General features: G+C 64.7%; 111 protein-coding genes, 1 tRNA gene and 1 riboswitch (2 of these 113 running past the window's edge). Of the genes, 66 read left to right on the top strand and 46 right to left on the bottom strand.

Annotated elements, in window-relative coordinates; all coding sequences use genetic code 11:
* Both fumC and ACX0GZ_RS09380 read right to left on the bottom strand, forming a co-directional pair.
* A protein-coding gene (fumC, locus tag ACX0GZ_RS09385) for a class II fumarate hydratase (protein WP_458815714.1) crosses the window boundary here: on the bottom strand, nt 1–616 show its 5' portion. 773 nt of this gene lie to the left of the window's left edge; the window shows 616 of its 1389 coding nt (coding positions 1–616); it begins with the start codon at nt 614–616; its stop codon lies off the left edge, out of view.
* Between the two features lie 140 nt (nt 617–756).
* Nucleotides 757–1233, bottom strand: coding sequence for an SspB family protein (locus ACX0GZ_RS09380; protein WP_458815712.1), 477 nt, complete (start codon nt 1231–1233; stop codon nt 757–759).
* 234 nt (nt 1234–1467) lie between these two features.
* On the opposite strand from ACX0GZ_RS09380, the gene hisB reads away from it, so the two are divergent.
* The 5 genes from hisB to hisF all read left to right on the top strand — a co-directional run bounded on the left by hisB (nt 1468) and on the right by hisF (nt 4576).
* Complete coding sequence (hisB, locus tag ACX0GZ_RS09375) at nt 1468–2055, top strand: imidazoleglycerol-phosphate dehydratase HisB (protein WP_458815710.1); 588 nt, start codon at nt 1468–1470, stop codon at nt 2053–2055.
* Entirely contained in the window at nt 2055–2363 is a 309-nt protein-coding gene (locus ACX0GZ_RS09370) for a YciI family protein (protein ID WP_458815708.1), read from the top strand. The genes hisB and ACX0GZ_RS09370 overlap by 1 nt, the downstream gene beginning before the upstream one ends.
* Nucleotides 2360–2971, top strand: coding sequence for an imidazole glycerol phosphate synthase subunit HisH (gene hisH, locus ACX0GZ_RS09365; RefSeq protein ID WP_458815706.1), 612 nt, complete (start codon nt 2360–2362; stop codon nt 2969–2971). Before ACX0GZ_RS09370 ends, hisH begins: the two co-directional genes overlap by 4 nt.
* Nucleotides 2959–3693, top strand: a complete 735-nt coding sequence (hisA, locus tag ACX0GZ_RS09360) for a 1-(5-phosphoribosyl)-5-[(5-phosphoribosylamino)methylideneamino]imidazole-4-carboxamide isomerase (protein WP_458815704.1) — start codon at nt 2959–2961, stop codon at nt 3691–3693. The genes hisH and hisA overlap by 13 nt, the downstream gene beginning before the upstream one ends.
* 115 nt (nt 3694–3808) lie before the next feature.
* Nucleotides 3809–4576: an imidazole glycerol phosphate synthase subunit HisF gene (gene hisF / locus ACX0GZ_RS09355; protein WP_458815702.1), complete on the top strand. Its 768-nt coding sequence runs from the start codon at nt 3809–3811 to the stop codon at nt 4574–4576.
* On the opposite strand, the gene ACX0GZ_RS09350 is transcribed toward hisF, so the two are convergent.
* Nucleotides 4573–4896 (bottom strand): hypothetical protein, encoded by a 324-nt coding sequence (locus ACX0GZ_RS09350; RefSeq protein WP_458815700.1) that lies wholly within the window; start codon nt 4894–4896, stop codon nt 4573–4575. The genes hisF and ACX0GZ_RS09350 overlap by 4 nt on opposite strands.
* A 243-nt stretch (nt 4897–5139) precedes the next feature.
* Between ACX0GZ_RS09350 and ACX0GZ_RS09345 the strand changes: the two genes are divergently transcribed.
* From ACX0GZ_RS09345 to ACX0GZ_RS09320, 6 genes are all read left to right on the top strand, one after another.
* Nucleotides 5140–5325: a hypothetical protein gene (locus ACX0GZ_RS09345; RefSeq protein WP_458815698.1), complete on the top strand. Its 186-nt coding sequence runs from the start codon at nt 5140–5142 to the stop codon at nt 5323–5325.
* 32 nt (nt 5326–5357) lie between these two features.
* Nucleotides 5358–5675: a phosphoribosyl-ATP diphosphatase gene (locus ACX0GZ_RS09340; RefSeq protein WP_458815696.1), complete on the top strand. Its 318-nt coding sequence runs from the start codon at nt 5358–5360 to the stop codon at nt 5673–5675.
* Between the two features lie 165 nt (nt 5676–5840).
* Nucleotides 5841–6218, top strand: a complete 378-nt coding sequence (locus ACX0GZ_RS09335; RefSeq protein ID WP_458815694.1) for a histidine triad nucleotide-binding protein — start codon at nt 5841–5843, stop codon at nt 6216–6218.
* A gap of 47 nt (nt 6219–6265) precedes the next feature.
* Nucleotides 6266–7720: a sodium-dependent transporter gene (locus ACX0GZ_RS09330; protein WP_458815692.1), complete on the top strand. Its 1455-nt coding sequence runs from the start codon at nt 6266–6268 to the stop codon at nt 7718–7720.
* Nucleotides 7721–7778: 58 nt separating this feature from the next.
* Nucleotides 7779–9320, top strand: coding sequence for an alanine/glycine:cation symporter family protein (locus ACX0GZ_RS09325; RefSeq protein ID WP_458815690.1), 1542 nt, complete (start codon nt 7779–7781; stop codon nt 9318–9320).
* Nucleotides 9321–9488: 168 nt separating this feature from the next.
* Nucleotides 9489–11048, top strand: a complete 1560-nt coding sequence (locus ACX0GZ_RS09320) for an amino acid permease (RefSeq protein ID WP_458815688.1) — start codon at nt 9489–9491, stop codon at nt 11046–11048.
* A 160-nt stretch (nt 11049–11208) separates the two neighbouring features.
* Here the strand turns inward: ACX0GZ_RS09320 and ACX0GZ_RS09315 are convergent, their stop codons facing one another.
* Complete coding sequence (locus tag ACX0GZ_RS09315; RefSeq protein ID WP_458815686.1) at nt 11209–12207, bottom strand: adenosine kinase; 999 nt, start codon at nt 12205–12207, stop codon at nt 11209–11211.
* 299 nt (nt 12208–12506) lie between these two features.
* Here ACX0GZ_RS09315 and ACX0GZ_RS09310 point away from each other — a divergent pair, with 299 nt between their 5' ends.
* Both ACX0GZ_RS09310 and ACX0GZ_RS09305 read left to right on the top strand, forming a co-directional pair.
* Nucleotides 12507–13196, top strand: a complete 690-nt coding sequence (locus tag ACX0GZ_RS09310; protein WP_458815684.1) for an EI24 domain-containing protein — start codon at nt 12507–12509, stop codon at nt 13194–13196.
* The gene (locus ACX0GZ_RS09305) at nt 13193–13570 is read left to right on the top strand and encodes a hypothetical protein (protein WP_458815682.1); all 378 of its coding nucleotides are present in this window, start codon (nt 13193–13195) and stop codon (nt 13568–13570) included. The genes ACX0GZ_RS09310 and ACX0GZ_RS09305 overlap by 4 nt, the downstream gene beginning before the upstream one ends.
* Before the next feature lie 513 nt (nt 13571–14083).
* On the opposite strand, the gene ACX0GZ_RS09300 is transcribed toward ACX0GZ_RS09305, so the two are convergent.
* Nucleotides 14084–14338, bottom strand: a complete 255-nt coding sequence (locus tag ACX0GZ_RS09300; protein ID WP_458815680.1) for a hypothetical protein — start codon at nt 14336–14338, stop codon at nt 14084–14086.
* A 94-nt stretch (nt 14339–14432) separates the two neighbouring features.
* Entirely contained in the window at nt 14433–15497 is a 1065-nt protein-coding gene (gene queG / locus ACX0GZ_RS09295; RefSeq protein ID WP_458815678.1) for a tRNA epoxyqueuosine(34) reductase QueG, read from the bottom strand.
* 132 nt (nt 15498–15629) lie between these two features.
* Here queG and ACX0GZ_RS09290 point away from each other — a divergent pair, with 132 nt between their 5' ends.
* The 4 genes from ACX0GZ_RS09290 to msrB all read left to right on the top strand — a co-directional run bounded on the left by ACX0GZ_RS09290 (nt 15630) and on the right by msrB (nt 19771).
* Nucleotides 15630–16568 carry an ABC transporter ATP-binding protein gene (locus tag ACX0GZ_RS09290; RefSeq protein WP_458815676.1) on the top strand — a complete coding sequence of 313 codons (939 nt, stop codon included), beginning with the start codon at nt 15630–15632 and terminating at the stop codon, nt 16566–16568.
* The gene (locus ACX0GZ_RS09285) at nt 16565–17794 is read left to right on the top strand and encodes an ABC transporter permease (RefSeq protein WP_458815674.1); all 1230 of its coding nucleotides are present in this window, start codon (nt 16565–16567) and stop codon (nt 17792–17794) included. The genes ACX0GZ_RS09290 and ACX0GZ_RS09285 overlap by 4 nt, the downstream gene beginning before the upstream one ends.
* 189 nt (nt 17795–17983) lie before the next feature.
* Nucleotides 17984–19219: a cytochrome P450 gene (locus ACX0GZ_RS09280; RefSeq protein ID WP_458815672.1), complete on the top strand. Its 1236-nt coding sequence runs from the start codon at nt 17984–17986 to the stop codon at nt 19217–19219.
* Nucleotides 19220–19282: 63 nt separating this feature from the next.
* On the top strand, nt 19283–19771 hold the full coding sequence (gene msrB, locus ACX0GZ_RS09275) for a peptide-methionine (R)-S-oxide reductase MsrB (RefSeq protein ID WP_458815670.1): 489 nt from the start codon (nt 19283–19285) through the stop codon (nt 19769–19771).
* A gap of 148 nt (nt 19772–19919) precedes the next feature.
* Here the strand turns inward: msrB and ACX0GZ_RS09270 are convergent, their stop codons facing one another.
* Nucleotides 19920–20471 carry a CHAP domain-containing protein gene (locus ACX0GZ_RS09270; protein WP_458815668.1) on the bottom strand — a complete coding sequence of 184 codons (552 nt, stop codon included), beginning with the start codon at nt 20469–20471 and terminating at the stop codon, nt 19920–19922.
* 123 nt (nt 20472–20594) lie between these two features.
* Entirely contained in the window at nt 20595–22556 is a 1962-nt protein-coding gene (locus tag ACX0GZ_RS09265) for a M1 family metallopeptidase (RefSeq protein ID WP_458815666.1), read from the bottom strand.
* 113 nt (nt 22557–22669) lie between these two features.
* Here ACX0GZ_RS09265 and ACX0GZ_RS09260 point away from each other — a divergent pair, with 113 nt between their 5' ends.
* Nucleotides 22670–23137 (top strand): hypothetical protein, encoded by a 468-nt coding sequence (locus tag ACX0GZ_RS09260; protein ID WP_458815664.1) that lies wholly within the window; start codon nt 22670–22672, stop codon nt 23135–23137.
* A gap of 131 nt (nt 23138–23268) precedes the next feature.
* On the opposite strand, the gene gcvPB is transcribed toward ACX0GZ_RS09260, so the two are convergent.
* The 5 genes from gcvPB to ACX0GZ_RS09235 form a co-directional block, all read right to left on the bottom strand.
* On the bottom strand, nt 23269–24864 hold the full coding sequence (gene gcvPB / locus ACX0GZ_RS09255; protein ID WP_458815662.1) for an aminomethyl-transferring glycine dehydrogenase subunit GcvPB: 1596 nt from the start codon (nt 24862–24864) through the stop codon (nt 23269–23271).
* Complete coding sequence (gcvPA, locus tag ACX0GZ_RS09250; RefSeq protein ID WP_458815660.1) at nt 24861–26219, bottom strand: aminomethyl-transferring glycine dehydrogenase subunit GcvPA; 1359 nt, start codon at nt 26217–26219, stop codon at nt 24861–24863. Before gcvPA ends, gcvPB begins: the two co-directional genes overlap by 4 nt.
* A 120-nt stretch (nt 26220–26339) precedes the next feature.
* A complete protein-coding gene (gcvH, locus tag ACX0GZ_RS09245; RefSeq protein ID WP_458815658.1) occupies nt 26340–26711 on the bottom strand; it encodes a glycine cleavage system protein GcvH in 372 nt (123 codons plus the stop codon).
* Entirely contained in the window at nt 26708–27874 is a 1167-nt protein-coding gene (gcvT, locus tag ACX0GZ_RS09240) for a glycine cleavage system aminomethyltransferase GcvT (RefSeq protein ID WP_458815656.1), read from the bottom strand. The genes gcvH and gcvT overlap by 4 nt, the downstream gene beginning before the upstream one ends.
* A gap of 178 nt (nt 27875–28052) precedes the next feature.
* Nucleotides 28053–28145, bottom strand: a riboswitch (glycine riboswitch).
* 87 nt (nt 28146–28232) lie between these two features.
* The gene (locus tag ACX0GZ_RS09235; RefSeq protein WP_458815654.1) at nt 28233–28877 is read right to left on the bottom strand and encodes a hypothetical protein; all 645 of its coding nucleotides are present in this window, start codon (nt 28875–28877) and stop codon (nt 28233–28235) included.
* A 107-nt stretch (nt 28878–28984) separates the two neighbouring features.
* On the opposite strand from ACX0GZ_RS09235, the gene ispH reads away from it, so the two are divergent.
* The 4 genes from ispH (at nt 28985) to ACX0GZ_RS09215 (ending at nt 31904) form a co-directional block, all read left to right on the top strand.
* Nucleotides 28985–29938: a 4-hydroxy-3-methylbut-2-enyl diphosphate reductase gene (ispH, locus tag ACX0GZ_RS09230; RefSeq protein ID WP_458815652.1), complete on the top strand. Its 954-nt coding sequence runs from the start codon at nt 28985–28987 to the stop codon at nt 29936–29938.
* Nucleotides 29939–30068: 130 nt separating this feature from the next.
* The gene (thrB, locus tag ACX0GZ_RS09225) at nt 30069–31025 is read left to right on the top strand and encodes a homoserine kinase (RefSeq protein WP_458815650.1); all 957 of its coding nucleotides are present in this window, start codon (nt 30069–30071) and stop codon (nt 31023–31025) included.
* Entirely contained in the window at nt 31022–31462 is a 441-nt protein-coding gene (rnhA, locus tag ACX0GZ_RS09220; protein WP_458815648.1) for a ribonuclease HI, read from the top strand. The genes thrB and rnhA overlap by 4 nt, the downstream gene beginning before the upstream one ends.
* A gap of 124 nt (nt 31463–31586) precedes the next feature.
* A complete protein-coding gene (locus ACX0GZ_RS09215) occupies nt 31587–31904 on the top strand; it encodes a DMT family transporter (protein WP_458815646.1) in 318 nt (105 codons plus the stop codon).
* Between the two features lie 109 nt (nt 31905–32013).
* On the opposite strand, the gene ACX0GZ_RS09210 is transcribed toward ACX0GZ_RS09215, so the two are convergent.
* Together ACX0GZ_RS09210 and ACX0GZ_RS09205 are read right to left on the bottom strand one after the other, a co-directional pair.
* Nucleotides 32014–33096, bottom strand: coding sequence for an NAD(P)/FAD-dependent oxidoreductase (locus ACX0GZ_RS09210; RefSeq protein ID WP_458815644.1), 1083 nt, complete (start codon nt 33094–33096; stop codon nt 32014–32016).
* Nucleotides 33093–34040 (bottom strand): alpha/beta fold hydrolase, encoded by a 948-nt coding sequence (locus ACX0GZ_RS09205; RefSeq protein ID WP_458815642.1) that lies wholly within the window; start codon nt 34038–34040, stop codon nt 33093–33095. Before ACX0GZ_RS09205 ends, ACX0GZ_RS09210 begins: the two co-directional genes overlap by 4 nt.
* A 50-nt stretch (nt 34041–34090) precedes the next feature.
* On the opposite strand from ACX0GZ_RS09205, the gene ACX0GZ_RS09200 reads away from it, so the two are divergent.
* The 8 genes from ACX0GZ_RS09200 to ACX0GZ_RS09165 all read left to right on the top strand — a co-directional run bounded on the left by ACX0GZ_RS09200 (nt 34091) and on the right by ACX0GZ_RS09165 (nt 41959).
* On the top strand, nt 34091–34561 hold the full coding sequence (locus tag ACX0GZ_RS09200; RefSeq protein WP_458815640.1) for an A24 family peptidase: 471 nt from the start codon (nt 34091–34093) through the stop codon (nt 34559–34561).
* A 50-nt stretch (nt 34562–34611) separates the two neighbouring features.
* Nucleotides 34612–35652 (top strand): Flp pilus assembly protein CpaB, encoded by a 1041-nt coding sequence (gene cpaB, locus ACX0GZ_RS09195; RefSeq protein ID WP_458815638.1) that lies wholly within the window; start codon nt 34612–34614, stop codon nt 35650–35652.
* A gap of 1 nt (nt 35653) precedes the next feature.
* Nucleotides 35654–37228: a type II and III secretion system protein family protein gene (locus ACX0GZ_RS09190; RefSeq protein WP_458815636.1), complete on the top strand. Its 1575-nt coding sequence runs from the start codon at nt 35654–35656 to the stop codon at nt 37226–37228.
* Between the two features lie 13 nt (nt 37229–37241).
* A complete protein-coding gene (locus ACX0GZ_RS09185; protein ID WP_458815634.1) occupies nt 37242–37883 on the top strand; it encodes a CpaD family pilus assembly protein in 642 nt (213 codons plus the stop codon).
* Between the two features lies 1 nt (nt 37884).
* Nucleotides 37885–39177 (top strand): nucleotide-binding protein, encoded by a 1293-nt coding sequence (locus ACX0GZ_RS09180; protein ID WP_458815632.1) that lies wholly within the window; start codon nt 37885–37887, stop codon nt 39175–39177.
* Nucleotides 39178–39230: 53 nt separating this feature from the next.
* A complete protein-coding gene (locus ACX0GZ_RS09175) occupies nt 39231–40211 on the top strand; it encodes a type II secretion system F family protein (protein ID WP_458815630.1) in 981 nt (326 codons plus the stop codon).
* 16 nt (nt 40212–40227) lie between these two features.
* Nucleotides 40228–41214, top strand: coding sequence for a type II secretion system F family protein (locus tag ACX0GZ_RS09170; RefSeq protein WP_458815628.1), 987 nt, complete (start codon nt 40228–40230; stop codon nt 41212–41214).
* Nucleotides 41215–41377: 163 nt separating this feature from the next.
* Nucleotides 41378–41959 (top strand): hypothetical protein, encoded by a 582-nt coding sequence (locus tag ACX0GZ_RS09165; RefSeq protein WP_458815626.1) that lies wholly within the window; start codon nt 41378–41380, stop codon nt 41957–41959.
* A 109-nt stretch (nt 41960–42068) separates the two neighbouring features.
* Here the strand turns inward: ACX0GZ_RS09165 and ppdK are convergent, their stop codons facing one another.
* From ppdK to ACX0GZ_RS09140, 5 genes are all read right to left on the bottom strand, one after another.
* Nucleotides 42069–44738 carry a pyruvate, phosphate dikinase gene (ppdK, locus tag ACX0GZ_RS09160; RefSeq protein WP_458815624.1) on the bottom strand — a complete coding sequence of 890 codons (2670 nt, stop codon included), beginning with the start codon at nt 44736–44738 and terminating at the stop codon, nt 42069–42071.
* A gap of 293 nt (nt 44739–45031) precedes the next feature.
* Nucleotides 45032–47479 (bottom strand): glycine--tRNA ligase subunit beta, encoded by a 2448-nt coding sequence (gene glyS, locus ACX0GZ_RS09155; protein WP_458815622.1) that lies wholly within the window; start codon nt 47477–47479, stop codon nt 45032–45034.
* 150 nt (nt 47480–47629) lie between these two features.
* On the bottom strand, nt 47630–48496 hold the full coding sequence (locus ACX0GZ_RS09150) for a glycine--tRNA ligase subunit alpha (protein ID WP_458816185.1): 867 nt from the start codon (nt 48494–48496) through the stop codon (nt 47630–47632).
* 29 nt (nt 48497–48525) lie between these two features.
* The gene (locus tag ACX0GZ_RS09145) at nt 48526–48834 is read right to left on the bottom strand and encodes a DUF3297 family protein (RefSeq protein ID WP_458815620.1); all 309 of its coding nucleotides are present in this window, start codon (nt 48832–48834) and stop codon (nt 48526–48528) included.
* Between the two features lie 110 nt (nt 48835–48944).
* Nucleotides 48945–49295 carry a hypothetical protein gene (locus ACX0GZ_RS09140; protein ID WP_458815618.1) on the bottom strand — a complete coding sequence of 117 codons (351 nt, stop codon included), beginning with the start codon at nt 49293–49295 and terminating at the stop codon, nt 48945–48947.
* 273 nt (nt 49296–49568) lie between these two features.
* Between ACX0GZ_RS09140 and ACX0GZ_RS09135 the strand changes: the two genes are divergently transcribed.
* Nucleotides 49569–49970 (top strand): EVE domain-containing protein, encoded by a 402-nt coding sequence (locus ACX0GZ_RS09135; RefSeq protein ID WP_458815616.1) that lies wholly within the window; start codon nt 49569–49571, stop codon nt 49968–49970.
* Between the two features lie 56 nt (nt 49971–50026).
* Here ACX0GZ_RS09135 and ACX0GZ_RS09130 read toward each other — a convergent pair whose 3' ends face one another.
* Nucleotides 50027–51352, bottom strand: a complete 1326-nt coding sequence (locus ACX0GZ_RS09130) for a PQQ-dependent sugar dehydrogenase (RefSeq protein WP_458815614.1) — start codon at nt 51350–51352, stop codon at nt 50027–50029.
* Entirely contained in the window at nt 51349–51792 is a 444-nt protein-coding gene (locus ACX0GZ_RS09125; RefSeq protein ID WP_458815613.1) for a DUF2231 domain-containing protein, read from the bottom strand. The genes ACX0GZ_RS09130 and ACX0GZ_RS09125 overlap by 4 nt, the downstream gene beginning before the upstream one ends.
* Nucleotides 51793–52050: 258 nt before the next feature.
* Here ACX0GZ_RS09125 and ACX0GZ_RS09120 point away from each other — a divergent pair, with 258 nt between their 5' ends.
* A complete protein-coding gene (locus ACX0GZ_RS09120; protein ID WP_458815611.1) occupies nt 52051–52539 on the top strand; it encodes a methylated-DNA--[protein]-cysteine S-methyltransferase in 489 nt (162 codons plus the stop codon).
* Nucleotides 52540–52570: 31 nt separating this feature from the next.
* Here ACX0GZ_RS09120 and ACX0GZ_RS09115 read toward each other — a convergent pair whose 3' ends face one another.
* From ACX0GZ_RS09115 to typA, 3 genes are all read right to left on the bottom strand, one after another.
* The gene (locus ACX0GZ_RS09115) at nt 52571–52981 is read right to left on the bottom strand and encodes a PIN domain-containing protein (RefSeq protein ID WP_458815609.1); all 411 of its coding nucleotides are present in this window, start codon (nt 52979–52981) and stop codon (nt 52571–52573) included.
* Nucleotides 52978–53235, bottom strand: a complete 258-nt coding sequence (locus ACX0GZ_RS09110; protein ID WP_458815607.1) for a type II toxin-antitoxin system VapB family antitoxin — start codon at nt 53233–53235, stop codon at nt 52978–52980. The genes ACX0GZ_RS09115 and ACX0GZ_RS09110 overlap by 4 nt, the downstream gene beginning before the upstream one ends.
* A 220-nt stretch (nt 53236–53455) precedes the next feature.
* Entirely contained in the window at nt 53456–55294 is a 1839-nt protein-coding gene (typA, locus tag ACX0GZ_RS09105; protein ID WP_458815605.1) for a translational GTPase TypA, read from the bottom strand.
* A gap of 161 nt (nt 55295–55455) precedes the next feature.
* Here typA and ACX0GZ_RS09100 point away from each other — a divergent pair, with 161 nt between their 5' ends.
* Nucleotides 55456–56670: a toxic anion resistance protein gene (locus tag ACX0GZ_RS09100; protein ID WP_458815603.1), complete on the top strand. Its 1215-nt coding sequence runs from the start codon at nt 55456–55458 to the stop codon at nt 56668–56670.
* Nucleotides 56671–56679: 9 nt separating this feature from the next.
* On the top strand, nt 56680–57396 hold the full coding sequence (locus ACX0GZ_RS09095; RefSeq protein WP_458815600.1) for a hypothetical protein: 717 nt from the start codon (nt 56680–56682) through the stop codon (nt 57394–57396).
* A 123-nt stretch (nt 57397–57519) separates the two neighbouring features.
* On the opposite strand, the gene ACX0GZ_RS09090 is transcribed toward ACX0GZ_RS09095, so the two are convergent.
* Genes ACX0GZ_RS09090 through ubiA form a run of 3 tightly spaced genes read right to left on the bottom strand, consistent with a single transcriptional unit; the run spans nt 57520 to nt 60590 of the window.
* Nucleotides 57520–58305 (bottom strand): 3'(2'),5'-bisphosphate nucleotidase CysQ, encoded by a 786-nt coding sequence (locus tag ACX0GZ_RS09090; RefSeq protein WP_458815598.1) that lies wholly within the window; start codon nt 58303–58305, stop codon nt 57520–57522.
* The gene (locus tag ACX0GZ_RS09085) at nt 58298–59632 is read right to left on the bottom strand and encodes a TldD/PmbA family protein (protein WP_458815596.1); all 1335 of its coding nucleotides are present in this window, start codon (nt 59630–59632) and stop codon (nt 58298–58300) included. Before ACX0GZ_RS09085 ends, ACX0GZ_RS09090 begins: the two co-directional genes overlap by 8 nt.
* A 40-nt stretch (nt 59633–59672) precedes the next feature.
* Entirely contained in the window at nt 59673–60590 is a 918-nt protein-coding gene (gene ubiA, locus ACX0GZ_RS09080; protein ID WP_458815594.1) for a 4-hydroxybenzoate octaprenyltransferase, read from the bottom strand.
* A gap of 504 nt (nt 60591–61094) precedes the next feature.
* Here ubiA and ACX0GZ_RS09075 point away from each other — a divergent pair.
* From ACX0GZ_RS09075 to ACX0GZ_RS09065, 3 genes are all read left to right on the top strand, one after another.
* Complete coding sequence (locus ACX0GZ_RS09075; protein WP_458815592.1) at nt 61095–62177, top strand: oxidoreductase; 1083 nt, start codon at nt 61095–61097, stop codon at nt 62175–62177.
* Nucleotides 62178–62203: 26 nt separating this feature from the next.
* Entirely contained in the window at nt 62204–62953 is a 750-nt protein-coding gene (locus tag ACX0GZ_RS09070) for a 16S rRNA (uracil(1498)-N(3))-methyltransferase (RefSeq protein ID WP_458815590.1), read from the top strand.
* 177 nt (nt 62954–63130) lie between these two features.
* Nucleotides 63131–64504 carry a glutamate--cysteine ligase gene (locus ACX0GZ_RS09065; protein WP_458815588.1) on the top strand — a complete coding sequence of 458 codons (1374 nt, stop codon included), beginning with the start codon at nt 63131–63133 and terminating at the stop codon, nt 64502–64504.
* Nucleotides 64505–64579: 75 nt separating this feature from the next.
* On the opposite strand, the gene ACX0GZ_RS09060 is transcribed toward ACX0GZ_RS09065, so the two are convergent.
* The 4 genes from ACX0GZ_RS09060 to ACX0GZ_RS09045 form a co-directional block, all read right to left on the bottom strand.
* Complete coding sequence (locus ACX0GZ_RS09060) at nt 64580–64843, bottom strand: hypothetical protein (RefSeq protein ID WP_458815586.1); 264 nt, start codon at nt 64841–64843, stop codon at nt 64580–64582.
* 115 nt (nt 64844–64958) lie between these two features.
* Nucleotides 64959–65432, bottom strand: coding sequence for a hypothetical protein (locus tag ACX0GZ_RS09055; RefSeq protein WP_458815584.1), 474 nt, complete (start codon nt 65430–65432; stop codon nt 64959–64961).
* Nucleotides 65433–65537: 105 nt separating this feature from the next.
* Entirely contained in the window at nt 65538–65864 is a 327-nt protein-coding gene (locus tag ACX0GZ_RS09050) for an immunity 53 family protein (protein ID WP_458815582.1), read from the bottom strand.
* Between the two features lie 62 nt (nt 65865–65926).
* Entirely contained in the window at nt 65927–67243 is a 1317-nt protein-coding gene (locus ACX0GZ_RS09045) for a methyltransferase family protein (protein ID WP_458815580.1), read from the bottom strand.
* A 166-nt stretch (nt 67244–67409) separates the two neighbouring features.
* Here ACX0GZ_RS09045 and ppa point away from each other — a divergent pair, with 166 nt between their 5' ends.
* A complete protein-coding gene (ppa, locus tag ACX0GZ_RS09040) occupies nt 67410–67991 on the top strand; it encodes an inorganic diphosphatase (RefSeq protein ID WP_458815578.1) in 582 nt (193 codons plus the stop codon).
* Between the two features lie 184 nt (nt 67992–68175).
* Here ppa and ACX0GZ_RS09035 read toward each other — a convergent pair whose 3' ends face one another.
* The 3 genes from ACX0GZ_RS09035 to ACX0GZ_RS09025 form a co-directional block, all read right to left on the bottom strand.
* Nucleotides 68176–69078, bottom strand: coding sequence for a DMT family transporter (locus ACX0GZ_RS09035; RefSeq protein WP_458815576.1), 903 nt, complete (start codon nt 69076–69078; stop codon nt 68176–68178).
* Between the two features lie 68 nt (nt 69079–69146).
* Nucleotides 69147–69383, bottom strand: a complete 237-nt coding sequence (locus tag ACX0GZ_RS09030; RefSeq protein ID WP_458815574.1) for a helix-turn-helix domain-containing protein — start codon at nt 69381–69383, stop codon at nt 69147–69149.
* On the bottom strand, nt 69383–69964 hold the full coding sequence (locus tag ACX0GZ_RS09025) for a hypothetical protein (protein ID WP_458815572.1): 582 nt from the start codon (nt 69962–69964) through the stop codon (nt 69383–69385). Before ACX0GZ_RS09025 ends, ACX0GZ_RS09030 begins: the two co-directional genes overlap by 1 nt.
* A 147-nt stretch (nt 69965–70111) precedes the next feature.
* Between ACX0GZ_RS09025 and ACX0GZ_RS09020 the strand changes: the two genes are divergently transcribed.
* The 3 genes from ACX0GZ_RS09020 to ACX0GZ_RS09010 all read left to right on the top strand — a co-directional run bounded on the left by ACX0GZ_RS09020 (nt 70112) and on the right by ACX0GZ_RS09010 (nt 72436).
* Nucleotides 70112–70693: an outer membrane protein gene (locus ACX0GZ_RS09020; RefSeq protein ID WP_458815570.1), complete on the top strand. Its 582-nt coding sequence runs from the start codon at nt 70112–70114 to the stop codon at nt 70691–70693.
* A 13-nt stretch (nt 70694–70706) separates the two neighbouring features.
* Nucleotides 70707–71027 carry a hypothetical protein gene (locus tag ACX0GZ_RS09015; protein WP_458815568.1) on the top strand — a complete coding sequence of 107 codons (321 nt, stop codon included), beginning with the start codon at nt 70707–70709 and terminating at the stop codon, nt 71025–71027.
* A gap of 140 nt (nt 71028–71167) precedes the next feature.
* Nucleotides 71168–72436 (top strand): DUF2254 domain-containing protein, encoded by a 1269-nt coding sequence (locus tag ACX0GZ_RS09010; protein WP_458815566.1) that lies wholly within the window; start codon nt 71168–71170, stop codon nt 72434–72436.
* Between the two features lie 157 nt (nt 72437–72593).
* Here ACX0GZ_RS09010 and bla read toward each other — a convergent pair whose 3' ends face one another.
* The gene (bla, locus tag ACX0GZ_RS09005; RefSeq protein WP_458815564.1) at nt 72594–73484 is read right to left on the bottom strand and encodes a subclass B3 metallo-beta-lactamase; all 891 of its coding nucleotides are present in this window, start codon (nt 73482–73484) and stop codon (nt 72594–72596) included.
* A 104-nt stretch (nt 73485–73588) separates the two neighbouring features.
* Here bla and ACX0GZ_RS09000 point away from each other — a divergent pair, with 104 nt between their 5' ends.
* Complete coding sequence (locus tag ACX0GZ_RS09000; protein WP_458815562.1) at nt 73589–74461, top strand: LysR family transcriptional regulator; 873 nt, start codon at nt 73589–73591, stop codon at nt 74459–74461.
* Here the strand turns inward: ACX0GZ_RS09000 and ispG are convergent, their stop codons facing one another.
* Both ispG and ACX0GZ_RS08990 read right to left on the bottom strand, forming a co-directional pair.
* Entirely contained in the window at nt 74462–75586 is a 1125-nt protein-coding gene (ispG, locus tag ACX0GZ_RS08995; protein ID WP_458815560.1) for a flavodoxin-dependent (E)-4-hydroxy-3-methylbut-2-enyl-diphosphate synthase, read from the bottom strand.
* Nucleotides 75587–75630: 44 nt separating this feature from the next.
* Nucleotides 75631–76743 (bottom strand): DUF3089 domain-containing protein, encoded by a 1113-nt coding sequence (locus ACX0GZ_RS08990; RefSeq protein WP_458815558.1) that lies wholly within the window; start codon nt 76741–76743, stop codon nt 75631–75633.
* A 149-nt stretch (nt 76744–76892) separates the two neighbouring features.
* Between ACX0GZ_RS08990 and ACX0GZ_RS08985 the strand changes: the two genes are divergently transcribed.
* From ACX0GZ_RS08985 to ACX0GZ_RS08930, 12 genes are all read left to right on the top strand, one after another.
* Nucleotides 76893–77303 (top strand): hypothetical protein, encoded by a 411-nt coding sequence (locus tag ACX0GZ_RS08985; RefSeq protein WP_458815556.1) that lies wholly within the window; start codon nt 76893–76895, stop codon nt 77301–77303.
* A 192-nt stretch (nt 77304–77495) separates the two neighbouring features.
* A complete protein-coding gene (locus ACX0GZ_RS08980) occupies nt 77496–78467 on the top strand; it encodes an isoaspartyl peptidase/L-asparaginase family protein (protein WP_458816183.1) in 972 nt (323 codons plus the stop codon).
* Nucleotides 78468–78693: 226 nt separating this feature from the next.
* A complete protein-coding gene (locus ACX0GZ_RS08975; protein ID WP_458815554.1) occupies nt 78694–79581 on the top strand; it encodes a S1/P1 nuclease in 888 nt (295 codons plus the stop codon).
* 96 nt (nt 79582–79677) lie between these two features.
* Complete coding sequence (locus ACX0GZ_RS08970) at nt 79678–79971, top strand: hypothetical protein (protein ID WP_458815552.1); 294 nt, start codon at nt 79678–79680, stop codon at nt 79969–79971.
* A 154-nt stretch (nt 79972–80125) separates the two neighbouring features.
* Entirely contained in the window at nt 80126–82489 is a 2364-nt protein-coding gene (locus tag ACX0GZ_RS08965; protein ID WP_458815550.1) for a putative bifunctional diguanylate cyclase/phosphodiesterase, read from the top strand.
* Nucleotides 82490–82565: 76 nt separating this feature from the next.
* A tRNA-Trp gene (locus ACX0GZ_RS08960) sits at nt 82566–82641 on the top strand.
* Between the two features lie 85 nt (nt 82642–82726).
* Nucleotides 82727–83848, top strand: coding sequence for an HD-GYP domain-containing protein (locus tag ACX0GZ_RS08955; protein ID WP_458815548.1), 1122 nt, complete (start codon nt 82727–82729; stop codon nt 83846–83848).
* Between the two features lie 122 nt (nt 83849–83970).
* On the top strand, nt 83971–84363 hold the full coding sequence (locus ACX0GZ_RS08950) for a DUF4168 domain-containing protein (RefSeq protein ID WP_458815546.1): 393 nt from the start codon (nt 83971–83973) through the stop codon (nt 84361–84363).
* A gap of 276 nt (nt 84364–84639) precedes the next feature.
* Nucleotides 84640–84837 (top strand): preprotein translocase subunit SecE, encoded by a 198-nt coding sequence (gene secE / locus ACX0GZ_RS08945; RefSeq protein ID WP_458815544.1) that lies wholly within the window; start codon nt 84640–84642, stop codon nt 84835–84837.
* A 46-nt stretch (nt 84838–84883) separates the two neighbouring features.
* Nucleotides 84884–85420, top strand: a complete 537-nt coding sequence (nusG, locus tag ACX0GZ_RS08940; protein ID WP_458815542.1) for a transcription termination/antitermination protein NusG — start codon at nt 84884–84886, stop codon at nt 85418–85420.
* Between the two features lie 341 nt (nt 85421–85761).
* The gene (locus tag ACX0GZ_RS08935) at nt 85762–86604 is read left to right on the top strand and encodes a hypothetical protein (protein WP_458815540.1); all 843 of its coding nucleotides are present in this window, start codon (nt 85762–85764) and stop codon (nt 86602–86604) included.
* Nucleotides 86601–87281: a Shedu immune nuclease family protein gene (locus ACX0GZ_RS08930; protein WP_458815538.1), complete on the top strand. Its 681-nt coding sequence runs from the start codon at nt 86601–86603 to the stop codon at nt 87279–87281. Before ACX0GZ_RS08935 ends, ACX0GZ_RS08930 begins: the two co-directional genes overlap by 4 nt.
* 205 nt (nt 87282–87486) lie before the next feature.
* Here the strand turns inward: ACX0GZ_RS08930 and ACX0GZ_RS08925 are convergent, their stop codons facing one another.
* Nucleotides 87487–88074, bottom strand: coding sequence for a hypothetical protein (locus tag ACX0GZ_RS08925; protein ID WP_458815536.1), 588 nt, complete (start codon nt 88072–88074; stop codon nt 87487–87489).
* 421 nt (nt 88075–88495) lie between these two features.
* Nucleotides 88496–89473 carry a hypothetical protein gene (locus ACX0GZ_RS08920; RefSeq protein ID WP_458815534.1) on the bottom strand — a complete coding sequence of 326 codons (978 nt, stop codon included), beginning with the start codon at nt 89471–89473 and terminating at the stop codon, nt 88496–88498.
* Between the two features lie 210 nt (nt 89474–89683).
* Between ACX0GZ_RS08920 and rplK the strand changes: the two genes are divergently transcribed.
* The 5 genes from rplK (at nt 89684) to ACX0GZ_RS08895 (ending at nt 93382) form a co-directional block, all read left to right on the top strand.
* On the top strand, nt 89684–90115 hold the full coding sequence (rplK, locus tag ACX0GZ_RS08915; protein ID WP_458816181.1) for a 50S ribosomal protein L11: 432 nt from the start codon (nt 89684–89686) through the stop codon (nt 90113–90115).
* A gap of 4 nt (nt 90116–90119) precedes the next feature.
* Complete coding sequence (gene rplA, locus ACX0GZ_RS08910) at nt 90120–90812, top strand: 50S ribosomal protein L1 (RefSeq protein ID WP_458815532.1); 693 nt, start codon at nt 90120–90122, stop codon at nt 90810–90812.
* 200 nt (nt 90813–91012) lie between these two features.
* Entirely contained in the window at nt 91013–92485 is a 1473-nt protein-coding gene (locus tag ACX0GZ_RS08905) for a L,D-transpeptidase family protein (RefSeq protein WP_458815530.1), read from the top strand.
* 17 nt (nt 92486–92502) lie between these two features.
* Nucleotides 92503–92820 (top strand): hypothetical protein, encoded by a 318-nt coding sequence (locus tag ACX0GZ_RS08900; protein WP_458815528.1) that lies wholly within the window; start codon nt 92503–92505, stop codon nt 92818–92820.
* A gap of 184 nt (nt 92821–93004) precedes the next feature.
* Nucleotides 93005–93382: a VOC family protein gene (locus ACX0GZ_RS08895; RefSeq protein WP_458815526.1), complete on the top strand. Its 378-nt coding sequence runs from the start codon at nt 93005–93007 to the stop codon at nt 93380–93382.
* Nucleotides 93383–93395: 13 nt separating this feature from the next.
* Here the strand turns inward: ACX0GZ_RS08895 and ACX0GZ_RS08890 are convergent, their stop codons facing one another.
* The gene (locus ACX0GZ_RS08890; RefSeq protein ID WP_458815524.1) at nt 93396–93962 is read right to left on the bottom strand and encodes a L,D-transpeptidase family protein; all 567 of its coding nucleotides are present in this window, start codon (nt 93960–93962) and stop codon (nt 93396–93398) included.
* A 495-nt stretch (nt 93963–94457) separates the two neighbouring features.
* Between ACX0GZ_RS08890 and rplJ the strand changes: the two genes are divergently transcribed.
* Nucleotides 94458–94973, top strand: a complete 516-nt coding sequence (rplJ, locus tag ACX0GZ_RS08885; RefSeq protein ID WP_458815522.1) for a 50S ribosomal protein L10 — start codon at nt 94458–94460, stop codon at nt 94971–94973.
* 59 nt (nt 94974–95032) lie between these two features.
* Complete coding sequence (gene rplL, locus ACX0GZ_RS08880; RefSeq protein WP_458815520.1) at nt 95033–95413, top strand: 50S ribosomal protein L7/L12; 381 nt, start codon at nt 95033–95035, stop codon at nt 95411–95413.
* Between the two features lie 224 nt (nt 95414–95637).
* On the opposite strand, the gene ACX0GZ_RS08875 is transcribed toward rplL, so the two are convergent.
* The 3 genes from ACX0GZ_RS08875 to ACX0GZ_RS08865 all read right to left on the bottom strand — a co-directional run bounded on the left by ACX0GZ_RS08875 (nt 95638) and on the right by ACX0GZ_RS08865 (nt 98828).
* Complete coding sequence (locus ACX0GZ_RS08875; RefSeq protein ID WP_458815518.1) at nt 95638–96741, bottom strand: energy transducer TonB; 1104 nt, start codon at nt 96739–96741, stop codon at nt 95638–95640.
* Nucleotides 96742–96819: 78 nt separating this feature from the next.
* Nucleotides 96820–97317, bottom strand: a complete 498-nt coding sequence (locus ACX0GZ_RS08870) for an acyloxyacyl hydrolase (RefSeq protein WP_458815516.1) — start codon at nt 97315–97317, stop codon at nt 96820–96822.
* Nucleotides 97318–97415: 98 nt separating this feature from the next.
* Nucleotides 97416–98828 carry a hypothetical protein gene (locus tag ACX0GZ_RS08865; RefSeq protein WP_458815514.1) on the bottom strand — a complete coding sequence of 471 codons (1413 nt, stop codon included), beginning with the start codon at nt 98826–98828 and terminating at the stop codon, nt 97416–97418.
* Between the two features lie 556 nt (nt 98829–99384).
* On the opposite strand from ACX0GZ_RS08865, the gene rpoB reads away from it, so the two are divergent.
* The 5 genes from rpoB (at nt 99385) to ACX0GZ_RS08840 (ending at nt 110998) form a co-directional block, all read left to right on the top strand.
* Nucleotides 99385–103563 carry a DNA-directed RNA polymerase subunit beta gene (gene rpoB / locus ACX0GZ_RS08860; RefSeq protein ID WP_458815512.1) on the top strand — a complete coding sequence of 1393 codons (4179 nt, stop codon included), beginning with the start codon at nt 99385–99387 and terminating at the stop codon, nt 103561–103563.
* A 78-nt stretch (nt 103564–103641) separates the two neighbouring features.
* Nucleotides 103642–107889, top strand: coding sequence for a DNA-directed RNA polymerase subunit beta' (gene rpoC, locus ACX0GZ_RS08855; RefSeq protein WP_458815510.1), 4248 nt, complete (start codon nt 103642–103644; stop codon nt 107887–107889).
* Nucleotides 107890–108432: 543 nt separating this feature from the next.
* Complete coding sequence (gene proS / locus ACX0GZ_RS08850) at nt 108433–109965, top strand: proline--tRNA ligase (protein WP_458815508.1); 1533 nt, start codon at nt 108433–108435, stop codon at nt 109963–109965.
* A 189-nt stretch (nt 109966–110154) separates the two neighbouring features.
* Complete coding sequence (locus tag ACX0GZ_RS08845) at nt 110155–110502, top strand: DUF6152 family protein (protein WP_458815506.1); 348 nt, start codon at nt 110155–110157, stop codon at nt 110500–110502.
* A gap of 10 nt (nt 110503–110512) precedes the next feature.
* Nucleotides 110513–110998 carry a DUF6644 family protein gene (locus ACX0GZ_RS08840; protein ID WP_458815504.1) on the top strand — a complete coding sequence of 162 codons (486 nt, stop codon included), beginning with the start codon at nt 110513–110515 and terminating at the stop codon, nt 110996–110998.
* Between the two features lie 62 nt (nt 110999–111060).
* On the opposite strand, the gene glpD is transcribed toward ACX0GZ_RS08840, so the two are convergent.
* Together glpD and ACX0GZ_RS08830 are read right to left on the bottom strand one after the other, a co-directional pair.
* Nucleotides 111061–112515, bottom strand: coding sequence for a glycerol-3-phosphate dehydrogenase (gene glpD, locus ACX0GZ_RS08835; protein WP_458815502.1), 1455 nt, complete (start codon nt 112513–112515; stop codon nt 111061–111063).
* A 19-nt stretch (nt 112516–112534) separates the two neighbouring features.
* Nucleotides 112535–112955 carry the 3' portion of a DUF938 domain-containing protein gene (locus tag ACX0GZ_RS08830; RefSeq protein WP_458815500.1) on the bottom strand. Its footprint extends 248 nt past the window's final position, so only the last 421 of its 669 coding nucleotides appear in the window; its start codon lies off the right edge, out of view — the gene reads right to left on this strand; its stop codon occupies nt 112535–112537.

The following is a 112955-nucleotide window of genomic DNA, read 5'->3' as shown; positions in this document are numbered from 1 at the left end:
GGTTGGCATAGCCTGAAAATTCCTGCCCCAGCGTCAGGGGCGTCGCGTCCTGCAAATGCGTGCGCCCGATCTTGACGATGTCCGCCCAAGCCTTCGCCTTCGTATCGAGCGCGGCGTGCAGCCGGTCCAGCGCGGGGAACAGCCGCGTGGTCGCGGCTATAGACGCGGCGATGTGGATTGCGGTGGGGAAGCTGTCGTTCGAGGACTGGCTGCGGTTCACGTCATCATTGGGATGCACCGGCAACTTGCCGCCGCGCGTGCCGGTCAGCATCTCGTTGGCGCGGCCCGCGATCACCTCGTTCAGATTCATGTTGGTCTGGGTGCCGCTGCCCGTCTGCCAGATGACAAGCGGGAACTGGTCGTCGAGCTTGCCCGCCGCGACCTCCGCCGCCGCCGCTTCGATGGCATCGGCCTTGGCCGCGTCCAGCCCGTGCCGCCGGTTCACCCGCGCCGCCGCCTGCTTCACCAGGCCCAGGCCGTGGACGATGCCGATCGGCATCCGTTCATGCGGCGGGAACGGGAAGTTGGCGATCGATCGCTGGGTCTGCGCGCCCCAATAGGCGTCGGCGGGGACCTCGATCGGGCCGATCGAGTCGGTTTCGGTGCGGGTGGTCATGAGGTTCAACCTGGGGCTTCGATCATGAAGCGCAACCCCGGGTTCATTCACCTCTCCGTTCGTTTCGAGCGAAGTCCAGAAACGTTGCGCTTGGGTCGCGTTTCTCGACTTCGCTCGAAACGAACGGAGAAGAACCGATTCTATTTCTTCCGCTTGAAATCCACCGCCACCACGTTCGACCCGTCCTCGGTTTTTGCGACCGGCTCGTCATTCTCCGCCGGATCGTGATGCGGTTCCTCGACCGCGTCATTGGCCTGGAAGCGCAGCTCGAAATTGACCGCCGGATCGTGGAAACCGGTAATCGCCGCAAACGGGATGTTCAGCATCGACGGCACCTGATTGAAGCTGAGGCCGACCGAGAATTTCGATTCCTCGACCTTCAGATCCCAATAGCGGTGCTGGATGACGATCGTCATTTCGTCGGGGAAGCGCTCGATCAGGCGATCGGGGATATCGACGCCTGCGGCCTGGGTCTTGAACGTGATGTAGAAATGATGCGTGCCGGGCAGCGCGCCCGACGATTCGACTTGGCGCAGCACGCGACCCACCACCGCGCGCAATGCCTCCTGCACGATTTCGTCATAGGGAATCAGGCTGTCGGGCAGGGTGTCGCTCATGCCCCCGTTGCTAAAGACTAGAGCCTGCGCGTCAAGCTGTGCGTATGCCTTATGCTTGACAGCAAGCGGCACCGGCCCCCTCCCCCACCCGACCTCCCATTCAGCATATTCTGTGGGAGGTCGGGTGGGGGAGCGGGCCGGTGCCGCAGGAATGCGCCTCGGCGCATTCTCAAATGACTCGCTCACAAGCAGGGCTACGTTGCAAGCGCACACGCCCACGCTATGTGGGTGCCCATGCGCACCGCCACTGTCACCCGCAACACCGCCGAAACCGCGATCGACGTCACCGTCAACATCGACGGGACGGGCCAATATTCGGTATCCACCGGCATCGGTTTCCTCGATCACATGGTCGAGCAACTGTCGCGCCATTCGCTGATCGACATCGCCATGACGGTGAAGGGCGACCTGCATATCGACCAGCATCACACGGTCGAGGATTCGGCCCTCGCGCTGGGCGAAGCGGTGGCCAAAGCGCTGGGCGACAAGCGCGGCATCCGCCGCTACGGCGACGCGCTCAGCCCGATGGACGAGACGCTCACGCGCGTCGCGCTCGACATTTCGGGGCGACCCTATCTCGTCTTCGATGTCGCGTTCTCGCAACCCCGGCTGGGCGAGATGGATACCGAGATGTTCGAACACTGGTTCCACAGTTTCGCACAGACCGCCGGGCTGACCCTCCACGTCGAGACGCTCCACGGCAGCAACAACCATCATATCGCCGAGGCCGCCTACAAAGGCCTCGCCCGGTCGCTCCGCGCGGCGGTCGAGATCGACCCGCGCAAGGCCGATGCGATCCCGTCGACCAAGGGGGTGCTGTGATGGCGATCCGTCCGATGGCACCGTGCTCGCTCGTACTGCTGACTTATGTGAAGCCGATCGAGGAAATCGACCGTCTGCGCCCGGCCCATGTCGAATGGATTGAACGCGCGATGGCGGAAGGTGTGATGCTGCTCGCCGGACGACGCACGTCCGCAACCGGCGGCGTGTTGCTGTTCCGCGGCACACCGGAGATGGTCGAGCCAGTCGCGAAATCCGACCCGTTCGTGACCGAAGGCGCGGCGACGATGGAATTGGTGTCGTTCACCGCCAGCTTTGCCGCGGACGCGATGGACGGGCTGTTCGAGTGACCCTGGCGCTGATCGATTACGGCGCGGGCAATCTTCATTCGGTCCACAACGCGCTGAAGGCGGCCGGCGGCGATGCAACGATCACCGCCGATGCCGATGGGGTGCGTCGCGCCGACCGCATCGTCCTGCCCGGCGTCGGCGCGTTTGCGGCGTGCATGGCCGGGCTGACGGCGATCCCCGGCATGGTGGGGGCGCTGCGCGCGCGCGTGCTCGCGGACGGCGTACCGTTTCTGGGGGTGTGCGTGGGGATGCAGTTGCTCGCCGACGAAGGGCACGAGCATGGCGTGACGCCGGGACTGGGCTGGGTGCCCGGCAAGGTCGTCGCGCTGACCCCGACCGACCCCAGCGTACGCGTCCCGCATATGGGGTGGAACGACGTGCTGCCCACCGCGTCGCACCCGCTGGTCGAACCGGGCGAAGCCTATTTCCTCCACAGCTACCAGTTCGACGCCGCCGATCCCGCGCAGGTGATCGCGACGACCGATCATGGCGGCCCGGTGGTCGCCGCGGTCGGGCGCGACAACGTGCTTGGCGTCCAGTTCCACCCCGAAAAAAGCCAGCGCTACGGGATCGCGCTGCTCGAAAGGTTTCTTGCATGGCGGCGCTGACGATCTTTCCCGCGATTGACCTCAAAGGCGGTCAGGTCGTCCGGTTGGCCGAAGGCGATATGGACCGCGCCACCGTTTACGGCGACGATCCGGCGGCACAGGCGGCGGCGTTCGCTGCTGCGGGCGCGGATCACCTGCACATCGTCGACCTCGACGGCGCGTTCGCCGGCCAGTCGGTCAATGGCGATGCGGTTGCCGCCGCGATCCGTGCCTTTCCGGGGCGCATCCAGGTCGGCGGCGGCATCCGGGGTCGCGATCAGGTCGAACGCTGGCTGGCGCTGGGCGTGGCGCGCGTGGTGATCGGCACCGCAGCGTTGACCGATCCCGATTTCGTGCGCGAAGCCGCCGCTGCCTATCCCGGCCAGATTGTCGTCGCGGTCGATGCGCGCGACGGGTTCGTCGCCACCCAGGGCTGGGCCGATGTGTCGGACGTGTCCGCGGTCGACCTGGCCAGGCGGTTCGAGGATGCGGGGGTGGCGGCTTTGCTGTTCACCGATGTCGGGCGCGACGGATTGCTGAAAGGGTGCAATGTCGAGGCAACGGTGGCGCTCGCCCGCGCAGTGTCGATTCCCGTGATCGCCAGCGGCGGGGTCGCGGGGATCGAGGATGTTCACGCGCTCGTGCCGCATGTCGTGGACGGTGTGGAAGGCGTGATTACGGGCCGTGCGCTGTATGACGGGCGGCTGGACCTGGCCGAAGCGGTTCGGGTAGGCAGAGGGTGAGCCACGTACCCCCCACCAACCGTTCGTTTCGAGCGAAGTCGAGAAACGCATTTCGCGCGCCAAGCTCAGGTTTCTCGACTTCGCTCGAAACGAACGGGGTAAGGCTGGGCCATCCATGACCGTACGCGCGCGCGTTATCCCCTGTCTCGACGTGGCCGATGGCCGCGTGGTGAAGGGCGTGAACTTCGTTAACCTGCGCGACGCGGGCGATCCGGTGGAGATCGCGCGCGCCTATGACGCGGCGGGGGCCGACGAACTCTGCTTCCTCGACATCTCCGCCAGCCATGAAGGGCGCGGCACCCTGATCGATCTGGTGCGTCGCACGGCAGAGGTCTGTTTCATGCCGCTGACGGTCGGCGGCGGGGTCCGCACCGTGGACGATGCGCGCGCGCTGCTGCTGGCGGGCGCGGACAAGGTCGCGGTCAATTCCGCCGCCGTCGCCAACCCCCAGGTCGTCGCCGACATCGCGACCCGCATGGGCAGCCAGTGCATCGTCGCCTCGATCGACGCGCGGCAGACGGCCCCCGGCACATGGGAAATCTTCACCCACGGCGGCAGGCGCGCGACCGGCATCGATGCCGTCGACCACGCGCTCAACCTGACCGAACTCGGCGCCGGCGAATTGCTCGTCACCTCGATGGACCGCGACGGCACGCGCGACGGCTATGACCTCGCGCTCGTCCGCACCATCGCCGACCGGGTAAGCGTGCCGGTGATCGCCAGCGGCGGCGTCGGCACCCTGGCGCATCTGGTCGAGGGGATTCGCGACGGCCATGCCAGCGCGGTGCTGGCCGCCTCGATCTTCCATTTCGGCGAGGCGACCGTGGCCGATGCGCATGCGGCGCTTGCCGATGCGGGGATACCGGTGCGCGGGAAGATTTAACGCATCGCCCGGACAAGGCCTGCGACGAACAGCCCCCACCCCAAAGCCATCGACGCGCTACTGCCCAGCACGATGATCGAAACCAGCGTTTCCGTGAGGCGATCCGCGCTGTAACCGGCACCGGCAATCGGCAGGCTGCTGCTCGCGCCGGTCGCAGCCGACAGCGTCAGTCCGATCCACAATCCGAACATTCCCACGATGATCGTCCATTTCCCCGCAGCGGCAACACGCTGGCCGAGATTCGTCGCCTGCCATGCGACCCCGGCAATCATCATCGCCATGCCACTCTGCACGGCGGTCAGGTGCGCGGATAGCGCCATCCGGGGATTTGCAAAGGATTGAACGAGAGCGCCCTGAAGCAATCCGAAAAGGAACAGGACGGCGCCTGCGGCTATCAAGGTTCGCTGTGCCGTGGTGAAGCTCATCCGCCGTCCCCCTGCCTGCACTCTATCGCCGGTCTGGTCTGGAGTCGTCCGATTTAGACGGTTTTACCGTCACGCCCCTTCCCTTCCGCATTCCGGCGCTAAACCTTTCCGCAACCCCTCCACGCTAGCATATGGGTCATGTTCCGCCCGCCTGTCCTGGCCGCCATCGCCCTCGTCGTCGCGCCCGTGCACGCAAGCGCGCCGCATGTCATCGAACGCAACGGGTTCGAACTGTCGGATCTCGCCATGTTCGTGGTTGCCGCGGGCGGCGTCTGGTTCGCCCGCGCGGCGATGCGTCGCCGGAAGCGCAAGTCGAAGGATTGACGCGCGCGGCGGTCCGCGCCACGCACCCCCTCATGTCCGACCCCCTCGACCGCCTCGAAGCCACGATCCGCGACCGCCTGAACGGCGATCCTGCCTCATCCTATGTCGCGCGCCTGTCGGCGGGCGGCACCGCGCAGATCGCTCAGAAGGTCGGCGAGGAAGCGACCGAGACGGTGATCGCCGCGCTGGCCACCCCGGACAAGCTGGCGTCGGAAGCCGCCGATCTGGTGTTTCACCTCCTCGTGCTGCTGGCCGATCGCGGCCTGTCGCTCGACGATGTACGCGCCGAACTCGCGCGGCGCGAAGGGGTGTCGGGGATCGAGGAAAAGGCCGGACGGGCTGCCACTTAGGCCCACACCCCTGCTTTCCTTCATCGTCATTCCCGCGAAGGCGGGAATGACGGCTAAAAATCCCGTAAAGGATCGGCGCTGGCATCTCAGGCCGCACGCGTTAGGTTCCCCTCGCCTGATACCCAAGCCTTCGCTGGGTGACGGACACTGTTCAAGAGGAAGCCCATGCCGATCGACGCCACCCAACCCTATGACGACGACAATATCTTCGCGCGCATCCTCCGCGACGAAATCCCGTCGAAGCGCGTCTATGAGGACGACCATGCCGTCGCGTTTCACGACATCAATGCTCAGGCGCCGACGCATATCCTCGTCATTCCGCGCGGACGGTACGTGTCGTGGGACGATTTCACTGCGACCGCCTCCGACGCCGAAATATCGGGCTTTATCCGTGCGGTAGGCCATGTCGCGCGCGAAGCGGGGTTGGTCGAACCCGGCTATCGCCTGCTCGCCAACACCGGGATGGATGCGCATCAGGAAGTGCCCCACCTTCACGTCCATATCGTTGCCGGAAAACCACTCGGGCCTATGCTTTCGAGGTAAAGCCGGTTAGCAATGCCCGCACAAGACGGTAACGGGAGAGCGTAGGAATGGCGATTTCGGGCGCGCAAGCAGGTTCGGATTCATCTTCCACAGCGAAGCCCCTCTGGTCTTCCAAATTCGCGTTTATCATGGCCGCCGTCGGTTCGGCGGTCGGTCTGGGCAATCTCTGGCGATTTCCTGCCGAAGCGGGCGCGAACGGCGGAGGCGCGTTCGTTTTATTCTATGCAATCTGCGTCGCACTGATCGGGTTGCCGCTGTTGATCTCGGAAATCCTGATCGGACGGCACGGCCAAAGCTCGGCGGTGGAAAGCACCATCCAGACCGCTCGCGATTCCAATGCGTCGCCGAAATGGGCGGTATTGGCGGGGATCGGCGTCCTCGCCGCCTTCATGATCCTCAGCTTCTATTCGGTCGTGGCGGGCTGGGTTCTCTATTATATCGGCGTGTTCGTCGGCGATGTGGGATCGGCGATCACCGACGGCACGATTGCCGGCGGTGCGTTTGCCGGGCAACCCGAAGGCGCCGTCGAAGCGTTGCTGCCGCGCCTGTTCGGCGATCCCGTCTTGCTGATCGTGCTGCACGGCGCATTCATGGCGGTCACCGCCTTCTTCATCGCGCGCGGCGTGTCCAATGGGATCGAGTTCGTCGCCATCTGGCTGATGCCGGCGTTTTTCGTGATCTTCCTCATGATCACGCTCTACGGTGCGTTCACCGGCGCTTTTTCCGAAGCGGTCGCGTTCCTGTTCGCGTTCGAACCCGACCGGCTGTTCCACGGCCCGGTGATGCTGTCGGCGCTGGGGCAGGCGTTCTTCTCGCTGTCGCTGGGGTCGGCGATGATGATCACCTATGGCGCCTATGCCGGACGCGGCACGAACATCGGCCAGTCATCGGCGATCATCTCGGTCGCCGATACCGGCGTTGCGGTGATTGCCGGGCTGGCGATTTTCCCGATCGTCTTTGCCGCCGGGCTGGATGTGGCGGCGGGTCCGACGTTGATGTTCCAGACGCTGCCGGTGGCGTTTCAATCGATGCCGTTCGGGTCGGTCATCGGGTTGTTCTTCTTCGTGATGGTCGGTTTTGCCGCCCTCACCTCGTCGATCGCGCTGCTGGAGGCACCGGTATCCTGGGCGATCAAGCGGTTCGGGATCGCGCGGCCGACGGTTGCGATCGCCCTCGCTCTGCTGGCCTTTGCGATCGGGGTTTTGTCGGCGCTGTCGTTCAACAGCCTCGCCGATTTCCGCCCCCTGGGTTTCTGGCCGCTATTTGCCGAAGCGAATTTCTTCGACGCGGTGGACGGGGTCACGAGCAAGATCCTGCTGCCGCTGTCGGGATTGCTGACCGCGATCTTCGTCGGCTGGATCGCCGATCGGCGACTGACCGATGCGGAAAACGGCTTGTCCGGTCCGCTCCAGCCGCTGTGGCGCTTTCTGGTGGCATGGCTGTGCCCGATCGCACTGACCGTCATTCTGATCGCCGGCATCTTTCCCGGCATTGCGGGCTGACAAGTCGGTTCGCGTTGGATAGCGTGACGATCGCGTAACAGAGTAAGGGGGCAAGGACATGGCGGCAGCACAGGCCGACGAAGCGGCAACGGTCGGATTGATCGATCGCGTCACCAACGTCTCGGACTTTATCTGGGGCGGGACGTGGGACGGGGTTCAGGTCATTCCCCTGCCGCCGATGGTCGTCATCCTGTTCGGGGTCGGCATCTATCTGATGCTGGGTCTGCGCTTCTATCCGCTTCGCAACCTGTGGCCTGCACTAAAGGGGCTGTTCGCCAAATCCCCCGACAAGAAGGGCAAGGGCGAAATCTCGTCCTTTGCCGCCTTGTCGACCGCGCTGTCGGGCCAGGTCGGCACCGGAAATCTGGCGGGGGTCGCCACCGCGATCGCGCTGGGCGGTCCGGGTGCGATCTTCTGGATGTGGATCACCGCGCTGATCGGCATGGCGCTGTCCTTTGCCGAAGGGGCGCTGGCCATCCGCTACCGCGAAATCACCCCCGAAGGTCATTATCGCGGTGGCCCGATGAGCTATATCCAGTTCGGCCTCGGCCCCAAATGGAAATGGCTCGCCATCGTCTTTTCGATCGGCCTGATGTGCTCCGCGATCGTGACCGGGAACATGATCCAGGCCAATTCGGTCGGTGCCAGCTTTACCCAATTGACCGGGTGGGATGCCTGGGTCGGCGGCGTGATCACCGCCATTTTCGTGCTGATCGTCATTCTGGGCGGCATCAAGTCGATCGGTACCGTGGCCGAAAAGCTGGTGCCGACGATGGCGGCAGCCTATCTGCTGCTTGCGCTGATCGCGATCCTCATCAACATCGACGAAATTCCGGGCACGTTCGCGCTGATTTTCCACGGGGCATTCAACCCGCAATCGGCGGCCGGCGGCTTTACCGGGGCGATGATCATCATCGCGTTGCGCGCGGGCGTCGCGCGCGGACTGTTCTCGAACGAAGCCGGGCAGGGCTCGACCCCGATCGCACACGCCGTGGCAAAGACCACCGATCCCGCGCTGCAGGGCCGTTTCGCGATGATGGGCACGTTCATCGACACGATCGTCATCTGCACCATGACCGCCCTCGTCATCCTGACGGTGGAGGGGTCGTTCACTTCGGTCGATCCGGCGACCGGCGCGGTGCTGTCCCAGCCTCATGCCTGGATGTCGGACCTCAAAGGATTCGACATGACCGCCGGTGCGATGTCGGCGGCCTTCCCGTTCCTGATCGCGGGCATTCCGCTGGGCGCGCTGATCGCGTCGGTCGCGCTGATCCTGTTCGTGTTCACCACGTTGCTCGCCTGGGCCTATTACGGGGAGCGGGCGGTCACCCATGTGCTGGGCGAATGGGCGATCCTGCCGTGGCGGCTGCTGTGGTGCGTGATGATCTGGGTGGGCAGTTTCCAGGAGCTCGAACTGGTCTGGCGAATGGGCGACATTTCCAACGCGGCGATGGCGTTGCCGAACCTGCTGGCACTGGCGCTGTTGTCGGGCGTCGTGTTCCGCCTGGCCAAGGGCGAACGGTCGGCGGGGATCGATCATGGACGCGACACGCCGGACGAATTGATCGACGACCCCGCGCAATCCCCTCAAACACGGTAACGCGCCGACGACCTGCCCCTGACGGCAACCAGAATTGCGGATCCAAATGCGGACCGCACTCGGACGCCGAAATTTTGGATTGCGCGCCGTGCAATTCGGAGTAGCGTCCGCCGCTTCGGAATTGAAGGCAGGCGTATGGAACGCCGCCGTCCGGGGGGAAGTCTGCTCATGCTATTCGGGCGCGTAAAACCTTTGGACGCCATCTTGGCGACCGCAAAAAAGAAATCCTTGGAACGCACGCTGGGCTGGTTCCAGCTGACGCTGTTCGGCATCGGCTGCGTCATCGGCACCGGCATTTTCGTGCTGACGTCGGCGGGCGCGCAAAAGGCCGGACCCGGCCTGATGCTGTCGTTCGCGGTTGCAGGCGCGATCTGCATCGTCGCCGCACTCTGCTACGCCGAAATCGCATCGATGATCCCGGTCGCGGGGTCGGCCTATACCTATACCTATTCAGTCATGGGCGAAGTGCTCGCCTGGTCGGTCGGCTGGGCGCTGGTCCTCGAATATGCGGTGGCGGCGTCAGCCGTGTCGGTGGGGTGGTCCGGCTATTTCTCCGGCACGATCTTGAACGAGTTTTTCGGCATACAATTGCCCGCGTTCCTCGCCGCAGGACCGCTGGCATTCGGCGGTGCAGAGGGTGGGTTCATCAACCTGCCCGCGGTCGTCATCGCCGGCCTCGTCACCTGGCTGCTGGTGATCGGCACCAGCGAATCGGCCAAGGTCAACGCGGTGCTGGTGGTCATCAAGGTGACCGCACTGACCGCCTTCATCTTCCTGACATTGCCCCAGGCCGAGATGGAGCGGTTCAACCCGTTCCTGCCCGCGGGCGTGTTCGGCGGATTCGGATCGGGCGTCGGCGTGCTGGGTGCGGCGGCAACGATCTTCTTCGCCTATGTCGGCTTCGACGCGGTCTCCACCGCGGCGGAAGAAACCAAGAACCCGCAGCGTAACGTGCCGATCGGCCTGATCGGGTCGCTGCTGTTCTGCACCGTTTTCTACATCCTGGTCGCAGCAGGCGCCGTCGGCACCATCGGCGGCCAGCCGATCATGGGGCCGAACGGCATTCCGTTCCCGGCGGGCTCGGCCGAACTGGCGCGCCAGTGCGGCCTGCCCGAATATTCGGACATGCTGGTCTGCTCGAACGAGGCTCTTGCCCACGTTCTGCGTCAGATCGGCTTCTCTGGCGTCGGCAACATGCTGGGCATCGCGGCGTTCGTCGCATTGCCGTCGGTCATCCTGATCCTGCTGTTCGGCCAGACGCGCATCTTCTTCGTGATGGCACGCGACGGCCTGCTTCCCGAAGGTCTGTCGGCGATCCACCCGAAGTGGAAGACGCCCTATGTCGTGACGCTCATCACCGGTTCGGTGGTCGCGGTCGCGGCGGCGTTCCTGCCGGTCGGCCAGCTTGCCGACATCGCCAACGCCGGCACGCTCTATGCGTTCTTCATGGTGGCGATCGCGGTCATGCTGCTCCGCAAGCGCGAGCCCAACCGCGAGCGTCCGTTCCGCACGCCGTTGCTGTGGCTGGTCGGTCCGGCGACTGCGGTCGGCTGTCTGTTCCTGTTCTTCAACCTGCCGTTCGAAGCGATGATCGTGCTGCCGGTGTGGAGCACGATCGGCCTGGTGATCTATTACGCCTATGGCTATCGCCACAGCCATCTCGGCCAGGGCCGGGTCGAAGTTCACGAACTGGACGAAACCGAACCCGACGTTCCCGGCGCGCATTGAGCGCCGGGGCCACGGGGCCACAAAGAAGGGGCCGGGAGAGCGATCTCCCGGCCCCAATTTTTTTACCCTCACCCTCGCGAAGGCGGAGGACCATCTCCCAGATGTGCCGCTGGATGCGACGGCGGGCGATGGATTCCCGCCTACGCGGGAATGACGTGTCTTACGCCAGCTTGCTGGCGACCAGTACCTTGAGGTCGGCTTCGGGCCGTGCGCCATAATGCGAGATGACTTCCGCCGCGCAGATCGCGCCCATGCGCAGCGAATCGGCGACGCTGCGGCCGACCGCCTGACCGTGAAGGAACCCGGCGGCGAACAGGTCGCCCGCGCCGGTGGTGTCGACCACCGCGTCGACCGGCTCGGCCGGGCATTCGACGCGCTCGCCCCCGCAGACCGCGATCGCGCCATGTTCGGAACGGGTGACGACCAGCACCGGCACCTTCGCCGCCGCATCGGCGAGCGCGGCTTCGAACTCCTCGGTCTGGCACAGCGCCAGCAGTTCGTTCTCATTGGCGAACAGGATGTCGATCAGCCCGTCGGCCATCAGCGCGCGGAAATCGTCGCCATGACGCGAGATGCAGAAGATGTCGCTCAGCGTGAAGGCGACCTTGCGCCCCGCTTCGCGCGCCACGTCGATCGCCTGGCGCATCGCCGCGCGCGGTTCTTCCGGATCCCAGAGATAGCCTTCGAGATAAAGGATCGCCGCATCGCGGATCAGGTCGAGGTCGAGCGCGGACGCGGGCAAGAACTGCGACGCGCCCAGAAACGTGTTCATCGTCCGCTGGCCATCAGGGGTCACGAAGATCAGGCAGCGCGCGGTGGTGGGATCGCCTTCGCGGACGTCGGTGGTGAAGGTGATGCCGCCTGCGCGGATGTCGTGCGCGAACACCTGGCCCAGCTGGTCGTCGGCAACCTGGCCGATGAAGCCGCATTTGCCGCCCAGCGCCGCGATCCCCGCAACGGTGTTCGCCGCCGAGCCGCCGGAGACTTCGCGACCCGGTCCCATCTTGGCATAGAGCGCGTCCGCTTCCTCAGGCGAGAAGATCAGCTGCATCGAGCCCTTGGTCATGCCCTGTTCGGCGATGAAGGCGTCGTCGGTCTTGGCAAGGATGTCGACGATGGCATTGCCGATCGCGACGACGTGATGGGTGGGTGCGGTCACTGGGGTCTCCGAAATGCGTGAATTGCTGGCGCGCGTAGAGGGGTGCGGGGGGCGATGCAAGGTTGGGGGGGATGAGACGCGCCTGTCGTCACCCCCCCGGTCACCCCGGACTTGTTCCGGGGTCCACAAAGCCGCTTGTGCAAGTTGCGATCCTCTTTCGTTGTCGCTTGCCGACAGGTGGACCCCGGAACAAGTCCGGGGTGACGAGTGGATTGGTGGTATGAGGGCTCCCCATCCCATCACATCGCACCACATCCCCTGTTGACCCCCCGCCCCTCTACCGGGCACCACCGCGAACGATGCTGCGCGCGTTTCTCCTTTCGATTCAGCAATGGGGCGACCGGGCGGTGCTGACCGTGCTTGCCAAATCCTTGCTCCTGACGCTGGCGGTGTTTGCCGCGCTTGCCGCCGCACTCGTGTTCGGCGTCCGCGCGCTGGCCGGAAGCTGGTTCGGGCTGAGCGGCGGCGGCGCCGATCTGGCGGGCGCCGCCGCGCTGCTGGTCGCCTTTATCGGCATGTGGTTGCTGTTCCGTGCGGTCGCGGTCGCGGTGATCGGGATCTTTGCCGACGATGTGGTGGCGGCGGTCGAGGCGAGACATTATCCCCATGCCATGACGACCGCGCGTCCCGTCCCGCTCAGCCGGTCGATGGCGATGGGGCTGCGGTCGGCCAGCCGCGCGATACTGGTCAACCTCCTCCTGCTGCCGCTTTATCTGATCCTGCTGGTCACCGGCGTGGGCACGGCGGCATTGTTCTTCATCGCCAATGGCTGGCTGCTCGGGCGCGACCTGTCGGACATGGTCGCGGCGCGGCATATGGACGATGCGAGCATGAAGGCGGCGCGCACGCGCGGGCGCGGGGAGCGTATGGCGCTGGGCCTGGGCGGCACCGGCCTGCTGGTCGTGCCGGGCGTCAATTTCGTGGCACCGGTGCTGGGCGCGGCGATGGCGACGCACCTCCATCATCAGAAGAAAGCGAAGATCGCATGAGACACTGGTTGGCAGCAGGACTGGGCGGCGTGGCGCTCACGGCATGTGTCGCTGCACCGCAAACCACACCGGGCGTCGCCCTCCCCGCGCCGGTATCCTATGGCACGGCGGGGCTGGAACGGGTGATGGGCGAGGACGCCGCGACCCTCACCCGCCTGCTCGGCAAACCCGACGCCGACCTGATCGAGGGCACGGGCCGCAAGCTGCAATTCGGCAGCGGTATCTGCGTGCTCGACGCCTATCTCTATCCCCCCGCGAACAACCCGCGTGCGACGGCAGTCGTCACCCATGTCGATGCCCGCCAGCCCGACGGCCGCCCGATCGACCGCGCCAGTTGCGTGGCGGCGCTGACGAGGCGCGAGGGCGGGCGTTAGGAGCGTCGCGAACCTGTACAGGTTTATTAGGTTTACACGATCGCGCCTTTTACGCGGGGTCGTGTCTTAGGGGTTTGCGTGTGGGATCGAACGCATCATCGCGCAGGGTAGAGCAAGGCAAGTCCGACATTTCCAGCCATTTGTCTGGTCTTGGGTGGTTAGCTGTCATTATCGAGCGAGCGGGACCAATTGATTATGACGACGCAGAAATACCTGATCGCACCGGCCGCGAGCATCATAGCCGGTGGACCCCACAATTCGGCAGAATCAGGTTGATTAGACGCACTAAAAATAAGTCTCGACACTGCGTCTAACCACACCAGGAAAAATATCAGGATGATCCCCCAGGATATCCACCTAATCTCCTTCAGCAGGCGCTGGGCATGGGCTTCCTGTCGACTCATTCTCTCTTTATTGCGTTGGGGAGTATCGTCCGCAGTGGGTTGATCGGTGACAGGCAGCTATCGTGTTGCCGATGGGACCGGGCCATGCCTCAAACTGGGTGGAATGCAGTCATTCAACAGCCCTAACGGAAATCCATATCGCTAATGCAAAGGTTGCAAAGCTTGCGATCATAACGGCAGCTTGCTGCCAGCTCAGACTAGCCTGTTCGCGACGGAATTTCTTGAACCACCAAGGAAGGTAGATCGCTGCTCCCACGCACCATGCAGCGAAGCCAATCAGCAGAACGAGCGCTACGCCTAGACTTCCCATGCGCGAAGCATGCCCGACCAAGGCAATGTCAGCAACGGGGTCGTTAGCCGTCATACGCTTGACGGGGGGGCAACGCCTAAATCTCTAACGACGACAGCGCGACCGGCTTAGTAGACACCGGCACTGGGCCGGGGTGACGGTCAAGTCGCTAGGCAGACGCGTTGCTACTCGACGCTTCCAACCGCGTGATCGCCCATTGCGCGGCATCGCTAACTACCGGATCGGGGTCATCGAGAAGTGCGCGCACGGTGTCGGCCAACGACTCATCCCCGCTGTTCCCCGCCGCGATCAGGCAGTTTCGGACCATCCGATCACGCCCGATACGCTTGATGGGGGAGCCTGCGAAGACCTGCCGGAACCCCGCATCGTCGAGCGCGAGCAGGTCGGCGAGCGCGGGGGCGGTGAGTTCGGCGCGGGGGGCGAAGGCCTTGTGCGCGGCGGCGGTGGCGGCGAACTTGTTCCAGGGGCAGACCGCCAGGCAATCGTCGCAGCCATAGATGCGGTTGCCGATCGCCTCGCGAAATTCGAGCGGGATCGGGCCTTTATGCTCGATTGTCAGGTAGGAGATGCAGCGCCGCGCATCGAGCGTATAGGGTGCGGGGAAGGCGTCGGTCGGACACGCCCGCTGGCAGGCGTCGCACGACCCGCAGCGGTCGCGGCCCGGCATGTCGGGCACCAGATCGAGCGTGGTGTAGATCGCGCCCAGGAACAGCCAGCTTCCGTGCTCGCGGCTGACCAGGTTGGTGTGCTTGCCCTGCCAGCCAAGTCCCGCCGCCTCTGCCAGCGGTTTTTCCATGACGGGGGCGGTGTCGACGAACACCTTGAGGTCGCCGCCCGCCTCTTGCGCCAACCAGCGACCGAGGCCTTTCAGCGCCTTCTTCACGACATCGTGATAGTCGCTGCCTTGCGCATAGACCGAGATGCGACCGCGATCCCCCTGCCCCTCCAGCGCCAGCGGATCGTGGCCGGGGGCATAGCTCATGCCCAGCGCGATCACCGAGCGGACGTCGGGCCATAGTCCGGCGGGCGAGACGCGGTGGTGGGCGCGTTCCTCCATCCAGATCATGTCGCCGTGACGGCCCTCGTCCAGCCACTCGCGCAGTCGCTCGCCCGCCCGCGGCGCCGCATCGGCGCGCGCGAAGCCGACTGCGGCAAAGCCCAGTTCGGTCGCTTTGTCGCGGATTTGCTGTTCGAGTGTCTTGTGTTCGTGCACCACCACCCGCTACCACGACATCATATCGGGTTCACCCCGTTCGTTTCGAGCGAAGTCGAGAAACGTGAAGCCAACGCTTTGCGCGCGTTTCTCGACTTCGCTCGAAACGAACGGTGAAAAAAGGCGGGTCGCTTGACACAGGAATATGCGCTGACCGCCCAGGGGCTGGTCAAGCTTTACGGCGGAAAGCGCGTGGTCGACGGCGTGGACATCGCGGTGCCGACGGGCTCGATCTATGGCGTGCTCGGCCCGAACGGCGCGGGCAAGACGACGACATTGCGCATGTTGCTGGGCATCATCGAGCCGGACGAGGGATCGCGCGAATTGCTGGGCCGCAAATCCCCGCGCGATGCCAGCGATCTGGTCGGTTACCTGCCCGAGGAGCGCGGGCTGTACCCCAGCATGAAGGCCAAGGAAGCGATCGCGTTCATGGGTGCGCTGCGCGGGCTCGATTGGAAAACCGGGCGCGCGCGCGCGGTCGAATTGCTGGAAGCCGCGGGCCTGGGCCACGCGGCGGACGAGAAAATCCGCAAGCTGTCCAAAGGCATGGCGCAGCTTGTTCAATTGTTGGGTTCGGTGGTGCATCAGCCCAAATTTCTGGTGCTGGACGAGCCTTTTTCCGGCCTCGACCCGGTCAATCAGGAGCGGCTGGAAAAGCTGATCCTGGCCGAGCGCGATCGCGGTGCGACGGTGCTGTTCTCCACCCACGTCATGGCCCATGCCGAGCGGCTGTGCGACCGGCTGGCGATCATCGCCAAGGGCAAAAGGCGTTTTGAAGGGACAGTCGCCGATGCGCGTGCCACCCTGCCCTATACCGCGCATTATGTGCCGCAATTTCCCAATGACGGCATCGCCGCGACGCTGCCCGCCGATGCGCGGCGCGAAGGCGATGGCTGGCGTTTCACCATGCCCGAAGGCGGGATCGAGGATCTGCTGTTGAAGCTTATCAACGCCGGTTACGGCATTTCCGGCCTGTCGATCGAACGCCCCGGCCTGCACGACGCGTTCGTCCGCATCGTCGGTGAGGCAGCGCACTCGGAGCGAACCGGCGTATCGGAGGACGCGGCATGAGCAATTTCCGCCGCACCGTCCGCCAGACGATAACCGTCGCCCGCCGCGATTTCGTGGCGACGGTATTCACCCCGACGTTCCTGATCTTCCTTCTCGCGCCGCTCATCATGCTGGGGTTCGGGGCGATCGGCGGGATGGGTGCGGCCAGCATGGCCGATTCGAGCGACAAGCAGGTGCGGATCGTCGCGATCGCGGGAGACGCCGATCGCGACGCGCTGATCGAAGCCGACAAGCGCGTCCGCGCCGTGTTCCGCGAAATCGACGCGCCGCCGCCCTTGCGAGTCGATGTGCCCGCTGGCGAAGGCGATGCGCAGGCCCGCAGCCTGATCGACGGCGACGAGATCGACGTATCGGCGGTGATGTACGGCCCGCTGAAAAAGCCGACCATCCTCTATGGCCCGCGTGGCGACCGCACCGCAGACTATTTGGCGACCCTCGCCAGCGACGTGTTGCGCGACCGCGCGGCGGGATCGCCGGGACCGATGAGCATCGCGACCAAAGAGCCGTTCGAGCGCGCCGGATCGTCGATCGGCGGGCGCGGCCAGGCGGCGTTCTTCACCGTATTCGGGCTATTCTTCCTGACGCTGCTGCTCGCCGGACAAGCCGTGGGCACGATGGCGGAGGAACGATCGAACAAGGTGATCGAAATCCTCGCCGCCGCCGTCCCGCTCGAAAGCGTGTTTCTGGGCAAGCTGATCGGGATGTTCGGCGTCGCACTGCTGTTCATCGCCTTCTGGGGCGGGATCGCGCTCAATTTCACTACCGTTCTTCCCGCCAACTTCGCCGCCGCCTTTGCCGAAATCGGGCCCGCAGTGGGCCTCGGCACCTTCGCGCTCCTGTTCCTCGCCTATTTCACGATGGCCTATATGCTGCTCGGCGCTGTGTTCCTGGGGATCGGTGCCCAGGCGTCGACGCCGCGCGAAATCCAGATGCTGTCGCTGCCGATCACCATTTTCCAGGTGGCGATGTTCGGATTGTCGGCGGCAGCGGCAGCCAGCCCCGACAGCTGGTTTGCGACCTTTGCCGAGGTGTTTCCCTTCTCCTCGCCCTTCGCGATGGGGGCGAAGGCGGCGAACGATCCGGCGCTGTGGCCGCATTTCGCGGCGCTGGCGTGGCAATTGCTGTGGGTCGCGATCACGGTGGCGATCGGCGCACGGCTGTTCCGCAGGGGCGTGCTGCAATCGGCGGGGCCGAAGTTCCGCTGGGCGTCGCTGATCGGGCGGTAATCCTCCCCGCTCGCGGGGAGGTGGCTGCACGATCGCCCCGACCCAGGGCGCCGGCATCGTAGCGCGGCGCTCATGACCCGCCCCCTCCACCCCGCGCTTCGCGAGCGGTCCCCTCCCCGTGCCGGGGAGGATTACTTATTGACACGCCTGTCAGCTAGGGCATTCTCTCCAGGATTAGGGAGAGATATGATGGCGACGCTCGCAACCGACACGGCAATCGAACCGGCGGTCGATCCGCTCGACGTGACGCGGGCGGCGCTGTACCGCGACGATGTGTGGCACGCGCCGTTCCGCGAACTGCGCGCCAAGGGCGGCGTGCACTATACCGAGCATTCCGACTTCGGCCCCTATTGGTCGATCGCCAGCTACAAGCCGCTGGTCCATGTCGAATCGCTGCCCGAGTTGTTCTCGTCCGAAGCGGGCGGGATCACCGTCGCCGATCGCCAGCCCGACGATGTGGCGATGCCGATGTTCATCGCGATGGACCGCCCCAAGCATACCGGCCAGCGGCGAACGGTCGCCCCCGCCTTCACGCCCAGCGAAATGGTGCGGATGACCGAGAATATTCGCACGCGGACGTCGGAAATCCTCGATTCGCTGCCGGTCGGCCAAACCTTCGACTGGGTGGACACGGTATCGGTCGAACTGACCACGCAGATGCTCGCCATCCTGTTCGATTTTCCGTGGGAAGACCGGCGCAAGCTGACCTTCTGGTCCGACTGGGCGGGCGATATCGAAATCGCCAAGGATCCGGTGAAGAAGCAGGAACGGCTGAAGCATCTGTTCGAATGCGCCGCCTATTTCCAGCAATTGTGGAACGGCAAGGTCGGCAAGGAACCGACCCCGGACCTGATTTCGATGATGATCCATTCCGACGCGATGGCGGAGATGGAGCCGCACGAATTTCTCGGCAATCTGATCCTGCTGATCGTCGGCGGCAACGACACGACGCGCAATTCGATGTCGGCCTATGCCTGGGGCCTGAATCAGTTCCCCGACGAACGCGCCAAGCTGGAAGCCGACCCGTCGCTGATCCCCAATGCGGTGCAGGAAATCATCCGCTGGCAAACCCCGCTCAGCCATATGCGCCGCACCGCGACCGCCGATGCGGAGGTCGAGGGGCACCGGATCCGCGCGGGCGACAAGCTGGCGCTGTGGTATGTCTCCGCCAATCGCGACGAGAGCGTGTTCGAGGATGCCGACAGCATCCGCGTCGATCGCCCCAATGCCCGGCGGCATCTGGCGTTCGGGCACGGCATCCACCGCTGCGTCGGCGCACGGCTGGCCGAATTGCAGATCGGCATCTTGCTTGAGGAAATGGGCAAGCGCCGCCTGCGCGTGAACCCGACCGGCGAGGTCGAGCGGGTCGCCGCGTGCTTCGTCCACGGGTACAAGAAAATGCCGGTGGAATTGTCGCGCTATTGATCGCGCTGGCGGCGGCGCGTCCGCAGTCCTATCTTTCGCGTAGCTGCTGCGAAGGAGATTTCGATGACGCCTGATCGCCGCCAGTTCATGACGCTATCCGCAGGCGGGCTGTTCGCGCTGACCCTCGGATGTTCGAGCGAGAGCGCAGCCGCACAACGCTTCGAGGTGCAGATGACCGAGGCGGAGTGGCGCAAGAAGCTGTCGCCCGATGCGTTTCAGGTGCTTCGCAAGGAAGGGACCGAACGGCCCTTCTCCAGCCCGCTCGACGCCGAGAAACGCGCGGGCATCTTCGCGTGCAAGGGCTGCGGACTGCCGCTGTTTTCGTCGCGGACCAAGTTCGACAGCAAGACCGGATGGCCGAGCTTCTACGCGCCGCTGGCCAATGCGGTGGGGACCAAGACCGATTACAAGATCGGCCTCCCGCGGACCGAGGTGCATTGCCGACGGTGCGGCGGGCATCTGGGCCATGTGTTCGACGATGGGCCGAAGCCGACCGGCAAGCGTTACTGCATGAACGGGGTGGCGATGGTGTTCCGGCCGGGCAGGGCATGATTGATCGCCCGTTTCGTCATTGCGGGCGCAGCGAAGCAATCCAGAGCGATACGCGCGACGCTGGATCGCTTCGCTGCGCTCGCAATGACGATTGATGGGTAATGACGTCCAACCGATATCCCAGCTTTCGCCGGGATGACGGTTTGGATCAATTCGTCAGTAGCCGGACCGAGCTTTGCGGAATGCTCATGCCGGCAATGATGACCGGGCCGAACGCGCTGTCGTCGCCGCCGACCGCGGCCGGCGCTTCGTCTGCATAGATAAAGCCATTGGCTGCGTTGGCGGAGGTGCCGAGGTCGCCCAGCGGACCCCACCAGATGCGGACCTGGCTCCAGTCGCCCTTTTCCGACACGTCGATTGCGCGAACGTCACGTTCGATGCCGCCGCGGCGCGACCAGTTGGCGTGCGTGAGCAGCACTTCGCGGTCGCTGACGACCTGCGACACCATGGCGACATGGCCGAGCGGCATACGGCGGCTGGATTTGAGGGAGAGGACCGCGCCTTCCCTGGGGGTCGATCCGCGTTCGTATTTACCGGCGGCCTGACCCCACCAGGTATGGGCGTTCCCGAAGATCTGAACGCCGGAGATTTCGCGGGCATAGGGAACGCATTGCCAGAACCGGGCTTGAGCGGGTGCGGCAAACGCCAGGCAACACGCCATCACCAGCGCGAAACGCGCTGCAAACCGTTGAATTGTCATGCGACCCCCTGGTCCTCAAACTCGGTGCTTGAAGAGGGTGCTGGCAGGGTTCGGTTAACAAAAAAAGGGGCCGAACGGCTGGCCCGGCCCCTTTTCCGATGAAGCGTTTGATCGCAGCGGTGACTAGCTGGAACCCGCCTGATACCCGACGATCGGATCGACCGTCCCGGTGGTGACCGAATGATAGCCGGGCCGCGCGGCGGTGTAGATGCGGGTCGCCAGCGTCTGGCCCCAATTCCCCTGCGCCATCAGAATCTGGAACAGCGGCTGGACGAATTTGCGCCGCCCCATGCTGGTGAGGAACTGTTCGGCGGAGCGCGTCGCGGGCGCGTACTGGTTGGCGAGCGCGAGTTTGAGCCAGGCGAAGCGGATTTCGCTGTTGCCCGCCGCGTTCAGCGAGAAGCGCCGGTCGAGCGCAGCCAGTTGCTCGTCGGTCATCTCACGCGGTAGCTGGTCGAGGAAGCGCACCATTTCCCAGGTCGTGCCCCAGTTCGGAATGGCCGCCGCCTGACCGCCCGCCGCAAACGTCTTCGCCGCGGCATCGACTGCAGGGAAGGCAGGCGACTGGACATGCACCGCGTTGGCGGGCAGCCCCGGCTGATAGACCCAGGCGTCGAGCCCGATCGCCTGCGCCGTCTCAGGATCGTTCGCGAATAGATGCTGGCGGATATCGGCCAGGAATCCCGCACTGGTCATCGGCTGAAACGCATGACGCGCGAAATAGCCTTTCAGATAGGCATCGAACCGCTGCCGCCCGACCGCCTGCTCGATCGTGCGAAGGAAGGTCGCGCCCTTGTCATAGGCGATCTGCGTCATGCCCTCGTCGGGATCGCGTTCGGCGCCCAGATTGAGCTGTAGCTGGGTGTCGACGGATTCCAGCCCGCCGACGTCCGCAATCGCCTCCTGCATCGCGGTCCAGGCGAGATCGGCCTCCATCGCCGCGCGCTCGCGGCCATAGATCGCCTCCATGATCCGGTTTTCGAAATAGCTGGTGAAGCCCTCGTTCAGCCAGAAATCGTTCCACGTCGCATTGGTGACCAGGTTGCCCGACCAGCTATGCGCCAGTTCGTGCGCGACGAGACTGGTCAGGCTCTTGTCGCCCGCGACCACGGTCGGCGTGGCGAACGTCAGCAGCGGGTTCTCCATACCGCCGAACGGAAAGCTGGGCGGCAGGACGAGGATATCGTAGCGGCCCCATTCATAGGGTCCGTACAGCCCCTCCGCCGCCTTGATCATCGCCTCGGTCTCGCTGAACTCGTCGGCCACCCGGTCGAGCTGAGATGGCTCCGCCCACACGCCCGAACGCGGCCCGGTCGGCTTGAACGCAATGTCGCCCGCCGCGATCGCGATCAGATAGGGGGCGACCGGCTTGTCCATGCGAAACGCGAAGGCGCGCTTGCCATCGCCCGCCGGTTCGCCGCGTGCGGCGCCGCCGTTCACGACATTGCCCTCGCCGCTCATCGTCGCGGTGATGCCGTCGGGCACGACGATGCGCGCATCCCAGGTCTGGCGGATGCCGGGGCTGTCCTGAGTCGGGATCCAGGTACGGTTGAGGATCGCCTGCCCCTGGCTGAACAGGAAGGGCTGGCGCTTGTCGGCGGTCTGTTCGGGGCTGAGCCATTGCAAAGCGGCGGCGCCGGGGGCGCTGGCATAGTTGACCTTCACCTGCTTCGCGCCGTTCAGCCGCACGATCAGCGGCGCGCCGTGGAGTGCGTCGCGCGCCTCGCCCAGTTGCCATTGCAGCGGCTGGCCCGCGGCGTTGGTGACCGATGCGATGTTGAGGTCGCGCGTGTCGAGAACGACCTGCTCCGCGCCCTCCGCCGCCAGCACGTCGAGCGTCGCGGAACCGCGCATCACCCTGCTCGCGAAATCGGCCTCCAGATCGAGCGAGACGTGGGTTACCCGCGCCTCTGCGGGCACGGCATAGCTGTGCACGTCGCGCGCGTCGGGGGTCAGCAGGACATTGGCGACCATGCGTTCGGGCGCTGGCTCGGCAGCGGTCTGGTTGTTGGCGGCCGGTTCGCCGGAACAGGCGGCGAGGCCAAGCGCGGCAAGGCCGAGCGCAGCGGATAATCGGATGCTCATGGGCGGGATACTCTTCGATACCGGAATGGAATGGCGGCGAACGTAACGGCACCTGCGCAAATGGCAAATGAACGGGATGGTCTTTGTCGCAAGCGACGGCTAGCCTTGCGCCCATGCGAATTTGGCCTGTCCTGCTCATCCTTCCGCTTGCCGCCTGCGATGGGCGCGCGCCGCTCGATGCGGAGAATTCGGCTGCGCCGCCGGTCGCGGCCAATGCGGCCGCGTCGGACAGCGTAGCGCCCAGCGCCCGACCCGTGCGGATCGGCGAGGCGGGGCCGAACTTTGCCGCGTGCGCGACGCGCGGGACGGTGGTGAACACGGGGGGCGAGCCGCTGTTGCCGGTCCGCGCCGCGCCCTTTGCCGATGGCGAGCGACTGGGTGATGGATTGGCCGAGGGGAGCCGGGTGATCGTCTGCACCCAGACCATCGACCAGCGCTGGATGGGCGTGATCGTGCCCCCTGCCGACGCGCCGGACAGCGATTGCGGCGTCGGCGTTCGTGTGTCCAGTCCGCGGGCTTATGACGGGCCGTGCGTGGCCGGGTGGGTGAATACCGCGTTCGTGCGGACCAGCGCGCGGTAAGGCCCGCCACCGTCATTCCCGCCTAGGCGGGAATCCATATCCTCCAGACTTAGCGAAAGAATCGCGACGTCAGCGGCAATGGATTCCCGCCTTCGCAGGAAGGACGGTTATGTTGGGGAGCGACCAGAGACCTACTCCGCTGCCTGCGCCAGTTCGGGTTCTTTCCACACCAGCACCGGTTTGCGCGCGGCAAGCGTTTCGTCCAGCCGTCGCCGCGGCGCGAAATGCGGAGCGGATTTCAAGGCCGCATCCCCCGCCTTCGCCCGTTCCGCGACGCTCCGCAGCGCGCCGATGAATTGATCGAGCGCCGCCTTGCTCTCGGTCTCGGTCGGCTCGACCAGCATCGCGCCGTGGACGACCAGCGGGAAATAGACCGTCATCGGGTGATAACCCTCGTCGATCAGCCCCTTCGCCACGTCGAGCGTCGAGAAGCCCTCGGCCAGATTCTTGTCGCTGAACAGCGCCTCGTGCATGCATGGCCCGCTGGCGGCGAACGGCGCGTCGAGCACGTCTTCCAGGCTGCGCAGCACGTAATTGGCGTTGAGCACCGCGTCCTCGGCGACCTGCTTCAGCCCATCGGCACCGTGGCTCAGGATATAGGTCAGCGCGCGCGTGAACATGCCCATCTGGCCGTGGAACGCGGTCATCCGGCCAAAGCTGTCGAGCGTGCCGCCGAAATGCTCGTTCGAGAATTCCTCGGCGCGCTCCTCCTCGATCAGGTGGATATGCCCATCGGCCGTCCGCGCGGTGTAGGGCAGCGGCGCAAAAGGCGACAGCGCTTCCGACAGCACCACCGGCCCCGAGCCCGGTCCGCCGCCGCCATGCGGGGTGGAAAAGGTCTTGTGCAGGTTGATGTGCATCGCATCGACGCCGAGATCACCCGGACGCACGCGGCCCACGATCGCGTTGAAATTCGCACCGTCGCAATAGACGTAGCCGCCCGCTGCGTGGACCGCGTCCGAAATCGCCTTCATGTCGCGTTCGAACAGCCCGCAGGTGTTGGGGTTGGTGATCATCACGCCGGCGACGTCGGGTCCGAGCCGTGCCTTCAGCGCCTCCAGATCGACGCGGCCTTCGGCGGTCGCAGGGATATCCTCGACGGTGAAGCCCGCGAACGCGGCGGTCGCCGGGTTGGTGCCGTGCGCGCTGGTCGGGCACAGAATGACCTTGCGACCGCCCTCGCCGCGCGCCTCGAGCGCCGCCTTGATGCACAGGATTCCGCAGAGTTCGCCATGCGCGCCCGCCTTGGGGCTCATCGCGACGCCGTGCATCCCGGTCAGCTCGATCAGCCAGAAGGCGAGTTCGTTGATCACGCCGAGCGCACCCTGCACCGTATCGACCGGCTGCAAGGGGTGCACGTCGGCAAAGCCCGGAAGCCGCGCCATCCGCTCGTTGAGGCGCGGATTGTGCTTCATCGTGCAACTGCCGAGCGGAAACAGCCCCAGGTCGATCGCATAGTTCTGGCGCGAAAGCCGCGTATAGTGGCGGACGGTTTCCGGTTCGGACAGGCCGGGAAGCCCGATCGGCGCGGTGCGCGCGAGACTGCCGAGGCGGCTCTCGCCCTTCGGCGCATCGGCGAAATCGACGCCCGTGGTGTCGGTCGATCCGATCTCGAAGATCAGCGCTTCCTCAAGCATCAGCGCGCGGTTGCCGGTGAAGGTCTTCGCCTCGCTCGCGCCTGCATCACCCATTTCGGGGCGCCATCCGCTCTGGTTGACCGCGTTCATGCCAGTGCCTCCTCAAGCGCCGTCGCCAGCGCGTCGATATCTTCATCGGTGACGGTCTCGGTGACCGCGACGACCAGCCCGTTTTCGAGTGCCTCGACACCCGGATAGAGCCGCCCGAGCGATACGCCCGCCAACACGCCCTTGTCCGCGAGGTCGCGGACGATCGGGCGCGCTTCCTTCGACAGCTTCACGGTAAACTCGTTGAAGAATGCACCCGTCACCACCTCGACGCCCGGCACATTGGCCAACCGGTCGGCGGTCGCGCACGCCTTTGCATGGTTGATCGCCGCCAGATCGCGAAGGCCGCGCTCGCCGAGCAAAGTCATGTGGATCGAGAAAGCCAGCGCACACAGGCCGCTGTTGGTGCAAATGTTCGACGTGGCCTTTTCGCGGCGAATATGCTGTTCGCGGGTCGATAGCGTCAGCACGAAACCGCGCTTCCCTTCCGCATCCACCGTCTCGCCACAAAGGCGCCCCGGCATCTGGCGGACATATTTTTCCTTGCAGCCGAACAGCCCGACATATGGCCCGCCGAATTGCAGGCCGACGCCGATCGACTGGCCTTCGCCAACAACGATGTCCGCACCCATTTCGCCGGGCGACTTGATCGCGCCCAGCGCCACCGGCTCGGTGACGACCGCGATCAGCAGCGCCTTGTTCGACTGGCACGCGGCGGCGAGTTCGGACAGGTCGCCGATCCGGCCGAGAATGTCGGGATACTGCACGACCACGCATGAGGTATCGCCGTCGATCGCGGCGATCAGGTCGGCGGTGTCGGGTTCGGCGGACAGCGACGGCAGCCGCGTTTCGACGACATCGCCGGTATATTTGGCCATCGTCGTCGCGACCGAGACGTAATGCGGATGCACCCCGCCCGAGACGATCGCCTTCGCGCGCTTGGTCACGCGGCGCGCCATCGTCACCGCCTCCCAGCAGGCGGTCGAGCCGTCATACATCGACGCATTGGAAACGTCAGTGCCGAGCAGACGCGCGACCTGCGTCTGGAACTCGAACAGCATCTGGAGCGTGCCCTGCGCGATTTCGGGCTGATAGGGCGTATAGGCGGTCAGAAATTCGCCGCGCTGGATCAGGTGATCGACCGATGCCGGGACGTGGTGCCGGTATGCGCCACAGCCGAGGAAGAAGGGCACCTCGCCCGCGACCATATTCTGGCGCGCCAGCTTGGTCATGTGGCGCTCGACACTGAGTTCGCTCGCGTGGTTCGGCAGGCCGCGCACGGGGCCATCGAGCCGCGCGGCTTCGGGCACGTCCACGAACAGGTCGTCGATCGACGCCGCGCCGATGAGGCTGAGCATTTCCGAACGGTCGGTGTCGGTCAGGGGCAGGTAGCGCATTCTATTCCTTCCCCCCTCCCCTTCAGGGGAGGGGCCGGGGGTAGGGCATCACCGCCAACGCGCGGCTTGTGGAGAGGCCCCACCCCAACCCCTCCCCTCAAGGGGAGGGGCTATTTGTCGTTAAAGCTTGCTGACGAAATCCGCGTATTTCGCTTCGTCCATCAGCGCGTCGAGTTCGCTCTTGTCGCTGATCGTCAGCTTGAAGAACCAGCCCTCGCCCTCGGCATCTTCGTTGACCAGGCCCGAATTGTCCTCGAGCGCCGAATTGCCCTCAAGCACCGTGCCCGACACCGGGGTATAGACGTCCGACGCCGCCTTGACCGATTCGACCACAGCGGCCTCGTCGCCCTTGGTCAGCGCCTTGCCCTCTTCGGGCACCTCGACGAACACGATGTCGCCCAATTGGCCCTGCGCATAATCGGTGATGCCGACGGTGCCGATATCGCCATCGACATCGACCCATTCATGGTCTTCGGTGAAATAACGGCTCATTTCGAAGCTCCTGCACGAACATAACGATGGGGAATGAAGGGCATCGCGGTGACGGTCGCGCTGTGGACCTTGCCGCGCTGCGCGAGTTTGACGGTGGTGCCGGGGACGGCGGAGGCGGCGGGGACATACGCCATCGCGATCGGCTGGCCGACCGAGGGAGCAAAGCCGCCGCTTGTCACCTTGCCGACTTCGCTGCCTTCGTCATCGACCACCATCGCGCCTTCGCGGACCGGCTGGCGACCCTCGACGATCAGGCCGACGCGCCTGGCGACCGGGCCTTGTTCGCGCTCCATCAGAATACGTGCCGAACCCATGAAGCCGCCTTCCTCGCGGCGGCGCTTCGACAGCGCGAAGCCGAGATCGGCCATCACCGGAGTCGTATCCGCGTCGAGATCGTGGCCATAGAGCGGCAGCCCGGCCTCCAGCCGCAGCGAATCGCGCGCGCCCAGCCCGATCGGCTTGACCTCGGGCTGATCGACCAGCGCATCGGCGAGCGCCTCGACCGCCGACGAAGCGACCGAAATCTCGAACCCGTCCTCGCCGGTATAGCCCGAGCGGCTGATCCACAGGGCGTTGCCCTGCCAGTCGAACGCGCTCGCGGTCAGGAAGGTCAGCGCGGCGACCCCCGGCACGAGGCGATCGAGCGCATCGACCGCCTTCGGCCCCTGCAACGCCAGGAGCGCGCGATCGTCGAGGTGATTGATCGTGATCGCATCGTCCAGATGCTCGCGCAGATAGCCGAGATCATCCCATTTGGTCGCGCCGTTGACGACCATGTAGAGGTCGCCCTCGCCCGCTTCGAACGGGTTGGTGGCGGTCAGGCTGGAGATCATCAGATCGTCGAGAATGCCGCCATTGTCGGCGAGCAGCAGCGAATAGCGCATCTTTGCAGGCTTCAGCCCGGTGATGTCGCCCGGAAGCAATGCCTCCAGCGCCTTGGCCGCACCGTCGCCGGAAAAGACGAGCTGGCCCATATGGCTGACGTCGAACAAGCCAGCCGATTCGCGCACCCACAGATGCTCGGCCATGATGCCTTCATACTGAACCGGCATCTTATAGCCCGCAAACGGCACCATGCGACCGCCCTTGGTCCGGTGCCAGGCGTCGAGCGGCAGCGCGTCGAGGGTTTCCGGTTCGGTCGGATCGGTTTCGGTATCGCTCAAAATCACGGACTCCCGGCATGGACGAGGGCGGTATCGACGACGGACCAACGCGCGGGCGTGCGTCGATGGTCCATCGCCCCCTCTGTCACGGGAACCTGAGAGCTTTGACCGGAGCTTGGGAGACCCGGCTTACCCCTTCGGTGGTCGCTGTCTGCACAGCGACGCTTTCCAGAGCGTCATGACCCGCGCGGTCCTTTTGCCTGAGAGATTCCGGGGCGGTTGCTCCTTCGGCGCCCCGGATCGAATCCAGGGCCTCTCCCGCGCGACTCCGGGCAAGCGAGCCTGCCCGATGACTGTGGCGAGCCTTGGCGGCGCGCCTTCGCCTAGTCAATCGTCAAACCGACCGACCGTGTCCTCTTTAACGCGTAACGTTATACTTAAGCTGCTCGTCGGTGAGCTGGAACCCAACCAGCGCTTCGAACGTCGCGCGCTGCACCGCTTCGCGGACGGCGGGTATGGTCAGCGGATCGACGGCCGCGTCCGTATCGCCCGCGCGGCGACGGCGGGTGAGCTGTTCGCGGATGTCGGCGGGGATCGTGGCTGCCGCGCGGCTCACCGTCGCGGTGCCGCCGCCGCGCGTCTGGGCGCGATCGGCACCGGCTGCGAAATCGAGCGCGACGCGGCTGTTGCGCTTGGCCGTCACCACGGTGCCGCCCTGAACCACGGTCACGAAATAGGGGAGCACGACCTGGCGCGCCTGCGCGGTCTGGGTTCGGCGCGCGAGCACGTCGAACGTAACCTCGGTAACGATGTCGGTTTCGGTTTCGGTGCAGGTCGTGCGGACATTGGTGATCGTCGCGGTCACGTCGATCGCGTTCGCGGTCTGCTGCGCGCCCGAGAACAGCGTGATGTCGCCCAGATATTGCGGCACGCCGACGATCGGGCACGCGCTGCGCACTGCCGAGATGCCGACCCCGCCTTCGAGGTTGAGGTCGCCTTCGCGTGCACAACCGGCAAGCACGGCAAGGGCAATGGCGGGGGCGGCGATACGGGTCAGCTTCACGAGGCACTCAACCTTTCGATACGGGACCAGCGCTTGGCAGCGCGGGCGCGGTGGACTTCATAGGAACCGGCTTTCGCACAAGCAAGCAATCGCGTAAGTGGCCACCCATGAGCCAGTCCGAAAAGCCGTGCCTCGAACTGCTGATCGCCGCCCCGCGCGGCTTTTGCGCCGGGGTGGACCGCGCGATCCAGATCGTCGAGGTCGCATTGGAGCGCCACGGCGCGCCGGTCTATGTCCGGCACGAAATCGTCCACAACAAATATGTCGTCGACAGTTTGCGCGCGAAGGGCGCGGTGTTCGTCGATGAACTGGATCAGGTGCCCGACGGCGTGCCCGTCGTGTTTTCCGCGCATGGCGTCCCCAAATCGGTGCCCGCCGCCGCGATCGACCGCGGCCTTGCCTATCTCGATGCGACCTGCCCGCTCGTGTCCAAGGTCCATCGTCAGTCCGAACGGCTGGTCGCATCGGGCCACCACATCCTGTTCGTCGGCCATGAGGGCCACCCCGAAGTCATCGGCACGTTCGGCCAGGTGCCCGAGGGCAGCATGACGCTGATCGAAACGGTCGAGGATGCCGAAGCCGTCACGGTCGCCGATCCCGAAAAGCTCGCCTTCCTGACCCAGACTACCCTGTCGGTGGACGATACCGCCGCGATATTGGAAGTGCTCAACCGCCGCTTCCCCAGTATCGTCGCGCCCAAGGCGGACGACATCTGCTACGCGACCTCCAATCGCCAGGAAGCGGTCAAGGCGATGGCGTCGTCCTGCGACCTGGTGCTGGTGATCGGCGCGCCCAATTCGTCCAATTCGCTGCGACTGGTCGAGGTTGCCAAGCGCGAAGGCACCGACGCGATGCTCATCCAGCGCGGCGACGAACTCGACTGGGATTGGCTCGCAGGCGTCGGCACGCTGGGGATCACCGCAGGCGCCTCTGCTCCCGAAGCGCTGGTGCGCGAAGTCGTCGATCACATCGCCACGCGGTTCGACGTGCACGAACGCGAAGTGAAGACCGCGGAAGAGACGATCGTGTTCAAACTGCCGCGCGGGCTGGAAGCGGCCTAGGCTCGCCAGTTCTCGACGTCCTTGCGAGCGCAGCGAAGCAATCCAGAAGGTGACGCGAGACGCTGGATTGCTTCGCTGCGCTCGCAATGACGAGGGTTTGCCAAAACGCGCGCGGACAGGGGGATAATGCATGGCCGTCTACACCCAGGTCTCCGCCGAGGCGCTGAGCGAATTCCTTGCCAAATTCGACGTCGGCGACCTCGTCTCCGCCAAGGGCATCGCCGAAGGGGTCGAGAACAGCAATTATCTGGTCGAAACCAGCCGCGACCGCTTCATCCTGACACTCTATGAAAGGCGCGTCGCGGCGGCGGACCTGCCCTATTTCATGGCGCTGCTCGGCCATGCGGCGGCGGCAGGCCAGCCGGTGCCGTGCGCGATCCCCGACCGGACGGGGGCGCTGATCCACGAACTCGAAGGCCGCCCGGCGTGCCTGATCGAATTTCTCCCCGGCGTATCGCTGTCGCGGCCCACGCCCGCCCAGGCGCTGAACGGCGGCAAGGCGCTGGGCGGGCTGCACGCGGCGCTGGCCGACTTTGCGGGCGTCCGCCCCAACAGCCTGGGTATCGAAGCGTGGCGACCGCTGCTCGACCGCTGCGGCAGCGCGGTAGACGAGATCGCGCCGGGACTGTTCGAGCGGGTTTCCGCCGCGCTCGGCCGGGTGGAGCATGACTGGCCGCGCGACCTGCCCACCGCGCCGATCCATGCCGATCTGTTTCCCGACAATGTGCTGATGCTCGGCGACCGGGTAACGGGGCTGATCGACTTCTATTTCGCCTGCACCGACATCCGCGCCTATGACGTGGCGGTGATGCACAGCTCCTGGGCATTCGACGCGCAGGGAGCGCCGCTCGCCCCCGGCGTCGGGCGCGGGATCGTCGATGGCTATGCGGCGCGCTTCGGATTGAGCGATGCGGAGCGCGCCGCGCTGCCGGTGCTGGCGGAGGGCGCGTGCATCCGCTTCCTGCTGACACGCGCCTGGGACTGGCTCAACACGCCCGCCGATGCGATGGTGACGCGCAAGGATCCGCTCGCCTATCTCAAACGGCTCGACTGGTACGGGCAAAACGGTCACAGCGCGTTTGCATGAGCGAACTGACCCATGTTGAGATTGCCACCGATGGCGCGTGCAAGGGCAATCCGGGGCGCGGCGGATGGGGCGCGATCGTGCGCTCCGGCCCGCATGAAAAGGAGCTTTCGGGCTCCGAGCCGCACACGACCAACAACCGCATGGAAATGACGGCCGTGATCCGCGCGCTTGAGGCGTTGAAGCGGCCCTGCCACGTCACCCTGTCCACCGACAGCCGCTACGTGATGGACGGCATGACCAAGTGGATTCACGGATGGCTGAAGAACAGCTGGCGCACGGCGGACAAGAAACCGGTGAAGAATGCCGATCTGTGGCAGGCGTTATGGGCAGCGGCAAAACCGCACCGCATCGACTGGGTCTGGGTGAAGGGCCATGCCGGACACCCCGACAACGAGCGCGCCGACAAGCTGGCGAGCGATGCGGCGGTGGCGCAGTAGCCACGCCCCTTGCCGCCGCGCAGCGCCAGCCCTAGATAGCGGCGCGTGAGGCCACGTCCTCCCCCTTCATGGGTATCAAGTCCGGGACGGCCCGGCCCTTTTTGCGAAAGGAGGGCCGATCGTCATGGCCTGGATTGCATTGTTCGTCGCCGGACTGTTCGAAGTCGTCTGGGCGTTTTCCATGAAATTGTCGGAAGGGTTCACTCGCCCGGTCGCAAGCGCGGTGACCATCGCTGCGATGATTGTCAGCTTCGGACTGCTCGCCTGGGCGATGCGCAGCCTGCCGCTGGGCACCGCCTATATGATCTGGACCGGGATCGGCGCGGTGGGCGCGTTCATCGTCGGGATCGTCTTTCTGGGCGAAGCGGCGACACCGATGCGGATTACCGCCGCGTTGCTGATCGCGAGCGGGATCGTGCTGATGAAGCTATCGACCAGTTAGTCCTGCCCCCCTCCACCGTTCGTTTCGAGCGCAGTCGAGAAACGTGAACTTGGCGTTTGGGTCGAGTTTCTCGACTTCGCTCGAAACGAACGGGTTGGAATGACTAGGGTCAGGCGAAACGTGCGGGCGCATAGCGTCCCGCATCGATCCCCGCGATCGCCGGGTCCGGCGCGCGTCCCAGCAACAAAGTCGCACCGATCATCGCGGCGGCGGGGGCGGTCTGGATGCCGAAGCCACCCTGGCCTGCGAACCAGAAGAAGCCGGGGGCGTCGTCCGCAAACCCATAGACCGGCAGACGGTCGCGCGCGAAGCTGCGCAGCCCCGCCCATTTGCGCTCGACGGCCATGATCCGCCAATCGACCGCATGTTCGAGTCGGTCGATGGCGATCGCGACGTCGAGTTCCTCGGGTTGCGCGTCGCACGGGTCGGTCGGGATTTCGTCGTGCGGGCTGAGCCACAGCTTTCCCCCTGCCTCGGGCTTCCAGTAGAAGCTGCCGTCGATCGCGGCGACGTGTGGCATGGCGGGCGTCGTCGGAGGGTCGGTGCGGAGCTGGACCAGCGTGCGGCGATAGGCGGCGATGCCGATCGGTTTCGCTCCCGCCGCGCGGGCCACCTCGTCGGCCCATGCGCCTGCTGCGTCTACAAGGATATCGGCTTCGATCACGCCGTCTTGGGTGGCGATTCGCCAGCGCCCTCCGGCGCGTTCCGCCTGACGTAGCGCCGCACGGGTGCGGAGTTCGCCGCCTGCCCTGCGCATCCGCGACAGGCAATCGGCGTGGAGCGCGGCGACATCGATATAGGCGCAACTGGGCTCCCAGATGCCGAGCGTCCAGTCGGGTCGCAATCCGGCGACCTGCGACTGCGGATCGACCGGCTCCAGCGCAATCGGCGTGTCCGCAAACTCGGCGAGGAACGCGTCATAGGCGGCGCGGTCGCCCTCGCGCCCGACATGGAGCGAACCGAGCGGTTCGAGGAAACCGCCATCGCGCAGCGCCGCGCCGGATGCGGTGGTCAGCGGCTGTACCCCCGCCCCGCCGTACGTTTCGGACCAGAAAGCCGCCGATCGCCCGGTGGCGTGATACCCGGCCTGATCCTCCCCCTCCAGCAGCACGACGCGCGCATGCGGCGCGACCTCAGCCGCCAGGCTCGCGCCCGCGATCCCGGCGCCGACGATCGCGATGTCATGGGTCATGTTGCGGGCGCTCGCGCGTTCAGAAAGGCATCGATTGCGGCGATGGCGCGGTCGCGGACGGGGTCGGCCTCGCGCAGGATCTCATGCGCCGATTCGCTGTCGAAGCGGATCACCTGTGCGTCGGGCAGTTCGGCGAGTTGCTTCAGCGCCGCTTGCGGATCGACCAGCCCGTCGGCTTCGGCCACCAGCCCCAGCACGGGAACGCGCATCCGCGACAGCGTGCCGCCGCCCCCCAGTTCGCGAGTCGAGCGGAACGCGTTCAGCACCCATCGCCAGCTCGGCGGGCCGGTAACGATTTCGGGCTTGGCCTCATGCCAGAACAATTCGTCGGCATAGCGCGAGGCGTCGTGGGTCAGCAGCTTCTGCCGCGATTGCAGCGTGTGGGGACGCTCATTGCCTTTCCATGCGGGCCGGGTGACCGGGCCAAAGCGCGCCATCAGCCTGGCGAACGCCTCGCCGATTCGCGCGCCGCCCGGCCCTTTCAGTCCCAGCATCGGCGCGACCAGCACGGCAGCATCCGGCACGAACCCGCCCTCCGCCATGCCCCGCAACAACAGATGCCCGCCCATCGAATGACCGATCGCGACATGCGGCCCCGGCCCGCTCGCCAGCCATTCGCCACCGAAGCCGCGAAGATCGTCGATGAACATCGCGAAATCGGGAATGTCGCCGCAGCGCGAGTGATCGGTGGTCCGCCCGGACCCCGCCTGCCCGCGCCAGTCGATGCTGGAGATCGCCCAGCCCGTTTCGTGCCAATGCGCGAAACTTTCCAGATATTTCTCGAAGATGTCGCCGCGCCCACCCTGAAACAGCATCGATCCGCGCGTCTTGCCCACGGGGGCGGCCCAGTCGAACCGGCGCAGTCGCCAGCCGTCGGGCGCGGTCCAGGTGGAGACCACCGCCCCATCGGGCAGCGCGCGGCGAATGGGGGCGGGCGACAGCATCCCGGTCTGGTTACGGTTTCGTAAGGCGCGCCGTCTAGGCTTAACGCGACATGGGGGATGTTTTCGCCACGATTCTGCTGGTCGCGCTCGGCCTGTTGCTGGTTTCCGCCGGTATAGAGGACGCACGCAAGCGGACCATCGCCAACTGGAAAAACGCGGCGATCGCGGCACTTGCGCCATTGTGGTGGATCGCCAACGGGCTGGATGTGTGGCCCGACATGGCGTTGCTGCTGCTGTCCGGCGTCGTCGTGTTCGCGCTGTTCGCACTTGCCTTTCACTTCGGAATGATGGGCGGCGGCGACGTGAAGATGCTCGGCGCGCTCGCACTGTGGCTGCCGCTGCAACCGTTGGTGTGGCTGCTGATCCTGATGTCGCTGATCGGCGGGGCACTGACCGTCATCATGATGATCGAGCATCGCTGGAAGAATTCGGAGACCCCGCTGGAAATTCCCTACGGGGTCGCGATCGCGATTGCTGCGATCGTCGTGTTTTACCAACCGAACCTTAACCATTTTGGGTGATGACCGGGGACTGAAAAAGAACCCGGCTTCATAAAAAGGCCAGAAGCGTCATGGATGGAAAGAAGATCATTTTGCTGGTGGGCGCGCTGATCGTCGCCGCCGTCACCGCGTTCATGGCGCGGAGCATGATCATGGGTGCGTCGGCCCCGGTGGCGGACGCCAACGTCGCGGGCAGCAATGTCCCGGTCAACGGCCCGCAAGTGCTGGTCGCGACCAAGGCGCTGCCGGTCGGCACCATCCTGACCGCCGATTCGCTTCGCTTCCAGCCCTGGCCTCAGGAACTGGTCGAGGGCGCCTATTATCTGAAAGAGGGCACCGACATGGCGTCGCTGGTCGGCACCGTGGTCCGCTTTGCGATCCCGGCAGGCCAGCCGCTGACCCAAGGGTCGCTGGTAAAGCCCGGCGACCGCGGATTCCTTGCGGCGGCGCTTGCCCCCGGCATGCGCGCGGTAACGGTGCCCGTATCGGCACAGTCGTCGGTCGCGGGCTTCGTCTTTCCGGGTGACCGCGTCGATCTGATCCTGACGCAGGAAGTCGCAGGCGGCGGCGACGGCCCTCCGCTCAAGGCATCGGAGACGATCCTGCGCAACCTGCGCGTGCTGGCAACCGATCAGCGGACCGACAAGAAAACCGACGAACAGGGCAATACCGAAGTCGTCACCTTCTCGACCGTCACGATCGAAGCCACGCCGACCATCGCCGAACAGATCGCGGTCGCCCAGACCGTCGGTTCGCTGTCCCTGTCGCTGCGTTCGATCGCCGACAATGCGGGCGAGTTGGAAGAGGCGATCGCATCGGGCACCCTGGAAGTCAGCGACGACCCGAATGCAGAGCGCGCCATGCTGGCGGGAGCATCGAGCCGTCCGGTAATCGGCGCAACCAGCGTCTCCACCGGCGCGGACGTGTCGCGCTATCAGCGCCGCACCGTGCCCGGCAAGCCTGTCGAAGCCAATATGGGGCCGATGATGGCCGCGGCACAGGCGCCTGGCGGCAATTATCCGGGGGGTGCCGCGCCCATCGTCCAGGGGCCGGTCGTGCGCGTCGCACGCGGCAATACCGTGACGGATGTCGCGGTTGGGGGGAAGAACTGAAATGCGCATGAAGCATGACATCCGCCGCGCGCTGGCCGCGACGGTCGCGACGGCGGTGGCGCTGTCGGTGCCGGGGATCGCCCCCGCACAGAACGCGCCCCGCGCACGCGTCGGCGAACCCGCCGGCGCCCAACGCCCGCCGCAGGAAGTGCTGCTGTCGGTCGGCGAAGGCGAACTGGTGACGCTGCCCGCGACGGTGACCAGCGTGTGGACCTCCAATCCCGGCGTCGCCGACGTCTATGTCGCCAATCCGCGCCAGATCCATCTGTTCGGCAAGGAATTCGGCGAAGCGACGATCTTTGCGACCAATGCCGCAGGCACGGTCGTCTATTCTTCGAACGTCCGCGTCAGCCAGAACCTGACCTCGATCGACCGGATGATGCGCGCGGCGATGCCCGAAGCAGACGTGAAGGTGACGACGGTCGGCCAGCTTGCCGTGCTGAACGGTGTCGTGGCGTCGCCCGAAGCGTCGGCCGAGGCCGAACGCCTGGCGACGATGCTGCTCAACCCCGGCGTCAACATCAACGATCCCGAAGCCTCGCTGAAAATCGGCGTGGTCAACCGGCTGCGCATCGCAACGCCGCTCCAGGTCAATCTGCACGTGCGGATCGCAGAAGTCAGCCGCAGCTTCGTCAAGAACATCGGCGTCAATGTGACGACGCGGGATACCACCGGCGGGTTCAATTTCGGCCTGTTCCAGGGTCGACAGAGCGGCACCATCTCCGGCCCTCCCGGGGCACCGATATTCACCTATCCGACGGCGCCCGAAATCGGTTCGACGATCGGCGCTGCCGGCCGTCTTCTCGGGCTCGACCTGCTCGGTTCGCTCGATTTGGGCGAAACCCAGGGTCAGGTATCGACGCTGGCCAATCCGACGCTGACCGCTCTGTCCGGCGAAACCGCGACCTTCCTGGCGGGCGGCGAAATTCCGATCCTGATCGCTCAGGGGCTGGGCGCGGTGTCGGTCGAATACAAGCAATATGGCGTCAGCCTGGCCTATACGCCGACCGTGCTGGCCGACGGTCGCATCTCATTGAGAGTGCGTCCCGAAGTGTCGCAATTGTCGGCGGCAGGCGCGGTCACGCTTGGTAACAACACCATCCCCGGTCTCGTCACCCGCCGCGCCGAAACGACGGTCGAACTGGGATCGGGCGAAAGCCTGGTGATCGGCGGCCTGCTCCAGAACAACCACGACAATTCGATCACCAAGACGCCGGGTCTGGGCGACGTTCCGATCCTGGGTTCGCTGTTCCGTTCGAACGGGTTCAAGCGCAACGAAACCGAACTGGTGATCGTGGTCACGCCATATCTGGTGAAGCCGGTCAACGCCAACCAGATCGTGCTGCCGACCGACGGGTATCTGGCACCGACCGATCTGGGCCGTGTGTTCATGGGTCAGCTTCAGTCGGGCGATGCCAAGGATCGGCCCAAGCCCAGCGTCATGGCGCCCAATGCCGCGCCCGGCGTCACCGGTTCCGCGCTGCCGCTGCCTTCGGGTCCGACGCTGCCGCCCGCGCGTCAGGAAGCGCGCGCCAATCCGAACCGCCAGGCCGCCGCGCCCGGCTTCAGCAATTAAGGGATCGAGGGAAATGAAGATGACGACGCGTTATCCGGTCCTTGCCATCGCCGTGCCGATGCTGGCGCTTGCCGCCTGCGGTCCGGTCACGTCCAATCGCGGTCTGGAGACGGTGCATCAGCCCGTCGTCCAGCGTACGGACTATTCGATCGACCTGACGACTGCGGGCGACCGCTTGGCGCCGGGCGAATCAAACCGGCTGGCCGGATGGATGGAGGCACTGCGCGTCGCCTATGGCGACCGCATCAGCGTCGACGATCCCAGCGGCTACGCACCCGGCGCGCGTGCCGATGTCGCAAGCGAAGCGGCGCGTTACGGCCTGCTGCTGGCCGACACCGCACCCGTCACGCAGGGGCGGATGCAGCCCGGCACGGTTCGGGTCGTGCTGAGCCGTTCGAGCGCAAGCGTGCCGAGTTGCCCCGATTATTCGGATACCTATGCCGCCAATTTCTCCGGTCGCACGACTGCCAATCATGGCTGCGCGACCAATTCGAACCTGGCGGCGATGATCGCCAACCCGAACGATCTTGTGCGCGGCCAGCCCGGTGCGGCGGGCAGCGATCCGGGCACGTCGACCAGGGCGATCGGCAGCTATTGGCGCACGGCGCCGACCGGCTCTCAGGGTTTGAAAACCGAATCGACGGGGAACAAGTGATATGAACGCACCCTGGACCCCCGCCCGCGCCTCCGTGCGTGAGCCGTTCGTCGCATTCGTCTGCGACGAAACCACCGCAGAGGCGCTGCGCCCGATCGCGGTCGAAATGGGATGGGCACCCGAAAAGGTGAACAAGGGCGGGCTTCGCAACGCCGTCCAGACGCTGTCGGTATCGGCCAGCCCCAATATTCTGTTCGTCGATCTGTCCGAAAGCGGCGATCCGCTGAACGACATCAACGCGCTGGCCGAAGTCTGCGAGCCCGGCACCGTCGTCATCGCCGCGGGCCAGGTCAACGACGTGCGCCTGTACCGCGATCTGGTCGCGAGCGGCATTCAGGATTACCTGCTCAAACCGCTCAACCCCGACGTGATGCGCGAAGCATTTTCGAGCGCACAGGCGATGCTGAGCGCGCCCAAGAATGTCGAGGCCTCGCCCGATCGTCCGCACTGCGGCGTCGCCGTCATCGGCACGCGCGGCGGCGTGGGGGCATCGACGCTCGCCACCTCGATCGCGTGGCTGCTGTCGGAAAAGAACGCGCGCTCGACCGCGCTGCTCGACCTCGACGTGCATTTCGGCACGGGTGCGCTTGGCCTCGACCTGGAACCCGGTCGCGGCCTGACCGACGCGATCGAAAACCCCAGCCGCATCGACGGACTGTTCATCGAGCGCGCGATGGTGCGCGCATCCGAACGGCTGGCCGTATTGTCGGCAGAGGCACCGATTCACTCGCCGATCGTCACCGACGGTTCGGCATTCTTCCAGTTGCAGGAAGAAATGCGCGGCGCGTTCGAATGCACCGTCATCGATATGCCGCGCAACATGCTGGTTCAGCATCCGCACCTGATTACCGACGTCCAGACCGCGGTCATCACCGTGGAATTCACGCTGGCGGCGGCGCGCGACGCGATCCGCATCCTGTCGTGGTTCAAATCGAACGCGCCGCAAAGCCGCGTGATCGTCGTCGCGAACCGCGTCCATCCGACCGCGCAGCAGGAAATCAGCCGCAAGGATTTCGAGGGGTCGATCGAACGCAAGGTCGATTATCTTATCCCCTATGACGCCAAGCTGACGGCGCAGGCCGCCAAGCTGGGCAAGCCGATCGCAGAGGCCGGCAAGGGATCGAAAACGGTCGCGCCGCTGGCCGAACTGGTGCTCGACATCCTCGATGCCAGTGACTCGTCGGACGAGGAACGCGCCGCGAAGAAGGGCAAGGCAGCCGCCACCGGCGGATCGCTGCTGGGCAAGCTGTCCGGCCTCACCGCCAGGCTGCCGGGCAAGGCCGCGAAGAAGTGAACGTCGCGCGCCGCAACAATGCGGTGCGCAAGGGTTAGGAAGGCAGGACGCGCGTGAACCTGATGCCGATGATCTTGCTGCTGGGCGGCGCCTCGCTGGTGATGGTGCTGATGCTTCTTGCGCTGTCGGGGCCGTCGGCGGCCAAGGCCAGCGTACGCCGGTTGAGCGATGTCCGCGTGCGTCATTCAGGGGTGGCGAGCGCCGCGTCGATGGAAGCGCAGATCCGCAAGGTATCAGCCAGTCGCGCGACCCGCATGGATCTGGCCGCTACCCGTTTCCTGCCCAATCCCGCACAGTTGAAAAAACGGCTGGCGATGACCGGCAAGGACAACTGGACCGTCGGGCGCTACGGCATCGCGACGGTCGTGGTGTTCATGCTCGTCACCGTCGCCATGCTGCTTCAGGGAATGCCCTTCCTGTTTGCGCTGTTCCTGGCGCTGTTCATGGGTGCCGGGCTGCCGCATCTAATCGTCGGCATGGCGATCAAGCGGCGCGTGGGGAAATTCAATTCGAAATTTCCCGACGCGATCGAGCTGCTGGTCCGCGGCCTTCGTTCGGGCCTGCCCATTACCGAGACGATGGGTGTCGTCGGCAACGAAGTCGATGGGCCGGTTGGCGAGGAATTTCGCAGCGTTTCCGACAAGATGAAGATCGGCAAGACGCTGGACCAGGCCCTTCAGGAAACCGCCGAGCGCTTGGGCACGCCCGAATTCCAGTTCTTCGTCATCACCATCGCCATTCAGCGCGAAACCGGCGGCAACCTCGCCGAAACGCTCGCGAACCTGGCCGATGTGCTGCGCAAGCGCATGCAGATGAAGCTGAAGATCAAGGCGATGTCCTCGGAATCCAAGGCTTCCGCCTATATCGTCGGGGCACTGCCGTTCATCGTGTTCGGGCTGATCACCATGATCAACCCCAATTACATGGGCGAATTCTTCGTCGACCAGCGGCTGATCGTCGCGGGAATCGGTGGCCTGATCTGGATGTCGCTGGGCGCGTTCATCATGGCCAAAATGGTCAGTTTCGAGATTTAAGCGGGGGTATCAGACCATGCAATCCTCCCCCACCCTGCTCGGCATCGACGTCATCTGGGTCGGCACGATCCTGTCGGGCGTCGCCGCCCTTGCGGTGATGATCGCGATCTACGCCGCGCTCAGCGTGCGCGATCCGATGGCCAAGCGCGTCAAGGCGCTGAACGACCGCCGCGAACAGCTGAAGGCCGGGATCACCGCATCGACCAGCAAGCGCCGCGCGAAGCTGGTCCAGAAACACGCCACCGCCGATCGCATTCGCGGCATGCTGTCGTCGATGAAGATTCTTCAGGACGACCAACTGAAGACCGCGCAGATCAAATTGCTCCAGGCCGGCATCCGGTCGAAGGAGTGGGCGCCTGCGGTCATCTTCGGCCGGTTGGTGCTGCCGATCGTGATCGGCCTGCCGATCCTTTACTGGGTGTACGGCACCGACGGCTTTGCCGACTGGGGTCCGCTCAAGAAATACGGGCTGGTCGCTGGATCGTTGATCCTGTCCTACAAGGCCCCTGACCTTTGGCTGAAGAACAAGATCACCAAGCGCAGCGATGCGGTCAGAAAGGGCCTGCCCGATGCGCTCGACCTGCTGGTCATCTGCGCCGAGGCCGGTCTCACCGTCGATGCCGCCTTCCACCGCGTCGCAAAGGAACTGGGCCGCGCTTACCCGGAACTGGGCGAGGAATTTTCGCTGACCGCGATCGAACTGGGCTTCCTGACCGACCGCCGCCAGGCGTTCGAAAATCTGGCGATGCGCACCGACCTCGATTCGATCAAGGGCGTGGTCACCACCATGATCCAGACCGAGAAGTACGGCACGCCGCTGGCCTCTGCGCTGCGCGTGCTGTCGGCCGAATTCCGCAACGAACGCATGATGCGCGCCGAGGAAAAGGCCGCCCGGCTGCCCGCGATCATGACGATCCCGCTGATCCTTTTCATCTTGCCGGTGCTGTTCATCGTCATCCTTGGCCCTGCGGCCTGTTCGATCAGCGACTCGCTCATCAAATGAGCGCGCATCGCCCCATGGCGGTGCCGCTGGTGTCGGCGCCTTCGGAACGTCGCATCCGCGTGGCGATTGCCCAGCTGCTCATCGCCAGCCGACTTCACCCCCGCACGGAACGCGAAGCCCGTATCGATTGTTGACCTCGCGTAATCTTCGGGAGGAAATCGAGATGCTGTTCGAAACGCCGACACAATTCGCGGTGCTGGCGCTCGCGCTGATCGCGGGCTGGTTCTTCGGGCTGGCCAGCCATCCGGGCGGCAAGAAGTGGAAGCAGAAATATCGCGACGAGAAGGCCGCGCACGAGGCGGTGATGAAGGAGCGCGAAGGCGTGTTCGCCGAACGCGACGCGCGGGTGAAGGAACTGGAGGCGGAGAATGCGCGGCTGACGCGCGAACTCGACCGCGCGCGTCCGCACGGGACCGCGACGACGGCTGCGGCTGCCGGTGCGACCGGCGCTGTGGCGGGCACTGCGGCCACGAGCACGCGCAGCAGCGGCATTCGCGGCTTTTTCGGCTGGGACCGCGACAATCTGTCGCGCATCAACGGCATCGACGAAGCCGCCGAAAAGGCATTGGTCGCCGACGGCATCAAGAGCTTCGAGCAGATCGCTTCATTGAGCGATGCCGAGGCGCATGCCCTGGAAGACAAATTGGGCTTTGGCCGCGACCGCATCGACCAGCAGCAATGGCGCGAACAGGCGCGGCTGATGATGGAAAATCACGACCGCGATCACGGGATCGCACGAGCCTAAGGTTGACCCCCTCCAAAATCCGTCATGCCAGCGCAGGCTGGCCTATCAGGCCGTATCGCACGATGCCTGATACCCCAGCCGTTGCTGGGGTGACGGTATCGGGAGCAGCTTAGCCGTTGCGCGCCTTCAACGCCGCCTGCGCCGCCGCCAGTCGCGCGATCGGCACGCGGTAGGGCGATGCCGACACGTAATCGAGCCCTACGCGTTCGCAAAAGTCGATCGACGACGGATCGCCACCATGTTCGCCGCAGATGCCGAGCTTGATCTTGGGCCGGGTCGCGCGACCCCGTTCGGCGGCGATCGAAATCAGCTCGCCGACGCCCTCGACATCGATCGAGACGAACGGGTCGCGGTCGTAGATGCCCTTCTCGACATAGGCTTGCAGAAAGCGCCCCGCATCGTCGCGACTGACGCCAAGCGCGGTCTGGGTCAGGTCGTTGGTGCCGAAGGAGAAGAATTCCGCCGCCTCGGCAATGTCCCCTGCCCTGAGCGCCGCGCGCGGCAGTTCGATCATCGTGCCGACCAGATACTCGATGGTGCGACCCTTTTCGGCGAACACGTCCTTTGCGGCCTTGTCGACGACCGCCTTCATCAGTTCGAGTTCGCGCTTGGTCGCAACCAGCGGGATCATGACTTCGGGGATCGGCGCCTCGCCCGAGGATGCCGCGACATCGCACGCCGCCTCGAAGATCGCGCGTGCCTGCATCTCGTAGATTTCGGGATAGGTCACGCCCAGCCGGCAGCCGCGATGGCCAAGCATCGGGTTGAATTCGTGGAGTTCGGCGGCGCGGCGCTTGAGCGTTTCGACCTCAACCCCCGTCGCCTTCGCGACTTCGGCGAACTCGGCATCCTCATGCGGCAGGAACTCGTGCAGCGGCGGATCGAGCAGGCGGATCGTACAGGGCAGCCCCGCCATCACCTCGAAAATCTCGGTGAAGTCCTTGCGCTGTTCGGGGAGCAATTTCTCGAGTGCGGCGCGCCTGCCCGCTTCGTCCTCGGCGAGGATCATCTGGCGCACCGAAGTGATGCGGGCTGAGTCGAAGAACATGTGTTCGGTGCGGCACAGCCCGATCCCCTCCGCACCGAATTCGCGCGCGGTGCGGCAATCGTTGGGGGTTTCCGCGTTGGTGCGGACGCGCAGGCGCCGGACCTTGTCGGCCCATTCCATCAGCACGCCGAAATCGCCCGCCAGTTCGGGCTGCACGGTCGGGACCGCGCCGACCATGACTTCGCCGGTCGACCCGTCGATGGTCAGGATGTCGCCTGCACGCACCTCTCGGCTACCGACGCGCATCACGCCTTCCGCCGCCTTGATCGACAGCGTGCCCGCGCCCGAGACGCAAGGGCGCCCCATGCCGCGCGCGACCACCGCCGCATGGCTGGTCATGCCACCGCGTGCGGTCAGGATGCCCTTTGCCGCGTGCATGCCGTGAATGTCTTCGGGCGAAGTTTCGACGCGGACGAGGATCACGTCCTCGCCGTTCGCCGCCGCCTTTTCCGCCGCATCGGCATCGAACACCACCTTGCCGGACGCCGCGCCGGGCGAGGCGGGAAGCCCCTTGGTCAGCACGTCGCGCGTCGCCGATGGGTCGAGCGTCGGGTGGAGCAGCTGGTCGAGCGCGGCAGCATCGACGCGGGCCACGGCCTCTTCCTGAGAGATCAGGCCCTCGTTCGCCATATCGACCGCCATCTTGAGCGCGGCCTTGGCCGTACGCTTGCCGCTACGCGTCTGGAGCATCCACAATTTGCCGCGTTCGACGGTGAACTCGATGTCCTGCATGTCGCGGTAATGCGTCTCGAGCGTGTCGAAGACCTTGGCGAGTTCACCGTAAACCTCCGGCATCGCCTCTTCCATCGACAACGGCTTGGCCCCTGCCGCCTCGCGCGCCGCCTTGGTCAGATATTGCGGCGTGCGGATGCCCGCCACCACGTCTTCGCCCTGCGCATTGATCAGGAACTCGCCGTAATAAGCGCGGTCGCCCTTCGACGGATCGCGGGTGAATGCCACCCCCGTCGCCGACGTGTCGCCCATATTGCCGAACACCATCGCCTGGATGTTGACCGCGGTGCCCCAATGGCCGGGAATCGAGTTCAGGCGGCGATAGACCTTGGCACGTTCGGACTGCCACGATCCGAACACGGCGGCGGTCGCGCCCCAAAGCTGATCATGGACATCCTGCGGAAACGGCTTGCCCCACATCTCGTCCACCAGCGCCTTGTATTCGGCGACCAGCGCCTGAAGGTCGGTGGCGCTGAGTTCGGTGTCGAGGTGGAAGCCGCGATCTTCCTTGGCGACCTCCAACGCTTCCTCGAACCGATCATGGTCGAGGCCAAGCACGACGTCCGAATACATCTGGATGAAGCGGCGATAGCTGTCCCAGGCAAAGCGATCGTCGCCCGATTTGGCCGCCAGCCCCGCGACGGTTTCGTCATTGAGGCCGAGGTTCAGGACGGTGTCCATCATGCCGGGCATCGACACGCGCGCGCCGCTCCGCACGGAGACGAGCAGCGGGTCGGAAGGATCGCCGAACTTCTTGCCCGTCACCCCCTCGATATGCGCGATGCCGTTGGCGACTTCGGCGCGGACGCTGTCGGGGAAGGTTTCGCCTTCCTCGTAATAGCGCGTGCACATTTCGGTCGAGATGGTGAAGCCGGGGGGCACCGGCAGGCCGATTCCGGCCATGCCGTCGAGGTTCGCACCCTTGCCGCCGAGGAGATTCTTGTTCCCTTCTCCGCCGTCGGAGACACCGCCGCCGAACCGATAGACATAGCGTGTCATGGGCAAACCCCTTCATCATGCGCGGCCTGTCGAGCGGCCTTTGGCGAGCGCCCTACCGCAGGTGCGAACAGGGGGAAAGGGGAGTCTGGGTTTGCGCGCCGCGTGCTTTTGTTTTGTGCGGGGGTCGGGGCGGAAGGTTAGCCTAAGGTTAGTCCAATGGGGATGGTCCCGTTCTCGCCCCCTCCCCGTTCGTTTCGAGCGAAGTCGAGAAACGCTTGGCACGCGTCTGGATCATGTTTCTCGACTTCGCTCGAAACGAGCGGGTGTGTGGAAGCGGAATGAGGACGAGCCCCCTACCCGTCGATCTTCGAAAAATCCGCAACCCGGTGCACCGCTGCGCGCATCCGGGCGAGGAGCGCGAGGCGGGCTTCGCGCTTGGCCGCATCCGCGTCGTTGACCGTCACCTTGTCAAAAAACGCATCGATCGGCGCACGGAGCGTTGCGAGTGCCGCCATCGCGCCTTCGAAATCCTCCGCTTCGATCGCCGCCGCGGCCTTGGGCTCGGCAGCGTCGAGGGCGGCGATGAGGGCAGCTTCCTCGGTTTCGGGCGTGTAGGAAAGCGGTTTTTGGGTGGAGCCGCTCTCCCCACCCACATCGTCACCCCGGACTTGTTCCGGGGTCCACTGACCCTCTGGCGACGGCGTTTGTGAGTCGGTGGCCCCCGGCACTGCGGCCGGGGTGACGGTTGTGGAGGTCCGCGCGTAGCCCTCCTTCTTCAGGATATTCGCCGCGCGCTTATACCCGGCGAGCAGGTTCGCGCCGTCGGAAGTACCGACAAAGGCTTGCAGCGCATGAACCCGCGCGAGCAAGCGGACAAGGTCGTCCTCGCCCCCCAACGCGAACACCGCGTCGATCAAGTCGTGCCGAACGCCCGCTTCGCGTTGCTGGACTTTGAGGCGGTCGGCGAAGAAGTCGAGCACGGTCAATGCTGACCTAGGCGCGTTATCGGCCGCAAAGCGTGTTGAATCGGATTGTCGATCCTGATGCGCGGCCACTACGGCGTTCAAAACTTCTTCGTGGCGACCGTCGGCCGACGGCATTATCTGGTTCAAGCCAAAAGCCAACTCTCGAGTGTTAATGCCGCGGCTGGCCAGCAGGGCTTGCGCAGATGCAAGCGTGAGAGGCCGGATCAGATTCACTCGCAACTTGCTGGTCAACAATACAGCCAAGATAGCAATCGCGGCACGCCGCAAGGCGAACGGATCCTTCGATCCTGTAGGCTTCTCATCAATCGCAAAAAACGCGGCAATCGTATCCAGCTTATCCGCCAGCGACACCGCGACCGTCACCGGCGCGGTCGGCACCTCATCGCCCTGCCCGACCGGCTTGTAATGGTCGCGGACGGCTTCCCAGACTTCACGGGGTTCGCCTTGCGCGGCGGCGTAATAGCCGCCCATCAGGCCTTGGAGTTCGGGGAATTCGCCGACCATGCCGGTGACGAGATCGGCCTTTGCCAGACGCGCGGCGTGTTCGGCCATTTGGGCCATGTGCTCCTGCGAAGGCAGGAGCGTCGGATCATGGTTCGCTTCGCTCGCCAGCGCTCCTGCTTTCGCAGGAATGCGGGGCTGGACGATCCCCTCCTCAACCAGCCACCGCGCCAGTTTCGCTACGCGTTCGACCTTGTCATGAACGGTGCCGAGCTTTTCGTGGAAGACGATCTGGCCGAGTTTCGTCGCGTGATCGTCAAGCGTACGGCGCGTCGTTCGCTTTCGATCGGGGCCCAAGCCTTCGTGATGCCACTGGTCTTCTTCGAAGAAATGCCAAGCATCGCTCAGCCGTGCGGCGAGCACCTTGCGGTTGCCCTCGACGATCCTGTCGCCGCCATCCTCGGCGTCGATATTCGCGACGCAGATGAAGGCGTTGGCGAGCGTTCCGTCGGCATCGTTGCAGACGAAATATTTCTGGTTCACGCGCGCGGTAAGCTGGATCACCTCGGGCGGAACGCTGAGAAATTCCGCGTCGAAGCGGCCGAGCAACGGCACCGGCCATTCGGTAAGCCCCGCATTTTCGTTGAGCAGGCCGTCGTCCTCGATCAGCGACAGCCCCGCGCCCTGTGCGGCCATCTTGGCGCCCAGCGCGATGATCCCGCGCCGCTCTCCCTGATCGACGATAACGTGGCAGGCGCGCAGCTTTTCGACATAGTCGTGCGCGCCGCCAATGGTGATCGCGCCCGGATGGTGGAAGCGGTGGCCGACCGTGGCATAGCCGCTGGTCACGCCCGCGATGTCGCACGGCACCAGCTCTTCGCCGAGGATCGCGACGATGCCCTGCAACGGGCGCACCCAGCGCGGGCTTTCGGGGCTGAGCGAGGCGGCGCCCCAGCGCATCGATTTGGGCCAGGGGAAGCCGCGGACGATCGCGGGGATCGCAGCCGCCAGCACATCGGCGGTCGCGCGGCCGGGCTTGTCGATCACCGCGAACAGGGTCGCGCGGCCTTTGACCTCGCGGGTCTCAAGCGCGTCGCGGGTCAGGCCAGCCTTGCGCAGGAAGCCGTCGATCGCGGCGGCGGGCGCGCCGGCGGGAGGGCCTTTGAGTTCCTCGCTGACGGCTTGCGTGGCGGTCGGCAGTCCCTTTGCGATCAGCGCGAGGCGGCGCGGGGTGGCGTAGGTGACGATGCTCTCTGCCTTGAGGCCAGCGGCGGCGATTTGTTCGACGAACAGCCATTCGAGATCGGCCCGCGCCTTGTCCTGCATCCGCGCGGGGATTTCTTCGGAGCGGAGTTCGAGGAGGAAATCAGCCACGGGCGAACCTTCCCGCCAAAACCGTTCGTGTCGAGTAAGGTTCGAGCGAAGTCGAGAACCCGTATCGAGACATCCCTCGATACGCCTTCTCGACAAGCTCGAAGGCTACTCGGGACGAACGGGTGGGGTTAAGGTTGGTGAGGGTTCGCATCACGCCGTCCACCCGGGAAACGCGGCCTGCCATTTGGGCGTCTGCGTCTCGATCCATTTCTCGCAACTCGCCTTCGCCAGATCGCGGACGCGGCCGATATAGGCCTGGCGTTCGGCGACAGAGATCACCCCGCGGGCCTGGAGCAGGTTGAAAACGTGGCTCGCCTCGATCGCCTGTTCATAGGCCGCGAGCGGCACGTCAGCGGCGAGGCTGTTCTCGCACTCGGCAGCAGCCTTTTTGAACTGGTCGAACAGCGTGTCGGTGTCGGCGACCTCGAAATTCCATTTCGACATTTGCCGCTCGTTTTCGAGGAACACGTCGCCATAGCTGACGCCGGCATCGTTGAACGCCAGGTCGTACACGCTGTCGACATTCTGGATGTACATGGCGAGGCGTTCGAGGCCGTAGGTCAGCTCGCCCGCGACGGGTTTGCAGTCGAAGCCGCCCATTTGCTGGAAATAGGTGAACTGGGTGACTTCCATCCCGTCGCACCAGACTTCCCAGCCGAGACCCCAAGCGCCCAGCGTCGGCGATTCCCAGTCATCCTCGACAAAGCGGATGTCGTGGACGGTGGTGTCGATGCCGATCGCCTTCAGCGACCCCAGATACAGCTCCTGCAAGTCGGGCGGGCTGGGCTTCAGGATCACCTGATACTGGTAATAATGCTGGAGCCGGTTGGGGTTTTCGCCGTAGCGGCCGTCCGTAGGACGGCGGCAGGGCTGGACGAACGCCGCGTTCCAGGGCTCCGGCCCCAGCGCGCGCAGCGTGGTCGCGGGGTGAAAGGTGCCCGCGCCCATCCGCATGTCATAGGGCTGGAGGATCACGCAGCCCCGCTCGCTCCAATAATCGTGGAGCGTCAGGATCATGCGCTGGAAGCTGAGCGGCGTGCCCTTGGTCACTGGTCGGTCTGCTCGCCTTTTTCGGAAGCGCCTTCGTCAGCGGCTTCTTCGTCCACGGCGCCTTCGCCCGCGTCACGGTAGAATGCCTCGGTTTCGCCCGACAGCTTGATGGTCAGCGGCTGGCCGTGGCGATCGACCTTCTTGCCCAGCGCGACGCGGATCCAGCCTTCGGAAACCGAATATTCCTCGACGTCGTTGCGCTCGGCGCCCTTGAAGTTGATGCCGACGCCGCGTTCGAGGGCGGCCTGGTCGAAATGCGGGCTGCGCGGGTTGATCGACAGCCGGTCGGGGGGAGTATCGCTCATCCCAGCGCCTCTGACGCAAATCGGGGGCGATTTCCAGAGCCGACATGAAAAACGGCGCGGCTCCGTTGGGGAACCGCGCCGTCAGTGGCGTAGGTCAGCCTGCCGGGAGCTTATCGGCAGTGACGCACGCGAACATAGCGACGGGCATAGCCGTCCCACACGCGCTGGGTGCGGCACTGCTGCCGGTAATTGTAGCGCGGCTGATAATAGTTGTAGCGGGGCGCGTAATTGTAGCGCGGGCCACGGTCGTAATAATAACGATCGTCGTAATAGCGGTCGTTGCTGCTCGACGCGATGGCCGCGCCGATGGCGAGCCCGGCGATACCGGCGACGATCGCGGTCCCGGCATCGCTGCCACGGTCGCGGTGATAATAACGCTGCGCTTCGGCGGGCGCGGCGACGGTCAGCGACGTGGCGGCGAGTGCGACGCCCAGCCCGACCTTGGTCAGAACATTGGTCATGACGAACCTCCTCAAATAATCCAGCGCCAAATGCTTTCGCGTGACGCGAGTCGTGCGCTTGAAGATCAAATTAGGCGCAAGCGGCTGAACGGGTTCGGAATTGGGCGTTTAGCTGGGGTTCAGTTGAGCAGAGCGAGGATGACACTGGCTCCGTTCGTTTCGAGCGAAGTCGAAAAACGTGATCCGGGCGCGCCCAAGCGTTTCTCGACTTCGCGCGAAACGAGCGGGTATGGGAGCGCACGATTTGCGCTTTTCCAACGGAGATTTCACGAGATGGCCTATTGGCTGATGCGGTCCGAACCCGATGTCTATGGCTGGGACGATCTGGTCCGCGATGGCGGCACCGAATGGGACGGGGTGCGCAACTATACCGCGCGCAATTTCCTGAAGGACATGGCGGTCGGCGACCTCGCGATCTTCTACCATTCGAACAAGGAAAAGGCCGCGGTCGGGGTGATGGAAATCACGCGCGCGTGGCAGCCCGATGGCGAGGATGGCAAATGGGCGAGCGTCCGGGTGGAGCCGCGCGACAAGCTCGCCAATCCGGTGCCGCTGGCCGACATCAAGGGTGAGAAAAGGCTCGAAAAGCTTGAGATGGTGCGCCAGTCGCGGCTGTCGGTGACGCCGGTGCGGGAAGAAGAGTGGAAGGTGCTGCTGGAGATGGCCAAGGGCTGAGCGCCTTCGCGCTCAGCCCTTGTGTTCCTTCCCTCAGACCCGGACGACGGACATCGTCAGGACGGCGGCGGTGCCGGTGGCCGAGCCGCCGCCGATGGCGTGACACGCCAGATCGTGTTGGAGAGGTCGTCGGCGATGTAGAGCGCGCGTGTCGGCGCATGGAAGGTCACGCCGACCGGGCGGCCGCGCGCCTTGCCATCCACCAGAAATCCGGTGACGAAATCCTGCTGTTCCCCGGCGGGACGGCCATTGGCGAAGGGCACCCAGCTGACCTTGTATCCCGACAGGTCGGATCGGTTCCAGCTGCCGTGCTGGCCGACGAACGCGCCGTCGCCATAGCCCGAACCCAGCGCGCCGTTGCGGACGAAGGTCAGGCCGAGCGCGGCGACATGCGCGCCGAGCGCATAGTCGGGCGCGATCGAACGCGCGATCATGTCGGGGCGTTCGGGCCGCGGGCGCGGATCGACATTCTTGCCCCAATAGCTCCACGGCCATCCGTAAAAAGCCCCCGGCTGGACAGAGGTCAGGTAATCGGGAACCAGATTGGGGCCGATTTCATCGCGTTCGTTCACCACGGCCCACAAACCGTTCGTCCAGGGATTGATGGCGAGTGCGGTCGGATTGCGGATGCCGCTGGCATAGGTGCGGCGCGCGCCGGTCGCCCGGTCGATTTCCCACACGACCGCGCGTTCTTCCTCGATCGCCATGCCGCGTTCGCCGACATTGCTGTTCGATCCGATGCCGACATACAGCTTGGTGCCGTCGGCGCTGGCGGTCAGCGCCTTGGTCCAGTGATGGTTGACCTGCGACGGGAGTTTGGTGACCTCGACGCCGGTGGAGCGCGGAATCGCGGTCTGTCCGTCGGTGTATGGGAAACGCAGCAACGCATCCTGATTGGCGACATAGAGCGCGCCATCGACGAAGGCGAGGCCATAGGGCGCATCGAGCCCGTCGATGAAGACGGTGCGAACCTCAGGCGTGCCGTCGCCATCCGCGTCGCGCAACAGGGTCAGGCGGTCGCCCCCCTCGACCTGGGTGTTGCCCAGCGCCTTGATATAGCCGGCGATCACGTCCTTGGGGCGCAGCTTCGGCGCGTTTCCGCCGCGCCCCTCGGCCACCAGCAGGTCGCCATTGGGAAGCACCAGCATCTGGCGCGGGATGCGAAGGTCAGTCGCCAGGGGCACGATCGTGAACCCCTCCGGGACGGTTGGCAGCGCGCCTTCCCATCCGGTGGGCGATGCGATCTTGATCGTCGGCACCAGGCTTTGCTGGATGGCGGGCAATTCCGGGTTCGGTCCGGTTTCCCGAACCGTGTCGGAGCCACCACAGGCGGCAAGCGACAGCGCCAGCGCCGTGGCGGCGGTCCAACGAATGGCCGTCATGCGTGCTCTCCTTCGGCAACCATGGGTCGCCCGATACCGGCATGCGCGACCCAGCCGGCGGCAAGCGCCAGCGCGGTGCACAGCACTGACAGCAGCACGCCGGTCGTGCCGACCGAACTCCATGCGTCCTGGCTGTGCTTGAACGCGTTGATCAGGCCAAGCACCCACATCGCGGCGACCAGCACGAAATAAAGCATCGGGCCGCGGTGCAGGCTGCGGTCGCGGCTGCGAAGCGCGTCGATCGCGGCCCAGATCGCCACCGGCGCGCCAAAGATCAGCGCGCCCGTGATCGCCCATTGCGACAGGTTGGACCACTGGATCTCGGCGGAGTTGAGATAGGCGATGTCGGAGGCGAGACCGGCCGAGAACAACGCAATCGGAAAGGAGAGGAGAATGGCGTGGACCGGATGCAGGCCGGTATGAACGGTGCGAGGGGGCAAGGACAGTCTCCCGTATGGCGCCGCTCGGCGGCAGTCGTACAGCCTGTCCAATGAGCGACGCGCCGGATGGTTGCAGCCGCGCAACGGTTAACGGGCGAGAATTCGCCAATGACGGTGGCCGTTGCTGAAACCACGCGAACATTGAGCGCAAGCGGTGGGATGCCCGGGGTACCGTCTGCTGCTATCTCTTGACCGTTCGCTTCGCATAACGCGCATCGACGTGCGAACAGAGCGAAGCCAGAGCAGGGAGCCGAAGCGATGCCGCTGTCTTTCACCACGACGCCCTCTGCAGTCGGAGAATTGACGCTGGTTGCGAGCGACGCCGGACTGGTCGCCGTGCTGTGGAGCCACGACGATGTCGACCGGGTGAGACTGGGCGAGAGGGTCGCGGATGACGATCATCCGGTGCTGATCGCCGCCGCTACGCAACTGGACGACTATTTCGCGGGCAGGCGTACCGCGTTCGACCTGCCGCTCGATTTTCGCGGCACCGATTTCCAGAAGAGCGTGTGGGCGGCGTTGCTGACGATCCCGTTCGGTGAAACGCGGAGCTATGGCGACATCGCACGCCAGATCGGGAGACCGACGGCATCGCGCGCGGTGGGTGCCGCGAACGGGCGCAACCCGATCTCGATCATCGCGCCCTGCCACCGTGTGATCGGCGCGAACGGTTCGCTGACGGGCTTTGCGGGCGGGATCGAGGCGAAACGGCTGTTGCTGGCGCTGGAGAATCCGACGCTGGTTTGAGCGCGGCGGCGCATCGTTGTGACGTCGAGCCTTATTGCCACGGATCGACCAGTTTGACGCCACAACCTTCGAAATCGCGAATGTTTCGAGTGGCGACTTGTGTGCTCAGATCGATTGCGATCGCGGCAATCTGGCCGTCGGGCAATGACATCGGCCTGCCACCCCGTTCGCGTTGCGCCATCAGTTCGCCGTAACGAAGCGCGGCCGACGCGCTGAACGGATAGGTGCGGTCGGCATAGCGCACCCGCCATTCGACCAGCCGCGCGGCCAGATCGCCGCGACGCGCGCCTTTGGGCAATCGCGCAATGCCATAGGCGAGTTCACCGAGCGCGACTGCGGTCAGGCCGGTGTCGTCCGAATGGGCCAGATACCAATCCTCGACGCGTTGGTCGGGTCGCGATTTCATCAATTCCGACACGACATTGGTGTCGAGCAGGATCAAAGCGCGATCCCCCCATGCGGTTTGCGGTGCGCGCCCATCGCGTCGCCCAACGCATCGAACGCGGCATCGTCCGTCCCGCCAATCGAGCGCATCCGCTTCAGAAAATCGGCGGCGGTTTCGACATCATGGCGACGCGCATACTCGATCAGCGCTTCCTCGACGATCGCATGGATCGGCCGCCGCTCACGCCGCGACAAGGCGTGGGCCAGATCGCGCGCCTTGGCACTGCGGACGGAGAGTTGCGGGGCGTTCATGCTGGCAAGCTAGGCCGCTGATGGCATGATGGCAAGGGCGGGTGCGCCTGCCAAAGAATAGGGGCCGTCGATCGCTCGGCAGCCCCTTTGTCTCGGTCATTGTTCGACGACATCCCCGCCGCGGCGAAGCCGCGCCGTCGGTCGGCGCTCGCAGCGCCGCGGGCCGGGCCGGGCCGGTGCGCTTGCGGGCAGCTTGCGCTGTCCGCGTTGCCGCCCGGCCTTACGCCGCCGCCTTTGCCCGGCTTGCCTTCTTGCGCTCGTGCGGGTCGAGGAAGCGTTTGCGCAGGCGGATGGTCTTCGGCGTGACTTCGACCATTTCGTCGTCGTCGATATAGGCGATGGCCTGTTCCAGCGTCATCTTCTTGGGCGGAGTCAGGCGGATCGCGTCGTCCTTGCCGCCGCTCGCGCGGAAGTTGGTCAGCTGTTTCGCCTTCATCGGGTTGACCTCAAGGTCTTCCGTCTTGGCGTTCTCGCCGATGATCATGCCTTCGTAGAGCGTCTCGCCGTGGCCGACGAACAGGATGCCGCGATCCTCGAGCGGGCCGAGCGCATAGCCCTGCGCCTCGCCCGCGCCGTTCGAGATCAGCACGCCGTTCTTGCGGCCTTCGATGTTGCCCTTGTGGGGGCCGTATTTCTCGAACAGCCGGTTCATGATGCCGGTGCCGCGCGTGTCGGACAGGAATTCGCCGTGATAGCCGATCATGCCGCGTGACGGCGCCGAGAAGGTGATGCGGGTCTTGCCGCCACCGCTCGGGCGCATGTCGGTCATTTCCGCCTTACGGATGTTCATCTTTTCGACGACCGTGCCCGAATGTTCCTCGTCCACGTCGATGATGACGGTTTCATAGGGTTCGGTCTTGTTGCCGTTTTCGTCCTCGCCGAACAGCACGCGCGGGCGGCTAATGCCGAGTTCGAAGCCTTCGCGACGCATCGTTTCGATGAGCACGCCGAGCTGCAATTCGCCGCGGCCTGCGACTTCGTAGCTGTCGCGGTCGGCGGCTTCGGTCACGCGGATCGCCACGTTCGATTCGGCTTCGCGGAACAGGCGGTCGCGGATCATGCGGCTGGTGACCTTCGATCCCTCGCGCCCCGCCATCGGCGAATCGTTGACGGCAAAGCGCATCGACAGCGTCGGCGGGTCGATCGGCTGCGCGTGAAGCGGTTCGGTGACCGAGATGTCGGCGATGGTGTTCGACACGGTCGCGACGGCGAGGCCCGCCATCGAGATGATGTCGCCCGCGCGCGCTTCCTCAACCGGAACACGCTCAAGTCCGCGGAACGCCAGAATCTTCGACGCACGACCGGTTTCCACGATCTTGCCGTCATTATCGAGCGCGTGGATCGGCTGGTTGAGCTTAACCACGCCCGAATTGACGCGACCCGTCAGGATGCGGCCCAGGAAGTTGTCGCGGTCGAGCAGCGTCACCAGGAAGGTGAAGGGCGCGTCCTCGTTCAGCTTGGGCGGCGGGACGTGCGAAACGATCGTCTCGAACATCGGGATCAGCGTGCCTTCGCGGCGGTCCATGTCGGTCGAGGCATAGCCGTTGCGGCCCGAGGCATAGAGCACGGGGAAATCGAGCTGTTCGTCCGACGCCTCCAGGCTGACGAACAGGTCGAACACTTCGTCCAGCACTTCCTGGATGCGCGCGTCGCTGCGGTCGACCTTGTTGACCACGACGATGGGGCGCAGGCCCAGCGCCAGCGCCTTGCCGGTCACGAACTTGGTCTGCGGCATTGCGCCTTCGGCCGAATCGACCAGCAGGATCACGCCATCGACCATCGACAGGATGCGTTCCACTTCGCCGCCGAAATCGGCGTGGCCGGGGGTATCGACGATGTTGATGCGAACCGGCTCGCCGCCCTCGGGTGCCCAGTCGACCGAAGTCGGCTTGGCAAGGATGGTGATGCCGCGTTCCTTTTCGAGGTCGTTCGAATCCATCGCGCGTTCCTCGACGCGCTGATTGTCGCGGAACGTGCCCGATTGGCGAAAGAGCTGATCGACGAGCGTGGTCTTGCCGTGATCGACGTGGGCGATGATCGCCACGTTGCGAAGGTTCATTACATTTTCCCGGGAATAGGTGTTCGGGCGGGCGCATAGCGCAATTGCTGCGAACGCGAAAGGGGGACATATCCGCGACCATGTGTATTATTTCAACGATACACTTGAACCCGCACGCCAACCCCTGCATCTAGAATGAACGACAAAAAGGGCTGAGACGCATGGCGACGACCACCACCACCGCAACGGAAGAACCCGTCATCAAGCTCGACGCGCCCGAGCCGGTGCCCGTCGTCGCCGCGGAAAAGGCGGCGGGGCTGGTGCCGGTCGATGCCGAGAAGCGGTCGAAGCTCGAGGAAAAGGTCGACGGCTTCATCACCGACCTGGTCGCGCAGGACGTGAACTCGCCCGAATTCGGCAAGCGCGTCGATCAGATCACGGCGATGGGGCAGAAGGAAATCCGCGACGCGGCGGGTCAATCCAACCGCTTCCTCGACCGCCCCGTAAAGGCGATGGACAAGGATTCGAGCGTCGGCACCGATCTGGCCGAACTGCGCCGCACGATCGAGGATCTCGATCCCGGCAAGCAGGGCAATCTGCTCCAGCCCAAAAAATTGTTCGGGGTGATCCCGTTCGGCAACAAGCTGCGCAATTATTTCGACGGCTATAAATCCGCGCAGGGGCACATCGCCTCGATCCTGAAACGGCTGCAATCGGGCAAGGACGAGCTGTTGATGGACAATGCCGCGATCGACGTGGAGCGGCAGAATCTGTGGGCGGCGATGGGTCGGCTCGAACAGATGATCCACATCTCCAAGACAATGGACCAGCGGCTGGAGGACAAGGCCAACGAGCTGGATCACACCGACCCGGCAAAGGCCAAGGCGATCCGCGAAAGCGCGCTTTTCTATGCCCGCCAGCGGACGCAGGATCTGCTGACCCAGATGGCGGTGACGGTGCAGGGCTATCTGGCACTCGATCTGGTCAAGAAGAACAATGTCGAGTTGGTGAAGGGCGTCGACCGCGCGTCCACCACCACGGTCGGCGCGTTGCGTACCGCGGTAACCGTGGCGCAGGCGCTGGGCGCGCAAAAGCTGGTGCTCGAACAGATCACCGCGCTCAACACCACCACCGCCAACATGATCGATTCGACGGGCAAATTGCTCAAGACGCAGACCGCGACGATCCACGAACAAGCGGCGTCCTCGACGATTCCGGTGGAGACGCTCCAGCGCGCGTTCCAGAATGTCTATGACACGATGGATGCGATCGACACGTTCAAGCTGAAGGCGCTCGACAGCATGAAGACCACGGTCAACACGCTGTCGAACGAGGTCGAAAAATCGCGCGGATACATCGCGCGGGCCGAGGGCGCGTCGCAGAACCGGGTGTCGGGGCCGGCCACCAACGATGCGATCAAGCTGGAGGCGCTGTAAGGTTCCGTGATGAGCGAAGTCGATCAGACGATTGCGCGGGCGCAAGGGACGCTCGACCGGATGCGCGAGCGCAGCGGCGATCGCGCGCACCGATCGCGCAAGCGGCGCCAGCAGCAGATCGGCAAGCGCATCGTGCGGATCGCGATCGCGGACACCGCGATCATCGTCGCGGCGATCATCATCGGCTGGATCGTCCCGCTGGGCATGTTCGGCGCGCTGGCGGTGATGGCGGCGCTGATCGCGGCAACGTTGTTCTTCGCGATCTTTCCGGTGGAGCCCGAGGCGAGTCCTGAGAAATTCCACGAAACGCCGGTCAAATATCTGCCGCGCCAGACCGAGGCGTGGCTTGAGCGTCAGCGCCCTGCGCTACCCGCGCCCGCCGCCAATCTGATCGATTCGATCGGCGTGCGGCTCGACACGCTGGGGCTACAGATCGCCAATCTCGACGAGCGCGAACCGGCGGCGGCGGAAATCCGCAAGCTCGTCGGCGAGGAACTGCCCGAACTCATCAACGGATACAAGCGCGTTCCCCAACCGCTGCGCCGCGTCGATCGCCACGGGGTCACCCCCGATGCGCAACTGGTGCAGGGACTGAAGCTGATCGAGGAAGAAATCGGCCAGATGACCGCGCAACTGGCACAGGGCGATCTCGACCTGCTCGCGACGCGCGGGCGGTATCTGCAGATCCGCTATCGCGGGGATGACGAGATCGGTGGGCCGGCCTGACTCACTCCCGTCACCCCGGACGTGTTCCGGGGTCCACCGGGCGGCGAGTGGACCGCCAGCAATATCGGAAGCAACGCAAGCGGCTTTGTGGACCCCGGAACACGTCCGGGGTGACGAGGTGGGTTAGCGTTTCCCCAACGCCGCCACCGCCCGCTCCCGCAACCGCATCACCGCCGCGTCATGGATGCCCGGCGCCGTCGCCAGCACCCCGAACGCCTGTCCACGCGGGGTGTTGAAGCGCAGCGGCTTGCCGAGCGCATCGGTGACCACCGCGCCCGCTTCGCAGGCGATCAGCGTGGCGGCGGCGATGTCCCATTCATTGCCCCAGCGGATCGTCGCGAGCAGATCGGCCTCGCCCGCGGCCACCATCGCGATGCGCAGCGCGATCGAATTGGGTTTGAACACCGTCACCATGTCGCGATCGGCACGCGGCAGCGCGTCGGCGGGCGTGCGCGCACCCGCGAGCGTGGCGAGGTCGCTCGCCCGCAGCGCCGCGCCGTCGCGCCACGCCCCGCGCCCCGCAATCGCGGTCCAGTGTTCGCCGCGCGCGGGCGCGTCGAGGACGGCGATCACCGGCTTGCCCCGTTCGACCAGCGCGATCGACACCGCCCAGCCTTCGCGTCCGCGCAGATAGTCGCGGGTGCCGTCGATCGGATCGACCACCCAGATGCGCTCATGCGCCAGGCGGCGTTCGTTATCGACCGTCTCTTCCGACAGCCAGCCCGCGTCGGGGACCAGCGCGCTCAATCGCCGGTGCAACAAGTCGTTGACCGCCAGATCGACTTCGCAGACGAAGTTATTGGGCGACTTCTCCCACTTTTCGACCTCGGTGCGGAATTTCGCGAGCGCCAGCTGCCCGCCCTCGCGCGCGATATCGCCGACCGCAAGGGCGAGCTCTGCGTCAGTCACCCGCCACCGTCATGCCATCGACGCGCAAGGTGGGCGCGTTGGTCGCGTAGCGAAATTCCAGGTCGTTGGCGGGCGTCATGCCCAGGAACATCGCCTTCAGATTCCCGGCCAGCGTGATCCCGGCGACGGGCCGCGTCACTTCGCCGCGCTCGATCAGGAAGCCGGACGCGCCGCGGCTGTAATCGCCGGTCACCGGGTTGACGCCGTGGCCGATCAACTCGGTGACATAGACGCCGTGGTCGATGCCGCCGATCAGCGTTTCGGGCGGCTCGACGCCGGGGGCCATATAGAGGTTCGATCCGGTGGTGCCGCCGCCGCCCGATGCGTGGCCGGTCGGCGTCATGCCCAGTTGCCGCGCCGACGCGCTATCGAGCATCCAGCTTTCGAGCATGCCCCTGTCGACGAGCAAGGTCGGCGACACCGGCAGCCCTTCGCCGTCGAACGGCCGCGAGCCGAGCCCGCGCGGGCGGTGCGGGTCGTCGTGAATCGACACGGTGCGCGCGAATACCTGCTTGCCGAGCATGTCCTGAAGGAAGCTGGTCTTCTTGGCGATGCGGCTTCCCGAAATCGCGCCGATGAACGCGCCGAGCAAATGTCCGGCGACGCGCGGCGCAAACACGATCGGCATCGCGCCCGATGCGACGCGCGCGGGATTGAGCCGCGCCACCGCGCGTTCCCCGGCAAGCCGCCCGATCGCGTCCGCCGCGTCGAGCGCCGCGAAATGCCGCGCCGAATGCCAGGCATAGTCGCGCTGCATGGCATCGCCCTCACCCGCCAGCACGCTGGCCGAGATCGAATAGCCGCTGGCCGAGGTCGCGCCCGCAAAGCCGTGGCTGGTGGCGAGCGCGGAAACGCCGCGCCGGGCGGACGCTTCGCCGCCTTCACTGTTGGTCACGCCGGACACGCCGCGCGCGGCTTCCTCTGCGGCGAGCGCGAGGTCGCGCAGATGCTGTGGATCAGGATCGCCATGATCGTCGAGGTCGAGATCGGGCGCGGTGCCCTTCATCAGCCGGTCGGCAGGCGCCAGGCCCGCCCATTTGTCCTCAGGCGCCGCACGCGCCATCGCCACCGCGCGCGCCGCGGCATCGGTCAGCGCGGCGGGGGTGAAATCGGAGGTGTTGATGCTCGCCGACCGCTGCCCGACAAAGACGCGGAGCGACAGGTCGGCATCCTCGGACCGGCCGACATCCTCCAGCTTGCCGAGCCGCACGGACACGCCGAGCGCCGCGCTGTCCGAAAAACGCGCATCGGCGGCGTCCGCCCCGGCTCTGGTCGCGGCATCCACCGCCGCTTGCGCCTGTTCGAGCGCCTGTTCGACTGTTCGCATCGCTGCCACTTAGGAAGCGTTCGGGCGCGAAACCAGACCTTCAGGCGGTCGCCACCACGAAACACGCGGCGAACATCAGGAACCCCAGATCGCGGTTCGATCGGAAGCGCGCGAGCGCATTGCCGCCGTCATCCACGTCCAGTGTCGCGACTTGCCAGCCGAGGTGAAGCGCCGCAGGGGCAAGCGCGGCGAGCGCCAGCCAGTCGGGCCGTATGCTCCAGATCGCACCCGCCCAGAACAGGATCGCCGCGAGGTAAAACACCGCCACCCCCGGCTTCACCCGCTTGCCCAGCGCGCGCGCCGACGACCGCACGCCCACCAGCGCGTCGTCCTCGCGGTCCTGCAACGCATAGATGGTGTCGTATCCGATCACCCAGGCGACGCAGCCCGCATAGAGCAGCAGCATCGGCGCGACGAACACTTCGCCCCACCCCGCCCATCCGGTGATCGCCGCCCAACCGGTCGGCGCGGCCCAGGAAAAGACGAGGCCGAGCCATGCCTGAGGCCACCAGGTGATCCGCTTCATGAAGGGATAGGCGGCGACCAGCGCCAGGCTTGCCACCGCGATGATTCCGGCGATCCAGTTCAGCTGGACCAGCACCACCAGCCCGATCAGGCAGAGCGCGATGAGCAATACCCATGCGGCCTTGAGCGTTACCGCACCCGACGCCAGCGGACGGCTGGCGGTGCGCGCGACCTGTCTGTCGAGGTCGCGATCGACGATGTCGTTATAGACGCACCCCGCGCCGCGCATCGCCACGCTTCCGAGCAGGAACCACGCGATCAGATCCCAACGCTCGACCGCGCCGCCTGCAAGCGCGATTCCCCATGCGCCCGGCCAGAACAACAGCCACCAGCCGATCGGCCGATCGAACCGCGCGAGGAGCGCGAATGCGCGCAACGTCGGCGGCAAGCGACCAACCAGGCCGCGATGTTCGGTATCGGGGACGATTTCCATGGGCGTGCTGCTGCCACAGCCGGGCAGGAGAAGGACAGGGGTTTTTGCAGGTGGAGCGTTCTGGCAATCCTCCCACGACACCCTAGGGTCCAAACTCAATCAGGAGGTCGACGTGATCGCCCGGAGCGGCGGGTGGGCAAGGAAGGTCGCGCAGACGCGTAGCGGCGCTACGCGCAAGCGGCCTGACGCCGCCCAACCGTCGCTCCGGGCGACCGCTTTGCGGCGGGCCGATTTCGGCGCCAGGCAGCGTTGCTCGTCGGGCACGATGCTCAAGCATCGCGCCTTCCTCGCGCCTTGCCTGACACCAAAATCGGCTCCGTCACGTCGATCTCCTGATTGAGTTTGGACCCTAATCACCCGCACATCGTCATTGCGAGCGCAGCGAAGCAATCCAGTTCCGCACGCATCGATGCTGGATTGCTTCGCTGCGCTCGCAATGACGGGCGAACCGATGCACTGTCACCCCCTTTAGACCCGTCCCGCTCGGGACCGATTGGATCGCATATGCCCCCTGCCCCCCTTCGCATCGGGATCGTCGGTTTCGGCTTTGCCGCGCAGACGTTCCACGTCCCCCTGATCCGCGCGGTGGATGGGTTGGCGATCGTCGCGGTCGCCTCCTCGGACGCAGCCAGGGTCGCGACCGTCCTGCCCGATGCGCGGGTCCATGCCGCACCCCGAGATCTGATCGCCGACGACATCGATCTGGTCGTCATCGCCTCCCCCAACGAAACCCACGCGCCGGTCGCGCGCGCGGCGCTGAACGCGGGCAAGCATGTCGTGATCGACAAACCCTTTACGGTCACGCTGGACGAAGCGCGCGGACTGATCGCGCTTGCCGAAGAACGCTCCCTGCTGCTCAGCGTGTTCCACAACCGCCGCTACGACAGCGATTTCCGATCCGTGCGGCGCGCGATCCGCGAAGGCCGGATCGGCGAGCCCCGGCATTTCGAATCGCATTTCGACCGCTTCCGCCCGCAGGTGCGCGACCGATGGCGCGAACAGGCGGTGGCGGGCGGCGGTATCTGGTTCGATCTCGGCCCGCATCTGGTCGATCAGGCCTTGTGCCTGTTCGGACTGCCCGATGCGGTGAGCGGCGATCTGGCGGTACAACGTGCAGGCGGTCAGATCGACGATTGGGCGCATGTCGTGCTCCATGTCGGCGCGGTCCGCGCGGTGCTGCACGCATCGATGCTGGTCGCTGGCGGCAGCAACCGCTTCACCGTCCACGGCGACGGCGGATCACTGGTCAAGGCGCGGATCGACCAGCAGGAGGCACAGTTGCTCGGCGGCATCGTCCCCGGCAGCGATATATGGGGCGTCGATGACGATCCGCTGGTGGTGATCGACGCGAAGGGCGTGACAACCGACTACCCTGCCGAACGCGGCGACCAGACGCGCTATTATGCGGGCGCGCGCGATGCGATCCTAGGCCGCGCACCCAACCCAGTCGCCCCGGTCGAAGCATTGGCGGTAATGGCGGTGATCGAGGCGGCGGCGCGATCCGCGCGGGAGGGCCGCGTGGTACCGCTTTCGCTGACCGATGACGAACGTACGGCCTATGCAGCGGCGCGCCAGCACTCGACTTGAGCGATGACGCGCGGCAGACGGAGGAGATGATCGCTACCCCCGCCTGGCCACCCCAATCGACCCCGCGTTTGTACGTTGAAACGCCGCTTGCCGCGGGCGCGATGCTGCGGCTGGATGGTCCGCAGGCGCATTATCTCGGCTCGGTCATGCGGACGAAGATCGGCGATCCGGTGAAGCTGTTCGACGATGTGTCGGGCGAGTGGCTGGGGATCGCGCGCGACGTCGGCAAACGCGCGATCGATGTCGAGGTCACCGAATTGCTGCGCACGCGCGAATCCGTACCCGATCTGTGGCTGTGCGCCGCACCGATCAAGAAAGGCCGCATCGACTGGGTGATCGAAAAGGCGTGCGAGCTGGGCGTCGACCGCATCGTCCCTGTCTTCACCCGCCGCGCGGTGGTCGATCGGCTGAACCTCGACCGGCTGCGCGCGCACGCGATCGAGGCAGCCGAGCAATGCGGGCGCACCGCGCTGCCTCAGCTGGCCGAGCCGGTGAAGCTGGCGGCGTTGCTGCGCGACTGGCCGAGCGAGCGGGCCTTGTTCTTCGCCGACGAGACCGGGGGCGTGAACGCGCTAGAGGCGATGCAAGCGCATTCCGGTCCGGCAGCGATCCTGATCGGCCCCGAAGGCGGCTTCGATGCAGAGGAACGCGAGGCGATCCGCGCGTTGCCGCAAGCGGTCGGCATTGCGCTGGGGCCGCGGATACTGCGCGCGGAAACGGCGGCAGTCGCGGCTGTGGGCTTGTGGATGGCCGCAAGCGGCGATTGGCAGGAGTGAATTCCTCCCCCAGCGGGGGAGGTGGCAGCACATCGTGCTGACGGAGGGGGACTTCCGCGAATGCTGCGCAGTGTGGCTTTCCCCCTCCGTCAGCCGCTGCGCGCCTGCCACCTCCCCCGATGGGGGAGGATTGCAGGGCCGATTGCCACCCTCATTCGACAAGCGTAAGGCGCGAAAATGAGCACCAAGACCGTTTCGAACAGCAACGCACCTGTGATCGAGCAACGGTCGCAACTGATCGACTATTTCGCGTCCGGGGAAAAGCCCAGCGACCGTTGGCGGATCGGGACGGAGCACGAGAAATTCGTGTATTCGACCGCCGATTGCCACGCCCCCAGCTATGACGAGCCCGGTGGCATCCGCGACCTGTTGATGGCGCTGACCGAATTCGGATGGACCCCGGTCGAGGAAGGCGGCAACGTCATCGCGCTGTCCGGGCCCGACGGCACCGTCAGCCTTGAGCCTGCAGGCCAGCTCGAACTGTCGGGCGCGCCGCTCGAAAACCTGCACCAGACCTGCGCTGAGACCGGACGCCATCTGGAGCAGGTAAAGGCGGTCGGCGAACGGCTCGGCCTCGGCTTCCTTGGTCTTGGCATGTGGCCCGACAAGGCGCGCAGCGACCTGTCGATCATGCCCAAGGGCCGCTACGGCATCATGCTCAACCACATGCCGCGCGTGGGATCGCTCGGACTCGACATGATGCTGCGGACCTGCACCATTCAGGTTAATCTGGATTACGCGTCCGAAGCCGATATGGTGAAGAAGTTCCGCGTCGGGCTGGCCTTGCAACCGCTCGCCACCGCGCTGTTCGCCAATTCGCCCTTTACCGAGAAAAAGCCCAACGGCTTCCTCTCCTATCGCAGCCACATCTGGTCGGACACCGATCCGCACCGCACGGGCATGCTGCCCTTCGTGTTCGAGGACGGCTTCGGCTACGAACGCTACACCGACTATGCGCTCGATGTGCCGATGTATTTCGTCTACCGCGAGGGGCGCTATATTGACGCGGCGGGCCTCAGCTTCCGCGATTTCCTGCGCGGCGAATTGTCGGTGTTGCCGGGCGAAAAGCCAACGATGGACGATTGGGCCGATCACCTGTCCACCGCTTTTCCCGAGGTAAGGCTGAAGACTTTCCTCGAAATGCGCGGTGCCGATGGCGGGCCTTGGGGCCAGATTTGCGCGCTGCCCGCGCTGTGGGTCGGGCTGCTCTACGACAGCCAAGCGCTCGATGCGGCGTGGGACCTGGTCAAGCACTGGTCGATGGACGAGCGGGAGGCACTGCGGAATGCGGTGCCGAAACTTGCATTGGACGCGCCGCTACCCGGTGGCGGGCGACTGCGCGACATTGCGGGCGAAGTGCTCGACATTGCGGGTGCCGGGCTGAGTGCGCGGGCGCGCACCAACGCGTCGGGCGACAATGAAAGCGGCTTCCTAGACCCGCTGCGAGAGATTGTGCGGACCGGCAAGGTGCCCGCGCAATTGCTGCTCGATCGCTATGCCGGGCCGTGGGATGGCGATGTGTGCCAATTGTACGAAGGCTCGCGCTTCTGACGTCAAGGCGGGTGAACGACCGGAATCAGCGTCGACCTTGAACGACCGAAACTGGGTGGATTGCTGACGTAACTTCTAATTATAATCTTCGCCGCATTGCGGGCATTCGCGGATCACAAAGGGCCACGAAGCGCCCCATTTTCCTTGGACGATATAACCGTGACCACATGGTCGCTTGGTTGCGGCATTAAACATGGCAACGCCGATGAGACCGGCACACGCCGCAAGCCACGGTAGGATATAAGATTTCGGCACGGTGGGCGTGAACAGGAGCGCAATGCCACCAATCACCGCGAAAGGTAAAATGAGAAGCGTCTTTCGGGTTGCTCTCTTCGCCATGCCCCCCCGCTTAACGTTTCGACAAACCCCCGCAAAGGGCTTGTTCATCGGGCGGCAGCTAACAGGCGTGTGGTTCGTTGCGTTCGACGCCTTAAACTGGGTGGAAGGCTGTCGTTCAATCGACGTCGATAAGCCCGAAGAAGTCGCCTCCGACACCTGCTGACATGCATGGCCCGAGGCTACGCGCATCGCTTCCTCCCTGATCGTGATACACGGCCTCGCAATACCGCGTCACCCGTTGGAACGCGGCAGGATCGTTCTTGTGGGCTTCGGCAAAGGGGAATGTTGGATTTGCTTCAATTCGAAAAATTCGCATCAAACGGAAAGAGTTTGCATACGCAAATAGTGACAGGTCTTGCTCCCGCTCGCAGTCGGCGTTCGCACCCTGAAGCTTGCGTTGGCAGAAGGCGTAAGCGCGGTCCCTGATAGCTTGCACTTCGGCGGCAGGCACAGCAGCGTCCAAGTTCCATCGCTGCACCGGGCCAAACGGCGACCTCGCCTGCGCGTCTCGTAGGCTCTGACGGTTACGTGCTTCATCGTCACAAGCAACGAGCGCAATCAATGCGAAGATCAGCAGAGCGCCCTTCATCGGGAGTAAAGTGCCATGAAAGCTGCACGTCCGCTACGGGGTCGATCATCGACAGGCTGCTATCGGCGATGTCGCCCTGCTTGTCCTATGCCTGAAGCTGGGTGGTTACCTGACGCTCTGCACCCAATCGCGAAATACGCGGATGGCTTGGATCAGGTCGAGCGGACCACAGGCCGCTTCGAACGTTGTTCCATTTACCTCGGCAACCCACCAGCTACCGAGCCGTTGCCATCCTTCCAGATCGCTCGCCGGTTCGCCGTGTGACGTCTTGCTGAACGGTACACCCTCAAGAGCGGTTTCGCGCAGATCGATCTTGAGCGTCCAACCGGGGTTATCCAGCGTATTGATCTCCACGCCGTAGGAGTGTTCCCAATCCGAGTTACACTCCGCGGCATACCACTGCATCAACCAGCTTAGATGATCGTCACTCATTTTGGACTTGTCGCGGATGGGGTGCATGTCCGCAATTGAGCCGCTAGCCGTCAACCCCATTTCTACAACTGCTGCATCGGCGCCGTGACGCGCTTCTCACCCCGGATCCACGCGAACAGGCGCGGCACGGGACCGTTGCGCGCCATCCATTCGGCATAGGCGCGGTACGCCGGGTCCGCGCCAAGATGCCGTTCCTCGGTCCGCGCGCGCCAGTAATAGATGCCCGACACCGCCGCCATCAGCACGCAATTGCGCGCGGCATCGATGATCGATCCCGTGGTCGCAAAGATCGGCACCGTCGCCACCCACCAGAACAGGTTCTTGGCAAGATAGGCGGGATGTTTCGACCAGGCATAGGGGCCATGGGTCAGGATGCCGCGATGCGTCAGGTTCGAAAATCGCAAGCCGAACGCCACCGTCGCCCAGGCATAGATGCCGGTCAGCACCACCAGCAGCGCGCCGATGCCCCACAGCAACACCGGATAGCCCGCAAACCAGATCGACCAACCGGCATCGCCATGCGTGCCCGGATGATAATCGAGCGGCCCCGCCATCAGCGCAAAGGGCGGGTAACAGGCGAGCGCCGCCAGCCAGCCTGCGGCATAGGGATTGGCCGTACGGATATGCGCGTCGAGCGGCTTCATCGTCAGCGTGTAGCCGACGGTCGCAAAGGCGATATCGACCACAAACATGAAGGTGATGAGCCACATGGCCAGCGCCACCGGATCGCCCCAGATGCCGGTCACATCCCAGCGCACGAACGCGCCGAACGCGCCGGGCACGATCGACAGCATGAAGGCGAGGAAGAAGCCCTTCACCGCCCAGGCGCGCAGATGGTGGAAAATGTCCTCGCGGTCGTACTCGCCATCGAGGCTGAGCAGCCAGGTGCCGAGCGCCCAGGCGCCGTCCCTCGGCTCGCGCAGGTAACGGTCGAGCCACAGGACATAGGGCACGGACAACGCCACCACTGCCGGTGCCGCGACGGTCAGACACCACATCGCGAACTGGTAATTGCCCTGCCAGTAAAAGCGGCAGACGGCATAGATGGCGGCGATCCCCGCCCAGGTCGCCCACAGCCCGGCAAGTTTGACCAGGCTGGTGTCGAGCGTCGCCTTGAGCGGTTTGGGATTCGACCAGTCGATACCGGTCGAGGGATTGCGGTGCACCTTGTCCACCAGCAGCGACCAGGCGATCATCGGCATTCCGCACGCGACCACCGCGACCAGCGCTGCATAGGGGCCGTCCATGCCATAGCTGCGTGCGACGGCGATCCATGCGATCAGCCCGACCATCCCGGCCGCGCCACATGCGCCCGACACCGCCGATTTGGGCCGCGGATCGGCGGCGCGTTGTTTGGCCAGGGCGGGATCGTGATACATGCCGCCTGCTGTAACGCGGCAATGGTAAGCAAGCGGTGAAGCATTGCCCGGTGCGATCCCGCTGCCCCATCGACTAAACTGCTGCGTTGCACTATCCGCGCGGCAACCCTATTCGCGCCGCCATGCACGCGGCGCTCGCCGCTCAACAACAGGAAGCCCAGAACCAATGCGTATCGACATGGTGCCGGTCGGCAAAAACCCGCCGGAAGACCTGAACGTCATTATCGAAGTGCCCACCGGCGGCGAGCCCGTCAAATACGAATTCGACAAAGCATCGGGCGCATTGTTCGTCGACCGCATTTTGCACACGCCGATGCGCTATCCGGCCAATTACGGCTTCGTCCCCCACACGCTGTCGCCCGACGGCGATCCGCTGGACGCGCTGGTCGTGTCGCGATCGCCCTTCATCCCCGGTTGCGTCGTGCGCGCGCGCCCGATCGCGGTGCTGAACCTGGAAGACGAAGCGGGCGGCGACGAAAAGCTCGTTTGCGTGCCGGTCAACGACACCTTCCCCTATTATTCCAAGGTCGAGGGCAAGGACGATCTGCCCGCGATCGTGTTCGAACAGATCGAACATTTCTTCACCCATTACAAAGATCTGGAAAAGATGAAGTGGGTACGGATCGGCACCTGGGGCGACGCCGACGAAGCGCGCCGCATCACGATCGAGGCGATCGAACGTTATGACGCCGCCAAGGCGCAGGGCGAAGAACCGATGAACCACGAGGTCGCGGGCCGCGAGGCCTGAGGAACGGGTTACGAGTTTCGGGAACCCCGTCGGCACGAAAGTGTCGGCGGAGTTTTCCTATACCTTCAACCGTCACCCCGGACTGGTTCCGGGGTCCACCAGGCGGCATCCGCAGCGCCAATTCTTCTTGCAATGCGCAAGCGGCTTAGTGGACCCCGGAACCAGTCCGGGGTGACGGGAGAGTTTAAGCCACCGCGCTCTCCACCACCGGCTCCGCAACAGGCGGCTTGGCACGCGCCGCGAGGATGCAGCCCGCGACGATCAACACGGTCCCGGCGATCGTCGTCCACGTCACCGCCTCGTCGAACACCAGCCACCCCAGCGCCGCCGCCCAGACGAAGGCGGTATATTCGACCGGGATCAGCAATTGCGCTTCGGCGCGCGCATAGGCCCAGCCCATCGCGATCAGCGAAACGACCGCCAGCACGCCTGCGCCGACGATCGCGAGCCAGTCGGTGTCGCGCGGCATGTCGAGAAACCACGGCGCGGCGAGCGACAGCGTGGTCAGCACCGTCAGCGTCTGGAAGAATCCGATCTCCAGCGGCTTGGCGATCAACGCCTGCCGCCGCGCGAGGATCAGGTTATAAGCGAACAGCACCGCGGAAATCAGCACCGCGACGACGCCCAGCACCGCGCGCTCGTCATACTCGCCCGACAAGCGCCCGGCCAGAATCACGGCAACCCCCGCCAGACCGACCAGCGACGACAGGATCGCCGCCCGCCCGATCGTCTCCCCCAACAGGATCGCCGCCAGATACAGCGCAATCAGCGGCGCGATGAACGACAGCGCGATCGCCTCCGCGATCGGCAAGACGGCGATCGAATAGAAGAACAGCAGCGACATGCAGGTGACGACCACCCCGCGCCACAGGTGCAACCGAAGCGCCGCCCGGCTGGGCAGGCTCGGTCGCGACAGGCCCCAGAGCGTCCCCGCAATTACTGCCCCCGCCAGATTGCGCCACGCCACCGCCGAATAGACGCCGATGCCCAGCACCAGCCCCTTCATCACCACGTCCATGACCGAATACATCGCCACGCCCAGACACGCGACGAGGAAGGCGGCGATGGCGGGCGTCGGGCGGGACATGGAGCCGCGCTTAGCGGGGGTTTGAACGGGGGGCTAGCGGGGTCGATCCTCAGCCTATCCGTTCGGCGTTATCCGCTTTCCTCCGCGTTTAAATCCTCGTCCGACCGCTCATAGCCCAAAAGATCTCCCGGCTCGCATTCCAGGACGTGGCAAATCGCCGCCAGCGTGGAAAACCGCACCCCCTTCACCTTGCCCGATTTGAGCAGCGACAGGTTCGATTCGGTAATCCCCACCGCGCGCGCCAATTCGTTCGAGCGCATCTTTCGCCGCGCCAGCATCACGTCGAGATTGACGATCACCGGCATCAGACGAACCCACCCACATCGCGCGCCGCGCGACTGCCTGCTTCCAGCGCCCAGGCAACGACAAACGCGGCGAAGGCAATCAACAGATTGGTGAGCAGCGGTCCGCCGTCGAGTGAAAAGTAAATGCCCGGCCCGTGCGGTGTGCCGGGCATCAGGATCATCACTCGCGCGGCCGCGGCAAGTGGCGGGACGATCGCCAGCGCCAGCGCCGCGACCGACGCACGTTTGATCCAGGGAAGTGCTGACGCCATCGCGTCCGGTCGATCCTGCCCCAATCTCCGCATCGCCACCGCGACCAGGATCAGCAATGCCATCATCGGCGCGAGCTGTATCAAATTGACCAAGCCCAGCCCCGCCCAGATATGCGGCTTTCGGACATGTTGTTCGAATTGCTGGACGCTTTCGGGTGATGCCCGCATCTGGGCACGCAAATCGTCGGGCAAAGCCACTTCCGGCGTGCCGGTGGTAACGCACCCTGCGTCCGAACATCGCATATTATACTGCGCGCCCGGCACCGACCAGGAAATCGCCACAGCGATGACCTGGGTTAGCGCAACCAGCAGGAACAATGCCGCTGCCACCCGACAGATGCGCTGTTGCTTGATGGAAAGAGAGTATCCGGTTCGCATATAGTTCTTTCTGTTTTACAGAAATATGTTTCCCTTTTAGGGTATATTAGCATTCAAGTCGAATCGGGAGAGCCGGCAATGCGGACTGCGGGTGGAATCATGCTGGCATTCGTTGCCGACACGCTACCGACAATGGCGTCGGCGCAGACCGATGATCCCGTCGCGGCCTTTACCGGCGGCTATGGCGGGGTCGAGGCCGGTGTGCACGAGCATCATTTCTATATCGAGCGAACCGACGAGGCGACGGACCAGACCCAAGGTCGCTATTACCGGTCGTGGGGCGCGGGCGGCGGCGCATTCGCCGGGTACGACATTGCGGTTGCGCCGCGCATTCGTATCGGCGGCGAAGTCGGCATCAGCCTGGGCGGTGCCAGCCCGGTCGCGCATCTGCCCGTCGGCACCTATACCCAGCATCCGCAATGGGGATATCGGGCAACGGCCAGGGTCGGGATTCTGATCGGCGACCGAACGCTGGCATACGGGACGTTCGGCTATGGCGGCCATCGCTATCGCATCGACAACCGCGCCAATGTGCTGGGCGCCCATCCGTGGAGCAGCAGCTTCACGATCGGCGCGGGCGTGGAGCATCGGCTGTCGGGCCGCGCCGCGATACGGCTGGATTTCCGCCACCTCGACAATTCGATGAGCCATTTGCTCATCGGCGTGCCAATACGTTTCTGACTGGAGGCCCTCTGTGTCGCTGTTCCTGTTCGCCGCGCTTGCCGCCATCCAGACGCCGCCCATCGTGGAAAAGGCGCCAGATGAAATCGTTGTGATCGGCCACCGGATCCGCAACATCCGCGCATCCACACGCACCAACCGTAGAACCGGCGAAAAGACCTGCCGCATCCGTCGGTCGAGCGGCGACAAGGCTTTCGACCGGATATTCTGCGACGTCATGCTCGATTGCGCGAAGGCGGCGACGACGATCGACGAAATGTCCGGCTGCGTCCGCGCGGGTCAGACGATCATCGCGCGTCGGCTGACGGAAAGGCAGGCACAACCGGCGCGTTGACGACGCCGTTCCCAGCGGAATTGGGCACGCATTCTGCGGAGGGGACTGGCGCGGCAAGCCGATAAGCTCCATCTACCGGCACCTAATCCCCGCTACATAGCGCCACGACCCCCATCCAAAGAACGCCGAGGAACCCCATCGTGGACCTGATATCGACATCGCTGATCGGGCGCGGGGCGTGGTTGCTTCGCAAATGGAGTCGCCAGATCTGGGTTCGCGCCAGCCTGTTCAGCGTGGCGGCGGTTGGGATTGCGGCGTTTTCGGCGTTGGCGGCGCCCTATATCCCGGCCGAACTCGAGATCGAGCTGGCATCGGATTCGGTCGGCGACATCCTCAACATTCTGGCATCGAGCATGTTGGCGGTAACGACCTTTTCGCTGTCGATCATGGTGTCGGCCTATTCCTCGGCCACGTCCAACGTCACCCCGCATTCGACCAAGCTGCTGCTGAGCGACTCGGTCGCCCAGAATACGCTGGCGACCTTCATCGGCAGTTTCCTGTTCAGCATCGTCGGGATCATCGGTCTGGCCGCCGGGCTTTATACCGATTCGGGGCGAATCATCCTGTTCTTTGCGACGCTGGTGGTGATCCTGATCATCACCGCCGCCTTGCTGCGCTGGATCGAACAGCTCGGCAAATTCGGCCGCATGGGCGACACCATCGACCGGGTGGAAGCGGCGACCACGCCGCCGATGCGCCAATGGGGGCGCACCCACCGACTGGGCGCGCAGCCCGCGGTGCCGATCCCCGACGGCGCCCGTCCGATCAGGGCAAAGACCGTTGGCCATATCCAGCATATCGACATGGAAAAGCTGGCCAAGATTGCCGAGGCGCACGACCTGACGATCCACATCGCCGCCAAGGCCGGTTCCTATATCCATGCGCGCCGCCCGATGGCGTTCGTCGAGGGGCACGTCGATGATGAGCGCTGCGACGCGATCATGGCGTGTTTTTCGACCGGCACCGACCGCGAATATGATCAGGACCCGCGCTTCGGTCTGATCGTGCTGTCCGAAATCGCGTCGCGCGCGCTATCTCCTGCGGTCAACGATCCGGGCACCGCGATCGAGGTCGTCGGTGCGGGACTGCGCTGCTTTCTGGCTTATGCCGAGGCTTGTGACGACCGCGCCGAGGGCCGCTTCGACCGTCTGCATGGCCCCGATTTGAGCGTCGATGACCTGTTCGACGCCTTCTTCAATCCGATCGCGCGCGACGGCGCGGCGCTGATCGAGGTGCAGATGCGCATCCAGTTCGCGCTGGAGGCGCTCGCCGAAAACGCGCCGGATCTGTTCGCAGACGCCGCGCGACGACAATCCGAACGGGCCGTCACCCGCGCCAGCGAGGCGATGACCATCGAACATGATCGTCAGGTTCTGGCGAAACGCGCCGAATGGCACACGGCCGGATGACGGCTAGAAGGGCCGACCCGTTGTGTGCCGACTTACGTCGCCGCCGTCTTTGCGGCATCACCCAATATCCCACGTCCGGGCTCGCGACGAGGAAGGCGGCGATGGCAGGGATCGTCTAGGACATGGCCCGCCGCTCGGTCGAACGATCGGGTCTGCGTCAATCAGCACGCTCACTTGCGAGCCGCTTTTCGAGCCGCTCCAGCGCCTGATCGCCGAACCGGCGACACGCCGTATCGTCCGTCAGGGGTGGACGACTGCGTTGTGCAACCGTTGCTGCCATCCGCTTCAAAAGATCGCTATCGGGGTGGGACGTGATCAACAAATCGCACGGAAGCGTGCGCACCCTGTCGATGCTCTTTCGAAACCGCCTGACGTCCGCAGGACGATCGGTAAAGCGATAGCTGTCCGATGAGATCGGGTTCAGGCTGGATGCGAAGACCAAGGTCGCGCATTTGCGATCTTCGCAGGATTTCCACGACCAACTCATACTGCCCGCCGTGTGGCCCGGCGTCGCATGGGCAGTGACCACCATATTGCCGAGCCGGATCGCTTCGCCATCCCGAACCGCGCGCAGCTTCGCGATCCCCGGTATGGCCACCAGATCGTCATGCTGGGGATCGGCCCGATCCGGACGGCCAGTGCGCAATGCGGCAAGCGCCGGTGCGCCTGCCAGCACCGTCGCGCCGCTGTCACGGGCCAAAGCGGCCATACCGCCTGCATGGTCGTAATGCGGTTCGGTGCTGAGAATCAGCCGGATATCGGCGGGATCGAAGCCCAGTTTGCGGATATTGGCCTGAATGGTCCCGACCGCTTGCGGCACTGCGCCGTCGATCAGGATCAGCCCTTTGCTGGTGCGGATCAGAACGATGCTCAAACCCTGAAACCCAACGAAATAGCTTTGTCCATGTAGCCGAACCGGAGCCTGCGGCCCAAGCCATTGCTTGGAATATTCCTCTGCAACCGGGCGCGTAAGCGGATCGACCGAACCGGCGACCTGCGACGATGCGGGGGCCGCGATGCAGGCCAGCAGGAGTGCAAATTTCTTCATGTCCAATCCTCTCGAAATTTTCGCTGCGTTCGTAAATCGATGCGCAAGGTCGGGACAAAGGATCAATTCTGGACCTAGCGATGAATTAAACTAATGGTTCGAACATGGACCGTGCTCAATTGCCGCTAAACGCCCTTCGCGCTTTTGAGGCTGCGGCTCGGCATTTGAGCTTTACCCGCGCGGCCATCGAACTGTGCGTCAGCCAGGGTGCCGTCAGCCATCAGGTCGCGGCGCTGGAACGTCGGCTCGGCGCACCCTTGTTCCGGCGCCTTCCCCGCGGCCTGGCACTGACGGACGAAGGACAAGCGTTGATACCCGTGATCGGCGACTCGCTCGACCGGATCGCGGCAACGCTGGATCGCTTCGTCGGCGGCAGGATGCGAGAGACGCTTACAGTCGGCGTGGTGGGCACGTTCGCGCTCGGCTGGCTGATGCCGCGGCTCGACCGGTTCGCCACAGCCCATCCCGAGATCGACTTACGGCTGATGACGAACAACAACCGGGTCGATCTGGCGGGCGAGGGCCTGGATTATGCGATCCGGTTCGGCGACGGCACCTGGCATGGCACCCATGCCGACCTGCTGATGCCTGCCCCGTTCACGCCGTTGTGCGCGCCCGCGATTGCCGACCGTCTGGCAACCGAAGCCGATTTGTCCGGTGCCACGCTGTTGCGCTCGTACCGCGCGGATGAATGGCCGCGCTGGTTCGCGTCGGCCCGGTTGCCAGAGCCACGGCTGACGGGGCCTGTCTTCGACAGTTCCGCCGTCATGATCGCTGCAGCGGAAACAGGCTATGGCGTCGCGCTAGCCCCGTCCGTGATGTTCGGGCGCCAGCTCGAGAGCGAACAACTGGCCCGCCCCTTCCAGCATCAAATCGATCTGGGGCAATATTGGCTCACCCGGCTGCATTCCCGACGGGTCAGCGACGCCATGCGCAGCTTTTCCGCATGGCTGGAGCGAGAGATCCACGTCGGCTGACTACGCCGCCGCCACCGCCTTCGCCGCATCCTCCGCCTCGATCTGCGCCGCTTTCGCCTCCACCAGCCGAACGATGTGGTCGACCATGCCTTCGTCCTGGACATGGTGGTCGGTGACGCCCGACAGATAGACCATGTGCTTGCCGTTGCCGCCGCCGGTGATGCCGATATCGGTTTCGCGGGCTTCGCCGGGGCCGTTGACGACGCAGCCCAGCACCGAAAGGCTCATCGGCGTGCGGATGTGCTGGAGCCGTTCTTCCAGCGTCTGCACGGTGCGGATCACGTCGAAGCCCTGGCGCGCGCAGCTGGGGCACGACACCACGCGGACGCCGCGGTTGCGGATGCCGAGTGCCTTCAGGATTTCGAAGCCGACGCGGACTTCTTCCTCCGGCTCGGCGGAGAGCGAAACGCGGATCGTGTCGCCGATGCCGTACCACAGCAGGCTGCCGATCCCGATTGCGCTCTTCACCGTGCCGCCGACGAAGCCGCCCGCCTCGGTAATGCCCAGATGCAGCGGGCAATCCACGGCCTCGGCCAGTTGCTGGTACGCGGCGACCGCGAGGAACAGGTCGGACGCCTTCACCGCGACCTTGAACTCATGAAAGTCATGATCCTGGAGCAACTTGATATGGTCGAGCGCGGATTCGACCAAAGCCTCGGGGCACGGCTCGCCATATTTTTCGAGCAGATCTTTTTCGAGCGAACCGCCGTTGACGCCGATGCGGATCGCGCAGCCATTTGCCTTTGCCGCGTTCACGACTTCGCGAACGCGCCCGGCAGAGCCGATATTGCCGGGGTTGATCCGCAGGCACGCCGCCCCCGCGTCGGCGGCTTCCAGCGCGCGTTTGTAATGGAAATGGATGTCGGCGACGATCGGTACGCGGCTCGCGCGGACGATCTGCTTCAGCGCGGCGGTCGACTCCACATCGGGGCACGACACGCGGATGATGTCCACGCCCGCTTCCTCGCAGCGGCGGATCTGGTCGATCGTCGCCACCGGGTCCGACGTGGGGGTGTTGGTCATGGTCTGGACCGTGACGGGCGCATCGCCGCCGACGGGGACGTTGCCGACCATGATCTGGCGGCTTTGGCGGCGCGTGATATCGCGCCAGGGACGAAGGGACATGGGGACCGTTACTCGCTGTTCACCGGCGTCTTAGCCGTTTCCGCTCACCGCTTCCAGAAGGCGCCGATGCGCACCGGAAGGTTATCGCGGACATTCATATAGACCATGTTGTAGTCGAGATTGTGAAAGTTGCCGAACGGGATCACCAGATCGGTATAAATCTTTTGCCGCGGGGCCGAAACATAGAGCGCCCCGTCGCGACACCGCGCCGACACCAGCCCCGGCTCGAACCCACGCGGGGTCGCCCCCCCGCCATGCAGCCACGCCCCGCGATTGAGCCGCGCGGGCGCGACCGCGCCGTCGGTGCTCCAGCTCAGCGGGTTGATGCACACATAGGGGCGACGCTCGCGCTCGGGCGCATAGCCCGACGAGCGCCCCAGCGTCAGCCGCTGCGCGGTCGCGTTGCGCCCCTCGGCAAAGCTGGACCAGGTGATGACGCAGCCGGTGTCATAGGCCGTGCCGCACGCCCGCAACGCATCGGGCCGTTCGAACCATTCGGCCTCCATCCAATGCCCGACCAGATAGGCCGCGACCAGCCGGTTGGCGTGGGTCTTCCCCTCGATCCGCCGTTCGATCAGCGTGCGGAGCAAGCGGCTGCCCTGGCTGTGCCCGGCCAGGATGAAGGGGCGGCCCTTGGCGCGGCGGCTGACGAATTCATCGAAGGCGCGCTCCACGTCCGAATAGGCCAGCGCCATCGCGGCATCCGAGTTCTCCGACCATTTGACGAAGCCGCCCAGTGTCATCTGGCGATAATGCGGCGCGAACACCCGGCAGCACCCGTTGAACACGCTTGCCTGCCCCCGGAGCGGCCCGTTCGCCACCTGGTCGCGATAGGCGGCGTCGCGCCAGTCGGCATTCCACGCCTCACGCGACATGAACACGGTGGGATAGACGAAGAAGACATCGACCTGCGCGGATTTCGGATCGACCGGCTGGAGGTTGAGCGGCGCGACATCGGCCGCATCGCGCGTCTCGGGCAGCGCCGCCCACACATCGTCGCTGCGATAATCAGGCGCAGGCGCGGCGCGCGCGGGATCGAAGGCGATATCGGGCGGGCGATTGTTCCGCATGATCTGCAACGCCTTGACGATCTGCCCCTCGGCAGGCGGCGACCACAGCAGCGTCAGACCGAGTATCGCGCACAACAAGGATCGCATGAACCGCCCTCCCCAAGTCCGCGCACGATACCGCAGATTTGCCGAAGCGCGGAGTCATGCTTTCGGGCTAGTGCGCAGGCGCGCGCAAAAGCGGTCTGGCTGGAAGCGACCCCATTGCCGACATCGCTCGGTTCGGCTCTAATGTTGCAATGACAAAGGTTTTTCACGGTAGCTACGTGATCTGCGCACTGCTCGGACTTCTTCACCTGTTCATGTTCGCCGAGGCGTATTTGCGCGGTGAAATAGGAATATACCACCCAGCGCTTATCTTCATATCAGGCGCGACGAGTATGTTGTTGCTGGCAAGCATATTCTTCCCGCTAAAGAGGAAACTCGTCGTACTTTTTCTGTTCGCGGTATGCACAATCTCCACTTATATCTGGTCAATGAGCAGCTGGCCTATCGATCCAACCGGCATGTCGTTCTCTGATGTTATTCTTCATGGGGGTCTTTTGCTGATCCTTGCTTTCGTGCCGGTCATGGGCATGGTCAGCGGCGCGTTACTTTTGAGGCGGCATCCCAACAACAAAAAGCACAATGCGGAAGCGGGCGGCCTCTAACCTGAAGTCCGCTTCCCACCCACTTCCCGCCGTTCGACCCTTATAATAGCAGCAGTCGCCAAACGGCCCCGCACCCTGAACCGCACCGACTAGCGAGTGCGCCATAATCTGATATTGCCAGGCCATCCCATTTCGAGGAGCAGCCCGATGCGCCTGACCCTGACCCTTGCCCTGATTGCCGGAGCCTTTGCGATGACCGCCCCTGCCCCTTCCCACGCCCAGACGCCTGCGAAACCGCAATGGACGCTGGTGATCCACGGCGGCGCGGGCGTGCTGGAGCGCGAAAATATGACGCCCTCGCGCGAAAAGGCGGCACGCGACGGGCTCGACCGCGCGCTGGCGGCGGGCGAAGCGATCCTGGCCAAGGGCGGGAGCGCGCTCGACGCAGTGCAGGCAGCCGTGACGGTGCTGGAGGAAGACCCCAATTTCAACGCCGGGCGCGGCGCGGTGTTCACCTATGAAGGCACCAACGAACTCGACGCCTCGATCATGGACGGCCGCACCCGCGCGGCGGGCGCCGTCGCGGGCGTGACGCATACCAAGAGCCCGATCGCGCTCGCGCGCCGCGTGATGGAGGACAGCCCCCACGTCTTCCTGGCGGGCGAAGGCGCCAACATCTTTTCCAAGGAAAAGGGGCTGGAACAGGTCGACCCGAGCTGGTTCGCCACGCCCGAACGCCGCGAACAGTTGGAGCGAATGAAGGCCAATCAGGGCGGATCGGCAAGCTGGTTCGACGTCGATATGAAATACGGCACCGTCGGCGCCGCTGCGCTCGATGCGAATGGCCATGTCGCCGCCGCGACCTCGACCGGCGGCGTCACCGGCAAGCGCTGGAGCCGCATCGGCGATTCGCCCATCATCGGCGCGGGCACCTATGCCGACGACCGCGCCTGCGCGGTGTCGGCCACCGGCGCGGGCGAATATTTCATCCGTGCCGGCGTCACCCACGAAATTTGCGCGCGCGTGCGAATGAAGGGCGAAACGCTGCAAGCCGCCGCCGACGCGGTGATGGCAGAGGTGAAGGAACTGGGCGGCACCGGCGGCGTCATCCTGACCGGCCCCACCGGCGAAATGGCGTGGAGCTACAACACATCGGGCATGTACCGTGGCAAGGTGTCGGCAGGCGCCAAGCGCACGACCGCGATCTACGGGGATGAGGAGTGAGGCATCGTGCTCCTGCGAAAGCAGGAGCGTTGGCGGCTTGCGGAACGCCTGGCCTTTCCAAACGCCCGGTGGCCTGAATCTATACCTCCTCCAAACCCGTTCGTTTCGAGCGAAGTCGAGAAACGCCCGCGAGCGCCTAGTCAACGTTTCTCGACTTCGCTCGAAACGAACGGAAGGGGTGACCTAGCGCCTTGGCAGGGTCCCCAGTGCGCCCTAAAGCCCACCCATGATCCGCCGCCTCCTGCTCGCCGCCGCTGCGGCCGTCACCTTCGCCCTGCCCGCCCCCGCGCTTGCCTATTGGGAGTTCGGGCATGAGGCCGTCGCCACCATCGCGCGGCTGAACGTGAAGCCGGAGACGCGAGCGAAGATCTTCGCGCTGCTGCGCCAGCAATCCTTGCTCAACACCCCGACCTGCCCGGCGGGCACGATGGAGGCGGCGAGCGTGTGGGCGGATTGCGTCAAGCCGCTGGGTCAGCGGTTCAGCTATGCAAACAACTGGCATTATCAGAACGTCCATGTCTGCAAGCCGTTCGACATCAAATCGAACTGCCCCGACGGCAATTGCGTGTCGGCGCAGATCGACCGGATGACCGCGCTGTTGCAGGACAAGGCGGTACCCGAGGCGGAAAAGGTTCAGGCGCTCGTCTTCCTGATCCATCTTGTCGGCGACCTCCACATGCCGCTCCATGCGGGCGATCGCGGCGATCTGGGCGGCAACCGCGTGCCCGCCGCTTACGGCCTGTGGGCGCCCGAGCGGTTCAACCTGCACAGCCTGTGGGACGGCTATCTGGCCGAGCGCGCGATCACCACGCCGCCCGAAATCCGCCGCGCCTATTCGGCGGAGGAACGCGACGCGCTATGGGGCGGCACGGTCGAAGACTGGAGCCGCGAAAGCTGGCAGGCCAGCCGCGACGTCGCCTATGCGACCGCGATGGGTGGCGATCCCTGCGCTCAGATCGAAGGCCGCGCGGTGCATGACGACGCGATGATCGCCAGGATCGTCCCCACCGCCCGCGACCAGGTGATGAAGGGTGGCCTGCGCCTCGCCCGCCGCCTCGACGAAGCGTTCGACCCGGCCAAGGCATTCGACTCGCGCGAGCGTCGGCGGCGGTAGAACGGCGGAGCTGTTTTATCGCTCTCCTCCGTTCGTTTGGAACGCGCACTGCCCCCGCCCGTTGGTCGATCAACGCATTGAAGGACGGAGAAAATCATGGCGCGCAAGACCGACAAACCTATGAGCAAGCGGACGATCGGAATGGCTGCACTGGGAACCATCGTCGGCGCGGGCGCGGCGGCGTTCGCCGCTTTCAGGATGATGAAGGCGCCCGGTGAAGGCCATGCCGCCCCGGACCTCGCCCCCGACGCCGAACCGGCGGACCGTGCGCCGGAGGCGTTTCGCCCCGATCCGCAGGCACCGGTTTCCTCCGCCGAGCGCGAAGCGCTGCGGCCGGTCACGTCACCCGTTCCTGCACCCGTGGATCGCGAAAGCGTCCCGCTGAGCTAAGGCTGTGTAGATATTTCGGCTCGATCAGCCCACACCGGCAACACATGGTGCTTTCCGGTCGATGATCCGAACCATCTATTTTCAAAGCATCTTTCTGAAGCGACCTGCCACCATCTCAACCGATCGGTAACCAGCCGCACGCTATCGTCACCGCGTGAGTACCGAACCCGCATCCCAGTTCGCGCATTACCGCGTCGATGCACGCGCCCTTCTTGGCCTGCACGATCCGCCGGACACCTCCGATTGGGGGCCGATTCGGGCGGCGCAATTGCGCGCCGGGCGTCAGTTCTCGCTGTTTCTGCTGGCGACCAATCTGATCGGTGCGTCGTTCGTCGTGATGACGTTCCGGTCTATCGCGCCACTCTGGCAATTGGTCGGCTGGGCCGTGCTGGTCGGCATCGTCGCCACCTCCATCGCGATTCGCCGCCTGCATCGCCGTCACCAGCATGCGATCACCGCCACCGTTGCCGAAGTGCGCGCCAGTGCGATCGACGGCGTCGCGATGGCCGTGGTCTGGTCGATCGCCTGTTTCGTGTTCGCCAGCCAGTCGAACGCCGAGGCCGGACTCGCCTTTTGGGTTACCGTTTCGATCCTGATGCTGGCTGCCGCGGTGTCGATGGCGGCGCTGCCGCTCGCGACGATCACCTTCCTGGTCCTGCTCGGCTCGGCGATCGCGGCGACGATCTTTGCAATGGGCATCGCCCCGCTGGCCGGCGCGACACTGATCTACACCGCGCTGCTGGTCAATGTCTGCTATGTCCGCGGCCGGTCGCTGGTAGTAATCCGCGCCGACCGGATCGCGCTCAGCGAACGCGACGAAACCGTGTCGATGCTGCTGCGCGAATTCGATGCGGAGGACGATGGCGACTGGTTGTGGGAAATCGATGCCCAGCGCCGCGTCGTGCGCGCATCGCCCCGCTTCGCCACCTCGATCGGGGTCGATCCGAAAGCGATCAACGGCATGGGCTTCCTCGAAATCCTCGCCGGCCCGACCTGGGCCGACGGCAATTTCTCGAACGGTTTGCGCGCGATCGCCGAACATCTGAAACGGCGGGAGGCGTTTCGCGACCTGTTGCTGCCCGTCTATGTCGACGGGCAGGAACGCTGGTGGGAAATGACCGCGTCCCCGCGCTATGCCGACGATGGCAAGTTTCTGGGCTTTCGCGGCGTCGGCTCCGACGTGACCGAAGCGCGCCAGTCCGCCGACAAGATCAGCCGGATGGCGCGGTTCGACGCGCTGACCGGACTGCCCAATCGTTTGCTGATCAACGAAACGCTGGCAAAGGCGATGGCCGATGCCGAACAATGGGGCGCACGCTGCGCCTTCATGATGATCGACCTCGACCGGTTCAAGGCGGTGAACGATACGCTCGGCCACCCGATCGGCGACCGGCTGTTGGGCCGCGTGTCCGAACGGCTGGCGCGGCTGATCACCGAAAACGAGATGATCGGGCGTCTGGGCGGTGACGAATTCGCGGTTGTCGTGCGCGACGCCGGCGATCAGCAACGGGTCATGCAACTGGCAAAGACCATCGTCGAAACGCTGTCGCGGCCGTACGAGATCGATCACCACACCCTCTATATCGGCGCCAGCATTGGCATCGCCTTCGGCCCGCGCGACGGGCGTACCGCGGAAATGCTGATCCGCTCCTCCGATCTCGCGCTTTACCGGTCGAAGGACGCAGGCGGCGGCCATGTCCATGTCTATGAACCGCAATTGCATGTCGAGGCGGAGGAACGCCGCGTCCTCGAAATCGCGCTGCGCAATGCGCTTGAGAACGACGAACTGCATCTGACCTATCAGCCGGTCGTCGATGCCGATACCGGCGGACTGACGGGGTTCGAAACGCTGTTGCGCTGGACGCATCCCGAACTGGGGCCGATCAGCCCGGCCAAATTCGTGCCGCTTGCGGAAGACGCGCGGCTGATCGCGCCGATCGGCGAATGGGTGCTGCGAAACGCGTGCGCAGAGGCCGCAACCTGGGACGACGATGTCCGCATCGCCGTCAACGTCAGCGCCGAACAATTGCACAGCGCCAGCTTCGTCAATCTGGTCACCCAGACATTGGCGCAAAGCGGACTGCACCCCAGCCGCCTCGAACTCGAAGTCACCGAAAGCGTGTTCCTGCGCGAAGGCACCAGCGCGGTCAGCGTGCTCGAAAAGCTGCTCGATCTGGGTGTGCGGTTGAGCCTCGACGATTTCGGCACCGGATATTCGTCGCTCGGCTATCTGTCGCGCACGCGCTTCTCCACGATCAAGATCGACCGGTCGTTCGTGCAAAGCGCGTCGAAAGGCGAAAAGGAAGCAATCGCGATCATCCGCGCCGTCGTGGCGCTGGCCCAGTCGCTGGGCATGGCGACCACGGCCGAGGGCGTGGAAACCGAACAGGAACATCTGATGATCCGCGAACTGGGCTGCACCAAGGTTCAGGGCTATTATTTCGGGCGCCCGCTGCCGGTCGCCGAAGCGCGTTCGCTGGCGATCACCCGCACGACGAACGGCTGGGCCGCGGCGTAACGCCGCGCCCGGCATTCGCCCGCGCACACCGCGCTTGCACCGCCGCGCGACAGGCGTTAGGGGCATTTCGCGGCGGACGAGTGTAGCTCAGTTGGTAGAGCATCGGTCTCCAAAACCGAGGGCCCACGGTTCGAGTCCGTGCACTCGTGCCAGCCGCCTCCATTCCCTTCATGAATTATAAGTCTTTTCGCCTGCATAACGTCGCCGGGTCGATTTTGCGCGTGGATGGGGCGATGCATGTCGAAGATGGGCGAGCCGGGGGGCTTGCGGGATTCTTTCGGGACGGGGTTTGAGGCGAAGGACTGGCGTGCCACTCAGCACCTGGTCGCTCAGCCCGAGGTTCCCGCGCGGCGTGCGGTCTCCGACGCCGCCAAATGGCTGATTCGCGCCAAGCCGGGCAATCACGCGCAGGAATGCGTGCGCGCCCGCGCCATCATGACCGAAGCGCGCGGGCTGGTGAAGGGTATCCACGAGGGCGTCGCCAGCGGCGAGCGCATCGATCCCCGCACGCTCGATCCGGTGGTCGAGGCGATCGCCGCCTCGATTCAGCGCGATCCGACCGCGATCCCCAGCGTCACCCGGCTGAAGCTGCGCCATGAATATACCTTCTATCATTCGGTAGCGGTCTGCGGGCTGATGGTCGGCCTCGCGCGCGTGCTGCGCCTCGACGAAGCCGACATGCATCAGATCGGGCTGGCCGGGCTGCTCCACGACATCGGCAAGGCGCGCATCCCGAATGCGCTGCTCAACAAGCCCGGCCCGCTCGACGACCGCGAATTCGCGCTGGTGCGCGAACATACCGTGCGCGGTCACGAAATCCTGTGCGATGCGGGCGGGATCTCCAACCTCGTGCTCGACGTGGTGCTCAACCATCACGAGCGCATCGACGGGCGCGGCTATCCGGCGAGGAAGCCCGGCACGGCGCTGTCGATCCACGCGCGGATGGGCACCGTCTGCGACGTCTATGACGCCGTCACCTCCGCGCGCAGCTACAAGGCCGCCTGGTCGCCGGGCGAGGCGCTCGAATGGATGCGGGGGACCGAGGGGCATTTCGATCGCGCGGTGATGGCCGCCTTTGCCAAGACCGTCGGCGCGTTCCCGTGCGGATCGCTCGTCCGGCTGTCGGGCGACCGGCTGGGCGTCGTGCTCGATGTCGGCCAGGGCGATCCGCTCGACCCACCGGTGATGGTGTTCATGGACGCCAATTCGAAGCGTGCGCTGCCGCCGGTCCTGATCGAACGTGCCGGGGCGTCGATCGTCGCGGTCGAATTCGCCGAACGGCTGGGCATTCCCGACTGGCCGGCGACCCGTATGCGGATTCTGCGCGAACGCAACGCCGCCCTGCGCCCCGCCGCGTAAAAACCCAACAAACCGGACCAGTCGTCGTGCGAAAGCCACGGCGCGTCACCCTTTTCGTTGCGTGCAGGGATCGAATCCCAATGTTCCGCGCTCCCAACAGGGCAATATTTGGAGAATATCTCATGCGAGCAGCAACGCTCTCGATTTTCGCAACTGCCGCGGCGCTCGTCGCAACCCCCGCCATCGCTCAGGAAGCCATGACCCCGGCCCCTGATCAGGAAGCACCGATGGCCGGCGACACCACCACGACCCAGGCGACCGTCAGCGACGCCGAAGTCGATCAGTTCGCAACCGCCGTCGTCGCGGTCGATGCGATCAACAAGGACGCGTCCATCGCCGCCGATGCGAAGCAGACCCAGATGGCGTCCGCCGTCACCGCATCGGGCCTGACGCCCGAGCGCTTCAATTCGATCGCGACCCAGATGGGCTCCGACACCGCGCTTCAGGCAAAGGTCGGTGCCGCGATCCAGGCAAAGGCACCGGCCCCCGCCACCACACCCGCCCCGGCTCAATAAGCCACGGCGCACCCGGTTACCGCGACGGGCGGCTTTGTCCCCCTTTCCCGCCCGTCGCGGCACCACCGGCTGACGATCAAGGGCGGCGCGCCCGGTCCTCCTCCCCCTCCCTCGGACCGGCGCGCCGCCTTTTTGCTTGTCACTCCCCCCTCGCATCGCTAGATACCGGCCCCAATCCGACATCGTGGATGGGCCGCACCGACTTCTTCCAGCGAAGAAACGGGCAGCGGCCTCATGCCCGGCGTGGGACACGCAATTTCGCGAAGGACAGCTGCGGTGGCAAAGACCTCTCCCGTCGAATTCATCAACCAGGTAAAGGCTGAGACGTCGAAGGTCGTCTGGCCGACGCGCAAGGAAACGGTGATGACCGCGGTGATGGTGGTCATCATGGCCAGCCTGCTCGGCATCTTCTTCCTCGGCATCGATTCGATCTTCGACGCGATCGTCCAGTATCTGCTGAGCCTGGCGAACTAAGCCCGCTCGCGATCCCAAGCACATAAACAGACGGACAAGGCATCACATGGCGCGCTGGTACATCATTCACGCCTATTCGGGCTTCGAGAACAAGGTGCGGGAACAGATCCTCGCCGACGCGACCCGCCTGGGCCTCGATGCCCTGGTCGAAAGCGTGGAAGTGCCCACCGAAACCATCACCGAAGTCCGCCGCGGCAAGAAGGTTCAGTCGGAACGCAAATTCTTCCCCGGCTATGTGCTGGCAAAGCTTGAGATGAACGACGACGTCTATCACCTCGTCAAAAATACGCCCAAGGTCACCGGCTTCCTCGGCTCCTCAGGCAAGCCCCAGCCGATCACCGAAGCCGAAGCCGCGCGCATCCTGAACACCAAGGAAGAAGCCGCCGCCGCGCCCAAGCAGCAGATCAAGGTCGATTACGAAATCGGCGATTCGGTCAAGGTGCTGGACGGCCCGTTCGCGTCGTTCAACGGCGTGGTCGAGGAGCTGGACTTCGACAAGTCGAAGGTGAAGGTGTCGGTGTCGATCTTCGGGCGCGCTACGCCTGTGGAATTGGATTTCGAGCAAGTCGAACGATCGAAGTAAGGCGCAGCCTTAGCTTCGGCGCGGGCGCAGCCCCGCGCTAAATCGTGAGACCGGACGGCGGGCGGTGCGAGGCACCGACCCGGCCGACGACGCGGGATTTACTCCCGCGTACGACTTCTGGTTTGCGCCCTAATTGATCTTCGGTTTTACAATATCACGGTCCAAGAACCGGTCGCGCACTCGTTCGGATTGTATCGGACGGGATCGGTCATCTCGGTAAACCCACCACCCGCAGCATCGACGGATTAATAGATTTCGTCGCTGGCACCATATGTTGCCAATTGAATGCTTGGCAGGTCTAATGAAGGATCAACCCGCGTAACGCTGCTAGGTGGACTGCCTTGGACAATCTCTCTTCATTGCCAACACCTCTTCCCAAAACGGGAACTCATGACCTAATCGTAGATTACGATCCCGATAGCGAGATTGCGGAAGTCTTGTTGCGCGTTGCCCCGCATATCGAGGAGTTTGTCGCAAAGGCGTGGCATGATGGCGATCCGCCCAAACCTCGGACCTTGCTGCGCCTCGACTTCAAGGCCCGCAAAGCGCACATCTTTCCATTAGTTGCCTATAGAAACCAGAATCTTTATCAGCCAAAATACGATCAGGTTCGTGAGATCGTTTTCGATCTTAGTTTCACTGCACAGCCCCCGGAAACAGGCGAAGACGCACAGCGGATCATCAATGATACGATGCCCTTGGGCTTTATGATGCAAGCCGAATATGGCCTTGGCTTCGTAATGCTGATGCGGCCCGTGTTGTACAGCATCGAAGAAATTGCGGGCTTAACACGCATAGTGATCAGCAATTACGAGACCACACGCGTCGAGGGCGAAACCTACTATTTTAGCGCTGCTGATTATCGGACCCTCGCTGACGGCATGCATCGCATATCTCGCCGGTATCAAGTAGAAAGCCGCAAGGATCGCGACATGTTCGCTTTCAATGCGGTGTTGAGCCGGGCGCTTCCCGACGAATACCCCGAGCGGTCGCGCCCCTATCAGGCTGGGACCATTTTCAAGCTGTTGGGTGGCAGCAACGTCGAGACGACGAAGCTGATTGGTAAGGATCGCCGCAGTATGCTTTCTGTGGTCGCCAATAACGCCAAAGCTATTGCAAAAAAGATCTCAAAGAGTTTGTACAACTCCAGAAGGACATCGAAATCGTTAGCCTTGATGAGATGATTGAGGCTTTCTCGAAATTGCTTCGCCGCAAAACGGTTGAAGCAGACTGGCAAGAACTATTGGAACTTAATCCATTCATCCTTGCGATGCTGTTCGGCCAGCCCATAGTAGTTTTGCAACCTAGCGCATCGGTTGGCGGAATGACGCTGGCAGGATCAGGCAATAAGATCGCCGATTTCCTGTCGCAGAATGCATTGACCTACAACGCCGCCCTAGTTGAGATTAAGCGCCCTTCAACGGCGCTGATGCAGGGCGAATACCGAAAAAACGTGTTCGCACCCTCACCGGAGCTCATGGGTGCTGTAGTGCAGGTATTAGATCAACGATCAAAACTCGTGACCAGCTTACCGCTGCTAAAGCATTTTGGCGATGCAGGCGCTCTGCAGGCTTATAGCGTAGATTGTGTGATTATTGCTGGTCGAATTCCACCCGCCGAGAGAGTCGCCTCGTTCGAACTTATGCGCAGCCAATTAAAGGATGTGCGGATCATCACCTTCGACGAGTTGCTGGAGCGGCTCCATATGCTCCGCGAAATGCTAGCTGGCGATCGATATATCTCGCCCGTCGACGAAGAAGATTTCGATATATATGATATGGACGACGAGTTTGGGGAGTTTCACCAGGCCAGCAGGTCATGCCTTGGACAGGATGACGAGCCTGCCGACGAACCGTTTTAAGTGGAGAGCCTTAGCTCAAGTAATAATCGACTACCCAAGTTGCTATATCGAATATTTCTAACCTGATCTTACTGCTTACGCGTCAGCATCACCCCTTTTATTCAATTTGATCACTCTACTGCGCGCTGAACCGATCGGAATATTCGATCTGGTGACTAGCCGACCCAATAGCAGCCAATCCGCGACCATCCCAAAATGCCCCCCCTCAAGGCACCGAAACCGCCCCCTCCCGCACCTCCGGGAACCCCCGCATCACCGCCCCGGCCAGCTTCGCTGCCACTGCCCCCGGCGCATCGCCCGGCGTGCCGTCCGCCTGCGCCGTCAGCGCGCTGCCGCGCCACACCACCCGGCCCTCGGCGCGCGACACCAGTTCGATCGTCAACTCGGTAATCACCAGTGCACGAAGCTGCGACTTGGAAGAGGGCAAGGTCACCCGCAACCCTGCGCCCCAATTGCCGACCTGGGTCGCTGCACCCGCTTCCTGTCCATCGGCCGCTACCTCGCCCTGCGCGCGCCGCGACACCGCGATCCGCGCAATATAGCGCGCCTGCCCCGCCGCCCCCGGCAACGCGATGAAATTCGCATCGATCAGCGCCCGTTCGACCGCTTCGGCAAACACCGTGCGGACCTCGGCGGGTCCGGCCTCCTCGGCCATTGGCTCGACCGTCACCGTCCCCGGCGTCGGCACCGCATCGGATTGAACCGGCACCGGTGCCGTGGCAGGCGGCGGCGCGGCCACGGCCACGGCCTGAGCGGGCATCAGCGCAGCGGTCAGCATCATCAACGCAATCATGGCAATCAACCTCCCACCGCCCCGCCATTCGTGCGCGACGTGTCGGCGGCGATGCTCGGGCGTTTGCGGAACGGAGGCAAGCAATGATCGCTTGGCGACCACCCCTCCCCGTTCGTGTCGAGCGAAGTCGAGACACATTTTCGGGCGAAGCCGAGAACATGCCCCGCCTCGACTTCGCTCGGCAAAGCCCCTCGACTTCGGCATTCAGCCGAAGTTTATCCCAAGCGCCAGCCTTGGCAGGCAGTCGAGGGGCGCGGGGCGAACGGAATGGGACAACCGCTGGCAATCGGCACGGCAAGGTTGGTCGACATTGAATTCAGATCGAGGCGAGAGGGGTGATGTCCGAGCACCGGAGCACAGCGTGCTTCCGGCACGTGAGCACCGGAGCACAGGAAATCGCGCTTCGCAGCCCGGTATGGGTTCAATGACGGCCAGCCTTGGGTAATTTCCGCCAGCCGCCGAACAACGCCCGCCCCGGATCATGCGGCACCTTGTCCGGATCGGCCTTGCTCCACCCCGTCACCTGATCCAGCGCAGGCAGCTTGGGCTTGCGCGCCATCCGCCGCTCCACCTGATCCAACGCCTTGCTCAGCGCGCGATTGGTGTCCTGAATCTGCAACCGCTCGGCGATCCGCGCCTTGCCCGCCACATAATCGCGCCCGCGCCGTTCGGACCACTCGTCCGACGTCTCACCCTTGCGCCGCTTCATATAGGGCGCCTCCGCCCACAATTTCGCGGTCTTGTGGTGCAGGTACAGCAATTGCAGCGCCTGGTTCGCCGTCATCATCGGCACCGGCGGCGGGTCGTTGTGCCGCCATGCGTCGTCGGTCGCCGCATCGGGCTCGAACCCCGCGATCAGTGCCATTTCCAGCGCCTCATACCCCTGCTCCAGCGCGAGTTGCCATTCACGCGCAAAGCCCGGATGCCGACGTTTGCGGCGGTAAAATGCCGCCTCCGCCGCGCCCGCCGCGGCTGCCGACAGCCGCACGTTGCACGTCGCCGACAGCGCCGCCAGAAACGCCTGTTCGCATTCGCGCGTCAGCTTGCCCGGTTGCGCGCGCCGCAGTTGCAGCGTCCCGTCGCGCCGCTGCACCACCACTGCTTCGCCGCCCTGCGTCCGGTGGTCGCCCGGCGCCGCCTTCGCCCGCGCGCTGACCGCGCCCTTGCGCCTGCCGCTCGGCCGCTTCGCCCCGCCCGCCTTCGCCAGCCGCGCCTGCGCCACCACCAGCGCCGCGTCCCATTCGGCGGCAAACACCGGATGCGCGCGCCGCCGGTGCTGGATCGTCCCATAGTGCACGCCGATCTCGCGCGCTGCCTCGCGCACATTGCCCGATTGGGCCAGCGCCTTTACGAACGCCTGGTTCTGCAATCGCTGCGCGCGGTTCAGCGGACGGGCCATGTTCCCGTCTTGTTCGGCGAAATCCTACATTGCAATCCCTCGCGGCAATTGCGCTTGGGTGGGCGATGCGTTATGGGCGCGCGCTTCCAGCGGAATCATCGGTGGGAACCTTGCGGGAGGATGTCGGGCGACCGGCGTCTGCATGAACCGCTAAACTTGCACCGGGCCGTCGTCTTTCAGGCGAGCGGGTCCAGTAACAGAGTGAGAAACATGGCAAAAAAGATTACCGGCTATATCAAGCTGCAGGTGCCCGCGGGCGCTGCAAATCCGTCGCCCCCGATCGGCCCGGCCCTGGGCCAGCGCGGCGTCAACATCATGGAATTCTGTAAGGCGTTCAACGCGTCGACCGGCGATCTTGAAAAGGGTTCGCCGATCCCGACCGTCATCACCGTCTATGCCGACCGTTCCTTCTCGTTCGAAACGAAGACGCCGCCGGCTTCCTTCCTCATCAAAAAGGCCGCGAACCTGAAGTCGGGCTCGAAGGAGCCGGGCAAGGTGTCGGCCGGCAAGATCAAGCGCTCGGCGCTGTCGGCGATCGCCGAGACCAAGATGAAGGATCTGAACGCCAACGATATCGAAGCGGCAACCCGCATCATCGAAGGCTCCGCCCGCGCAATGGGCCTCGAAGTGGTGGAGGGCTGAGATCATGGCCAAAATTAGCAAGAAGCAGAAGAACTGGTCGATCGACGGCGAAAAGCTGCACGGCATCGACGAAGCCATCAAACTGGTGAAGGACAACGCGACGTCCAAATTCGACGAAACCGTTGAAATCGCCCTGAACCTGGGCGTCGATCCCCGCCACGCCGACCAGATGGTCCGCGGCGTCGTCACCCTCCCCAAAGGCACCGGCAAAACCGTGCGTGTCGGCGTGTTCGCCAAGGGCGCGAAGGCCGACGAAGCACGCGAAGCGGGTGCCGACGTGGTCGGCGCCGAAGACCTGATGGAAACCATTCAGGGCGGCAAGATCGACTTCGATCGCTGCATCGCGACCCCGGACATGATGGGCGTCGTCGGTCGTCTGGGTAAGGTACTGGGTCCCAAGGGCCTGATGCCGAACCCCAAGCTCGGCACTGTGACCATGAATGTCGCCGAAGCGGTCAAGGCAGCCAAGGGTGGCCAGGTCGAATACCGCGTCGAAAAGGCCGGCATCATCCATTCGGGCATCGGCAAGGCGTCGTTCCCGGCGGAAGACCTGCGCGCCAATTTCGATGCGCTGGTCGATGCGGTGGTCAAGGCCAAGCCCGCCGGCGCCAAGGGCAAATATGTCCGCAAGATCGCGCTCTCCAGCTCGATGGGTCCCGGCGTCAAGGTCGATACTGCGGACGTCGCGGTCGCCTGAACCTGACGCCATTCGGCCACAACCATCAAAGGGTCGGGAGCCAGTCTCCCGGCCCTTTTTGTGCGTTCAGCCTGGGTTCGGAGGAGAAATCCGAGAACTACGGCGTAGGACGCTTTGTGCTGACGGCGGCAAACCGCTATGGGAGGGCGGACAAGGCGTCGTCCGGCGTAACGGGGCGATGTGGCAAGGGAACGAGTTTGATGATCGGTACGAAGGCGCTGTGGTTGGTTTCGGTGGCGGGTCTGGCTGGCCCGGCGTTCGCGCAGCAGGCCGCACCACAGATACAGCCGCCGCGCGCACCGGCAACCGCCGCGAATCCGCAAATGGTACAAGCCGTGCCAGCCCCCGTGCAGATTCCACCGCTGTCGGACGCGCAGGCGACCGAACTGCGCGAATTGCTGGCGAACAATGCCCGCATCGAGGGATTGCGCTCGGCCAACGATACCCGCCTGCAACCCGTCTCCACCGCGCAGGACGCGCTGGTCGCCGCTGCGCTCGACCATGCCCGCGCGGTTCATGCCGGGCGGCTGGCGGAAGAGGATTTTCAGGAAGACTGGGCGCTGCGTCCGAAAGATTTCGACCCGCGGCCCGGCTTCGCGAAGGCCGTTGCCGAGAATCGGATCGGTCAGTGGTTTGCCAGCCTGCCGCCGCCTTGGGCGGGCTATGACGGACTGAAAACCGGGCTTCAGCGCTATCGCCAGATCGTCGCCGATGGCGGCTGGAGCAGCGTGCCCGCCGGGCCGGACCTGTCGGTTGGCAGCAGCGGGGCGCGCGTTGCCGCGCTTCGCAAACGGTTGGCGGTCGAGGACAAGACGGTGTCCGCGACCGGCGATCGGTTCGACGCCGCGCTCAAGGAAGCGGTGGTCCGCGCGCAACGCCGCTACGGCCTGAACCCCAGCGGCCTCGTCTCCACGCAAACGCTCGCCGCGCTGAACGTGCCCGCGCAGGACCGCGTGCGCCAGATCATGGCGAACATGGAACGCTGGCGCTGGATGCCGCATGAACTGCCCGCCAACCGGATTCAGGTGAACATCGCCGCCGCGGTCGTCACGGTATTCGAAGGCGACAAGCCGGTCATGTCGATGCGCGGCGTGACGGGCAAGGTCGGGACGGAAACGCCGATGCTGTCTTCGACCATTCATTCGATCGTGCTCAATCCGCCTTGGAATGTGCCCGCGCGCATAGCCCGCGAAGAACTGTTTCCCAAAGGCATGGCCTATCTGAAGGCCAATGATTTCCGCGTCATCGGCGAAGGCCCGAACCGTCGCCTGCAACAGATTGCAGGACCAAAGGCTGCATTAGGTCGGTTCAAATTCGATTTCGACAATGAATTTGCGGTCTATTTGCACGATACACCCGCAAAGGCCGGGTTCGGCCGGTTCGACCGGCTGGAAAGCCACGGCTGCATCCGTCTGGAAAAGCCGCACGAACTGGCCAATTACCTGCTCCGCACCTCATCCGAATGGAGCGAGGCGAAGGTTCAGGAAACGCTTGACAGCGGCAAGACCGTGCGCGCGCAACTGACCACGCCTGCGGAGGTATATCTGCTGTATTGGACCGCCTTCGCCAGCGCCAATGGCGACGTCAATTTCCGTGCCGACCCTTACGGCTGGGACGCAAAACTCGCCGACAAGATCGAGGCGCGCCAGACCCGCCAGATCGCCGCCCGCTGAGATCAGGAGATAGCCCAGTGAACACCCGCGCGCTCGCCGCCCTCGCCGTCCCCGCCCTGCTGCTCGCGGCCTGTTCGGGCGACAGCGATGTGGCGCCGGTCGAAGAGAATGTGACCGATTTCGAGGTGGAGGAGCCGATCCTCAACCGCCCCGATCCGATCGACGAACCGGCCCCACCGCCCATTGAAACGCCGGCGCCCGCGCCGACCCCGACGCCCGAGCCTCTACCCGACGAAGCGCAGATCCAGTTCGACGCAGAAGCGACCGGCATGACCGCGCGCGTCGATCGCAACGGGCAGCCTGAGGGAAGCCCCGAGGAACCGGTTCGGGATTAGGGTCCGGACCCCAGACGTTCGTCATTGCGACCGGGGCCGACCTTATTTCGGATCCAGATTTTCGGTCAGCCATCGACAAGGCGACTCGGCGCGGGACCATTTACGCTCTCACCGCCACTCATGGTCCACCGTGTAATGGACCGGATTCCCGGAACCCCGCGACAATTCGGCGGGTTTTGACGGCATGATCCACCATGTCTCCCTCGGTACCGCCGATATTGCGCGAGCGCGCGCCTTCTACGATCCGGTCATGCGCGAACTGGGCTTGCGCCGCACCTTCGACGTCGAAGAGGCGGTGGGCTACGGCGCGGGGATCACGGTATTCAGCCTCAATCGCCCATCCGATGGCGCGCCTGCGACGCCGGGCAATGGCGTGCACATCGCGTTCGAAGTGGAAAAGCGCGCGGCGGTCGATGCCTTTCACCGGGTCGCACTCGCCAATGGCGGCAGCAGCGACGGCGAACCCGGACTACGGCCCGAATATGACGCCAATTATTATGCCGCTTTCATCCGTGATCCCGATGGCAACAAGATCGAGGCGCTGACCTTCGTCGCTGCCTGACGGGATCGCCGCATCAGGCGCGGCGATAGATGTGCGGCATCCAGTTGCGAGTAACCGTGACCTTGGTCCCCAGCCCCGCCAGCGGATAGAGCTTCTCCGCGAAATCGACCGGCACGCCGACGCATCCGCGCGTCACTGCCCCCGGATCGACGTTGCTGCCGTGAATTGCGATGCCCGTCCAGGTAAGGCGCATCATGTACGGCATCGGCGCGCCGATATAGATGTTCGACGTGTGATCGACCTTCTTTTGCAGGATCGGAAAGGTGCCGGTCGGCGTCGGCTTGCGATCGGTGCCCAGGTTGACCGCCGCGCGCCCGATTTCCACCCCGCCGCGATAGACATAGATGCGCGCGACCTCCAGATCGACGACGATCCACAGCGGTCCCGTGGTGGCGCCTTCGGTGTCCCAGGCGAACTCACCCGGCTCCAGCGGCGACGGCAATTCCATCACGACGCGGACGTTGTTCGCATTGGCGGCAGCACTGTTGGCCGACACCTGGGGCGCGAAGCTGAGCAGAAACAGCGCAGCCGCGAGTTTCCATCCGCTTTCAAATAGCCCTTTCGCGTTAACCAACTGCATCGCCTGCGCCTCCTGTTCTGACACGCTTCATAACGCATCTTGGCTCGATTCGGGCAGGGGCTGATTTCGACTGTCCGTGATTGGAACAGATTGGAATGGCGTAAAGGGTTATTTGGTTAATGACGCCACCTCCCAGTCACCGGGCTCGTTCCGGGTGACGGGTGAGTCGGGAGAGGCCATCCCAAGTCCACCACCCTTGACTCCCCCGCCCATGTCGTTATTGCGCGCGGCTTGTCGTGTTCGGGTTCGCCCGTTCGCGATGCCGTCCGAGACAGCGAGTGGCTGGATTTTGCCAGCCTTGATCTCTCGCCTAGACGGGGAATGCGTTTTTTCCGATGCTGGGTAATCCCTGAGCGTTCGGGTCATGTGCCATATCCTGGCCGCGACGACCATGCCCCCTTGGACAACTACCGATCGACCGGGCCCTGGCGCCTGGCCGTTCGGCGTTACCCGGACCGGCTCATGGGGAGCCGGTTCACTCGTAAGGAGACCGGCATGGATCGTTCCCAGAAGACCGACGCCGTCGCCGAGCTGAACCGCACCTTCAACGAGGTCGGCGTGGTGGTGGTCACCCGCAACCTCGGGATGACCGTCAAGCAATCGACGGACCTCCGCAACAAGATGCGCGACGCCGGTGCGAGCTATAAGGTCGCAAAGAACCGCCTTGCCATCATCGCGCTCGAAGGAACCGATTACGGGTCGCTCGCCGACCTGTTGACGGGTCCCACGGCGCTTGCCTCATCGACCGATCCGGTCGCTGCCGCCAAGGCAGTGGTGGATTTCGCCAAGACGACCGACAAGATCGAGATCGTCGGCGGCGCGATGGGCAAGACCGTCCTCGACGCGAATGGCGTGAAGGCGCTGGCTTCGCTTCCGTCGCTTGACGAACTGCGCGGCAAGCTCGTGGGGCTCATCGCAGCACCCGCGACCAAGCTCGCAACGGTTACGCAGGCACCGGCGGCACAGCTGGCACGCGTGTTCGGCGCCTACGGCGCCAAGGAAGCCGCATAAGCGGCCTCGCGGACCTACCAGTATATTTATCAACTGATTGATTTGATTGGAGTTACATCATGGCAGACCTGAACGCGCTGGTTGACCAGCTTTCCGAACTGACCGTCCTCGAAGCAGCCGAACTGTCGAAGCTGCTCGAAGAAAAGTGGGGCGTCTCGGCGGCTGCCGCCGTTGCAGTCGCAGGCCCCGCAGGCGGTGGCGCCGGTGGCGCACCGGCTGAAGAAGCCAAGGACGAATTCGACGTCATCCTGACCGGCGACGGCGGCAAGAAGATCAACGTCATCAAGGAAGTCCGCGCCATCACCGGCCTGGGCCTGACCGAAGCAAAGGCGCTGGTCGAAGGCGCGCCGAAGCCCGTCAAGGAAGGCGTGAACAAGGAAGAAGCCGAGAAGCTGAAGAAACAGCTCGAAGAAGCCGGCGCGACCGTCGAGCTGAAGTAAGCCGCAACATCGTGCGGATCGGTTCGATCCGCACGGTGCGAGGCCGACCGGCAGCGAACTGCCGACCCCCGCCTTCGTGGGGGTCGGACTTTTACGGGATTGATCCCCGTCAAGGCCCCGGCCGCCTCAGCAGCCGAACAAAGCACAAGAAGGGGCGGTCCAGCGATGGGCCGCCCCTTTCTGCTTTACGGGCGCGAACGTCCGGGATCGCGCCGCCGCCGCCTTCAACGTATCCGAAAACGACGTCCGGCTTCCACGCTCGTCAACCCCGCCTGCTGCGACATTTCGAAGCGCACCAACACGACGCAACCGACATAGCCCTGGCGGTTTTCCGCTTTCCGGCCCGCGCGCACGATGCCTGCCGCCCGGTCGCCGAATTCGGCGGCGGGCTCGCTGGCCAGGACGCGGACGTTGCCGGTCGCTCCCCAGGGCGCGGTATCGAAGCCGACAACGGCCCATCCCTCGATCGCGCGCTGGCGAAAGGCGGGCGGGAAGGTCAGTGACAACTGGTTCTGCCACGGCTCGTGAAGCGGGCAGGTCGCGTCGCTGGGGCGAAAGCTGGCGACATGCGGCGCCTCGGGTGCGGCGAGGATTTCGGCGTTGCGCCAAAAGGGATAGGTGCAGCCGGATCGCGCACCATCGGAGAACCGCGAGTCGCGCACCGCCTGAACCGAGGCCCGGTTCAGCGCGGCATTGCCGCTATCGTGTTCGATGCGAGCATCGACGGGTCGGCCATTGGCGTCGAGATCATAGCGCACCATCGCCCAGTCGCGGTTGCCCGCCGATCCGGCAATTTGCTTGAAATCGGGATAGCTGCGGCGGAGCAATTGCGGGCGAGGTTCGTCCGCGCAGTTCGCCCCCTCCCCCTCGATCCGCGCCCATGCCCCGCGTGGCAACTGCCCTGCCGTCGGCCGCAACGAGTAATCAATCAGCGCCGCGACCGGCGCGTCGGCGTATGAGGATTGCTGTGGGCGATAGGTGATCGAGCAGCCGGAGCGTTGGCCAGCGACCTCGAACGTGGAAGCCGCCAGGGCGGGGAGGACATCGTCGCTGAAGGGAGAGAAACCGTTTCCCGTCCTTCGGATCGACAGCGGGCGACCGGACGCATCGAGGCGAAATTCGACCGTGATAGGTTGCAGCGCTGTCGATATATGCGACGCGACTAGGGCATTGGCGGGGGCCCGCAGGATCTTTGCCGCGACCGGCTCTACGCCGCATCGGGCATCTTCGGCAACCCATTGGAGCAATTGTCGCTCACCCGTCGCGGTGCGTATCGGCGGTGAGGTCTGCGCGGACAGCGCGGCGAGCAGAAGCAAGTCCATCGGCATGGGCGTCAGCGTGACCGCCAACGGTCGGACATTCAAGCGGATTTCCGGGTCGCGCGGGTATCGGCACCCACGTTTCGGCTAGAGCCGCCAGTTCGCGCGCACGCCGATAATGTCGAGCCCCGGATTCTGGCCGCCGAACAGCTGAGCGTGGCTGACATGGATCCAGCTGGCCTCGACCGAAAGGTGCGCGGTCGCCTGAATGCCGACCGCGATTTCAGGCTCGAACAACACCCGGCTGCCCAGATCGGTGCGCAGGTTGGTTGCCGGATCGACGCGGAAATCGGGACCGTCATGGATGGCGATGCCGATGCCGGGGCGCACATAAACGCGGTCGCCCAGTTTCCAGCTGAGTCCGGCGGCGAGCAGATTGGTCTCGCCGTCGAGATTGACCACCGCGACGACATAGGGTTCGGGCGATCCGATCGCCGACAACCCCTCGACGGGCGCGAACCGGTATCCCGCCTGGAGATCGGTGCCGCGCTCGCCAATGTCCTTGGTGAAGGGGGTATCGACGCCGTGCGCGGCGATGCCGCCCCACACTTCCTGCCCGGATGCGGGCAAGGGTGCTGCCAGCATGGCCGCAACGATAAGAACCGGAAACCTCAACGCCACTCTCCCGATCGTGTCGCCGCAGCATTGCAGCCATGGCGGAAAGTGCAAGCCCGACCGCGCGATCAGCTCGCCTTGCGCATCGGGACATGCAGCCGCGCACCGACTTCGCGCGTCACGCCGGGGCCGCGGTCGAGGAAGATGGGGCCGAGCTTGTTGGCATCCTGCGCGCCCTTGCCCAGGACGAAGGCGACCGATTTGCGCTCCTCGCGCCCATCGGCCCAGGTGTAGCGCGCGTCGATCATCATGATCGGCACGCAATAGCTGCGCCCGCCGGTCTCCACCGGATTGACCTGTCCCAGCGGCATCGACAGCTTGCCGTTCAGCCCGCTCGCCGTTTGCGGGCCGACTTCCAATGCGGTCGCGGGCGATGGCGGACGTTCTTCGAAGAAGCGCGCGATCTGGGCGTCCTGATCGGCATGCGCGGTCAGCATGGCGGTCGCCACATCAAGCGAGGTCACCGCGACATCGGTGTGGTTTTCGGCGATCAGTTCGAATTCGAGCATCAGCTGGGTCAGACTGACGGTGATGCGCTGGGCATTGAGGATGAAGCCCAGGCCACCGCCATTCGCCCGCGGGCGGGGTGAAGGCGCTGGCAGCGGCACGACGGAAGCGGCGGTGGGCCGGGGCACAGGCGGTGATGGAGGCGGCGGAGAGGCACGCCCCACCGGCGGGATGCGCGTGGTGATGAGCCCCTTTAGCAAGGCGGGGGCGCTGGCTGCGGGTTGCGGTGCAGACGGCGGCGGCACGGGTGCAGGTGCGGGCGCAGGCGCAGGCATGCCGGGCACGGCGCGACGGATATTGGGGTTGGCGACCTCGCCTGCGACGCGGCGCACCGGGACAGGGCCAGCCGGCGTCGTCGGCGCACGGGGCACGGGGGCAACGGGCGGCGGCGGTTCGGCCACGGGTTCGAGGACTTCGGGTGCCTGGTCTTGATGGACGGTATCGCGATCGCGGCGGCGAAGGAACAGCAACCACCCTGCCCCGCCCGCCAGACCGATCGCCGCCAGCGCGATCAGCCAGCGGGGAATGCCGCCCGATGGCTGGTCGGTGGTTTCGCGGGCGGTCGTCGTTTCGGGAAGCGGCTGAGGCGCAGGCGCAGGCGCAGACGTTTCGGATTGCGGCTGCGCGGTGGTGTCGGCCGGAGCCTCCGTTTCGGGCACGGTCGTCGGTGCCGGTGCCGCCGGTTGCGGGGCCGGTGTCGGGCTGGGCGCGGGCGCCGGAGTGGCCGTTTGGGGCTGTGCGGCGCGGGGTTGCGCGGGTGCTGGGGTGGGCGTGATCGTGGGAACGACGACGGGAGGCTGGGCAGGCGTGGGCTCTGCCTGATCCGCCGGCGCGGGCGTCGGCGTCGGGCTGGGCGCAGGCGCTTGCTGGCCGGAAGGGGGCAGCGACCAGTCGCCCATTGGCGGGACGAAGCGGTCCTGGCTCTGGGCGTGTGCGGGCGAGGCAGCGAACGCCAACAGGGCCGCGCCGGTCATCAGAACAGGACGCAACGCAGGGAATCGAACGGAACGGCGATTGGGCATGGTCCTCTCAACGAGCCAATCGCGGCTGAATGCCAGCGGAATATGGGGGAGGATGCGACGAAGCGAGGCCAGGCGACGGTGAAATGATTATCGGTGGATTTGGCTACCGCGTCCTGTTCCAATCTCGCCACGCCAGACCAGTTCCGGGGTCCACCAGACTGCTTTGTGCATCGGATGCAGTTTAAGGTGCGCGCCTGCTGCCCTGTCACCCTGGAACAAGTCCGGGGTGACGGGGTTTGTGGGAAAAGGCCATCGCCAAACTCCGTCTGTCAAATTGACAGACGCGCCCCTAGCGCTTATATCGCCGTCACACCCCAGCATGGATCGAGACAGGATGCGCCGTCGCGCAGTGCGTCCTACGGATGATCGGCCGGGTTCAGGACGCTGAAAAGCTGCGGTTTCCGCTAAGGAGGCACGCGGCTTTTTGCGTCTTTTCCTGCGTCTGAACTCTGTCCGCGAGGGCGGAGCACGACTTTTACGCACGATCAAGATCGAGGCAAAATTCTCTATGGCGACCAAGGCAACCGACAGCGGCGTTCAGCCGCGCGCAGGCGATCGCGGCACGTATCAGCGCCGCATCCGCAAGGTGTTCGGCGACATCCATGAAGTGGTGCAGATGCCGAACCTGATCGAGGTTCAGCGCGAATCCTACGAACAGTTTCTGCGCAGCGATCCGTCGATCGGTTACGTGTCGGGCCTGGAAAAGACGCTGCGCTCGGTGTTCCCGATCCGCGACTTCGCCGGCACCGCCGAGCTGGACTTCGTCACCTATGAACTCGAACCGCCCAAGTTCGACGTCGAGGAATGCCGCCAGCGCGGGATCACCTATGCCGCCCCGATGCGCGTCACGCTGCGCCTGATCGTGTTCGAAGTCGATCCCGATACCGATGCCCGCTCGGTCCTCGATATCAAGGAGCAGGACGTCTATATGGGCGACATGCCCCTGATGACGGGCAACGGTACCTTCTTCATCAACGGCACCGAGCGCGTCATCGTGTCGCAGATGCACCGCTCGCCGGGCGTGCTGTTCGACCATGACCGCGGCAAGACGCACGCGTCGGGCAAGTATCTGTTCGCTGCGCGGGTGATTCCGTATCGCGGCTCGTGGCTCGATTTCGAATTCGACGCCAAGGACATCGTCAATGTCCGCATCGATCGCAAGCGCAAGCTTCCGGTCACCAGCCTCCTGTATGCGCTGGGCCTGACGAGCGAGGAAATTCTCAGCCATTTCTACAACACCGTGACCTTCGTGCGCGGTCCCGATGGCTGGCAGATTCCGTTCGCCGCCGAAAACTGGCGCGGTGCAAAGCCGATGTTCGACATCGTCGATGCCAAGTCGGGCGAGGTCGTGTTCCCGGCGGGTCAGAAGATTTCGCCGCGTGCCGCGAACAAGGCGGCCAAGGACGGCCTGACCGACCTGCTGATCCCGACCGAGGAAATCTTCGGACGCTATTCGGCCTATGACCTGATCAACGAATCCACCGGCCAGATCTATATCGAGGCGGGCGACGAAGTGTCGGCCGATAATCTCGAACTGCTCGACAAGGCGGGCATCGACCGGATCGAACTGCTCGACATCGATCACGTCTCGACCGGACCCTGGATTCGCAACACGCTGAAGGTGGACAAGGCCGAGGAGCGCCAGCAGGCGCTGTCGGACATCTATCGCGTCATGCGCCCCGGTGAGCCGCCGACGCTGGAAACGGCGGAATCGCTGTTCGCTGGCCTGTTCTTCGATCCCGACCGCTACGACCTGTCGGCCGTCGGTCGCGTCAAGCTCAACATGCGTCTCGACCTCGACGCCGAGGATACCGTTACGACGCTGCGCACCGAGGATATCCTCGCGGTGGTCAAGACGCTCGTGGACCTGAAGGACGGCAAGGGCGAAGTCGACGACATCGACAATCTGGGCAACCGCCGCGTGCGTTCGGTGGGCGAATTGCTCGAGAACCAGTATCGCGTCGGCCTTCTCCGCATGGAACGCGCGGTCAAGGAGCGCATGTCGTCAGTCGATGTGTCGACGGTCATGCCGAACGACCTGATCAACGCGAAGCCCGCGGTCGCTGCGGTGCGCGAATTCTTCGGCTCGTCGCAGCTGTCGCAGTTTATGGATCAGACCAACCCGCTGTCGGAAGTGACGCACAAGCGTCGCGTTTCGGCACTTGGGCCGGGCGGTCTGACGCGTGAACGTGCAGGCTTCGAAGTCCGCGACGTTCACCCGACGCATTATGGCCGCATCTGCCCGATCGAAACGCCGGAAGGCCCGAACATCGGTCTGATCAACAGCCTGGCGACGTTCAGCCGCGTCAACAAATACGGCTTCATCGAAACGCCCTATCGCCGTATTGTCGACGGCAAGGTGACCGACGAGGTCGTCTATCTGTCGGCGATGGAAGAGCAGAAGCACACCGTTGCGCAGGCATCGGCAGAGCTGAACGCGGACGGTTCGTTCGCCGAAGAACTCGTGTCGGCGCGTCAGGCGGGCGAATTCCTGATGGCGCTGCCTGATCAGGTCACGCTGATGGACGTCAGCCCCAAGCAGCTCGTCTCGGTCGCGGCATCGCTCATTCCGTTCCTGGAAAACGATGACGCCAACCGCGCGCTGATGGGATCGAACATGCAGCGTCAGGCCGTGCCGCTGGTGCGCGCCGAAGCGCCGTTCGTCGGCACCGGCATGGAATCGACGGTCGCACGCGATTCGGGCGCGGCCATCGCGGCCCGCCGCGCTGGCATCGTCGATCAGGTCGATGCGACCCGCATCGTCATCCGCGCGACCGGCGAAGTCGATGCCACCGAAAGCGGCGTCGACATCTACACGCTGATGAAGTTCCAGCGGTCGAACCAGAACACCTGCATCAACCAGCGTCCGCTGGTGAAGGTGGGCGACGTGGTCAAGGCGGGCGAGGTGCTGGCCGACGGCCCGTCGACCGAGCTGGGCGAACTCGCACTGGGCCGCAACAGCCTGGTCGCGTTCATGCCGTGGAACGGGTATAACTACGAAGACGCGATCCTGATCTCGGAGCGCATCGCCAAGGACGACGTGTTCACCTCGATCCATATCGAGGAATTCGAAGTCGCGGCGCGCGATACCAAGCTGGGGCCGGAAGACATCACCCGCGACATCCCCAATGTCGGCGAGGAGGCGCTGCGCAACCTCGACGAAGCGGGCATCGTCTATATCGGTGCAGAGGTCGAACCGGGCGATATTCTGGCCGGCAAGATCACCCCCAAGGGTGAATCGCCAATGACGCCGGAAGAAAAGCTGCTCCGCGCGATCTTCGGTGAAAAGGCGAGCGACGTGCGCGACACCTCGCTTCGCCTGCCGCCGGGCGTGGCCGGGACCGTCGTCGAAGTGCGCGTGTTCAACCGCCACGGCATCGACAAGGACGAGCGCGCGATGGCGATCGAGCGCGAGGAAATCGAGCGTCTGAAGAAGGATTCGGACGACGAACGCGGCATTCTGAACCGTGCAACCTGGTCGCGCCTGAAGGACATGCTGCTCGGCCAGACCGCGACCTCGGCGCCCAAGGGCATCAAGAAGGGCTCGGAAATCACCGAGGACCTGCTTGATCAGGTCGATCGTCACGAATGGTGGAAGTTCGGCGTCGCCGACGACCAGATGCAGTCGAACCTGGAAGCCGTGAAGGCCCAGTATGACGAAGCCGCGAAGAAGATCACGGACAAGTTCCACGATCGTCGCGAGAAGCTGGAACGCGGTGACGAGCTGCCGCCCGGCGTCTTGAAGATGGTCAAGGTGTTCGTCGCGGTGAAGCGCAAGCTGCAACCGGGCGACAAGATGGCCGGCCGCCACGGCAACAAGGGCATCATCAGCCGCATCCTGCCGGTCGAGGACATGCCGTTCCTCGAAGACGGAACGCCTGTCGACCTCGTGCTCAACCCGCTGGGCGTGCCGTCGCGCATGAACGTCGGCCAGATCTTCGAGACGCATCTGGGCTGGGCCGCACGCGGTCTGGGCCAGCAGGTCGCCGAGTCGCTGGAGAAATGGCGCGAGGACAATCCGAACGCCGCGCCGGGCACCATGCCCGAGCCGGTCAAGGAACGCCTCAAGACCATCTATGGCGAACAATATCACGAGGATATCGACTCGCGGTCGGCAGACCAGATCGTCGAGCTGGCCGGGCATCTGAAGACGGGCGTGCCGATGGGGACGCCGGTTTTCGACGGCGCGCGCGAAAGTGACGTGTCGGCGATGCTCGAACTCGCCGGACTCGACCCCTCGGGTCAGTCGGTGCTGTTCGACGGACGCACGGGCGAAGCGTTCGACCGCAAAGTGACCGTGGGCATCATTTACATGCTCAAGCTGCACCATCTGGTCGACGACAAGATCCATGCGCGTTCGATCGGGCCGTATTCGCTCGTCACCCAGCAGCCGCTGGGCGGCAAGGCGCAGTTCGGCGGCCAGCGCTTCGGCGAAATGGAGGTCTGGGCGCTCCAGGCCTATGGTGCGGCGTATACCTTGCAGGAAATGCTGACGGTCAAGTCGGACGACGTGATCGGACGCACCAAGGTCTATGAAGCGATCGTCAAGGGCGACGACACGTTCGAGGCGGGCATTCCCGAGAGCTTTAACGTGCTCGTCAAGGAAATGCGCTCGCTGGGCCTGAACGTCGAGCTGAAGTCGATCGAGGAACTCGACGACGACGGCGTGGCGATCGCGGCGGAGTAAGGTGTCTGGCCTCTGCTCTCCCAGGCAGAGGCCCACGCTTTTAGCACGATGAATTTGACCCCTTAGAGGGACTGAAAAATGAACGAACTGACCAATTTCGCGAACCCGGTGGCAAAGCCGGAAACCTTTGACCAGATCCAGATCGGTATCGCGTCGCCGGATCGCATTCGCTCGTGGAGCTTCGGCGAGATCAAGAAGCCCGAGACTATCAACTATCGCACGTTCAAGCCCGAGCGTGACGGCCTGTTCTGCGCGCGCATCTTCGGTCCGATCAAGGATTACGAATGCCTGTGCGGCAAGTACAAGCGGATGAAGTACAAGGGCATCGTCTGCGAAAAATGCGGCGTCGAGGTTACCGTGTCGAAGGTCCGCCGCGAGCGGATGGGCCATATCGAACTGGCAGCCCCCGTCGCGCACATCTGGTTCCTGAAGTCGCTGCCTTCGCGCATCGGCCTGCTGCTCGACATGCAGTTGAAGCAGCTCGAGCGCGTTTTGTATTTCGAAAGCTACATCGTCATCGAGCCGGGCATCACCGCGCTTGAGCGCTATCAGCTGCTGACCGAGGACGAACTCCTCAGCGCACAGGACGAATATGGCGAAGACGCCTTCACCGCCGGGATCGGTGCGGAAGCCGTCAAGCAGATGCTGATGGACCTCGACCTCGAAGGCGAGCGCCGCGACCTGCTGGAAGAATTGTCGACCACCAAGTCGGAACTCAAGCCCAAGAAGATCATCAAGCGGCTGAAGGTCGTGGAATCCTTCATCGATTCAGGCAATCGCCCCGAATGGATGATCCTCGACGTCGTGCCGGTCATCCCGCCCGAACTTCGCCCGCTGGTGCCGCTGGACGGTGGCCGTTTCGCCACCTCGGACCTGAACGACCTGTATCGCCGCGTCATCAACCGCAACAACCGCCTGAAGCGCTTGATGGAACTGCGCGCGCCGGACATCATCGTCCGCAACGAAAAGCGCATGTTGCAGGAAGCAGTCGACGCACTGTTCGACAACGGCCGCCGTGGTCGCACGATTACGGGCGCCAACAAGCGTCCGCTCAAGTCGCTGTCCGACATGCTCAAGGGCAAGCAGGGCCGCTTCCGCCAGAACCTGCTCGGCAAGCGCGTCGATTATTCGGGCCGTTCGGTCATCGTGACGGGTCCCGAACTTAAGCTGCATCAGTGCGGACTGCCCAAGAAAATGGCGCTCGAACTGTTCAAGCCGTTCATCTACGCGCGCCTCGACGCCAAGGGCCTGAGCATGACGCTCAAGCAGGCGAAGAAGTGGGTCGAAAAGGAGCGCAAGGAAGTCTGGGACATTCTGGATGAAGTCATCCGCGAGCATCCCGTCCTTCTGAACCGCGCGCCGACGCTCCACCGCCTCGGCATCCAGGCGTTCGAGCCGGTGCTGATTGAGGGCAAGGCGATCCAGCTACACCCGCTGGTCTGCTCGGCGTTCAACGCCGACTTTGATGGCGACCAGATGGCCGTCCACGTTCCGCTGAGCCTTGAGGCGCAGTTGGAAGCGCGCGTCCTGATGATGTCGACCAACAACATCCTGTCGCCCGCCAACGGCAAGCCGATCATCGTGCCGTCGCAGGACATGGTGCTGGGCCTCTATTACCTGTCGATCATGAAGGAAAATGAGCCTGGCGAAGGCATGATCCTGTCGGGTCTGGAAGAAGTGCATCAGGCGCTCGACGCCGGGGCCGTGACGCTTCACACCAAGATCACGTCGCGCGTTCCTCAGGTCGATGCGGACGGCAACGAATATCTGAAGCGCGTGGAAACCACGCCGGGCCGCATGTTGCTGGGCGAAAAGCTGCCCAAGAGCCACAAGGTGCCGTTCGAAACCGTCAACCGCCTGCTCACCAAGAAGGACGTGGGCGACGTCATCGACGAGGTGTATCGCCACACCGGCCAGAAGGAGACCGTGCTGTTCGCCGACGGCATCATGGGCCTGGGCTTCAAACACGCGTTCAAGGCGGGCATCTCGTTCGGCAAGGACGACATGATCATCCCTGAAGCGAAGGTTGCTCTGGTCGATGAAACCCGGACGCTGGTGAAGGATTACGAGCAGCAATATCAGGACGGCCTGATCACCCAGCAGGAAAAGTACAACAAGGTAATCGACGCCTGGAGCCGTTGCGGCGACCAGGTGGCGAACGCCATGATGGACCAGATCAAGTCGGTGAAGAAGGACCCCGAAACGGGCCGCGAACTGCCGATCAACTCGATCTACATGATGGCGCATTCGGGTGCGCGTGGCAGCCAGGCGCAGATCAAGCAGCTTGCGGGGATGCGCGGGCTGATGGCCAAGCCGTCGGGCGAGATCATCGAAACGCCGATCATCTCGAACTTCAAGGAAGGCCTGACCGTCCTCGAATACTTCAATTCGACCCACGGCGCCCGCAAGGGCCTGGCCGACACCGCTCTCAAGACGGCGAATTCGGGTTACCTGACCCGCCGTCTGGTCGACGTGTCGCAGGACTGCGTCATCGTCGAAGAGGATTGCGGCACCGAACGCGCGCTCGAAATGCGGGCGATCGTTCAGGGCGGCTCGACCATCGCGTCGCTTGGCGAACGTATTCTCGGCCGTACCACGGCAGAGGATGTGGTCGATGCCAAGACCGGCGAGGTGCTGATTCCCACCGGCACGCTGCTCGACGAGGCGCATATCGTCCAGATCGAGGGCATCGGGCTTCAGGGCATGAAGATCCGTTCGCCGCTGGTGTGCGAATCGAAGATCGGCGTCTGCGGCAAATGCTATGGTCGCGACCTCGCACGCGGGACGCCGGTTAACATCGGTGAAGCCGTCGGCGTCATCGCGGCGCAGTCGATCGGCGAGCCCGGCACCCAGTTGACGATGCGGACCTTCCACATTGGCGGTGCGGCGCAGCTCAACGAAACATCGAACCTGGAAGCGCCGGTGGACGGCAAGGTCGAATTCCGCGACCTGCGCATCATCGTCGACCAGCGCGGTCGCCGCGTGGTGCTCAGCCGCTCGGGCGAAATGGCGATCGTCGACATGGACGGACGCGAAAAGGCGGTGCACCGTATTCCCTACGGCGCCTATGTCATGTTCGACGATGGCCATATCGTGACCCAGGGCGACCGGATGGCCGAATGGGATCCGTTCACCGCACCGGTGATCACGGAAACCGGCGGCACGGTGAAGTATCAGGACCTGATCGAGGGCAAGACGCTCACCGAACAGGCCGACGAAGCCACCGGCATCACCCAGCGCGTGGTCATCGAATTCCGCGCATCGGCCCGCTCGAAGGAGGATTTGCGTCCGCGCATCACCCTGCTCGACGAAGGCTCGGGTGAAACCGCACGCTATATGCTCCAGCCCGGCGCCGTGCTGTCGGTCGAGGATAATGCCGTGGTCCAGGCAGGCGACGTCGTCGCCCGCGTGGCGCGTGAATCGGCCAAGACCCGCGACATCACCGGCGGTCTGCCGCGCGTGGCGGAGCTGTTCGAAGCGCGCAAGCCCAAGGAAAATGCGATCATCGCCAAGGTCTCTGGCCGCGTGGTGTTCGGCAAGGACTATAAGGCGAAGCGCAAGATCGGCATCCAGCCCGAGGATGGCGGCGACGTGGTCGAATATCTGGTGCCCAAGTCGAAGGTGATCGACGTCCAGGAAGGCGATTACGTCAAGCGCGGCGACAATCTGATCGGCGGCTCGCCCGATCCGCACGACATCCTGGAAGTCATGGGCATCGAGCCTCTGGCCGAATATCTCGTATCGGAAATCCAGGAAGTCTACCGACTTCAGGGCGTGAAGATCAACGACAAGCACATCGAGACGATCGTTCGTCAGATGCTGCAAAAGGTTGAGATCACCGACGGCGGCGACACCACGCTGCTGGCGGCCGAACAGGTCGATCGCGAGGAAATGGACGCGATCAACGCCAAGCTGGAGAAGAACCAGGCTCCCGCACAGGGCAAGCCCATCCTGCTCGGCATCACCAAGGCGTCGTTGCAGACCCGCAGCTTCATCTCAGCGGCGTCGTTCCAGGAAACCACCCGCGTGCTCACGCAGGCGGCGGTCGAGGGCAAGCAGGACACCCTGCTCGGCCTGAAGGAAAACGTCATCGTCGGGCGCCTGATCCCGGCGGGTACGGGCGCAGGCATGAACCGCCTGCGCGTCGCGGCCTCGTCGCGCGATGCGGCGCTTCGTGCCCAGCAGCGCAAGTTGCAGGAAGCGATGATTGCACCGGCGTCCGCGGCAGAAGAGCATGAGGCCGAACTGGCCCAGGGGCCGGAAGCCGCGATCGGCGACAGCCCGCTCGCCGAAATGGCGGTGCAGGACGGCGAAGGCGAGGCTTAGGGTCAGGACTCATTAGCGGCGCGGGTCGTGATGTCGCCATGCGGGTTTGTGGCAAGGAAAAGCGCCGAAGGCGGGGCATCGCCCCGTCGAGGGGGTTTGAAGCGGCCACGGGCCTGCAGGGCGACACCCCAAAGGGGCGGGGCGGGAAAGCGGCCTGACGGCGTTGCGCGATTGCCAGATAGCGTTGCTATCTGCCGCACGCGCGCCTTGCCAGCCCACGTTCCCGCCACCGTCACGACCGCGCCGTTAATGGGTCCTGACCCTAAGCCCCTCGCCGGGTCCGCCCGGTACTGATTGAACAAAAAAACCGCCGTCGGGAGCGATCCCGGCGGCGGTTTTCGTTTCTGTGGTGCGGCACCCCCGCCCAACCGTCACCCCGGCCGAAGTGCCGGGGTCCACCTGGCAGTCTCCGCAGCGCTAGAGGTTCAAACGCTCGCAAGCGGCTTGGTGGACCCCGGCACTCCGGCCGGGGTGACGTGATGAGTTGGAAGCACCCCCCACCAAAGATTGACGCGCGCGTTCGTCGCGCTAACGGTCGCGGCCATGATCAAGCACGCTCTGACCGTCAAACGCGCCGACGATTTCGCCGCCTGGTATCAACAGGTCATCACCGAAGCCGATCTGGCCGAGGAATCGGGTGTGCGCGGGTGCATGGTGATCCGTCCCTGGGGCTACGGCATCTGGGAACGCATCCAGCGGCTGCTCGACGACCGAATCAAGGCGACGGGGCATGAGAATTGCTATTTTCCGCTGTTCATCCCGCTCTCCTATTTTGAGAAGGAAGCCGAGCATGTCGACGGTTTCGCCAAGGAAATGGCGGTCGTCACGCACCACCGGTTGATCCAGAGGGACGGCAAGCTGGTCCCCGATCCGGCGGCGAAGCTGGAAGAGCCTTTGGTCGTGCGGCCGACATCGGAAACCGTGATCGGCGCGGCGTTTTCGCGCTGGATCAAATCGTGGCGCGACCTACCCGTGCTCATCAACCAATGGGCCAATGTCGTCCGCTGGGAAATGCGGACGCGGATGTTCCTGCGCACCAGCGAGTTCCTGTGGCAGGAAGGCCATACCGCGCACGCAACCGAGGCCGAGGCGCGCGAAGAAACGCTCAAGATGCTGGAAGTCTATCGCAGCTTTTCGGAGGATTGCCTGGGCGTGCCCGTGATCGCGGGCGAAAAGCCCGAGCATGAGCGGTTTCCGGGCGCGGTCGCGACCTATTCGATCGAGGCGATGATGCAGGACGGCAAGGCGCTGCAAGCCGGCACGTCGCACTTTCTGGGCACGACCTTTTCCTCGGCGCAGAATATCCGGTTCCAGAACAACGAAGGCCAGCTCGAGCTGGCGCAGACCACCAGCTGGGGCGTATCGACGCGGATGATCGGCGGCGTCATCATGGTGCACGGCGACGATGACGGCCTGCGCGTGCCGCCACGGATTGCGCCGTGGCAGGTGGTGATCGTGCCGATGCTGCGCGACGTGCCCGAAGATGCGGCGCTGATCGATTACTGCACCGAACTCCATGCCCGGATCGCGCGCGAAACCGCATTGGGCGAGCCGGTACGCGTGCTGCTCGATCGCCGCCCGGCCAAGGCGGCGGCCAAACGCTGGGGCTGGGTGAAGAAAGGCGCACCGATCATCGTCGAGGTCGGCGGGCGCGACATGGCGGGCGGCCAGGTCACCGTGATCCGCCGCGATCGCCTCTATCGCGAGGATGGCAAGCTGGACAGCGCAGGGGCAAGCCGCGACGATTTCGTCGGATCGGTCGGCGCGCTGCTCGATGAAATCCAGGGCACGCTCCATGCCGACGCAAAGGCGCGGCTGGATGGCGGCATCACGCGCGGCGTCACCGAATTCGACGCGCTGAAAGCCCATTTCGAGCAAGGTGGAAAATATCCCGGCTGGGTCGAGGTTCAGTGGGCCAGGCCGACCGGCGATGCACTGGACAAGGTGGTCGCGCGGCTGAAGGAATTGAAGCTGACCGTGCGCAACGTGCCGAACGAAGCCGCGCCGGTCGATGGCGTCTGCATCTTCAGCGGCGAACCGGCGGTCGAGCGGATATTGGTCGCTCGCGCCTATTGATAAAGCCCCAGGGAGCCGCTCGCGAAGCGAGGGGTGGAGGGGGCTGGTCGAATGCGCTGCGCTTAGAGGTGCGCCCCCTCCGTCAGTCGCTGGCGCGACTGCCACCTTCCCGTGCCGGGGAGGAACATGATATTTGAACTCCGCCCCCATTCATGCGTATCCTTCCCTGTCCAAATCGGGAGAGACACCATGCGCCGCATCGCCCTGTTCGCCGCAGCCGCCGTCGCGATTACCGCGCCTGCGCTCGCGCATCACGGCTGGTCGTCTTATGATGAGACCAAGCCGATCACGCTTAACGGCACCCTGACCTCCGTAAGCTGGACCAATCCGCACGGCACCGCGACGATGCGGTGGCGCGGGCAGCAATGGGACGTGATCCTGGCCCCCGTCAGCCGGATGACCGCGCGCGGTCTTAGCGAGGCAGAAATCGCACCGGGCCAGCGGATCGCCATGACCGGCTATGCCCGGCGCGACGGCACGTCCGAAATGCGGATCGAACGCGTGATGGTCGGCGACAAGACGGTCGAATTGCGCTGATCAGCAAAACGTGGACGCGCTGATCCTGTCCGCCGCTCAATGGCTCGACGCCGTCGGCATCGGGCCGTGGGCGCGCGGCGGAGCGCTGATCTATCCGGTCGCCAACACGCTCCACCTGCTGGGCCTCGTCATGCTGGTGGGCGGGATCGGGATCGTCGATCTGCGCGTGCTGGGGTTCTGGAGCCGATTGCCGATCGAGGCGCTGTCGCGCGCCCTGACCCCGGTCGCGATCGCGGGGTTGATCCTCATGGTCCCCACGGGCGTGGTCTTGTTCGCCGCCGACGGCGTGGCGTTGTCGGGATCGGTCGCGTTCGAGCGCAAGCTGGTGCTGATCGCCATCGCACTGGCCAATGCGCTGGCGTTCCGGGGGATGTTCGGCAAGCGGATCGGCGGCTGGGGCGACCGGGCGCCCGCGCTGGCGCGGATCATGGCGGGGGCGTCGATCCTGTTATGGTTGCTGATCGGGACGCTGGGACGCTGGATCGCCTATAGCTGATCGGGGAACACCCACGCCGTTCGTTTCGAGCGAAGCCGAGAAACGAACGGGGGAAGAGAGCTTCAACCGTTATCCTCGAACCACGCCGCGATGCGCGCCGTCACCGCATCATTCATCGCCATCCCCAGTTTGGACCGTCGCCACAACACGTCGTCCGCCGTGCGCGCCCATTCCCTGTCCCGCATCCAGCGCAACTCGACCTCGGTAAGCCCGCCGCCCAGATCTTTGCCCAGTCCGGCGACGTCCGATATCCGGTCGAGCATTTCGAACAGCTGCGTCCCATAGGCATGCGTCATGCGTTCGGCCCGCATCGCCCCCAGAAACGGAAAGCGATCACGAACTCGCGTCAGCAATGCCTCGAAACCCTCGGCATCGCCGCCGGGCAAGGGTCGGCGACGCGTGTCGTCTGCCACTGGCCAGCCCATGACATCGCCCAGCCGGCGCATGGCATCCTCACCCAGCGCACGCGCGGTGGTGATCTTGCCGCCATAGACGGTCAGCACCGGCGGCCCGTCCTCGTCGATTGCCAGACTGTAGTCGCGGGTGACGGCGCGCGCCTGTTCCGCGCCGTCATCGACCAGCGCGCGAACCCCCGACCACATATGGCGCACGTCGTCGCGCGCGATGCGGCGGGTGAAGGACCGGTTGGCGGCATCGATCAGATAGGCGATCTCGGCTTCGTCGATCACCGCCTGTTCGGGCGTGTCCACCGCCACATCGGTGGTGCCGATCGCGGTGTAGCGATCGAGCCACGGCACCGCGAACACGATCCGACGGTCGGGTTGTTGCAGGATATAGGCGTGGTCGCCGTCGTAAAGCCGATCGACGACGATATGGCTGCCCTTGACCAGTCGCAGCCCCGGTCCCGGTTCGGCATCGATGACGCCTGCGACCTGGGGCGCCCAGGGCCCGGTTGCGTTGACCAGCGCCCTTGCCTCCACCACTCGCCCGTCCGACAGCGTCGCGCGCCAGCCCTTTCGCGTGCGGGTCGCGTCGACCAGCGCGGTTCGCGTGGCGATTTCAGCACCCATGCGCGCGGCATCGACCGCCATCGCCAGCGTCAGCCGGGCATCGTCTACCCAGGCATCGGCATAGACGAAGCCGCGCTTCGCCCCCTTGAGCGGCGCGCGGTAGAGCGAATCCGCTTCTCGCAACCCCCGCGACCTTGGCAGCGACGATCGCCCGCCCAGCAGGTCGTAGAGCAACAACCCCGCACGGACCAACCACCAGGGCCGCACCGCATGGTCGTGGGGAAGAACGAATTGCATCGGTCGGATCAGGTGCGGCGCAGCTGCGATCAGCCGTTCGCGTTCGTGCAGCGCTTCATGCACCAGCCGGAACTCGTACGTCTCCAGATAGCGCAGCCCGCCGTGGATCAGCTTGGTCGAGGCGGACGAAGTATGACTCGCCAGATCGTCCTTTTCGACCAGCAGCACCGTGCGTCCGTTGACCGCCGCCTCGCGCGCGATGGCGCAGCCGTTGATTCCGCCACCAATGATCAGGAGGTCGTACGCCACGCCGCGCACCCTAACCGTTTCAGCTCGCTGGCGTCACCCCGGATCGGCCATTGCGGAACATCAGCATCAGATTGTTGGCGGGCATCTCGACCAGTCGATCGAAATCCAGCCCCCTCGCGGCCGCTGCGGCGGTCACATCCTCGACGCTGCGCAGCCCCCATCGCGCATCACGCGACTTGAGCGAGGCGTCGAATGCCAGGTTGGACGGCGCGGTCGCCACGTCGCCGCGGAGATAGGGGCCGTACAGGATCAAGGGCGCACCGTCGGCCAGCACCACCGCCGCGCCGCTCATCAGCCCCAATGTCGCTTCCCACGGTGCGATGTGCACCATGTTGACGCACAGCAGCGCGTCGGCCCGATCGACCGGCCAGCCCGGATCGGTCGCGTCGATGGCGATGGGTGTGGCGACATTTTCCAGTCCGGCGGTCCACGACGCGATC

The sequence above is a fragment of the Sphingomonas aestuarii genome, from assembly GCF_054457155.1.
Note: the sequence above shows the minus strand (reverse complement) of the source record. Positions and strands in the feature narration are given on the sequence as shown.

Bases quoted from the DNA above. Each gene is read 5' to 3' on its own strand.
- ACX0GZ_RS09035 (WP_458815576.1), bottom strand. From the start codon at position 69,078: ATGTCCCGCCCGACGCCCGCCATCGCCGCCTTCCTCGTCGCGTGTCTG.
- ACX0GZ_RS09085 (WP_458815596.1), bottom strand. From the start codon at position 59,632: ATGCGAACAGTCGAACAGGCGCTCGAACAGGCGCAAGCGGCGGTGGAT.
- ACX0GZ_RS09120 (WP_458815611.1), top strand. From the start codon at position 52,051: ATGCCGCTGTCTTTCACCACGACGCCCTCTGCAGTCGGAGAATTGACG.
- ACX0GZ_RS09305 (WP_458815682.1), top strand. From the start codon at position 13,193: ATGAGACACTGGTTGGCAGCAGGACTGGGCGGCGTGGCGCTCACGGCA.
- ACX0GZ_RS09285 (WP_458815674.1), top strand. From the start codon at position 16,565: ATGAGCAATTTCCGCCGCACCGTCCGCCAGACGATAACCGTCGCCCGC.
- cpaB (WP_458815638.1), top strand. From the start codon at position 34,612: ATGGATGGAAAGAAGATCATTTTGCTGGTGGGCGCGCTGATCGTCGCC.
- ACX0GZ_RS09000 (WP_458815562.1), top strand. From the start codon at position 73,589: ATGGACCGTGCTCAATTGCCGCTAAACGCCCTTCGCGCTTTTGAGGCT.
- ACX0GZ_RS08905 (WP_458815530.1), top strand. From the start codon at position 91,013: ATGATCGGTACGAAGGCGCTGTGGTTGGTTTCGGTGGCGGGTCTGGCT.
- ubiA (WP_458815594.1), bottom strand. From the start codon at position 60,590: ATGGAAATCGTCCCCGATACCGAACATCGCGGCCTGGTTGGTCGCTTG.
- ACX0GZ_RS09350 (WP_458815700.1), bottom strand. From the start codon at position 4,896: ATGGCGCTATCCGCGCACCTGACCGCCGTGCAGAGTGGCATGGCGATG.
- ACX0GZ_RS09215 (WP_458815646.1), top strand. From the start codon at position 31,587: ATGGCCTGGATTGCATTGTTCGTCGCCGGACTGTTCGAAGTCGTCTGG.
- ACX0GZ_RS09135 (WP_458815616.1), top strand. From the start codon at position 49,569: ATGGCCTATTGGCTGATGCGGTCCGAACCCGATGTCTATGGCTGGGAC.
- hisF (WP_458815702.1), top strand. From the start codon at position 3,809: ATGACCGTACGCGCGCGCGTTATCCCCTGTCTCGACGTGGCCGATGGC.
- ACX0GZ_RS09165 (WP_458815626.1), top strand. From the start codon at position 41,378: ATGCTGTTCGAAACGCCGACACAATTCGCGGTGCTGGCGCTCGCGCTG.
- ACX0GZ_RS09170 (WP_458815628.1), top strand. From the start codon at position 40,228: ATGCAATCCTCCCCCACCCTGCTCGGCATCGACGTCATCTGGGTCGGC.
- ACX0GZ_RS09200 (WP_458815640.1), top strand. From the start codon at position 34,091: ATGGGGGATGTTTTCGCCACGATTCTGCTGGTCGCGCTCGGCCTGTTG.
- ACX0GZ_RS08930 (WP_458815538.1), top strand. From the start codon at position 86,601: ATGATTGAGGCTTTCTCGAAATTGCTTCGCCGCAAAACGGTTGAAGCA.
- ACX0GZ_RS08920 (WP_458815534.1), bottom strand. From the start codon at position 89,473: ATGGCCCGTCCGCTGAACCGCGCGCAGCGATTGCAGAACCAGGCGTTC.
- bla (WP_458815564.1), bottom strand. From the start codon at position 73,484: ATGAAGAAATTTGCACTCCTGCTGGCCTGCATCGCGGCCCCCGCATCG.
- ppa (WP_458815578.1), top strand. From the start codon at position 67,410: ATGCGTATCGACATGGTGCCGGTCGGCAAAAACCCGCCGGAAGACCTG.
- ACX0GZ_RS09050 (WP_458815582.1), bottom strand. From the start codon at position 65,864: ATGAGTGACGATCATCTAAGCTGGTTGATGCAGTGGTATGCCGCGGAG.
- ACX0GZ_RS09075 (WP_458815592.1), top strand. From the start codon at position 61,095: ATGCCCCCTGCCCCCCTTCGCATCGGGATCGTCGGTTTCGGCTTTGCC.
- ispH (WP_458815652.1), top strand. From the start codon at position 28,985: ATGAGCCAGTCCGAAAAGCCGTGCCTCGAACTGCTGATCGCCGCCCCG.
- gcvH (WP_458815658.1), bottom strand. From the start codon at position 26,711: ATGAGCCGTTATTTCACCGAAGACCATGAATGGGTCGATGTCGATGGC.
- ACX0GZ_RS09265 (WP_458815666.1), bottom strand. From the start codon at position 22,556: ATGAGCATCCGATTATCCGCTGCGCTCGGCCTTGCCGCGCTTGGCCTC.
- ACX0GZ_RS09145 (WP_458815620.1), bottom strand. From the start codon at position 48,834: ATGAGCGATACTCCCCCCGACCGGCTGTCGATCAACCCGCGCAGCCCG.
- ACX0GZ_RS08925 (WP_458815536.1), bottom strand. From the start codon at position 88,074: ATGATTGCGTTGATGATGCTGACCGCTGCGCTGATGCCCGCTCAGGCC.
- rplJ (WP_458815522.1), top strand. From the start codon at position 94,458: ATGGATCGTTCCCAGAAGACCGACGCCGTCGCCGAGCTGAACCGCACC.
- rplA (WP_458815532.1), top strand. From the start codon at position 90,120: ATGGCCAAAATTAGCAAGAAGCAGAAGAACTGGTCGATCGACGGCGAA.
- ACX0GZ_RS09055 (WP_458815584.1), bottom strand. From the start codon at position 65,432: ATGAAGGGCGCTCTGCTGATCTTCGCATTGATTGCGCTCGTTGCTTGT.
- ACX0GZ_RS09325 (WP_458815690.1), top strand. From the start codon at position 7,779: ATGGCGGCAGCACAGGCCGACGAAGCGGCAACGGTCGGATTGATCGAT.
- ACX0GZ_RS09140 (WP_458815618.1), bottom strand. From the start codon at position 49,295: ATGACCAATGTTCTGACCAAGGTCGGGCTGGGCGTCGCACTCGCCGCC.
- ACX0GZ_RS09310 (WP_458815684.1), top strand. From the start codon at position 12,507: ATGCTGCGCGCGTTTCTCCTTTCGATTCAGCAATGGGGCGACCGGGCG.
- ACX0GZ_RS09345 (WP_458815698.1), top strand. From the start codon at position 5,140: ATGTTCCGCCCGCCTGTCCTGGCCGCCATCGCCCTCGTCGTCGCGCCC.
- msrB (WP_458815670.1), top strand. From the start codon at position 19,283: ATGACGCCTGATCGCCGCCAGTTCATGACGCTATCCGCAGGCGGGCTG.
- ACX0GZ_RS09260 (WP_458815664.1), top strand. From the start codon at position 22,670: ATGCGAATTTGGCCTGTCCTGCTCATCCTTCCGCTTGCCGCCTGCGAT.
- ACX0GZ_RS08985 (WP_458815556.1), top strand. From the start codon at position 76,893: ATGACAAAGGTTTTTCACGGTAGCTACGTGATCTGCGCACTGCTCGGA.
- ACX0GZ_RS09270 (WP_458815668.1), bottom strand. From the start codon at position 20,471: ATGACAATTCAACGGTTTGCAGCGCGTTTCGCGCTGGTGATGGCGTGT.
- ACX0GZ_RS08990 (WP_458815558.1), bottom strand. From the start codon at position 76,743: ATGCGATCCTTGTTGTGCGCGATACTCGGTCTGACGCTGCTGTGGTCG.
- gcvPA (WP_458815660.1), bottom strand. From the start codon at position 26,219: ATGCGCTACCTGCCCCTGACCGACACCGACCGTTCGGAAATGCTCAGC.
- ACX0GZ_RS09210 (WP_458815644.1), bottom strand. From the start codon at position 33,096: ATGACCCATGACATCGCGATCGTCGGCGCCGGGATCGCGGGCGCGAGC.
- ACX0GZ_RS09280 (WP_458815672.1), top strand. From the start codon at position 17,984: ATGGCGACGCTCGCAACCGACACGGCAATCGAACCGGCGGTCGATCCG.
- ACX0GZ_RS09320 (WP_458815688.1), top strand. From the start codon at position 9,489: ATGCTATTCGGGCGCGTAAAACCTTTGGACGCCATCTTGGCGACCGCA.
- ACX0GZ_RS09020 (WP_458815570.1), top strand. From the start codon at position 70,112: ATGCTGGCATTCGTTGCCGACACGCTACCGACAATGGCGTCGGCGCAG.
- ACX0GZ_RS09150 (WP_458816185.1), bottom strand. From the start codon at position 48,496: ATGATCCTGACGCTCCACGATTATTGGAGCGAGCGGGGCTGCGTGATC.
- ACX0GZ_RS09380 (WP_458815712.1), bottom strand. From the start codon at position 1,233: ATGAGCGACACCCTGCCCGACAGCCTGATTCCCTATGACGAAATCGTG.
- ACX0GZ_RS09300 (WP_458815680.1), bottom strand. From the start codon at position 14,338: ATGACGGCTAACGACCCCGTTGCTGACATTGCCTTGGTCGGGCATGCT.
- rplL (WP_458815520.1), top strand. From the start codon at position 95,033: ATGGCAGACCTGAACGCGCTGGTTGACCAGCTTTCCGAACTGACCGTC.
- ACX0GZ_RS09370 (WP_458815708.1), top strand. From the start codon at position 2,055: ATGGCGATCCGTCCGATGGCACCGTGCTCGCTCGTACTGCTGACTTAT.
- ACX0GZ_RS09070 (WP_458815590.1), top strand. From the start codon at position 62,204: ATGATCGCTACCCCCGCCTGGCCACCCCAATCGACCCCGCGTTTGTAC.
- ACX0GZ_RS08975 (WP_458815554.1), top strand. From the start codon at position 78,694: ATGATCCGCCGCCTCCTGCTCGCCGCCGCTGCGGCCGTCACCTTCGCC.
- ACX0GZ_RS08865 (WP_458815514.1), bottom strand. From the start codon at position 98,828: ATGACCGGCGCGGCCCTGTTGGCGTTCGCTGCCTCGCCCGCACACGCC.
- ACX0GZ_RS09330 (WP_458815692.1), top strand. From the start codon at position 6,266: ATGGCGATTTCGGGCGCGCAAGCAGGTTCGGATTCATCTTCCACAGCG.
- ACX0GZ_RS09340 (WP_458815696.1), top strand. From the start codon at position 5,358: ATGTCCGACCCCCTCGACCGCCTCGAAGCCACGATCCGCGACCGCCTG.
- nusG (WP_458815542.1), top strand. From the start codon at position 84,884: ATGGCGCGCTGGTACATCATTCACGCCTATTCGGGCTTCGAGAACAAG.
- rplK (WP_458816181.1), top strand. From the start codon at position 89,684: ATGGCAAAAAAGATTACCGGCTATATCAAGCTGCAGGTGCCCGCGGGC.
- ACX0GZ_RS09065 (WP_458815588.1), top strand. From the start codon at position 63,131: ATGAGCACCAAGACCGTTTCGAACAGCAACGCACCTGTGATCGAGCAA.
- ACX0GZ_RS09205 (WP_458815642.1), bottom strand. From the start codon at position 34,040: ATGCTGTCGCCCGCCCCCATTCGCCGCGCGCTGCCCGATGGGGCGGTG.
- hisA (WP_458815704.1), top strand. From the start codon at position 2,959: ATGGCGGCGCTGACGATCTTTCCCGCGATTGACCTCAAAGGCGGTCAG.
- ACX0GZ_RS09045 (WP_458815580.1), bottom strand. From the start codon at position 67,243: ATGTATCACGATCCCGCCCTGGCCAAACAACGCGCCGCCGATCCGCGG.
- typA (WP_458815605.1), bottom strand. From the start codon at position 55,294: ATGAACCTTCGCAACGTGGCGATCATCGCCCACGTCGATCACGGCAAG.
- ACX0GZ_RS08875 (WP_458815518.1), bottom strand. From the start codon at position 96,741: ATGCCGATGGACTTGCTTCTGCTCGCCGCGCTGTCCGCGCAGACCTCA.
- ACX0GZ_RS09185 (WP_458815634.1), top strand. From the start codon at position 37,242: ATGAAGATGACGACGCGTTATCCGGTCCTTGCCATCGCCGTGCCGATG.
- ACX0GZ_RS09060 (WP_458815586.1), bottom strand. From the start codon at position 64,843: ATGGCGAAGAGAGCAACCCGAAAGACGCTTCTCATTTTACCTTTCGCG.
- ACX0GZ_RS09180 (WP_458815632.1), top strand. From the start codon at position 37,885: ATGAACGCACCCTGGACCCCCGCCCGCGCCTCCGTGCGTGAGCCGTTC.
- ACX0GZ_RS08970 (WP_458815552.1), top strand. From the start codon at position 79,678: ATGGCGCGCAAGACCGACAAACCTATGAGCAAGCGGACGATCGGAATG.
- ACX0GZ_RS09130 (WP_458815614.1), bottom strand. From the start codon at position 51,352: ATGACGGCCATTCGTTGGACCGCCGCCACGGCGCTGGCGCTGTCGCTT.
- ACX0GZ_RS08955 (WP_458815548.1), top strand. From the start codon at position 82,727: ATGTCGAAGATGGGCGAGCCGGGGGGCTTGCGGGATTCTTTCGGGACG.
- ACX0GZ_RS09110 (WP_458815607.1), bottom strand. From the start codon at position 53,235: ATGAACGCCCCGCAACTCTCCGTCCGCAGTGCCAAGGCGCGCGATCTG.
- ACX0GZ_RS08980 (WP_458816183.1), top strand. From the start codon at position 77,496: ATGACCGCCCCTGCCCCTTCCCACGCCCAGACGCCTGCGAAACCGCAA.
- rpoC (WP_458815510.1), top strand. From the start codon at position 103,642: ATGAACGAACTGACCAATTTCGCGAACCCGGTGGCAAAGCCGGAAACC.
- rnhA (WP_458815648.1), top strand. From the start codon at position 31,022: ATGAGCGAACTGACCCATGTTGAGATTGCCACCGATGGCGCGTGCAAG.
- ACX0GZ_RS08895 (WP_458815526.1), top strand. From the start codon at position 93,005: ATGATCCACCATGTCTCCCTCGGTACCGCCGATATTGCGCGAGCGCGC.
- proS (WP_458815508.1), top strand. From the start codon at position 108,433: ATGATCAAGCACGCTCTGACCGTCAAACGCGCCGACGATTTCGCCGCC.
- ACX0GZ_RS09095 (WP_458815600.1), top strand. From the start codon at position 56,680: ATGAGCGAAGTCGATCAGACGATTGCGCGGGCGCAAGGGACGCTCGAC.
- ACX0GZ_RS09190 (WP_458815636.1), top strand. From the start codon at position 35,654: ATGCGCATGAAGCATGACATCCGCCGCGCGCTGGCCGCGACGGTCGCG.
- ACX0GZ_RS08870 (WP_458815516.1), bottom strand. From the start codon at position 97,317: ATGCTGGCAGCACCCTTGCCCGCATCCGGGCAGGAAGTGTGGGGCGGC.
- rpoB (WP_458815512.1), top strand. From the start codon at position 99,385: ATGGCGACCAAGGCAACCGACAGCGGCGTTCAGCCGCGCGCAGGCGAT.
- ACX0GZ_RS09335 (WP_458815694.1), top strand. From the start codon at position 5,841: ATGCCGATCGACGCCACCCAACCCTATGACGACGACAATATCTTCGCG.
- hisB (WP_458815710.1), top strand. From the start codon at position 1,468: ATGCGCACCGCCACTGTCACCCGCAACACCGCCGAAACCGCGATCGAC.
- ppdK (WP_458815624.1), bottom strand. From the start codon at position 44,738: ATGACACGCTATGTCTATCGGTTCGGCGGCGGTGTCTCCGACGGCGGA.
- ispG (WP_458815560.1), bottom strand. From the start codon at position 75,586: ATGTCCCTTCGTCCCTGGCGCGATATCACGCGCCGCCAAAGCCGCCAG.
- gcvPB (WP_458815662.1), bottom strand. From the start codon at position 24,864: ATGAACGCGGTCAACCAGAGCGGATGGCGCCCCGAAATGGGTGATGCA.
- ACX0GZ_RS08890 (WP_458815524.1), bottom strand. From the start codon at position 93,962: ATGCAGTTGGTTAACGCGAAAGGGCTATTTGAAAGCGGATGGAAACTC.
- ACX0GZ_RS09100 (WP_458815603.1), top strand. From the start codon at position 55,456: ATGGCGACGACCACCACCACCGCAACGGAAGAACCCGTCATCAAGCTC.
- ACX0GZ_RS08950 (WP_458815546.1), top strand. From the start codon at position 83,971: ATGCGAGCAGCAACGCTCTCGATTTTCGCAACTGCCGCGGCGCTCGTC.
- ACX0GZ_RS08845 (WP_458815506.1), top strand. From the start codon at position 110,155: ATGCGCCGCATCGCCCTGTTCGCCGCAGCCGCCGTCGCGATTACCGCG.
- thrB (WP_458815650.1), top strand. From the start codon at position 30,069: ATGGCCGTCTACACCCAGGTCTCCGCCGAGGCGCTGAGCGAATTCCTT.
- ACX0GZ_RS09030 (WP_458815574.1), bottom strand. From the start codon at position 69,383: ATGCCGGTGATCGTCAATCTCGACGTGATGCTGGCGCGGCGAAAGATG.